General features: G+C 60.6%; 110 protein-coding genes and 2 pseudogenes (1 of these 112 cut by a window edge). 73 read left to right on the forward strand and 39 right to left on the reverse strand.

Annotation, left to right across the window (positions count from 1 at the left end; translation table 11 throughout):
• The 7 genes from AB4Z20_RS08255 to AB4Z20_RS08285 all read left to right on the forward strand — a co-directional run.
• Positions 1-246: OprD family outer membrane porin (locus AB4Z20_RS08255; protein WP_442089682.1), on the forward strand; the 246-nt coding region annotated here is incomplete at its 5' end.
• Between the two features lie 172 nt (positions 247-418).
• A complete protein-coding gene (locus tag AB4Z20_RS08260; protein WP_442089683.1) occupies positions 419-1240 on the forward strand; it encodes an NAD-dependent epimerase/dehydratase family protein in 822 nt (273 codons plus the stop codon).
• A gap of 42 nt (positions 1241-1282) precedes the next feature.
• Entirely contained in the window at positions 1283-2188 is a 906-nt protein-coding gene (locus AB4Z20_RS08265) for an SMP-30/gluconolactonase/LRE family protein (protein ID WP_442089684.1), read from the forward strand.
• A gap of 59 nt (positions 2189-2247) precedes the next feature.
• Positions 2248-3216 carry a TRAP transporter substrate-binding protein gene (locus AB4Z20_RS08270; protein ID WP_214512647.1) on the forward strand — a complete coding sequence of 323 codons (969 nt, stop codon included), beginning with the start codon at positions 2248-2250 and terminating at the stop codon, positions 3214-3216.
• 75 nt (positions 3217-3291) lie between these two features.
• Entirely contained in the window at positions 3292-3819 is a 528-nt protein-coding gene (locus AB4Z20_RS08275; RefSeq protein WP_442089685.1) for a TRAP transporter small permease, read from the forward strand.
• Positions 3819-5099, forward strand: a complete 1281-nt coding sequence (locus AB4Z20_RS08280; RefSeq protein ID WP_253475839.1) for a TRAP transporter large permease — start codon at positions 3819-3821, stop codon at positions 5097-5099. Before AB4Z20_RS08275 ends, AB4Z20_RS08280 begins: the two co-directional genes overlap by 1 nt.
• 229 nt (positions 5100-5328) lie before the next feature.
• Positions 5329-6198 (forward strand): aldose 1-epimerase, encoded by an 870-nt coding sequence (locus AB4Z20_RS08285; RefSeq protein WP_442089686.1) that lies wholly within the window; start codon positions 5329-5331, stop codon positions 6196-6198.
• Between the two features lie 226 nt (positions 6199-6424).
• Here AB4Z20_RS08285 and bkdR read toward each other — a convergent pair whose 3' ends face one another.
• Positions 6425-6913 carry a Bkd operon transcriptional regulator BkdR gene (bkdR, locus tag AB4Z20_RS08290; RefSeq protein WP_003202929.1) on the reverse strand — a complete coding sequence of 163 codons (489 nt, stop codon included), beginning with the start codon at positions 6911-6913 and terminating at the stop codon, positions 6425-6427.
• Positions 6914-7107: 194 nt separating this feature from the next.
• On the opposite strand from bkdR, the gene AB4Z20_RS08295 reads away from it, so the two are divergent.
• The 5 genes from AB4Z20_RS08295 (at position 7108) to AB4Z20_RS08315 (ending at position 13319) form a co-directional block, all read left to right on the forward strand.
• Positions 7108-8343, forward strand: a complete 1236-nt coding sequence (locus AB4Z20_RS08295; protein ID WP_212800058.1) for a 3-methyl-2-oxobutanoate dehydrogenase (2-methylpropanoyl-transferring) subunit alpha — start codon at positions 7108-7110, stop codon at positions 8341-8343.
• Between the two features lies 1 nt (position 8344).
• On the forward strand, positions 8345-9403 hold the full coding sequence (locus tag AB4Z20_RS08300) for an alpha-ketoacid dehydrogenase subunit beta (protein WP_024619271.1): 1059 nt from the start codon (positions 8345-8347) through the stop codon (positions 9401-9403).
• Entirely contained in the window at positions 9404-10675 is a 1272-nt protein-coding gene (locus AB4Z20_RS08305) for a dihydrolipoamide acetyltransferase family protein (protein WP_442089687.1), read from the forward strand.
• An 18-nt stretch (positions 10676-10693) separates the two neighbouring features.
• Entirely contained in the window at positions 10694-12076 is a 1383-nt protein-coding gene (gene lpdA / locus AB4Z20_RS08310) for a dihydrolipoyl dehydrogenase (RefSeq protein WP_442089688.1), read from the forward strand.
• 223 nt (positions 12077-12299) lie between these two features.
• The gene (locus AB4Z20_RS08315) at positions 12300-13319 is read left to right on the forward strand and encodes a branched-chain amino acid aminotransferase (protein WP_014337840.1); all 1020 of its coding nucleotides are present in this window, start codon (positions 12300-12302) and stop codon (positions 13317-13319) included.
• Between the two features lie 155 nt (positions 13320-13474).
• Here AB4Z20_RS08315 and AB4Z20_RS08320 read toward each other — a convergent pair whose 3' ends face one another.
• Complete coding sequence (locus AB4Z20_RS08320) at positions 13475-14404, reverse strand: DMT family transporter (RefSeq protein ID WP_442089690.1); 930 nt, start codon at positions 14402-14404, stop codon at positions 13475-13477.
• Positions 14405-14513: 109 nt separating this feature from the next.
• Here AB4Z20_RS08320 and AB4Z20_RS08325 point away from each other — a divergent pair, with 109 nt between their 5' ends.
• The gene (locus AB4Z20_RS08325) at positions 14514-15308 is read left to right on the forward strand and encodes an AraC family transcriptional regulator (protein WP_014337838.1); all 795 of its coding nucleotides are present in this window, start codon (positions 14514-14516) and stop codon (positions 15306-15308) included.
• Positions 15309-15517: 209 nt separating this feature from the next.
• On the opposite strand, the gene AB4Z20_RS08330 is transcribed toward AB4Z20_RS08325, so the two are convergent.
• Positions 15518-16273 carry an ArsR/SmtB family transcription factor gene (locus tag AB4Z20_RS08330; RefSeq protein ID WP_442089691.1) on the reverse strand — a complete coding sequence of 252 codons (756 nt, stop codon included), beginning with the start codon at positions 16271-16273 and terminating at the stop codon, positions 15518-15520.
• 82 nt (positions 16274-16355) lie between these two features.
• Here AB4Z20_RS08330 and AB4Z20_RS08335 point away from each other — a divergent pair, with 82 nt between their 5' ends.
• Positions 16356-17492, forward strand: a complete 1137-nt coding sequence (locus AB4Z20_RS08335) for a cytochrome P450 (RefSeq protein ID WP_442089692.1) — start codon at positions 16356-16358, stop codon at positions 17490-17492.
• Between the two features lie 12 nt (positions 17493-17504).
• On the opposite strand, the gene AB4Z20_RS08340 is transcribed toward AB4Z20_RS08335, so the two are convergent.
• Positions 17505-17846, reverse strand: a complete 342-nt coding sequence (locus AB4Z20_RS08340; protein WP_442089693.1) for an FKBP-type peptidyl-prolyl cis-trans isomerase — start codon at positions 17844-17846, stop codon at positions 17505-17507.
• Positions 17847-17992: 146 nt separating this feature from the next.
• Between AB4Z20_RS08340 and AB4Z20_RS08345 the strand changes: the two genes are divergently transcribed.
• Both AB4Z20_RS08345 and AB4Z20_RS08350 read left to right on the forward strand, forming a co-directional pair.
• Positions 17993-19054, forward strand: coding sequence for a M4 family metallopeptidase (locus tag AB4Z20_RS08345; protein WP_442089694.1), 1062 nt, complete (start codon positions 17993-17995; stop codon positions 19052-19054).
• Positions 19054-19377, forward strand: a complete 324-nt coding sequence (locus AB4Z20_RS08350; RefSeq protein WP_214512001.1) for a protealysin inhibitor emfourin — start codon at positions 19054-19056, stop codon at positions 19375-19377. The genes AB4Z20_RS08345 and AB4Z20_RS08350 overlap by 1 nt, the downstream gene beginning before the upstream one ends.
• Here AB4Z20_RS08350 and AB4Z20_RS08355 read toward each other — a convergent pair.
• On the reverse strand, positions 19374-19682 hold the full coding sequence (locus AB4Z20_RS08355) for an RcnB family protein (RefSeq protein WP_442089695.1): 309 nt from the start codon (positions 19680-19682) through the stop codon (positions 19374-19376). The genes AB4Z20_RS08350 and AB4Z20_RS08355 overlap by 4 nt on opposite strands.
• A 287-nt stretch (positions 19683-19969) precedes the next feature.
• On the opposite strand from AB4Z20_RS08355, the gene AB4Z20_RS08360 reads away from it, so the two are divergent.
• Positions 19970-21073: a DNA alkylation repair protein gene (locus tag AB4Z20_RS08360; protein WP_442089696.1), complete on the forward strand. Its 1104-nt coding sequence runs from the start codon at positions 19970-19972 to the stop codon at positions 21071-21073.
• A gap of 6 nt (positions 21074-21079) precedes the next feature.
• Here the strand turns inward: AB4Z20_RS08360 and AB4Z20_RS08365 are convergent, their stop codons facing one another.
• Positions 21080-23158, reverse strand: a complete 2079-nt coding sequence (locus tag AB4Z20_RS08365) for a putative bifunctional diguanylate cyclase/phosphodiesterase (RefSeq protein ID WP_442089697.1) — start codon at positions 23156-23158, stop codon at positions 21080-21082.
• A gap of 430 nt (positions 23159-23588) precedes the next feature.
• Between AB4Z20_RS08365 and pncA the strand changes: the two genes are divergently transcribed.
• Entirely contained in the window at positions 23589-24242 is a 654-nt protein-coding gene (gene pncA / locus AB4Z20_RS08370) for a bifunctional nicotinamidase/pyrazinamidase (RefSeq protein ID WP_320388864.1), read from the forward strand.
• Positions 24243-24283: 41 nt separating this feature from the next.
• Positions 24284-24925: a DUF1345 domain-containing protein gene (locus AB4Z20_RS08375; protein WP_253475868.1), complete on the forward strand. Its 642-nt coding sequence runs from the start codon at positions 24284-24286 to the stop codon at positions 24923-24925.
• Between the two features lie 83 nt (positions 24926-25008).
• On the opposite strand, the gene AB4Z20_RS08380 is transcribed toward AB4Z20_RS08375, so the two are convergent.
• The 7 genes and pseudogenes from AB4Z20_RS08380 to AB4Z20_RS08410 all read right to left on the reverse strand — a co-directional run bounded on the left by AB4Z20_RS08380 (position 25009) and on the right by AB4Z20_RS08410 (position 32904).
• A complete protein-coding gene (locus AB4Z20_RS08380) occupies positions 25009-26310 on the reverse strand; it encodes an ATP-binding protein (RefSeq protein WP_253475871.1) in 1302 nt (433 codons plus the stop codon).
• Between the two features lie 4 nt (positions 26311-26314).
• Entirely contained in the window at positions 26315-27016 is a 702-nt protein-coding gene (locus AB4Z20_RS08385) for a response regulator transcription factor (RefSeq protein ID WP_253475874.1), read from the reverse strand.
• A 218-nt stretch (positions 27017-27234) separates the two neighbouring features.
• Complete coding sequence (locus AB4Z20_RS08390; protein ID WP_253475877.1) at positions 27235-28419, reverse strand: pyridoxal phosphate-dependent aminotransferase; 1185 nt, start codon at positions 28417-28419, stop codon at positions 27235-27237.
• 41 nt (positions 28420-28460) lie between these two features.
• Positions 28461-29324: a methyl-accepting chemotaxis protein gene (locus AB4Z20_RS08395; RefSeq protein ID WP_442089767.1), complete on the reverse strand. Its 864-nt coding sequence runs from the start codon at positions 29322-29324 to the stop codon at positions 28461-28463.
• Positions 29316-30086 (reverse strand): annotated as a pseudogene (locus AB4Z20_RS08400) (MCP four helix bundle domain-containing protein); the annotation flags it as partial. The gene AB4Z20_RS08395 and the pseudogene AB4Z20_RS08400, both read right to left, overlap by 9 nt.
• A 226-nt stretch (positions 30087-30312) precedes the next feature.
• Complete coding sequence (locus AB4Z20_RS08405; RefSeq protein ID WP_442089698.1) at positions 30313-31449, reverse strand: glycerate kinase; 1137 nt, start codon at positions 31447-31449, stop codon at positions 30313-30315.
• 330 nt (positions 31450-31779) lie between these two features.
• Entirely contained in the window at positions 31780-32904 is a 1125-nt protein-coding gene (locus AB4Z20_RS08410; protein ID WP_442089699.1) for a sugar diacid recognition domain-containing protein, read from the reverse strand.
• A 184-nt stretch (positions 32905-33088) separates the two neighbouring features.
• Here AB4Z20_RS08410 and AB4Z20_RS08415 point away from each other — a divergent pair, with 184 nt between their 5' ends.
• The 3 genes from AB4Z20_RS08415 (at position 33089) to rarD (ending at position 36650) form a co-directional block, all read left to right on the forward strand.
• A complete protein-coding gene (locus AB4Z20_RS08415; protein ID WP_253475886.1) occupies positions 33089-34399 on the forward strand; it encodes an MFS transporter in 1311 nt (436 codons plus the stop codon).
• Between the two features lie 207 nt (positions 34400-34606).
• On the forward strand, positions 34607-35641 hold the full coding sequence (locus AB4Z20_RS08420; protein ID WP_003202978.1) for an aldo/keto reductase: 1035 nt from the start codon (positions 34607-34609) through the stop codon (positions 35639-35641).
• Positions 35642-35765: 124 nt separating this feature from the next.
• Positions 35766-36650 (forward strand): EamA family transporter RarD, encoded by an 885-nt coding sequence (rarD, locus tag AB4Z20_RS08425; protein ID WP_024617788.1) that lies wholly within the window; start codon positions 35766-35768, stop codon positions 36648-36650.
• A 165-nt stretch (positions 36651-36815) separates the two neighbouring features.
• Here the strand turns inward: rarD and hppD are convergent, their stop codons facing one another.
• Together hppD and AB4Z20_RS08435 are read right to left on the reverse strand one after the other, a co-directional pair.
• The gene (hppD, locus tag AB4Z20_RS08430) at positions 36816-37892 is read right to left on the reverse strand and encodes a 4-hydroxyphenylpyruvate dioxygenase (RefSeq protein WP_018605953.1); all 1077 of its coding nucleotides are present in this window, start codon (positions 37890-37892) and stop codon (positions 36816-36818) included.
• A 250-nt stretch (positions 37893-38142) separates the two neighbouring features.
• Complete coding sequence (locus tag AB4Z20_RS08435; RefSeq protein WP_442089700.1) at positions 38143-39087, reverse strand: DMT family transporter; 945 nt, start codon at positions 39085-39087, stop codon at positions 38143-38145.
• Positions 39088-39334: 247 nt separating this feature from the next.
• On the opposite strand from AB4Z20_RS08435, the gene AB4Z20_RS08440 reads away from it, so the two are divergent.
• The 3 genes from AB4Z20_RS08440 (at position 39335) to AB4Z20_RS08450 (ending at position 42452) form a co-directional block, all read left to right on the forward strand.
• Positions 39335-40198, forward strand: a complete 864-nt coding sequence (locus tag AB4Z20_RS08440; RefSeq protein WP_214511982.1) for a LysR family transcriptional regulator — start codon at positions 39335-39337, stop codon at positions 40196-40198.
• Positions 40199-40330: 132 nt separating this feature from the next.
• Positions 40331-41875, forward strand: coding sequence for an EAL domain-containing protein (locus tag AB4Z20_RS08445; protein ID WP_442089701.1), 1545 nt, complete (start codon positions 40331-40333; stop codon positions 41873-41875).
• A gap of 211 nt (positions 41876-42086) precedes the next feature.
• Positions 42087-42452 carry a histone-like nucleoid-structuring protein, MvaT/MvaU family gene (locus tag AB4Z20_RS08450; RefSeq protein ID WP_013693615.1) on the forward strand — a complete coding sequence of 122 codons (366 nt, stop codon included), beginning with the start codon at positions 42087-42089 and terminating at the stop codon, positions 42450-42452.
• Positions 42453-42562: 110 nt separating this feature from the next.
• Here AB4Z20_RS08450 and AB4Z20_RS08455 read toward each other — a convergent pair whose 3' ends face one another.
• Together AB4Z20_RS08455 and AB4Z20_RS08460 are read right to left on the reverse strand one after the other, a co-directional pair.
• Positions 42563-43090, reverse strand: a complete 528-nt coding sequence (locus tag AB4Z20_RS08455) for a DUF4946 domain-containing protein (protein ID WP_442089702.1) — start codon at positions 43088-43090, stop codon at positions 42563-42565.
• Positions 43091-43175: 85 nt separating this feature from the next.
• A complete protein-coding gene (locus AB4Z20_RS08460; protein ID WP_442089703.1) occupies positions 43176-46046 on the reverse strand; it encodes an acyltransferase domain-containing protein in 2871 nt (956 codons plus the stop codon).
• A 302-nt stretch (positions 46047-46348) separates the two neighbouring features.
• Between AB4Z20_RS08460 and gloA the strand changes: the two genes are divergently transcribed.
• Entirely contained in the window at positions 46349-46870 is a 522-nt protein-coding gene (gene gloA, locus AB4Z20_RS08465; RefSeq protein ID WP_442089704.1) for a lactoylglutathione lyase, read from the forward strand.
• A 181-nt stretch (positions 46871-47051) separates the two neighbouring features.
• Here the strand turns inward: gloA and ahpF are convergent, their stop codons facing one another.
• The 4 genes from ahpF to galU all read right to left on the reverse strand — a co-directional run bounded on the left by ahpF (position 47052) and on the right by galU (position 52069).
• Positions 47052-48614, reverse strand: a complete 1563-nt coding sequence (ahpF, locus tag AB4Z20_RS08470) for an alkyl hydroperoxide reductase subunit F (RefSeq protein ID WP_253475904.1) — start codon at positions 48612-48614, stop codon at positions 47052-47054.
• Between the two features lie 124 nt (positions 48615-48738).
• Positions 48739-49302 (reverse strand): alkyl hydroperoxide reductase subunit C, encoded by a 564-nt coding sequence (gene ahpC / locus AB4Z20_RS08475; protein ID WP_024617781.1) that lies wholly within the window; start codon positions 49300-49302, stop codon positions 48739-48741.
• Positions 49303-49573: 271 nt separating this feature from the next.
• Entirely contained in the window at positions 49574-50929 is a 1356-nt protein-coding gene (gene gorA / locus AB4Z20_RS08480; protein ID WP_253475906.1) for a glutathione-disulfide reductase, read from the reverse strand.
• 300 nt (positions 50930-51229) lie between these two features.
• Complete coding sequence (gene galU / locus AB4Z20_RS08485) at positions 51230-52069, reverse strand: UTP--glucose-1-phosphate uridylyltransferase GalU (RefSeq protein WP_003182953.1); 840 nt, start codon at positions 52067-52069, stop codon at positions 51230-51232.
• 234 nt (positions 52070-52303) lie between these two features.
• On the opposite strand from galU, the gene AB4Z20_RS08490 reads away from it, so the two are divergent.
• Both AB4Z20_RS08490 and AB4Z20_RS08495 read left to right on the forward strand, forming a co-directional pair.
• Positions 52304-52519, forward strand: a complete 216-nt coding sequence (locus AB4Z20_RS08490; protein ID WP_214511978.1) for a hypothetical protein — start codon at positions 52304-52306, stop codon at positions 52517-52519.
• A gap of 115 nt (positions 52520-52634) precedes the next feature.
• Positions 52635-52916 carry a hypothetical protein gene (locus AB4Z20_RS08495; protein WP_014337812.1) on the forward strand — a complete coding sequence of 94 codons (282 nt, stop codon included), beginning with the start codon at positions 52635-52637 and terminating at the stop codon, positions 52914-52916.
• Here AB4Z20_RS08495 and AB4Z20_RS08500 read toward each other — a convergent pair whose 3' ends face one another.
• The gene (locus tag AB4Z20_RS08500; protein WP_018605985.1) at positions 52917-53147 is read right to left on the reverse strand and encodes a hypothetical protein; all 231 of its coding nucleotides are present in this window, start codon (positions 53145-53147) and stop codon (positions 52917-52919) included.
• A gap of 109 nt (positions 53148-53256) precedes the next feature.
• Positions 53257-53607, reverse strand: coding sequence for a hypothetical protein (locus AB4Z20_RS08505; protein ID WP_003203007.1), 351 nt, complete (start codon positions 53605-53607; stop codon positions 53257-53259).
• Between the two features lie 203 nt (positions 53608-53810).
• Here AB4Z20_RS08505 and AB4Z20_RS08510 point away from each other — a divergent pair, with 203 nt between their 5' ends.
• From AB4Z20_RS08510 to ada, 5 genes are all read left to right on the forward strand, one after another.
• Positions 53811-54113, forward strand: coding sequence for a DUF1883 domain-containing protein (locus AB4Z20_RS08510; protein ID WP_014337810.1), 303 nt, complete (start codon positions 53811-53813; stop codon positions 54111-54113).
• Positions 54114-54142: 29 nt separating this feature from the next.
• Positions 54143-54313, forward strand: coding sequence for a hypothetical protein (locus AB4Z20_RS08515; RefSeq protein ID WP_014337809.1), 171 nt, complete (start codon positions 54143-54145; stop codon positions 54311-54313).
• Between the two features lie 313 nt (positions 54314-54626).
• Positions 54627-55346 (forward strand): 2OG-Fe(II) oxygenase, encoded by a 720-nt coding sequence (locus AB4Z20_RS08520; protein WP_442089705.1) that lies wholly within the window; start codon positions 54627-54629, stop codon positions 55344-55346.
• Positions 55333-56013 (forward strand): DNA oxidative demethylase AlkB, encoded by a 681-nt coding sequence (alkB, locus tag AB4Z20_RS08525; protein WP_253475912.1) that lies wholly within the window; start codon positions 55333-55335, stop codon positions 56011-56013. The genes AB4Z20_RS08520 and alkB overlap by 14 nt, the downstream gene beginning before the upstream one ends.
• Before the next feature lie 88 nt (positions 56014-56101).
• Positions 56102-57175 carry a bifunctional DNA-binding transcriptional regulator/O6-methylguanine-DNA methyltransferase Ada gene (gene ada, locus AB4Z20_RS08530; RefSeq protein ID WP_003203015.1) on the forward strand — a complete coding sequence of 358 codons (1074 nt, stop codon included), beginning with the start codon at positions 56102-56104 and terminating at the stop codon, positions 57173-57175.
• Here the strand turns inward: ada and AB4Z20_RS08535 are convergent.
• Positions 57139-57627 carry a GyrI-like domain-containing protein gene (locus AB4Z20_RS08535; protein ID WP_100264040.1) on the reverse strand — a complete coding sequence of 163 codons (489 nt, stop codon included), beginning with the start codon at positions 57625-57627 and terminating at the stop codon, positions 57139-57141. The genes ada and AB4Z20_RS08535 overlap by 37 nt on opposite strands.
• 149 nt (positions 57628-57776) lie before the next feature.
• Between AB4Z20_RS08535 and AB4Z20_RS08540 the strand changes: the two genes are divergently transcribed.
• The 8 genes from AB4Z20_RS08540 (at position 57777) to AB4Z20_RS08575 (ending at position 65577) form a co-directional block, all read left to right on the forward strand.
• Positions 57777-58847 carry an NAD(P)H-dependent flavin oxidoreductase gene (locus AB4Z20_RS08540; RefSeq protein WP_442089706.1) on the forward strand — a complete coding sequence of 357 codons (1071 nt, stop codon included), beginning with the start codon at positions 57777-57779 and terminating at the stop codon, positions 58845-58847.
• A 1341-nt stretch (positions 58848-60188) separates the two neighbouring features.
• On the forward strand, positions 60189-60941 hold the full coding sequence (modA, locus tag AB4Z20_RS08545; protein WP_442089707.1) for a molybdate ABC transporter substrate-binding protein: 753 nt from the start codon (positions 60189-60191) through the stop codon (positions 60939-60941).
• On the forward strand, positions 60942-61622 hold the full coding sequence (modB, locus tag AB4Z20_RS08550) for a molybdate ABC transporter permease subunit (protein ID WP_014337803.1): 681 nt from the start codon (positions 60942-60944) through the stop codon (positions 61620-61622).
• A gap of 3 nt (positions 61623-61625) precedes the next feature.
• Complete coding sequence (gene modC / locus AB4Z20_RS08555) at positions 61626-62705, forward strand: molybdenum ABC transporter ATP-binding protein (protein ID WP_214511971.1); 1080 nt, start codon at positions 61626-61628, stop codon at positions 62703-62705.
• Positions 62706-62921: 216 nt separating this feature from the next.
• A complete protein-coding gene (locus AB4Z20_RS08560; protein WP_442089708.1) occupies positions 62922-63977 on the forward strand; it encodes a DNA topoisomerase IB in 1056 nt (351 codons plus the stop codon).
• Between the two features lie 116 nt (positions 63978-64093).
• Positions 64094-64657 carry an ATP-dependent Clp protease proteolytic subunit gene (locus AB4Z20_RS08565; RefSeq protein WP_014337800.1) on the forward strand — a complete coding sequence of 188 codons (564 nt, stop codon included), beginning with the start codon at positions 64094-64096 and terminating at the stop codon, positions 64655-64657.
• A gap of 128 nt (positions 64658-64785) precedes the next feature.
• On the forward strand, positions 64786-64965 hold the full coding sequence (locus AB4Z20_RS08570; protein WP_003203031.1) for a general stress protein: 180 nt from the start codon (positions 64786-64788) through the stop codon (positions 64963-64965).
• A 141-nt stretch (positions 64966-65106) separates the two neighbouring features.
• Complete coding sequence (locus AB4Z20_RS08575; protein WP_253475927.1) at positions 65107-65577, forward strand: arsenate reductase ArsC; 471 nt, start codon at positions 65107-65109, stop codon at positions 65575-65577.
• A 4-nt stretch (positions 65578-65581) separates the two neighbouring features.
• On the opposite strand, the gene AB4Z20_RS08580 is transcribed toward AB4Z20_RS08575, so the two are convergent.
• Complete coding sequence (locus AB4Z20_RS08580) at positions 65582-66115, reverse strand: DUF3087 family protein (protein ID WP_214511968.1); 534 nt, start codon at positions 66113-66115, stop codon at positions 65582-65584.
• 217 nt (positions 66116-66332) lie between these two features.
• Here AB4Z20_RS08580 and ppnN point away from each other — a divergent pair, with 217 nt between their 5' ends.
• Positions 66333-67706, forward strand: coding sequence for a nucleotide 5'-monophosphate nucleosidase PpnN (ppnN, locus tag AB4Z20_RS08585; RefSeq protein WP_253475930.1), 1374 nt, complete (start codon positions 66333-66335; stop codon positions 67704-67706).
• A gap of 227 nt (positions 67707-67933) precedes the next feature.
• On the opposite strand, the gene AB4Z20_RS08590 is transcribed toward ppnN, so the two are convergent.
• Together AB4Z20_RS08590 and AB4Z20_RS08595 are read right to left on the reverse strand one after the other, a co-directional pair.
• Positions 67934-68593: an HAD-IA family hydrolase gene (locus AB4Z20_RS08590; protein ID WP_442089709.1), complete on the reverse strand. Its 660-nt coding sequence runs from the start codon at positions 68591-68593 to the stop codon at positions 67934-67936.
• Positions 68594-68764: 171 nt separating this feature from the next.
• Positions 68765-70111: an MATE family efflux transporter gene (locus tag AB4Z20_RS08595; protein WP_214511966.1), complete on the reverse strand. Its 1347-nt coding sequence runs from the start codon at positions 70109-70111 to the stop codon at positions 68765-68767.
• 780 nt (positions 70112-70891) lie between these two features.
• Here AB4Z20_RS08595 and AB4Z20_RS08600 point away from each other — a divergent pair.
• The 9 genes and pseudogenes from AB4Z20_RS08600 to AB4Z20_RS08640 all read left to right on the forward strand — a co-directional run.
• Positions 70892-71833 (forward strand): annotated as a pseudogene (locus AB4Z20_RS08600) (methyl-accepting chemotaxis protein); the annotation flags it as partial.
• A gap of 11 nt (positions 71834-71844) precedes the next feature.
• The gene (locus tag AB4Z20_RS08605; protein WP_003203044.1) at positions 71845-72213 is read left to right on the forward strand and encodes a response regulator; all 369 of its coding nucleotides are present in this window, start codon (positions 71845-71847) and stop codon (positions 72211-72213) included.
• A gap of 15 nt (positions 72214-72228) precedes the next feature.
• Positions 72229-72513 carry an STAS domain-containing protein gene (locus tag AB4Z20_RS08610; protein WP_214511964.1) on the forward strand — a complete coding sequence of 95 codons (285 nt, stop codon included), beginning with the start codon at positions 72229-72231 and terminating at the stop codon, positions 72511-72513.
• A gap of 39 nt (positions 72514-72552) precedes the next feature.
• Positions 72553-74652, forward strand: a complete 2100-nt coding sequence (locus tag AB4Z20_RS08615; RefSeq protein WP_442089710.1) for a chemotaxis protein CheA — start codon at positions 72553-72555, stop codon at positions 74650-74652.
• Positions 74653-74685: 33 nt separating this feature from the next.
• Positions 74686-76344, forward strand: coding sequence for a methyl-accepting chemotaxis protein (locus AB4Z20_RS08620; RefSeq protein WP_320388891.1), 1659 nt, complete (start codon positions 74686-74688; stop codon positions 76342-76344).
• Between the two features lie 39 nt (positions 76345-76383).
• On the forward strand, positions 76384-76920 hold the full coding sequence (locus tag AB4Z20_RS08625; RefSeq protein WP_442089711.1) for a chemotaxis protein CheW: 537 nt from the start codon (positions 76384-76386) through the stop codon (positions 76918-76920).
• Positions 76917-77753, forward strand: coding sequence for a CheR family methyltransferase (locus AB4Z20_RS08630; RefSeq protein ID WP_442089712.1), 837 nt, complete (start codon positions 76917-76919; stop codon positions 77751-77753). The genes AB4Z20_RS08625 and AB4Z20_RS08630 overlap by 4 nt, the downstream gene beginning before the upstream one ends.
• Positions 77750-78247, forward strand: coding sequence for a chemoreceptor glutamine deamidase CheD (cheD, locus tag AB4Z20_RS08635; protein ID WP_214511959.1), 498 nt, complete (start codon positions 77750-77752; stop codon positions 78245-78247). The genes AB4Z20_RS08630 and cheD overlap by 4 nt, the downstream gene beginning before the upstream one ends.
• A gap of 2 nt (positions 78248-78249) precedes the next feature.
• Positions 78250-79323 (forward strand): protein-glutamate methylesterase/protein-glutamine glutaminase, encoded by a 1074-nt coding sequence (locus tag AB4Z20_RS08640; RefSeq protein WP_214511958.1) that lies wholly within the window; start codon positions 78250-78252, stop codon positions 79321-79323.
• A gap of 890 nt (positions 79324-80213) precedes the next feature.
• On the opposite strand, the gene AB4Z20_RS08645 is transcribed toward AB4Z20_RS08640, so the two are convergent.
• Entirely contained in the window at positions 80214-80447 is a 234-nt protein-coding gene (locus tag AB4Z20_RS08645) for a hypothetical protein (RefSeq protein ID WP_258688636.1), read from the reverse strand.
• On the opposite strand from AB4Z20_RS08645, the gene AB4Z20_RS08650 reads away from it, so the two are divergent.
• The 6 genes from AB4Z20_RS08650 (at position 80446) to AB4Z20_RS08675 (ending at position 86270) form a co-directional block, all read left to right on the forward strand.
• Positions 80446-82194: an ABC transporter permease gene (locus tag AB4Z20_RS08650; protein ID WP_442089713.1), complete on the forward strand. Its 1749-nt coding sequence runs from the start codon at positions 80446-80448 to the stop codon at positions 82192-82194. The two genes, AB4Z20_RS08645 and AB4Z20_RS08650, sit on opposite strands and share 2 nt — an antisense overlap.
• 11 nt (positions 82195-82205) lie before the next feature.
• Positions 82206-83510, forward strand: a complete 1305-nt coding sequence (locus AB4Z20_RS08655; RefSeq protein WP_442089714.1) for an ABC transporter ATP-binding protein — start codon at positions 82206-82208, stop codon at positions 83508-83510.
• Positions 83511-83550: 40 nt separating this feature from the next.
• Entirely contained in the window at positions 83551-84627 is a 1077-nt protein-coding gene (locus tag AB4Z20_RS08660; RefSeq protein ID WP_258688639.1) for a sensor histidine kinase, read from the forward strand.
• Positions 84614-85252: a response regulator transcription factor gene (locus tag AB4Z20_RS08665; RefSeq protein ID WP_442089715.1), complete on the forward strand. Its 639-nt coding sequence runs from the start codon at positions 84614-84616 to the stop codon at positions 85250-85252. The genes AB4Z20_RS08660 and AB4Z20_RS08665 overlap by 14 nt, the downstream gene beginning before the upstream one ends.
• 77 nt (positions 85253-85329) lie before the next feature.
• Positions 85330-85872: a hypothetical protein gene (locus tag AB4Z20_RS08670; RefSeq protein ID WP_253475962.1), complete on the forward strand. Its 543-nt coding sequence runs from the start codon at positions 85330-85332 to the stop codon at positions 85870-85872.
• A gap of 38 nt (positions 85873-85910) precedes the next feature.
• Positions 85911-86270 carry a hypothetical protein gene (locus tag AB4Z20_RS08675; RefSeq protein ID WP_442089716.1) on the forward strand — a complete coding sequence of 120 codons (360 nt, stop codon included), beginning with the start codon at positions 85911-85913 and terminating at the stop codon, positions 86268-86270.
• 83 nt (positions 86271-86353) lie between these two features.
• Here the strand turns inward: AB4Z20_RS08675 and AB4Z20_RS08680 are convergent, their stop codons facing one another.
• Positions 86354-86551, reverse strand: a complete 198-nt coding sequence (locus tag AB4Z20_RS08680) for an antitoxin Xre/MbcA/ParS toxin-binding domain-containing protein (RefSeq protein ID WP_442089717.1) — start codon at positions 86549-86551, stop codon at positions 86354-86356.
• Positions 86552-86773: 222 nt separating this feature from the next.
• The gene (locus AB4Z20_RS08685) at positions 86774-87691 is read right to left on the reverse strand and encodes a DMT family transporter (RefSeq protein ID WP_442089719.1); all 918 of its coding nucleotides are present in this window, start codon (positions 87689-87691) and stop codon (positions 86774-86776) included.
• Between the two features lie 102 nt (positions 87692-87793).
• Between AB4Z20_RS08685 and AB4Z20_RS08690 the strand changes: the two genes are divergently transcribed.
• The 5 genes from AB4Z20_RS08690 (at position 87794) to AB4Z20_RS08710 (ending at position 93400) form a co-directional block, all read left to right on the forward strand.
• On the forward strand, positions 87794-88660 hold the full coding sequence (locus tag AB4Z20_RS08690; RefSeq protein WP_442089720.1) for a LysR family transcriptional regulator: 867 nt from the start codon (positions 87794-87796) through the stop codon (positions 88658-88660).
• Between the two features lie 278 nt (positions 88661-88938).
• The gene (locus tag AB4Z20_RS08695; RefSeq protein WP_039012360.1) at positions 88939-89211 is read left to right on the forward strand and encodes a hypothetical protein; all 273 of its coding nucleotides are present in this window, start codon (positions 88939-88941) and stop codon (positions 89209-89211) included.
• A gap of 127 nt (positions 89212-89338) precedes the next feature.
• Positions 89339-89524 (forward strand): hypothetical protein, encoded by a 186-nt coding sequence (locus tag AB4Z20_RS08700; protein WP_442089721.1) that lies wholly within the window; start codon positions 89339-89341, stop codon positions 89522-89524.
• A gap of 967 nt (positions 89525-90491) precedes the next feature.
• Positions 90492-91745 (forward strand): reverse transcriptase domain-containing protein, encoded by a 1254-nt coding sequence (locus AB4Z20_RS08705; RefSeq protein WP_442089722.1) that lies wholly within the window; start codon positions 90492-90494, stop codon positions 91743-91745.
• Positions 91746-91999: 254 nt separating this feature from the next.
• Positions 92000-93400, forward strand: a complete 1401-nt coding sequence (locus AB4Z20_RS08710) for a J domain-containing protein (RefSeq protein WP_442089723.1) — start codon at positions 92000-92002, stop codon at positions 93398-93400.
• Positions 93401-93810: 410 nt separating this feature from the next.
• Here the strand turns inward: AB4Z20_RS08710 and AB4Z20_RS08715 are convergent, their stop codons facing one another.
• Positions 93811-94629: a hypothetical protein gene (locus tag AB4Z20_RS08715; protein ID WP_442089724.1), complete on the reverse strand. Its 819-nt coding sequence runs from the start codon at positions 94627-94629 to the stop codon at positions 93811-93813.
• Positions 94630-95165: 536 nt separating this feature from the next.
• Here AB4Z20_RS08715 and AB4Z20_RS08720 point away from each other — a divergent pair.
• Positions 95166-96410, forward strand: a complete 1245-nt coding sequence (locus AB4Z20_RS08720) for a hypothetical protein (RefSeq protein WP_442089725.1) — start codon at positions 95166-95168, stop codon at positions 96408-96410.
• Positions 96411-96786: 376 nt separating this feature from the next.
• Here the strand turns inward: AB4Z20_RS08720 and AB4Z20_RS08725 are convergent, their stop codons facing one another.
• Positions 96787-97578 (reverse strand): NAD(P)H-dependent oxidoreductase, encoded by a 792-nt coding sequence (locus tag AB4Z20_RS08725; protein ID WP_442089726.1) that lies wholly within the window; start codon positions 97576-97578, stop codon positions 96787-96789.
• Positions 97579-97662: 84 nt separating this feature from the next.
• On the opposite strand from AB4Z20_RS08725, the gene AB4Z20_RS08730 reads away from it, so the two are divergent.
• The 4 genes from AB4Z20_RS08730 to AB4Z20_RS08745 all read left to right on the forward strand — a co-directional run bounded on the left by AB4Z20_RS08730 (position 97663) and on the right by AB4Z20_RS08745 (position 100008).
• A complete protein-coding gene (locus AB4Z20_RS08730; RefSeq protein ID WP_442089727.1) occupies positions 97663-98580 on the forward strand; it encodes a LysR family transcriptional regulator in 918 nt (305 codons plus the stop codon).
• Positions 98581-98664: 84 nt separating this feature from the next.
• Complete coding sequence (locus AB4Z20_RS08735; protein WP_442089728.1) at positions 98665-98919, forward strand: hypothetical protein; 255 nt, start codon at positions 98665-98667, stop codon at positions 98917-98919.
• A gap of 44 nt (positions 98920-98963) precedes the next feature.
• Positions 98964-99350 carry a hypothetical protein gene (locus tag AB4Z20_RS08740; protein ID WP_442089729.1) on the forward strand — a complete coding sequence of 129 codons (387 nt, stop codon included), beginning with the start codon at positions 98964-98966 and terminating at the stop codon, positions 99348-99350.
• Between the two features lie 172 nt (positions 99351-99522).
• Entirely contained in the window at positions 99523-100008 is a 486-nt protein-coding gene (locus AB4Z20_RS08745; protein ID WP_442089730.1) for a GNAT family N-acetyltransferase, read from the forward strand.
• A 259-nt stretch (positions 100009-100267) separates the two neighbouring features.
• On the opposite strand, the gene AB4Z20_RS08750 is transcribed toward AB4Z20_RS08745, so the two are convergent.
• Positions 100268-100852 (reverse strand): DUF805 domain-containing protein, encoded by a 585-nt coding sequence (locus AB4Z20_RS08750; protein WP_442089731.1) that lies wholly within the window; start codon positions 100850-100852, stop codon positions 100268-100270.
• Positions 100853-101148: 296 nt separating this feature from the next.
• Between AB4Z20_RS08750 and AB4Z20_RS08755 the strand changes: the two genes are divergently transcribed.
• On the forward strand, positions 101149-101910 hold the full coding sequence (locus AB4Z20_RS08755; protein WP_442089732.1) for an SDR family NAD(P)-dependent oxidoreductase: 762 nt from the start codon (positions 101149-101151) through the stop codon (positions 101908-101910).
• A gap of 85 nt (positions 101911-101995) precedes the next feature.
• Entirely contained in the window at positions 101996-102691 is a 696-nt protein-coding gene (locus AB4Z20_RS08760; protein WP_442089733.1) for an HAD family hydrolase, read from the forward strand.
• 14 nt (positions 102692-102705) lie between these two features.
• On the opposite strand, the gene AB4Z20_RS08765 is transcribed toward AB4Z20_RS08760, so the two are convergent.
• The gene (locus AB4Z20_RS08765) at positions 102706-103599 is read right to left on the reverse strand and encodes a LysR family transcriptional regulator (protein WP_442089734.1); all 894 of its coding nucleotides are present in this window, start codon (positions 103597-103599) and stop codon (positions 102706-102708) included.
• 94 nt (positions 103600-103693) lie between these two features.
• Between AB4Z20_RS08765 and AB4Z20_RS08770 the strand changes: the two genes are divergently transcribed.
• A complete protein-coding gene (locus AB4Z20_RS08770) occupies positions 103694-104860 on the forward strand; it encodes an MFS transporter (RefSeq protein ID WP_442089736.1) in 1167 nt (388 codons plus the stop codon).
• 63 nt (positions 104861-104923) lie between these two features.
• Here AB4Z20_RS08770 and AB4Z20_RS08775 read toward each other — a convergent pair whose 3' ends face one another.
• Positions 104924-105778 (reverse strand): LysR substrate-binding domain-containing protein, encoded by an 855-nt coding sequence (locus AB4Z20_RS08775; RefSeq protein ID WP_442089737.1) that lies wholly within the window; start codon positions 105776-105778, stop codon positions 104924-104926.
• A gap of 101 nt (positions 105779-105879) precedes the next feature.
• Here AB4Z20_RS08775 and AB4Z20_RS08780 point away from each other — a divergent pair, with 101 nt between their 5' ends.
• On the forward strand, positions 105880-106524 hold the full coding sequence (locus tag AB4Z20_RS08780; protein ID WP_442089738.1) for an FMN-dependent NADH-azoreductase: 645 nt from the start codon (positions 105880-105882) through the stop codon (positions 106522-106524).
• An 85-nt stretch (positions 106525-106609) separates the two neighbouring features.
• On the opposite strand, the gene AB4Z20_RS08785 is transcribed toward AB4Z20_RS08780, so the two are convergent.
• A complete protein-coding gene (locus tag AB4Z20_RS08785; protein ID WP_013693659.1) occupies positions 106610-106954 on the reverse strand; it encodes a cupin domain-containing protein in 345 nt (114 codons plus the stop codon).
• A 185-nt stretch (positions 106955-107139) separates the two neighbouring features.
• Entirely contained in the window at positions 107140-108027 is an 888-nt protein-coding gene (locus AB4Z20_RS08790) for a LysR substrate-binding domain-containing protein (RefSeq protein ID WP_442089739.1), read from the reverse strand.
• Positions 108028-108135: 108 nt separating this feature from the next.
• Here AB4Z20_RS08790 and AB4Z20_RS08795 point away from each other — a divergent pair, with 108 nt between their 5' ends.
• Together AB4Z20_RS08795 and AB4Z20_RS08800 are read left to right on the forward strand one after the other, a co-directional pair.
• Positions 108136-108510 (forward strand): tautomerase family protein, encoded by a 375-nt coding sequence (locus tag AB4Z20_RS08795; RefSeq protein ID WP_053189250.1) that lies wholly within the window; start codon positions 108136-108138, stop codon positions 108508-108510.
• Positions 108511-108675: 165 nt separating this feature from the next.
• Positions 108676-110844 (forward strand): TonB-dependent siderophore receptor, encoded by a 2169-nt coding sequence (locus AB4Z20_RS08800; protein WP_442089740.1) that lies wholly within the window; start codon positions 108676-108678, stop codon positions 110842-110844.
• A gap of 109 nt (positions 110845-110953) precedes the next feature.
• On the opposite strand, the gene AB4Z20_RS08805 is transcribed toward AB4Z20_RS08800, so the two are convergent.
• Positions 110954-111358, reverse strand: coding sequence for an acyl-CoA thioesterase (locus AB4Z20_RS08805; RefSeq protein WP_018601181.1), 405 nt, complete (start codon positions 111356-111358; stop codon positions 110954-110956).
• Between the two features lie 54 nt (positions 111359-111412).
• Positions 111413-112312, reverse strand: partial view of an aromatic ring-hydroxylating dioxygenase subunit alpha gene (locus AB4Z20_RS08810; RefSeq protein ID WP_320388925.1) — the 3' portion only. Its footprint extends 186 nt past the window's final position; the window shows 900 of its 1086 coding nt (coding positions 187-1086); its start codon lies beyond the right edge, outside the window; the stop codon is at positions 111413-111415.

A 112312-nucleotide genomic window follows, 5' to 3' on the forward strand; every position in this document is an offset into this window, starting at 1 on the left:
GCCGCCGTCGGCGTGCCGGGCCTGACCCTGATGAACCGCTACATCAGCGGTGACAACGTGCACACCGCCACTGTTGACGACGGCAAGGAGTGGGGCCGCGAAACCGAGCTGGCCTACACCGTGCAAAGCGGCGCGCTGAAGAGCCTCAACGTGAAATGGCGTAACGCATCGATTCGTCGGGACTACAGCACCAACGAATTCGACGAGAACCGCATTTTCATCAACTACCCGCTTTCGCTTCTGTAACACCAGGCTCCATTGCCATGAGCGCATCCCATGGCAACCTGCGGCAGGGACGCCGGTTTAGAGCGGTTCGTCGATCAAACGTTGACAAGGTAACGGAAGGATAAGGATATTCTTCTCGGTCGTACGACAACTTATAACAACTGTACCTCTCATAGTTTGCTCAGGTAACGCCATGACCACGACACAGATTCGCCACCCCCTCAATCGCCTCCTATTGACCGGTGCCGCCGGCGGCCTTGGCAAAGTCTTGCGCGAGCGCCTCAAGCCTTTCGCTCGCCAGATTCGCCTGTCGGACATCGCCAACATGGCCCCGGCCATCGACGAAAGCGAAGAAGTGGTGCCGTGCGACCTGTCGGACAAGCAGGCCGTGCATCAACTGGTCGAAGGCGTCGACGCCATCCTGCACTTCGGCGGTGTCTCGGTGGAGCGTCCATTCGAAGAAATCCTCGGCGCCAACATCAGCGGCGTCTTCCACATCTATGAAGCCGCCCGCAAACACGGCGTCAAGCGGGTGATCTTCGCCAGTTCCAACCACGTCATCGGTTTCTACAAGCAGGACGAGGCCCTCGACGCCCTCTCCCCTCGCCGCCCGGATGGCTACTACGGCCTGTCCAAGTCCTACGGCGAAGACGTCGCCAGTTTCTACTTCGATCGCTACGGCATCGAGACCGTGAGCATCCGCATCGGCTCGTCGTTCCCCGAACCGCAGAACCGCCGGATGATGAGCACCTGGCTGAGCTTCGACGACCTCACCCAACTGATCGAATGCTCGCTCTACACGCCAAAGGTCGGTCACACCGTGGTCTACGGCGTGTCCGCCAACCGCGACGTCTGGTGGGACAACAGCCAGGCCGCACACCTTGGCTATCAGCCCAAGGACACCTCGGAAATCTTCCGCGCCAAGGTCGAAGCGCAGCCGATGCCGGCCGCCGATGACCCGGCCATGATTTACCAGGGTGGCGCCTTTGTGGCGGCTGGCCCATTCGACGACTGATTCGCTGTTTTTCATGGGATACGCACGGACAAAGGAATCACCATGCAAGCCGAATTGATTGTCGACGCACGTAACGCCGTCGGGGAAAGCCCGGTATGGGTTCCCGAGGAAAACGCCCTGTATTGGGTGAACATTCCCAACGGTGGCCTGCAACGCTGGAATGCCAGCAGCGGCAAAATCCAGGGCTGGGAAGCCCCCGAAATGCTCGCCTGCATTGCCCGTCACCAGGACGGTGGCTGGGTCGCGGGCATGGAAAGCGGTTTCTTTCGCCTGCACCCCAATGATGACGGCAGCCTGGACAGCGAACTGTGCGCAAGTGTCGAACATAGCCGCACCGACATGCGCCTCAACGATGGCCGTTGTGACCGCCAGGGTCGCTTCTGGGCCGGCAGCATGGTGCTGAACATGGGTGCCAACGCAGACGTAGGCCGGATGTATCGCTACGAGGCAGGCCAGCGCAGCCCGGTCGCGGCGCAACTGAGCGGTTTCATCGTGCCCAACGGCCTGGGCTTCAGCCCGGACGGACGCACGATGTACCTCTCCGATTCACACCCGCTGGTGCAGCAGATCTGGGCTTTCGACTACGACACCGACAGCGGCACACCGTCCAACCGACGGCTGTTCGTCGACATGATGCCGTTGGCCGGTCGCCCGGATGGCGCCGCGGTGGATGCCGACGGTTGCTATTGGATTTGCGCCAACGATGCCGGGCTGATTCACCGTTTCACCCCGGACGGACGCCTCGACCGTTCACTGCAAGTGCCCGTGAAGAAACCGACCATGTGCGCCTTTGGCGGCAGTCGCCTGGACACCCTCTTCGTCACCTCGATCCGCCCCGGTGACAACAACGACCCGCAGTCCCTGGCCGGTGGCGTGTTCGCCCTCAACCCCGGCGTCAAGGGCCTGGCTGAAGCTGCTTTCGGAGGACGGGAGCACTCCGCGAACTGATCTGTTTCACCGCTTCACTGGATGAGCCATAAAAAAAACAACAAGACTGGAGATTGACCATGAATTTCAAACGTACGCTTCTGATCGCAGCCCTCCCCCTGGCCTTCCTGGCCCAGGCGGCGCAAGCCCTCGACATCAAGATCGCCGACATCCACCCCAAGGGCTACCCAACCGTGGTCGCCGAGGAATCCATGGGTAAGACCCTGGAAAAAGAGAGCAACGGCGAACTGAAGTTCAAGTATTTCCCGGGTGGCGTACTGGGCTCCGAAAAAGAAGTGATCGAGCAGATGCAAGCCGGCGCGATCCAGATGTCCCGGGTCAGCCTGGGTATCGTCGGTCCTGTCGTACCGGATGTGAACGTCTTCAACATGCCGTTCATCTTCCGCGACCAGGCTCACATGCGCGCGGTCATCGACGGTGACGTCGGCGATGCGATCCTCGACCGGATCACCAACTCGGAATTCGGCCTGGTCGCCCTGGCCTGGATGGACGGCGGTACGCGCAACCTCTACACCAAGAAACCAGTGCGCAAGCTCGAAGATCTGAAGGGCATGAAAATCCGCGTCCAAGGCAACCCGATGTTCATCGAGATGATGAATGCCATGGGCGCCAACGGCATCGCCATGGACACCGGCGAAATCTTCAGTGCCTTGCAGACCGGCGTGATCGACGGCGCGGAAAACAACCCACCGACCCTGCTCGAACACAACCACTACCAGAACGCCAAGTACTACAGCCTGACCGGTCACCTGATCCTGCCAGAGCCGATCGTGATGTCGAAAATCACTTGGGAAAAACTGACCCCGGCGCAACAGGACATGGTCAAGAAAGCCGCCAAGGCTGCCCAGGCCGAAGAGCGCGAGCTGTGGGACAAGAAGTCCACCGCCAGTGAAGAAAAACTCAAGGCCGCGGGTGTGGAATTCATCACTGTCGACAAGAAACCCTTCTACGACGCCACCGCCCCCGTGCGGGCCAAGTACGGCGCGCCCTATGCCGACCTGATCAAGCGTATCGAAGCCGTTCAATAAGACCTCTCGTTCTGTACTCATGAAAAGGCCCGGCGCGCCTGCTGCCCAAGGCACGCCCGGTTACGGTGGAACCCGATGAAGAATTTGCTGCTGCGTATCAACGATAAAATCTACATGACGTGCATCTGGGTGGCCGGCCTATCTGTCCTGGCAGTTGCCCTGATGATTCCCTGGGGTGTATTTGCCCGCTACGTGCTGGGCTCAGGCTCCAGCTGGCCCGAGCCCACCGCCATCCTGCTGATGATCGTGTTCACCTTCATCGGTGCCGCTGCCAGCTACCGCTCCGGCTCGCACATGGCCGTGGACATGGTCACCAGCCGCATGCCCCGGCACTGGCAAACCTTGGCTTCGGTCGTCACCCAGCTCTTGATGGCGGCGGTGTGCATCTTCATGACCATCTGGGGCACCAAGCTGTGCATGACCACCTGGAATCAATTCATGAGCGCCATCCCCACCCTGCGCGTCGGCATCACCTACATGCCGATCCCGGTCGGTGGTTTCCTGACCCTGATTTTTGTCCTGGAAAAACTCTTGCTGGGTGATCAAAGCCAGCGCCGGGTCGTGCAGTTCGACCTGGTCGAAGAAAACGAAGGTGCCGCTTAATGGACGCGCTGATTCTGCTGGGCAGTTTTTTGTTGTTGATCCTGATCGGCATGCCGGTCGCCTACGCGCTGGGCGCTGCCGCCCTGATCGGGGCGTGGTGGATCGATATTCCGTTCCAGGCCATGATGATCCAGGTCACGGGCGGGGTGAACAAGTTCTCGTTGCTGGCCATTCCGTTCTTCGTCCTGGCCGGTGCGATCATGGCCGAAGGCGGCATGTCCCGTCGACTGGTGGCCTTCGCCAGCGTGCTGGTAGGCTTCGTGCGCGGTGGCCTGTCCTTGGTCAACCTGGTGGCTTCGAGTTTCTTTGGCGCGATCTCCGGTTCCTCGGTGGCCGATACGGCCTCGGTCGGCTCGGTGCTGATCCCGGAAATGACGCGCCAAGGCTATCCGCGTGATTACGCCACGGCCGTCACCGTCAGTGGTTCGGTGCAAGCGCTGCTGACCCCGCCAAGCCACAACGCGGTGCTGTATTCGCTCGCCGCTGGCGGCACCGTCTCCATCGGTTCGCTGTTCATGGCCGGCATCGTCCCCGGCATCATGATGAACCTCTGCCTGATGGCGCTGTGCCTGGTCTTCGCGAAAAAACGCAATTACCCCAAGGGCGAAGTGATTCCGCTCAAGCAAGCGCTGAAGATCTGCCGGGAAGCCATGTGGGGCATGATGACCTTGTTCATCATCCTTGGCGGCATTCTCTCGGGTGTTTTCACCGCCACCGAATCGGCCGCCATTGCCGTGGTGTGGGCGTTCTTCGTGACCATGTGCATCTATCGGGACTACAAGTGGAGCGAGTTGCCGAAACTGATGCACCGTACGGTACGCACCATCTCCATCGTGATGATCCTGATCGGCTTCGCCGCTAGCTTCGGCTACATCATGACGCTGATGGAGATCCCGGCGAAGATCACCACCGCGTTCCTGACGCTGTCGGACAACCGCTACGTGATCCTGATGTGCATCAACGTGATGTTGCTGCTGTTGGGCACCGTGATGGACATGGCGCCGCTGATCCTGATCCTGACGCCGATCCTGATGCCGGTGATCGTCGGCATCGGCGTGGACCCGGTGCAGTTCGGCATGATCATGCTGGTGAACCTGGGTATCGGGTTGATCACGCCACCGGTGGGCGCGGTGTTGTTCGTCGGTTCCGCCATCGGCAAGGTCAGCATCGAAAGCACCGTCAAGGCGCTGCTGCCGTTCTACGCCATGCTGTTCGTGGTGCTGCTGCTCGTGACTTATGTTCCCGCCATTTCGCTGTGGTTGCCGCACTTGGTGTTGTAACCCCAAAAAGCGCGCAAGCCTCCTTGTGGCGAGGGAGCTTGCTCCCGCTGGACTGCGGTAGGAGCTGTCGAGTGCAACGAGGCTGCGATCTTTCCCCAGCCACTTGAATCTCAAGTGAAAGATCAAAAGATCGCAGCCTCGCTTCGCTCGACAGCTCCTACAGTACAGCCGAGCGGGAGCAAGCTCCCTCGCCACAAAAGCTTTTCCCCACTCGATAGACGCGACCACCATGACGCAGCCTCTTCTCCATCTCGAAGACGAACTCACCCGCCTCACCCTCGCCCCGCACCTGGGCGCCAGCCTCGTCGATTGGACCCTGCGCGGCAGCGGTGCGCCCTTGTTGCGCCCGCCTGCTGCGCAAGCCGTGGAAAACGGCCTGCCGGGCAAACTCGGCTGCTTCCCGTTGATCCCGTGGTCGAACCGGATCGCCCAGGGCGGTTTCGACTGCCCCGGCGGCTGGCTGGCCCTGGAGGCCAACAGCCCCAACGATCCGTTCCCGATCCATGGCAGCGCCTGGCAACAACCGTGGCAAGTGGTCGAGCAGAGTACCCAGGAAGCCTTGTTGCAACTCGACAGCCAACACCCGTTCGCCTATTGCGCCAGCCTGCGGATCCGCTTGAGCGGCGGTCAGTTGCAAATCGCCATGCACGTCACTCACATGGCCGAACAGGCCGCCTGGCACGGGCTGGGGTTGCACCCGTATTTTCCGCGCACCGCCAGTACTCGCCTGCAAACCCGCGCCAGCGAAGCCTGGCTGTGCGATGCCTCGAAACTGCCAACGGAACTGAGGGACATCCCCGCAGAGTGGGATTTCCAGCACGCCCGGTTACTGCCAGACACACTGGTCGACAACGGCTTCGGCGGTTGGGACGGGCACTGTCTGATCCAGCAACCGGACCTGGGTTATGAGCTGGAATGCCGAGCCAGCGGCAGCGAGTACTTCCTGCTGTACTGCCCCGTGGGCCTGGATTTCTTCTGCATCGAACCGGTCAGCCATCCGGTCAACGCCCATCACCTGCCGGGGCGACCGGGGTTGCGTTTGCTGGAGCAAGGGCAGTCGGTGGCGCTGGGGTTTTCGATGCAGTGTCGGTTGCTCTAAGGCCCACTTCCCTGTGGGAGCAAGGCTTGCCCGCGATGAAGTGGACGCGGTCTCCTGGGAAACCGAGGCGCCTGCATCGCGAGCAAGCTTTGCTCCCACAGAGTTTTTGGATTGCCAATAAATCCGCGGCCAAACGCAGGTCCACTGTGGGAGCAAAGCTTGCTCGCGATAACGGTGGGTCTGCTGGCATCAATGTTGAAGTGCCGACGCCTTCGCGAGCAGGGGGTCAGGTGCCCAGGGTCAACCCATTGGCCGGCAACGGCAGTGCGGTCTTGTAGCGCACTTGCTTGAGGGCAAAGCTGGAGCGGATGTTCGCCACGCCCGGGACCTTGGTCAAGAAGTCCATCATGAACCGCTCCAGCGACTGGATGGTCGGCACCAGCACGCGGATCAGGTAATCCGGATCGCCGGCCATCAGGTAGCACTCCATCACCTCCGGTCGGTCGGAGATTGCCTCCTCGAAGTGCTGCAGCGCCTCTTCCACCTGCTTCTCCAGGCTGACATGGATGAAAACGTTGACGTGCAACCCCAGCAGGTCGGCGTCCAGCAGCGTGACCTGCTCGCGGATCACCCCCAATTCCTCCATGGCCCGGACGCGGTTGAAGCACGGCGTCGGCGACAGATTGACCGAACGGGCCAGATCGGCGTTGGTGATGCGGGCGTTTTCCTGAAGGCTGTTCAGAATGCCGATGTCGGTGCGATCCAATTTACGCATGAGACAAATAACCCTGCTTTTTATCGTTGTGCAGATTTTTTATCTGCAAATGATCTGAACAGCAAGCTAACAGAGAAAAATATTCTTCTTCGTCGAGCCTATGATTGTTGTAGGACAATTTCCCACCTACCCAGGGAAATTCGTCAGCTAGCGCGCCCACTACAAGAAATTCACAAGATCGAGCGTAGAAAGCCATGAACCCAGCGTATGAACCGCTACGCCTGCACGTTCCCGAACCCTCGGGCCGTCCCGGCTGCAAGACCGACTTTTCCTACCTGCATCTGTCCGATGCCGGCACGGTGCGCAAACCACCCATCGACGTCGAACCCGCCGACACCGCCGACCTGGCTCGCAGCCTGATCCGCGTACTCGACGACCAGGGCAATGCCTTGGGCGACTGGGCTGCGGACATTCCCGTCGAGATCCTGCGCAAGGGCATGCGTGCCATGCTCAAGACGCGCATCTACGACAACCGCATGGTGGTCGCCCAGCGGCAGAAAAAGATGTCGTTCTACATGCAAAGCCTTGGCGAAGAAGCCATCGGCAGCGCCCAGGCCCTGGCGTTGAACATCGACGACATGTGCTTCCCCACCTACCGCCAGCAAAGCATCCTGATGGCCCGCGAGGTGCCGCTGGTGGACCTGATCTGCCAACTGCTGTCCAACGAGCGCGATCCGCTCAAGGGCCGGCAGTTGCCGATCATGTACTCGGTCAAGGACGCGGGTTTCTTCACCATTTCCGGCAACCTCGCCACGCAGTTCGTCCAAGGCGTGGGCTGGGGCATGGCCTCGGCGATCAAGGGCGATACCAAGATCGCCTCGGCCTGGATCGGTGACGGCGCCACCGCCGAATCGGACTTCCACACCGCCCTCACCTTCGCCCACGTCTACCGGGCACCGGTGATCCTCAACGTGGTCAACAACCAGTGGGCGATCTCCACCTTCCAGGCCATTGCCGGCGGTGAAGCCACGACCTTCGCCGGACGCGGCGTCGGTTGCGGCATTGCCTCCCTGCGCGTGGATGGCAACGATTTCATGGCGGTCTACGCCGCCTCGCGCTGGGCCGCCGAACGCGCCCGCCGCAACCTCGGCCCGGCGCTGATCGAATGGGTCACCTACCGCGCCGGCCCGCACTCCACCTCGGACGACCCTTCGAAGTACCGCCCCGCCGACGACTGGAGCCACTTCCCGCTGGGCGATCCGATTGCGCGCCTCAAGCAGCACATGGTGAAGATCGGCCAGTGGTCCGAAGAGGAGCATGCCGCCGTCACCGCCGAACTCGAAGCCGAGGTGATCGCCGCGCAGAAGGAAGCCGAGCAGTACGGCACCCTCGCCGGTGGGCAGATTCCAAGCGCCGCGACCATGTTCGAAGACGTCTACAAAGAGATGCCGGAGCACTTGAAGCGCCAGCGTCAGCAGTTGGGGATCTGACATGAACGATCACAACAACAATATTGCGTTGGACACCGCCATGACCACTACCACCATGACCATGATCCAGGCCCTGCGCTCGGCCATGGACGTGATGCTCGAACGCGACGACAACGTCGTGGTGTTCGGCCAGGACGTGGGTTACTTCGGTGGCGTGTTCCGCTGCACCGAAGGCCTGCAGAACAAGTACGGCACCTCGCGAGTGTTCGACGCACCGATTTCCGAAAGCGGCATCGTCGGCGTGGCGGTGGGCATGGGCGCCTACGGCCTGCGCCCGGTGGCCGAGATCCAGTTCGCCGACTACGTCTACCCGGCCTCGGACCAGATCATCTCCGAAGCAGCACGCCTGCGCTATCGCTCGGCCGGCGAGTTCACCGCGCCGATGACCCTGCGCATGCCCTGCGGCGGCGGCATCTATGGCGGCCAGACCCACAGCCAGAGCATCGAGGCGATGTTCACCCAGGTCTGCGGCCTGCGCACCGTCATGCCGTCCAACCCCTACGACGCCAAGGGCCTGCTGATCGCCTCCATCGAAAACGATGACCCGGTGATCTTCCTCGAGCCCAAGCGCCTGTATAACGGCCCGTTCGACGGCCACCACGACCGCCCGGTAACACCGTGGTCGAAACACCCCTCGGCGCAAGTGCCGGACGGCTACTACACGGTGCCGCTGGACGTCGCCGCCATTACCCGTCCGGGCAAGGACGTGACTGTTCTCACCTACGGCACCACGGTCTACGTCTCCCAAGTGGCTGCCGAAGAGAGCGGTATCGACGCCGAAGTCATCGACCTGCGCAGCCTGTGGCCGCTGGACCTTGAGACCATCGTCAAATCCGTGAAGAAAACCGGCCGCTGTGTGGTGGTTCACGAAGCCACCCGCACCTGCGGTTTCGGCGCCGAACTGGTGGCGTTGGTGCAAGAACACTGCTTCCACCACCTGGAAGCGCCCATCGAGCGTGTCACCGGTTGGGACACCCCCTACCCGCACGCGCAGGAGTGGGCGTATTTCCCAGGGCCGTCCCGTGTGGGCGCGGCGTTGAAACGGGTCATGGAGGTCTGAATGGGCACGCACGTTATCAAGATGCCGGACATCGGCGAAGGCATCGCGGAAGTTGAACTGTCGGTGTGGCACGTCAAGGTTGGCGACATGGTGGTCGAAGACCAGGTGCTGGCCGATGTCATGACCGACAAGGCCATGGTGGATATCCCCTCTCCGGTGCATGGCCGGGTCATCGCCCTGGGTGGCGAGCCCGGCGAAGTCATGGCGGTGGGCAGCGAACTGATCCGCATTGAAGTCGAAGGTGCGGGTAACCTGAAAGAATCGGCCCAACAAGCGCCAACGCCAGCGCCGGCTGCGCAAGCACCGAAGCCGGCACTCGTGGCGACACCTGAACCGGTGCTGGAAAAAACCGCCGCGCCCCGCTGCGCCCCGCAAGCGCCTGTGGCCCGCGACCCCGACGAGCGTCCCCTGGCGTCGCCGGCCGTGCGCAAACACGCGCTGGACCTGGGCATTCAATTGCGCCTGGTCCAAGGCAGCGGCCCCGCCGGGCGGGTCCTGCACGAAGACCTCGAGGCTTATCTGGCCCAAGGTCCGTCGACCCAGGCCAAGGGCGGTTCGGGTTATGCCGAGCGCCACGACGAGCAGCAGATCCCGGTGATCGGCATGCGTCGCAAGATCGCCCAGCGCATGCAGGAAGCGACCCAGCGCGCCGCTCATTTCAGCTACGTCGAGGAAATCGACGTCACCGCCCTGGAAGAGCTACGGGTTCACTTGAATGAAAAACACGGCGCCAGTCGCGGCAAGCTGACCTTGCTGCCGTTCCTGGTCCGCGCGTTGGTCGTGGCCCTGCGCGATTTCCCGCAGATGAACGCCCGCTACGACGACGAAGCCCAGGTCATTCACCGCTCAGGTGCGGTGCATGTGGGCGTCGCCACCCAGAGCGATGTTGGCCTGATGGTGCCGGTGGTGCGTCACGCCGAAGCCCGTAGCCTGTGGGACAGCGCGACGGAAATCTCCCGCCTGGCCACGGCGGCCCGCACGGGCAAGGCCAGTCGCGATGAGCTGTCCGGTTCGACCATCACCCTGACCAGCCTCGGTGCGCTCGGCGGCATCGTCAGCACGCCGGTGCTGAACCTGCCGGAAGTGGCGATTGTCGGCGTGAACAAAATCGTCGAGCGGCCCGTGGTGATCAAGGGCCAGATCGTGATCCGCAAAATGATGAACCTCTCCAGCTCCTTCGATCACCGGGTGGTCGACGGCATGGACGCGGCGCAATTCATCCAGGCCCTGCGTGGCCTGCTCGAACAACCCGCCACCTTGTTTGTGGACTAATCATCAATGGAGCAGGCGATGCAAACTTTGAACACGACGCTGCTGATTATCGGCGGCGGCCCCGGCGGTTATGTGGCGGCGATCCGCGCCGGGCAACTGGGCATCTCGACCATCCTGGTGGAAGGCCAGGCGTTGGGCGGGACCTGCCTGAATATCGGTTGTATCCCGTCCAAGGCGTTGATCCATGTGGCCGAGCAGCTCCACCAGACCCGGCACCACAGCCAGGGTTCGGCCTTGGGCATCACGGTGGCGGCGCCGAGCCTGGACATCGGCAAGAGCGTGGAATGGAAGGACGGCATCGTCGATCGCCTGACCACCGGCGTCGCGGCGCTGTTGAAAAAGCACAAGGTCCAGGTCATTCACGGCTGGGCCAAGGTGATCGATGGCAAGACGGTCGAGGTCGGTGACACCCGCATCCAGTGCGAACACCTGCTGCTCGCCACTGGTTCGAAAAGCGTCGACCTGCCGATGCTACCGATTGGCGGGCCAATCATTTCTTCCACCGAAGCCCTCGCCCCCACCTCGGTGCCCAAGCACCTGGTGGTGGTCGGCGGTGGCTACATCGGCCTGGAACTGGGCATTGCCTACCGCAAGCTCGGCGCCGAGGTCAGCGTGGTCGAGGCCCAGGAACGGATCCTGCCAGCCTATGACGGCGAGCTGACCCAGCCTGTGCACGAGGCGCTCAAGCAGTTGGGCGTGAAGCTTTACCTCAAGCACAGCGTCGAAGGTTTCGATGCCCAGGCCAGCACCTTGCAAGTGCGTGATCCCAATGGCGAGACGCTGAACCTGGACACCGACCGGGTGCTGGTGGCCGTTGGGCGCAAACCCAACACCCAGGGCTGGAACCTCGAAGCGCTGGGCTTGGCGATGAACGGTTCGGCGCTGAAAATCGACAGCCGTTGCCAGACCAGCATGCGCAACGTCTGGGCCATCGGCGACCTGAGCGGTGAACCGATGCTCGCCCACCGGGCCATGGCCCAGGGTGAAATGGTCGCCGAGCTGATCGCCGGCCAGCATCGCGAGTTCAACCCAACGGCCATCGCCGCGGTGTGCTTCACCGACCCGGAACTGGTGGTGGTCGGCAAGACGCCGGACGAAGCCAAGGCGGCCGGGCTCGATTGCATGGTGTCGAGCTTCCCGTTCGCCGCCAACGGTCGGGCCATGACCCTGGAATCGAAAAGCGGTTTCGTCCGGGTCGTGGCGCGCCGGGACAATCACCTGATCGTTGGCTGGCAAGCGGTTGGCGTGGGCGTGTCGGAACTGTCCACCGCGTTCGGCCAATCCCTGGAAATGGGCGCGCGCCTGGAGGACATCGCTGGCACCATCCACGCCCACCCGACGCTGGGCGAGGCCGTGCAGGAAGCGGCGTTGCGGGCGTTGGGGCATGCGTTGCATCTGTAACGCATCAGGATCGTTCCCACGCTCCGCGTGGAAATGCAGCCAGGGACGCTCCGCGTCCCAAAGCCGAACGCGGAGCGTCCGTTGAAGTATTCCCACGCGGAGCGTGGGAACAATCATCGAGTGAGGCTGCGAAACAGCCCCGGAATGAAGTATTGTTGTTCCCATCCAAAAAACGTCAGAAGCCTTGAACCGTTTCGACGGTTGTCAAGAAATAGAGGGTGTCATGGGTAACGAGAGCATCAATTGGGACAAACTGGGCTTTGACTACATCAAGACCGACAAGCGCTACCTGTCGCACTGGCGCGATGGTGCCTGGGACGCGGGCACCCTGACCGAAGACAACGTGCTGCATATCAGCGAGGGCTCCACCGCCCTGCACTACGGTCAGCAGTGCTTCGAAGGCCTGAAGGCCTATCGCTGCAAGGACGGCTCCATCAACCTGTTCCGCCCGGACCAGAACGCCGCCCGCATGCAGCGCAGCTGCGCCCGCCTGCTGATGCCGCACGTCGACACCGAGCAGTTCGTCGAGGCCTGCAAGCAAGTGGTCCGCGCCAATGAGCGCTTCATCCCGCCTTACGGCACCGGCGGCGCGCTGTACCTGCGCCCGTTCGTGATCGGCGTGGGTGACAACATCGGCGTGCGCACCGCACCCGAGTTCATCTTCTCGATTTTCTGCATCCCGGTCGGCGCCTACTTCAAGGGCGGCCTGACCCCGCACAACTTCCTGATCTCCAGCTTCGACCGCGCCGCCCCACAAGGCACCGGCGCGGCCAAGGTCGGTGGCAACTACGCCGCCAGCCTGATGCCCGGTTCCCAGGCCAAAAAAGCCAGTTTCGCCGACTGCATCTACCTGGATCCGATGACCCACTCGAAAATCGAGGAAGTCGGCTCGGCCAACTTCTTCGGCATCACCCACGACAACAAATTCGTCACCCCGAAATCCCCTTCGGTCCTGCCGGGCATTACTCGCCTGTCGCTGATCGAACTGGCCAAATCGCGCCTGGGCCTGGAAGTGATCGAAGGCGACGTGTTCATCGACAAACTGTCGGACTTCAAGGAAGCCGGCGCCTGCGGTACCGCTGCGGTGATCACCCCGATTGGCGGCATCAGCTACAAGGACAAGCTGCACGTGTTCCACAGCGAAACCGAAGTCGGCCCGATCACCCAGAAGCTCTACAAAGAGCTGACCGGCGTGCAGACCGGTGACGTGGAAGCGCCAGCGGGTTGGATCGTCAAGGTTTGATCCAAACCCCTGTGTAGGAGCTGTCGAGTGCAACGAGGCTGCGATCTTTCCCCAGACACTTGAGTCTCAAGCGAAAGATCAAAAGATCGCAGGCTTCGCCAGCTCCTACAGACCCCAGCGGGAGCAAGCTCCCTCGTCACATGGATCTGTCCCCACTACCCCCGACGCAAAACCGGCCATCGCCCCCAACGCTGGCGAAACCATCCGTAACCGCTGACCAGCAAGATCCCGCCCAGCACCAGAACCGCGCCAACGATGAAGTTCGGCTCCAGCGGCTCATCCAGCAACCAGACGCCAAAACCGATGCCAAACAGCGGCGTCATGAACGACAACACCCCCAGTTGCGAAGCGAGGTAGTGGCGCAGCAGGGAGAACCAGATCAGGAAGCTGGCGAAGGACACCAGCAACACCTGGAACGTCATGCTGGCGATGAGTTGTGGCGTAGGGTTGATCGTCGTTTGCCCCAGCGCTATCGACATTCCGATCAGCAGCACCCCGGCGCCAACCAATTGGTAAAGCAGCGTCTGGCTGGCCGGCAGATTCGTCAACCGCGAACAGCGTACCGTCACCGTGGTTGCGCCCCACAGCGCACCCGCCAGCAAGCCCATGCCGTCACCGAGCAACGAACTGCCGTTCGCCGCGCCCGAGCCCCCGCTGAAAGCCACCACGATCCCGCCAAAGGCAACGGCGATGCCCAGCCATTGCGCCGGCTTGAGGCGTTCGCTCGGCAGTTTCCAGTGCAAGCCGAGGGCGGCGAACATTGGTGCGGTATAGAGGAAAATCACCATGTGCGATGCCGTCGTATGCCGCAGGCCTTCGCCCACCATCACGAACTCCAAGGCAAACAACAACCCCACCAGCATGCCCGGGCGCCAACTGCCATCGGCCAGGGACAGGCGTTCACCGCGCACCAGCACCAACAACCAGACCAGTACCGCAGCGATGGCCGAGCGCACGCCCAGTTGCAGCATCGGCGCCATATCGGCGGCGCCGGCCTTGATCGCGACTTGCTGGAAACCCCAAATGGCACAGAGGCCGGTCATCAGGGCGCAGACCTGGCCATCCAGGGCACGGCGGGTGGTCATGGGAACGGTCCTTGGGCAGAAAGAGATGAAAGGATTGTCTGCCTGACACCTTTGCTGGATATAGTGATTACCCGACAAGCCATCCCGGTAATCCGCCATTGCGGTCGATATGCAGCCTCCAGCCCAACATCTGAAGATTCCTCCGTTCGAAGCGGCCCTGCCCTCGCCGATTTTCTTTCGCAGCGCCTGCATGCCGGCCCATGCCACTTACCCCCGGCACCGGCATGCCTGGGGTGAGTTCGTCTACTCCTACAGTGGGGTGATGGAAATCGAGATCGCCCAGCACCATTACCTGGCGCCACCGCAGTACGGCATCTGGCTGCCGCCGGACATGGAACACGTTGGCTTCAATCGGCATGAGGCCTGCCATTGTTCGTTGTACCTGGCCGCCGAACTGTGCGACGCGTTGCCGGCCGTACCCTGCGCGCTGACCTTGAGCCCGCTGATCCGCGCCCTGCTGGAAGAGTTGCGCAGCGATCCACCGAGCCAACCGCAGACGCCCGAGCAGCAACGTTTGCTGCAGGTGTTGGTGGACAAGCTGGCGCAGGCGCCCCATGTCGGCAGCTACCTGCCCTCCTCGGATGATCCACTGCTGGGCCCCGTGCTGCGAGCCTTGGAGGCGAACCCCAGCGACCCGCGTTCCTTGCCACAACTGGCCCGCGCTGCCAACACCACCGAGCGCACGCTGATGCGCCGGGCCCAGCGGGACCTGGGCATGTCATTGGTGGAATGGCGCCAGCGCCTGAAAGTCATCGAGGCCCTGGCCCTGCTCGAACGTGGCCAGAGCGTGGAAACCATCGGCCTGGACCTGGGCTACAGCAGCGCCTCGGCGTTCATCAGCATGTTCCGCAAAATGATGGGCACCACGCCGGATGAGTATCGGCGCAGGCATATGGCTGGATGATGAGGCGATGCTGGAATCGTCATCGCGAGCAGGCTCGCTCCCACAGGTGATCGTGGTATTCATCAATCTCGTGTTCAACGCAGGGCCCATTGTGGGAGCGAGCCTGCTCGCGAAGGCGGTGGGTCAGCTTGCATGGATGTTGGATGTGAAGGCCCCTTCGCGAGCAAGCTCGCTCCCACAGGGTCTGTCGGTGGACATCAATCATGTGTTCACCGCAAATCCACTGTGGGAGCGAGCTTGCTCGCGATGACGGCTGTGGGTTTGACATCGATTTCGGCACTCACGCCAAACCGCCCCGCCATCTCCCGACGACCACTGGCCGTCACCCCCAGCGCCCGGCTGTCCAGGTCCTGGATCACCCATTTGCGCTTGATCGCCACTTGCAGCAACGCCGCGCCCAAGGCGCCGCCCAGGTGCGGGCGGCGCATGCTCCAGTCCAGGCAGGGGCAGGCGAATCGGCGGCGTTGCGTGGCAAGGTGCTGGACATCGATGCCCAAGCCCTCGAACACCGCCTCGCCGGACTCACTCAGCCGATAGCCATCGCCTTGCACCTCTATCAGCCATCCAGCCTCGATCATCCGGTCATGCAGGCGCACCGCCAGAGTGCCGGCCATGTGGTCGTAACAGGTGCGAGCAAATTGCAGGCGATCCGGTGTGCGCGGGGTGAAGGTTGGTGCGGCGCTCTGGCCGATCACCATCAGTGCCTCCAGTGCCTGGGCGACGCGCGGGTCGGCCAGGCTGTAATAACGATGACGGCCCTGGACATGCAAGCGCACCAAGGCCATTTGCTTGAGTTTCGCCAGATGGGCGCTGGCGGTCGAGGCGCTGACCTCGGCGATGCTCGCCAATTCGGTGCTGGTGCGGGCATGGCCGTCCATCAACGCGCACAGCATCCGGGTGCGCGCCGGTTCGGCAATGGCCGCCGCCACTTGGGACACGCCCAGGTCATGGTGCTCTGCGTTCATATTTCGCTCCCCGACGAATCAAGCCATGCATCGACTGGAGATAGTAGCAACACTTTCTCCATCACGAACAAGGCCGCGCTTCATGGACCCGATCACCGCCGCGACACATTCCGACCCTTACCCTTTTTACGCCGCCCTGCGCGCTGCCGGCGGACTGGCCTTCGATCCCGAACTGAACCTGTGGATCGCCAGCAGCGCCGAGGCCGTGTGCGCGGTGCTGCACCATCCCGATTGCCATGTGCGCCCGGCTCACGAGCCCGTACCAAAGGTCATCGCCGAAGGGCCGGCCGGACGGGTGTTCGGCCACCTGATGCGCATGAACGAAGGGGAACGGCAGCGTTGCCCGAGGGCCGCGATTGCGCCGCGGTTGCAGGACATCGATCCCCGGCAGGTCGAGGCACTGGTCAGGGCCCGCCTTCTCCAAGAGGGCGCCGAAGGCCTGCACCAGGCCCAATTCATCGGGCCGGCCAGCGTGGTCGCGGCATTGCTGGGTTTCAGCCCGACGGACTGTCACCGGGTCAGCGAATTGACCGCAGACTTCGTCGCCGGCCTGTCGCCCCTGAGCCAAGCACCGCAACTGAACGCGGCGCACCAGGCCAGCGAGCAACTGACCGGTTTATTCCAGGAGCGGATAGAGGCGCAGGACAACCCTTTGCTGCTGGGCATTGACCCAGGCTTCGAAGACGCTGATCCGGACAGTAAAATCGCCAACCTGATCGGGCTGCTCTCGCAAACCTATGAAGCCACCGCGGGTCTGATTGGCAACGCGTTGCTGGCGCTGATCGGCGATCCAGCGTTGCGCCGGACACTGCGGGAGGCCCCCACACAGGTCGACTCATTGCTGGCCGAAGTCCAACGTTTCGACCCGCCGGTACAAAACACTCGCCGCTTCATCGCCGCGCCCTGCGAAATCCTCGGCACTGCGCTGAACCCCGGGGAGGTGGTCCTGGTGCTGCTGGCCTCAGCCAACCGCGATCCGCAACTCAACCCCCGACCAGACACCCTGCTGCTCGATCGCCCGAACCGCCGCAGTTTCAGCTTCGGCAGCGGGCGCCATGAATGCCCAGGCCAAACCCTGGCCATGGACATCGCCCGCGCCACGCTGACGGCGATTCTGGAGCGCGAACCGCCACTGGATCAGTTGACCTGGTGCTATCGCCCCTCCGTCAACGGCCGCATCCCGCTGTTCAGCGAGCGGTCCTGTGCCGGCAGGTCATGACCCGCCCAGCCATCAATCGTCTCGCGTCAGGACTTCCAGCAACTCGATTTCGAAGATGAGGTTGGCGTTGGGCTTGATGTGGGCGCCCGTGGACCGCTCACCGTAGGCCAGGTGGGCCGGCACCCACAACTTGCGCTTGCCACCGACTTGCATGCCCATCAGGCCCAGATCCCAGCCCTTGATGACGCGACCGGTGCCGATCACGCATTGGAAGGGTTTGCCGCGACTGTAGGACGAATCGAATTCGGTGCCGTCTTCGAGGGTGCCGCGGTATTGGGTGGTGATCAGCGCACCTTTGACTACGCTTTTGCCGTCGCCCTGTTCCAGGTCGATGATTTGCAGCTCTTCATTCATGGCGGTATCCCTCGTGTGATCCAGGCGCGGGGTTTTCGCAGAAATCCGGGCGCATGGCAAACGTTGTATGCCATGCGGCAGGGAACCGCGACGGCCTCTTCGGTTCACATGGGTATCGTCCCTGCATTTCAGATAAGGATTTTCTGATGTTCGACTCTCGTCCGCTCCACAGTTTCATTCCGCCATACATCCTCAATCGCATCATCGCCCACGGCTCCGAACAGCAACGCTCCAGCGCCCTCGGCACCTTGACCCACGTGCGCAGCCTGCGGCACAACCCCGGCCCACCCGGCAACCTTCCCGCCGCCGCGAACCGGCCCAAGCCCGGCACGGCCGGACAGCCGCAACGCAGCGTGCATGACGCCCAGAACAGCATGGAACTGCCCGGCCAGCCGGTTCGCCTGGAAGGCCAGCGGGCCAGTGGCGACCCAGCCGTGGACGAAGCCTACGACGCCCTCGGCGCCACCTATGATTTTTTCTGGAAGGTCCTGGGGCGCGACTCCATCGACAACAAAGGCTTCGCCCTGGTGGGCAGCGTGCATTATGGCCAGGGCTATGAAAACGCCTTCTGGAACGGCGCGCAAATGGTGTTCGGCGACGGCGATGGCGAAATCTTCCAGCGCTTCACCCGCTCCCTGGACGTGGTGGCCCACGAGCTGGCCCATGGCGTCACCGAAAGCGAGGCCGGCTTGATCTACGCCAACCAATCCGGTGCGCTGAACGAGTCCATCTCCGATGTGTTCGGTGTGCTGGTCAAGCAGTTCGTGCTCGAACAGACCGCCGACCAGGCCGACTGGCTGATCGGCGCCGACCTGCTCACCGACAAGATCAACGGCGACGGCCTGCGCAGCATGTCCAACCCCGGCAGCGCCTACGATGACCCGTTGCTGGGCAAGGACCCGCAACCTTCGCACATGCGCGAATTCGTCATTACCCGTGAAGACAACGGCGGCGTGCACATCAACTCCGGCATTCCCAACCGGGCCTTTTATCTGGTGGCGACCACGCTGGGCGGATTTGCCTGGGAAAAGGCCGGCCGGATCTGGTATGAAACCTTGTGCGACCGAAGATTGGCCAATGACGCGTCCTTCAGCGCCTTCGCCCGCCTGACCGTCGAGCATGCCCGCCAGCGCTTCGGCACGCGGGAAGTGCAAGCGGTGCAGAACGGCTGGGCCCAGGTCGGCGTCGACCTGACACAGGAGAGCTGATGAAAACCCTTCCAGACCTCGACGACAAGGCGGTGATACGGCTGTCGCGCCAGGGTGGCGTGGCCGCCATCCATGCGCTGACCCGACCACGGGAAATCGAATTCGCCCAGTGCGACCTCGACCAGCGCACGCGCATCTGTTCGGTCCTGGAGGGTTGCCTGCCACTGACGTCCTCCACGCCCGGGCGCGGCGACCAGCGATTTTTCCAGATCGAGGTGCGCTACCGCACCGACGACCAGGACGATGAGATGGTGCTACAGGTGCCTGAGGACCAGGCACCCGGCGAGCTGGTTCACCTGTGGGACAAAGGCGAAGTGCTCTAACGTGTGGCCGGCACGATCTTGACGATGGCGCCGGACACGGTTTCGACCAGCAGGTACTTGTCGTCGATCTGCACCCATTGCTGCTCGTTTGTCGGTTGCTCGAGTTTCTTCTGTTTCCAGTCTTTCATGGCCCGGTCCGCGCGCTGGTAGTCCGCCGGTACCCGGTCGTTCGCCACCAGCCTGCGGCCATTGCTTGGCGAATGCTCCAGGGCCTCCCCGCTTTTCTCGACCGCTTGCGCAACAGGTCCAAGGGCTCCAAGGCCGGCGATCAGGAACAGGCTGGCGATCAGGGATGGTTTGCGCATAGAAAAAACTCCAGTTATTCGAGGGACTGAATCTGGGACTTCGCGGGCGGCGAATCATTCCTTAATTTCTGGAAACTGTACCCCCTGCTTGCTCCCGCTGAACCCTGTAGGAGCTGGCGAAGCCTGCGATCTTTTGATCTTTTGATCTTTCGCTTGAGACTCAAGTGCCTGGGGAAAGATCGCAGCCTCGTTGCACTCGACAGCTCCTACAGAGCCGAGCGGGAGCAAGCTCCCTCGCCACAGGTTGTGCATGGCATAGTGACAACCTCTGGACTACGGATCTCGCCATGACCACCTCTACCCCGTCATCCCCTGCCCTCAAGGAAATTTTCAACAACGCCCGCCTGGAGCACATCGCTGGCGAAATGCGCGCGGTTTACCCAGCGTTCGATGCCCCGGCGTTTTTGCACATGGCCAACGACGGGCTGGCCGAGTTGTCGGTGATGCAGCGCATGGCCCGGGTCAGTGAGTGCCTGCATGCGGTGCTGCCCCTCGGTTATGAAGCTTCACTGGAGGTGCTGCGCGCCCTGGCCCCGCGCCTGAACAGCATGTTCGTCAGCATGTTCCTGCCACACTACGTGGCGTCCTATGGCCGGCATCGCTTCGACGTGTCGTTGGACGCGCTCAAGTATTTCACCCGGTTCGGCTCGTCGGAGTTCGCCGTGCGGCACTTCCTGCGCGATGACCTGGAACGCACCCTCAAGGTCATGCACGACTGGGCGCTGGACGCCAACGAGCACGTACGCCGCCTGGCCAGCGAAGGCAGCCGGCCACGCTTGCCGTGGTCGTTTCACCTGGAGCCGATCCAGGCCAATCCTGACCTCGCCGCCGCGATCCTCGACACGCTCAAGGCCGACGACAGCCTTTATGTGCGCAAATCGGTGGCCAACCATCTCAACGACGTCACCAAGCAGCATCCCGACTGGGTGCTGGACCAGATCGAAGGCTGGCCGCTGCAAGACCGCCACACGGCGTGGATCGCCCGGCATGCGCTGCGCAGCCTGATCAAACAAGGCAACCCCAGGGCGCTGGGCGTCATCGGGGTCGGCGGCAAGGCACAGGTCCAGGTACTGGATTTGCAGGTGACGCCTGCGGTGATTCGCCTGGGGGAACAGGTCACGCTGTCCTTCACGGTGCAATCAACCCTGGAACAGAGCCAACGCCTGGTGATCGACTATGCCATCGACTACGTGAAAGCCTCGGGCGGCACCTCGGCCAAAGTCTTCAAGCTCAAGACCTTCGACCTGCCTGCCCAGGGTTGCGTCAACCTCAGCCGCTCCCAGCACATTCGCGAGTTGACCACCCGCAAACATTACGCGGGCCGGCATGCCGTGCACCTGCTGGTCAACGGCGAGCGGCTGGGCAGCACGGCGTTCGATATCGTGCCTTGAAGTGGCTCAGCCCGCCGCTATCCGTTGCGCCTGGCGAATGTCGTGGATGAACCGCTCAGCCGGCAGTGGATGCCCCAGCAGATAGCCCTGCAGCGAATCGCAGCCCAACTGGGTCAGGAAGTCTTGTTGCATATCGGTCTCCACGCCTTCGGCGACGATCCGCAGGCCCAGGGCCTGGCCGAGGGCGACGATGGCCGAGACGATCGCCGCGTCATCGCTGTCGTGCTCCAGGTCACGCACGAAGCCGCGATCGATCTTCAGCTCGTTGGCCGGCAGCCGCTTGAGGTACATCAGGCTCGAATAGCCGGTGCCAAAGTCGTCGATGGACAGGTCCACGCCCATGTCCGAGAGCTGTTGCAGCACCGTCATGCTCGCGTCCGCATCGCTCATGGCGGTGGTCTCGGTGATTTCCAAGGTCAGGCTGTTGGCCGGCAGCTGATGCGTTTCCAAGGCCTTGGCCACGCTCTGCACCAAACCGGTATGGCAGAACTGCAACGCCGACAGGTTCACCGCAATGCGCCAATCGGTATAACCGAGCACGTACCATTCGCGCATCTGCCGACAGGCTTCGTTCAACACCCATTCGCCGATGGGGATGATCAACCCGGTCTTTTCCGCCAGGTCGATGAAGGTGTCGGGCATCAACAGGCCCAGGGTCGGATGGTTCCAGCGCAACAAGGCCTCGGCGCCGACCGGCCGGCCGTTGGCGGCATCGAACTTGGGCTGGTAGTACAGGCTGAATTGCCGCTGTTCGACGGCGATGCGCAAGTCTTGCAGCAACTGCAATTGCTTGCGGGCGTTGCTGTTCATCGACGCGTCGAAAAAGCTGTAGCCGTTCTTGCCGGCGCCCTTGGCGTGGTACATCGCCGCGTCGGCGTTCATCAACAGTTCGTCGGCGCTCTGGCCGTTGCCAGGGTAAACCGCGATGCCGACGCTGGCAGAGATCTGCAAGTCATGCTCAGCCACCCGGAACGTACGTGCGATCAAGCCGACCTGACGTGCCGCCAGTTGCAAGGCATCGTCCGGTTCAGTCAGTTGCACCAACAGCACGAACTCATCACCGCCGATCCGCGCCAGGGTGTCCTGGCTGCGCAGGTCTTCACGCAGGCGCAGGGCCACGTCCCGCAGCAACAAATCGCCCATGTGGTGACCAAAGGCGTCGTTGACCGGCTTGAAACCATCCAGGTCGATGAACATCAGGGCGAAGCAGCCGCCCTGCCCTTGCACCCGGTGAATGGCCTGGTCGATACGATCAGCCAGCAATACGCGGTTGGGCAGTCCGGTGAGGGGGTCGTGCAGGGCCAACTGGGTCAGTTCCCGGTTGGCCAGGGTCAGCGATTGGGCCAACTCCGCAGTACGGGCTTCCAGGCGCGCATCGAGAATCGACGTCAGCAAGGCGATGGCCAGCACCGCCAGGGTGGTGATCAACACCAGATTGTCCAGGCCCTTGCCGCTCAAGCCGTCCAGGGAGCCACAAAAGCTGCCGTCGCTGAACCGCGCCCCGGCCATGCCGGTGTAGTGCATGCCGACGATGGCGATACCCATGATCACCGCAGCGCCTGCACGAGCCAGACGCACGTGGGGAGTGTTCTGGCGCAGGCGAAAGGCAATCCACAACGCCGCCGCTGAAGCGCCGACCGCAATCACCAACGAAGCCCCGAACAGTGTCGGCTCATAGTCGATGCCTGGCTGCATTCGCAGTGCGGCCATGCCCGTGTAATGCATGGTGCTGATCCCGGCGCCCATGATCAGCGCGCCGAACGCCAGTTGCCACGCTGGCAATCGTGGCTGGCTGACCAGCCACAGGGCAAAACCGCTGGAAAGAATCGCGACCAGCAGCGACAGCGCGGTGATGGATACGTCGTAGCCAAGCTCCACCGGCAAGCTGAACGCGAGCATGCCGATGAAGTGCATGGACCAGATGCCCACCCCCATCGCCAGCGCCCCCCCGGTCATCCACAAATGCGCGGCGCGCCCCTGGGCGGTCGCGATCCGCCCGGCCAGGTCCAGGGCGGTATAGGAAGCCAGCACAGCAACAAACAAGGAAATCGAAACAAGGGCGGGGGAATAACTGCCGATGAGCATGGTTTTTTCTCGTAACTGGAGACCGGACTGCTTCCATGCCCGGTTGAAGGCCGGCGATTGTACTTAATCGTGACAGGGACGCACGAAGCAAATGTCAAAAAGCCATCAAAGCTGGAATGTTTTCGACGAAAGACATTATCCCCAGCAGGGAGAATATTTTTTGTAAACCATCAATCCTGTGTTCACTGTAGTTCCATTGTGGGAGCGAGCTTGCTCGCGATAGCGGTGTGTCAGCTTGCATCAATGTTGAATGTGCCGCAGCCATCGCGAGCAGGCTCGCTCCCACAATGGACTTGCGGTGAATGCAAAACCCATGACCCCTGAGCCCCCTGTGGGAGCGAGCTTGCTCGCGATAGCGGTGCGTCAGTCTACGCACCTGGCCCAAGCGGTTCAGCTACTATCGAAGAATCACTTCAAGGAGGATTCATTCATGGGCGTTCCCGCCAACCGGGCTTTGACCACCGCGCTGGTAGTAATCGATGTACAGAACGACTTCATCCCCGGCGGCCAACTGGCCGTGCCAGGCGGCGATGAGATCGTGCCGCTGATCAACCAACTCGGCCATTCATTCAGGCACGTCGTCCTTGCCCAGGACTGGCACCCGGCCGGGCACGCCTCGTTTGCGTCCAGCCATCCGGGCAAGCAACCGTTCGACATCGTCCAATTGCCCTACGGCGAGCAGAAACTCTGGCCCGACCACTGCATACAGGGCAGCAACGGCGCCGCGCTGCACCCGGCACTCGACCTCGCCCATGCCAAGCTGATCATCCGCAAGGGCTGCAACCCGGACATCGACAGCTATTCAGCCTTCATGGAAGCGGATCACCTGACCCCTACCGGCTTGACCGGCTATCTCAAGGAACGCGGCATCGACACCGTGTACCTGGTGGGGCTGGCCCTGGATTTCTGCGTGATGTTCTCGGCGCTGGATGCCCGGTTGGCGGGGTTCAATGCGGTGGTGATACTGGATGCCTGCCGGGGCATCGATATCGACGGCTCGATGGAGGCGGCAATCCGACGGATGCAGGAAGCGGGCGTGCAATTGATCGAGTCCAGCGCGATAGATGGTCGCCCCTTCGCTTGATCGCTCATACTAGCCGCCTCCCCTCTGGACAGTGAGTCTCCATGCCCTTCCTCGCCCGCACCCACCCGCGTCTGTCCAGCGCCACGGTCCTTGGCCTGGCGGTGGGTATCCTGGCTCCCGTGGACTCGATCATCAGCAAGATCCTGATCGGCTGGAATGTCGGCGTCTGGACCTACCTGGTGCTGATGTCCTGGCTGACCGTGCGGGCCAAGGCGCCCGACGTCCGGCGCATCGCCGAAATCGAAGATGAAAATGCCGGGCTGGTCCTGCTGGTGGTCTGCATCGCGGCATTGGCCAGCCTGGCAACCATCACCTTCGAACTGGCCGGCAGCCGCGACCTGGACGCCGCCGGCAAGCTGCTGCATTACGGTTTCACAGCAATGACCGTGATCGGTTCCTGGTTGCTGATCGGGGTGATCTTCAGCGTGCACTATGCGCGGTTGTATTACACCTGGGAAGGCAAGGAGCCGGCGTTGCGGTTTGCCGAAGGGCTGACCACGCCCAACTATTGGGACTTCCTGTATTTCTCCTTCACCATCGGCGTGGCGGTGCAAACCGCGGACGTGGGCGTCGCCACGCGGCAACTGCGCAAGATCGTCCTGGCGCAATCGTTGATCGGGTTTGTGTTCAACACGGCGATCCTGGGGTTTTCGATCAATATTGCGGCGGGGTTGTTTGGGTGAAAAGCATTGGGGCCGCTTCGCGGCCCAGCGGGAGCAAGCTCCCTCGCCACAGGGTCAGCGTCAAGCAATAGAGAGTGGCAACCTCAGGATGGTGTTGGCAGCCACAGCCTGAAGCGCGCCCCACCCAGCGGCGAGGCCTCGACGGTCAATGTGCCGCCCTGAGCTTCCAGGGCCCGGCGGCTGATGGCCAGGCCGAGGCCGAAACCGCCGGTGGCGCGGTCGCGGCTGCGATCCAAACGGTAGAACGGCTCGAACACGCGCTCGCGTTCGCTGTCGGGAATGCCGATACCATCGTCGTCGACCCAGATCTCACAGCCTTGATCACTGACCAGCACGCCCACCTGGATGCGTTTTTCGCAATAACGCATGGCATTGCGCAGCAGGTTCTGCAAGGCCCGTGCGGTCAGGCGTGGGTCCAGTACGAAACGCTCCAGCGCCCCATGCAGCAGCACGTCGATCACCACGTCTGGCGCCGCCAGGTCTTCGTCGACGCTACCCAGGATGCTGTCGATGAACTCGTCCAATGCCACTTCGACCCGTTCGGGCAGGCGTTGCGGGTTCTGCAAACGGCTATAGGACAGCAGTTCCAGCACCAACTCATCCAGCTCACGAATGTGCGCCACCAACCCTTGCAAGCGCTCGCGACTGGCCGCCGGCAGCTCATCGGAAAGCGCCAGGGCCAAGCCGAAGTCGAGCCGCGTCAGGGGCGTGCGCAGTTCGTGGGACACGGCGTTGAGCAGGTCGCGCTGTTGGTTGAGCAAGTTCTCGATGTCCCCCGCCATCGTGTCGAACACGTGGGCCAGGCTGCCGATGTTCGAACTGGAGGCAATGTGCGTACGCTCACCCAGATGACCTTTGCCGAAACGTTCGGCGGTACGCCTGAGGCGTTCCAGGTCGCGCCAGTGCGGCCGCAACCAGAGCAGCAGGCAGGCCAGCATGGTCGCGCCGATCAACACGTTGATGCTCCAGTACAACCAACTGACGTCGGCCGGGTCCGGCGGCACGACCATCTTCACCGCTGTGCGCCCGTCCAGCGGCGCCGCCGCCAAGGTGCGCCAGGCCCAGTCACCGATACGCACCACGTTCTCGCCGCGCTTGAGACGCGCCTGCTCATCGGCACTGAAGCCGCCGTCATCGACCGCCGCCAGCTCGATGCGCAGCGGCTCGAACTCCTTGTCCATCTGCGCCGCCAGCGCCGGCCACTGCTCGCTGGGCACGGCGCGGAACTGCTTGACCATCAAGGTTTGCAGGCCACGGGAATAATCGAGGTTGTAGGTCATGAAACGGTCTTGGAACAGGCGGATAACCAGTTCCGGCATCAGGTAGATCGCCGCGCTGTAGGAAACGATGGTGACCAGGTAAAGGCGAATCAGCAGCTTCCACATCGGCTCAGCATTCCCACTCGGAACGACTGAACAGATAACCCTTGCCCCACACGGTCTTGATCTTGCGGGCTTCGTCGGCGTTGTCGTCGAACTTGCGTCGCAACTTGGAAATAGCCACGTCCACCGAACGGTCGGTGCCGTTGAATTCGATGCCGCGCAGGCGCTGCAGGATCTGGTCGCGGCTCAGCACTTCGCCGGAATGCCGGGCCAGCACCACCAGCAGGTTGTATTCGCCGCTGGACAGCTCCACCGCTTGTCCGCGCCAGGTTACGGTGCGCTCGGACAGGTCGATGCAGAGGTTGCCCATGACAATACGGTCGTTGACCGTCTGCGGCTCGGTAAGGCTGCTGCGGCGCAACAAGGTACGCACCCGCGCCAGCAACACCCGGGGCTCGCAAGGCTTGGTGACGTAGTCATCGGCGCCCATCTCCAGGCCCAGGACCTGGTCGTGGCTGTCGTCCCGGGCAGTGAGCATCAGGATCGGCAAGGTCGCCGAGTCGGCCCGCAGCAGGCGGCAGACTTGCAAGCCGTCCAGCCCGGGCAGCATCAGGTCGAGAATCACCAGGTCCGGCGGATCGACCCGCGCACGCTCACGCACATGATCGCCACGGCTGAGCACGCTGACCTGATAGCCGTTGCGTTCCAGGTAACTGGCGATCAGTTCGGAGAGTGCGCAGTCGTCTTCGACCAGGAGGATGTTGGGCATGGGTGTTTCCAGAAAGTGCTGTGGCGCCTGAAATGACGCTATCGCGAGCAGGCTCGCTCCCACAGGGGCCTGAGTCACACTAAAGACTCAATGTGGGAGCGAGCTTGCTCGCGATGGCGATACCACGGGCGCAGAAAATCTCAAGCTGCCAAGGATATACGCCCTCGCTCATCCACGAGCAAAACCCTTACACAATTTCACACAGCCACTACAAAACGTTACCGCTGGGCCCGCAGCAAATCCGCCGCACACGAGGCGATCCGCTGGCACGCATCCGTCAGCTTCACCTGATCGACCACCAGCCCGAGGCGGATATGCCCTGCCGCACTGGGCCCGAACGCCTCGCCGGCCAGCACCGAGACGCCGTAGTCGTCCAGCAGCCGCTCGGCAAATGCCTGGGCGTCGAGGCCCGTCCGGCGCACGTCGACCATCACGAACATGCCGCCATCGGGCCGCACCGACTTGAGGCCCGGGCTGTCGTCGAGCATGGCGCACACCAGGTCCCGGCGCTGGCGGTACTCCTCGTGCATCTGCGCCACTTCCGGCAACGCCTGCGTCAGGGCAACCTGGGCTGCGCGTTGCACGAAGTCCGGCAGGCCGAACACCATACACAGCGACAGGTTCGCCAAGTGTTCGGCCAGGGGTTCAGGGCCGATGGCCCAGCCGACGCGCCAACCGGTCATGGCGTGGGATTTGGACAAACTGTTGATCGTGACGGTGCGCTCGGCCATGCCCGGCAGCCCGGCCGGGCTGATGTGTTCGCCGTCGTAGAGCAAGTCGCTGTAGACCTCATCACTGATCAGCCACAGGTCATGCTCGATGCACAACCGGGCCAATGCCTGCCAGGTGGACATTGGCAGGCTGGCGCCGGACGGGTTGTTCGGACTGTTGATCAGCATCGCCCGGGTACGTGGGGTCACAAGACGGGCAACGTCCGCCGGTTCGACCCGAAAACCGTTCTCCGGGCGGACCGCCACCGGCACCACTTTCGCCCCGCAGGCGCCGAACACCGCTTCATAGGTGACATACATCGGCTCGGCGACGATGACTTCGTCGCCAGGGTTGAGCAGGCATTGCGCGACCGCGTAGAGGGCACTTTGCGCGCCGGGCAGCACCGTGACGTGCCCGGCGCCCACCGGTTGGCCGCTACGTTGTTGGTGTCGGCGAGCAATGCTGGCCCGCAGGGAGTGCAGGCCGCGGCTGTCCGAATAATGGGTCTCACCGGCCCGCAGGCTGGCGACGGCGGCCTCGACAATGGCGCACGGGGTGTCGAAGTCCGGATCACCTACTGACAGCAACAACACATCCATGCCCTGTTCGCGCATGGCCAGCGCCCGGTCATGAATCTGCCAGGCGGCGGCACCATCGCCGGTGATGCGTTGGGTCAAAGCTGAGAAGCGCATGTATCTCTCCTGATTGCGCGATATCCAGCCTCAACCCTATCTCAAATCACAAACCGCGCCACCATCGCATTCAACCCCACCGCCAGGCGCGACAGTTCGTGGGTCGCGTCGCTGGTCTGTTTGGCGCCGCTGGCCGACTGGGTGGCCAGGTCGCGAATGTTCACCAGGTTGCGGTCCACCTCACGGGAAACCTGGGCCTGCTCTTCCGAGGCGCTGGCGATGACCAGGTTGCGTTCGTTGATCTGGTGGATCGACTGAGTGATCTGCTCCAGGGCCACGCCGGCGGCGCGGGCCATTTCCAGCGTGCTTTGGGTACGCTGGTTGCTTTGCTGCATCGACTGCACGGCTTGGCCGGTGCCGTTCTGGATGCCGGCGACCATTTTTTCGATTTCCTGGGTCGATTGCGCAGTGCGATGGGCCAGGGCCCGGACTTCGTCGGCCACCACCGCGAAACCGCGTCCGGCCTCCCCGGCGCGAGCGGCTTCGATGGCGGCGTTGAGGGCCAGCAGGTTGGTCTGTTCGGCGATGGCGCGGATCACGTCCAACACCTTGCCGATGTCGCGGCCCTGGACCGCCAGGCCTTCGACCATCGAAGCGGTGGCCTGCACATCGTGGGTCATGGTCTGGATCGCATCGACAGTTTCCACCACACGTGTGCGGCCTTCCTGGGCGGCCTGGGTCGACTGGTTCGACGCCTCGGAGGTGGACACCGCGTTACGGGCCACCTCTTCGACCGCGGCGGTCATTTCGTTGACGGCCGTGGCCGCCTGTTCGATTTCGTTGTGCTGCTGTTGCAGGCCGCGGGAGGATTCCTGGGTCACGGCGCTCAGCTCTTCCGCCGCAGCGCCCAGTTGAGTGGCCGAACCGGCAATCTGCTCGATGGTCTGGCGCAAGCTGCCTTGCATGGCGGCCAAGGCCTGGAGCAAGCGCCCAGGCTCATCCTTGCCATCGTCCTCGATGACCTGGACCAGATTGCCACTGGCAATGGTCCGCGCAGCCTCCAGTGCCCGGTTGAGCGGCGCGACGATGCTGCGGGTCAGCAGCAAGGCCAGCACCACGGTGGCCAGGGCGGCGGCGATCGAGACAATAATGATGCCGGTGATGGCGCTGCTGTAGTTTTCACCTGCCTTGGCCGACGCTTCGCTGGCACCGGCCACGTTGATCGCGATGAGCTTGTTGAGCTGCTCGCCCATCAGGTCGGTGCCTTCCTTGATCCGCGTATTGATGTGGGTGCGCAGTTCATCGGCCTTGTTCTGTCGCGACAGGTCGAGCATCTGCTTCTGGTCTTGCAGGTATTTCTCGAGGGTCGCGGAGAAGGTTTTGTACAACTCAACTTCTTCGGGGGTGGCCGGCAGCGCGGCGTAGCCGCTGTTGGCCTTGTTCAGTTTCTCCGTCAGTACGCCGATGCGGCTCTCCGCCTCGGTCAAGCTGGCAGGGTCCCGGTTGACCAGGATGCGGAACGAGAGAATGCGCATGCGCAGCACGTTTTCCAGCACATTGGCCAGATAGCCGACGCTGGGCACCTGGTTCTGCTCCATGCTCAGCGAGGCCTGGCGAATGACGGACATGCGGTTGGCGGCGAAAACACCGAGGATAACGACGAGCAACGCGATGACGGCGAAGCCGAGAAAGGCTCGTGGCGCGATATTCAGGCTGCGTAGGGACATGGAAAGACCTCGAAATGTTGGGTCGAGCGTCCATGCTGGCAAGCGCACCGATTGGAGTTATGGAGGTATACGCTTAATCCCGTTATCGGCTGGGCTTTAGGGTTTGCGCAGGGCGAATGTAAAAAAATATTTCTAAACGCTTTTTTGTGGCGAGGGAGCTTGCTCCCTCGCCACAGGTTCACCATGCTCCTGGTCCAATGTCCAAGCACGCTTGTGTCCGTTGGGTTTACCGCGCCGCCACCCGCCAAAGCCGTGCAATGTCCCGGGCGCGCTCGCTCAGCAGGCGCGGGGCGTCGGTGCAGGCTTGCTGCAAGGTCATCGGCCCGCTGGCCAGGGCGAAGGCAGCGTCGATGCCGTGTTCATACAGCGCCGGGTAACCCTCCCCCAGCGTGCCGGCAATGACCACCACCGGTACACCGTGCTGGCGGGCGATGCGGGCCACGCCGAAGGGGGTCTTGCCGCGCAGGGTCTGGGCGTCGAAACGGCCTTCGCCGGTAATCACCAGGTCGGCGCCGTTGACCGCCTCGGCCAGCCCGGTCAACTGGGCGACGACGTCCACGCCGGTACGAAACTGCGCGCCCAGGAACGCCTTGGCCGCGAACCCCAGGCCACCGGCGGCGCCGCTGCCCGGCTCGTCGCGCACATCCTTGTTCAACGCCCGTGCGCAGTGTTCGGCGAAATGCCCCAGGGCCCGGTCCAACGCCTGCACTTGAGACGCCGAAGCGCCCTTCTGCGGACCGAAGATCACGGAAGCGCCATGGGGCCCGCACAGCGGGTTATCGACATCGGCGGCGATCTCGAAGCTGACCCGGGCCAGGCGTGGGTCGAGGTCGCTCAGGTCGATGTGCGACAAGTTCGCCAAGGCCAGGCCACCGGGAGGAAGGGGTTGGCCCTGGTCATCCAGCAACACCACGCCCAGGGCCTGCATCGCACCGGCCCCGGCGTCGTTGGTGGCACTGCCGCCGATCGCCAGGATCACCCGGCCGGCGCCCTCATCGAGGGCAGCGCGAATCAGCTCGCCAGTGCCGTAGGTGCTGCTGGAACAGGCGTCGCGTTGCTCCGGCGGCACCAGTTGCAAGCCACTGGCCTCGGCCATTTCGATGATCGCGGTGCGGCTCTCGGCCAACCAGCCCCAGCGCGCCTCGACAGCGACACCCAACGGACCGCGGACCCGGGTGTGGCGCCACTCACCGTGACAGGCCGCCAACACCGACTCCACCGTCCCCTCCCCGCCGTCCGCCATCGGGCATTTGATCAACTGCGCATCCGGCCAGACCTCGGCCAGCCCCTGGGCGATGGCATCGGCGACGCCCTGGGCGCTGAGGCTGTCCTTGAACGAGTCGGGGGCGATGACTATTTTCATATTATTCTCCGGTTCCGATGCACAGCATGCTGCCAGTTGACCGCAGCCGTGACGCCGGTCCGCTGCACAAAAGGCACCGGGCATTATTGTTCAAATTCACAAATATTGGTTTGGCCGAGAGATTCGGGTTGAGGCTGCCGGCCTCATCGCGAGCAAGCTCGCTCCCACACTGGGTCTCCAGTGAATATAAAACCTGTGCCCGGACAAATCCCCTGTGGGAGCGAGCTTGCTCGCGATGACAGTGGCACATCCAATACATATGCAAGCTGACACACCGCTATCGCGAGCAAGCTCGCTCCCACAGGGGTAGTTGTGAACCCAAAGGGGGGGTTATGTGGGTGTATCTGCGGTCTGCGGTAGCAACTGCACCCCCAGGTACAACGCCAGCATCCCATCCAGGCGCAACGGGTCCACGCCGCTGAGTTCGGCGATGCGTTCCATGCGGTAGCGCAGGCTGTTGCGGTGGATACCCAGGGCGTCGGCGCAGGCCTGGCTCTGGCCGTCGTGTTCGCACCAACTGCGCAAGGTGGCGAGCAACTGGCCGTTGCTGTCCTTGGCAATGACCTTGCGCAACGGGGTCAGCAATTCGTCCAAGGCATCGTCGCTGCGATGGCGCCAGAGCAGCACCGGCAGGCGATAACGGCTGAGGGCCAGCAGGCGCGATTGTGGCAACACATCACGCCCATAGGCCAGCAGATCAGCCACCCGCCGATAGCAACGCCGCAAGCCCGCCAACCCTTCAGCCTGCCCGCCCACCGCGATCCGCAGGATGTTCCAGCCCAGCCCATCGAGCTTGCCCAGCAGCCGCTCGTTCTCCACCGAGGCGGTGACCGGCCGGCACCAGAGCAAGGATGATTTGGACGAGGTCAGGCACCAACTGTCCGGGTAGCGCGACATCAACCACGCGCTCAACGTCTCGACGGTCTGCCCGGGCCCATGTTCCAGGCCCAGTTCGAACAGATACGGCACCCGCGACAATTGCGGCTTGAGGCCCATTTGCCGGGCTTCGTCCAACAATCGCGGCGAATCCCCGGCATCGCCCAGCAGCAACGCCAGCAAGTCATCGCAGCGCTGCCGGCGCCATTGCTGCTCGGCCTGCTGGTTACGCTGGCCCACCAGCATCTCGGCGGTCATGCGCACCAGCTCGGCGTAGGTGCGCAGTTGCGCAGGCTCACCCGTGATGCCCAGGACGCCGATCAGCCGTTGATCGAGCATCAGCGGCAGGTTGATCCCCGGCTGCACGCCCTTGAGGTGCATCGCGGTGTGCTCGTCGATTTCCACCACCCGACCGTTCGCCAAAACCAGTTGCGCGCCCTCGTGACGGGTGTTGACCCGCTCGCGCTCACCGCTGCCGAGGATCAAGCCCTGGTTGTCCATGACATTGACGTTGTACGGCAGGATCGCCATCGCCCGGTCGACGATGTCCTGCGCCAGTTCGTGATCGAGTTCGAACATGGGCGGTGTTCCTTGCAAGCGGCGTGAATTGTTGTTTCAGGCATGGGTTTGGTCAGGCGCACAGGGTCTGCATTCAAACCCTGTGCTCTGGCACAAAGACACGGGCCCCTGGGCTGGCCGAGACTCAAGGGGCGGTCAACGTTACCCCTTGGCTCGCAAAAATCATAATAATGAGAGACCCGCCATGTCCCAGAGCGCAATAGCCCTCCTGGCTACCCCCGACGAAAAAAATACCGTCTACAAGCGCATCACCCTGCGCTTGATCCCGTTCATTTTCATCTGCTACCTGTTCAACTACCTCGACCGGGTCAACGTTGGCTTTGCCAAGTTGCAGATGCTCGACGCCCTGAAATTCAGCGAAACCGTGTACGGCCTCGGTGCCGGGATCTTCTTCATCGGCTACGTGCTGTGCGGCGTGCCGAGCAACCTGGCCCTGACCAAATTCGGCCCACGGCGCTGGATCGCGCTGATGATGATCACCTGGGGCACCCTGTCGACGTGCCTGCTGTTCGTCACCACCCCCACCGAGTTCTATACCTTGCGGCTGTTCACTGGCGCCGCCGAGGCCGGGTTCTTCCCTGGCGTAGTGCTGTATCTCTCGCAATGGTTTCCGACGTTCCGACGTGGCCGAATCATGGCGTTGTTCATGTCGGCCATCCCGGTGTCCGGCCTGCTGGGCAGCCCGTTTTCCGGGTGGATCCTCAACCACTTCGCGGCCGGCCAGGGCGGCCTGGCGGGTTGGCAGTGGATGTTCCTGCTGCAAGGCATTCCGACGGTGATCCTCGGGGCGCTGGCGTTCTTCCTGCTCAGCGACACGTTCGCCAATGCCAAATGGCTGACCGACCAGGAGCGCGCCGTGCTCACCGCCGACCACGCCGAAGACCTGGCCAACAAGCCAAAGACCGCCACCGACTCGCTGTTGGCAGTGTTCAAGAACCCGGCAATCTGGGCCTTCGGCCTGGTGTACTTCTGCATCCAGAGCGGCGTTTACGCGATCAACTTCTGGCTGCCGTCGATCATCAAGAGCCTGGGTTTTGGCGATAACCTGGTGATCGGTTGGCTGAGTGCAATCCCTTACCTGCTGGCGGCGGTGTTCATGTTGCTGGTGGGCCGCTCGGCGGACCTGCACAAGGAGCGCCGCTGGCATCTTGTCGTGCCGATGCTGATGGGCGCCGTCGGGCTGCTGATCGCCGTCAACTTCGCCACCACCCCGGCCATCGCCATCATCGGCCTGTCCATCGCCACCATGGGCGCCCTCACCGGCCTGCCGATGTTCTGGCCGGTGCCCACGGCAATGCTCAGCGCTGGCGCGGCGGCCGGTGGATTGGCGTTGATCAACTCCATGGGGCAGATGGCTGGGTTCCTGAGCCCGTACCTGGTGGGTTGGGTCAAGGACGCCACCGGCTCGACCGACGCGGCGCTGTACCTGCTGGCGGGCGTGATTGTCTGCGGCAGCCTGCTGGCGTTGCGCATGACCCGCACCCTACGGGCCTGACATCCTTTTTTCCCTGTGGGAGCGAGCTTGCTCGCGATAGCGTCAAATCAGCCAACATTGATATTGACTGACCCACCGCTATCGCGAGCAAGCTCGCTCCCACAGAGGTAGTTACAGTTGATTTGGGGTGTTTGAGAATTCTATTTGATCCGTGCGACTGTTCTGGGGTTTGATTGAGCCTTTCCCCATGGATAAAAGGATCTTGTCATGAGCTACCGCACGCTAGGCCATTCCGGGTTGCAAGTCTCGACGCTGACCCTGGGCACGATGATGTTCGGCGAACAGACCAGCACCGAGGATTCGCTGCGGATCATCGACAAGGCCTGGGACCAGGGCATCAATTTCATCGACACCGCGGACGTCTACACCAACGGCCGTTCCGAAGAGATCGTCGGCGAGGCAATCGCCCGTCATCGCCAGGAATGGGTGCTGGCCACCAAGGTCGGCTTCGGCCCGCCAGACGGCATGCCCAACCGCAGCGGCCTGAGCCGCAAGCACATCTTCAATGGCATCGAGGCGAGCCTGACGCGCCTGGGCACCGATTACCTGGACATCTATTACCTGCACCGCGAAGACCACAACACGCCGCTGCACGTCACCGTGTCGGCCATCGGTGACTTGATTCGCCAAGGCAAGATCCGCTACTGGGGCCTGTCGAACTACCGCGGCTGGCGCATCGCCGAAGTGATCCGGATTGCCGACAGCCTGGGTATCGACCGACCGGTGATCAGCCAACCGCTGTACAACATCGTCAACCGCCAGGCGGAAACCGAGCAGATCACCGCGGCGCAGAACTACGGTCTCGGCGTGGTTCCGTTCAGCCCCCTGGCCCGAGGCGTGCTCAGCGGCAAGTACGCGCCAGACGTGGCGCCGGACGCCAACAGCCGTGCCGGCCGCCAGGACAAACGCATCCTGGAAACCGAGTGGCGGGTCGAGTCCCTGCGCATTGCCCAACAGATCCTGCAATACACCCAGGGCCGCGGCGTGGGCATCGTCGAGTTCGCCATCGCCTGGGTGCTGAACAACAGCGCCGTGACCTCGGCCATCGTCGGGCCGCGCACCGAGGAGCAGTGGGATTCGTACACCAAGGCGCAATCGGTGAAGATCAGCGCGGAAGATGAAGCCTTCATCGATTCGCTGGTGACGCCGGGGCATGCTTCGACACCGGGGTTCAACGATGTCAGCCATTTCGTGCCGGGGCGGGTACCTGTGGGAGCAAGGCTTGCCCGCGATGAACGATAACGCGGTTCACTGTTAAACCGTGGCGTGGCTATCGCGGGCAAGCCTTGCTCCCACAAACTTGCTCCCCTAGATAAACTTGCCAGCCAACAGTTTGGGTTGATTGATCGCCCTCAAGAGAATCACCGTGTCCAAAGGCATCGTTCTATCGGTCTCGGCCTCCGCGCTGTTCGCCGTCATGTACTACTACACCTCGTTGCTCTCACCGCTGACCGGCGTGGAGATCTTCGGCTGGCGCATGCTGCTGACGATGCCGTGCATGACCGCCTTCCTGCTGGTGACGCGGGACTGGCACCTGGTCACGGCGCTGATCCAACGCCTGATCGCCACGCCACGGCTGTTGATCGCGGCGATCGCCTCCTCGGCATTGATGGGCGCGCAACTGTGGCTGTTCATGTGGGCGCCGCTCAATGGCTACAGCCTGGACGTGTCGCTGGGGTACTTCCTGTTGCCACTGTCGATGGTCCTGACCGGACGCATCGTCTATGGCGAACGCCTTTCCTACCTGCAGAAAGTCGCCGTGTTCTTCGCCACCCTTGGCGTGTTCAACGAGTTGTACCAAGTAGGTGGTTTTTCCTGGGCAACCTTGCTGGTGGTGATTGGCTACCCGATCTATTTCATCCTGCGCAAACGCATCAAGACCGACAACCTGGGCGGCCTCTGGCTGGACATGACCCTGATGCTGCCCCTGGCGCTGTGGTTCGTGCAAAGCGGCGAACAGGGTTTCGACGTTTTCGATCAATACCCGTGGCTGTCGCTGCTGATCCCGGTACTCGGGGTCATCAGCGCCAGCGCGCTGGTGTCCTACATCGTCGCCAGTCGATTGCTGCCGTTCAGCCTGTTCGGGCTGTTGAGTTATGTCGAGCCGGTGTTGCTGCTGGGCGTTGCGCTGCTGTTGGGCGAAAGCATCAAGGCCGGTGAATGGCTGACCTACATCCCCATCTGGATGGCGGTGGCGGTGCTGGTGTTCGAAGGGTTCAAGCACTTGGTGCGACAACAGCGCCGGACTTGAGGTCACCGCCAGCCCCTGTGGGAGTGAGCTTGCTCGCGATAGCGGTGAACCAGCCAGCTATCGCGAGCAAGCTCGCTCCCACAGGGGTTCTCCCACTGGGGGTCTATCGGCAATAAAAAGCCCGCCCGGCATCACTGCCGGGCGGGCTTTTTCATGGCTCAGGCCTTACTCGGTCGCCAGCACACCACGACGCACCTGGTCGCGCTCGATGGATTCGAACAGCGCCTTGAAGTTACCTTCGCCGAAACCATCGTCGCCCTTGCGTTGGATGAATTCGAAGAACACCGGCCCCATCAGGGTTTCCGAGAAAATCTGCAACAGCAGGCGCTTGTCGCCCTGCTCGGAAGCACCGTCCAGCAGAATGCCCCGCGATTGCAGTTCATCGACCGGTTCGCCGTGGTTTGGCAGGCGGCCTTCGAGCATTTCGTAGTAGGTGTCCGGCGGCGCGGTCATGAAGCGCATGCCGATGCTTTTCAGGTGATCCCAGGTCTTGATCAGGTCGTCGGTGAGGAAGGCCACGTGCTGGATGCCTTCGCCGTTGAACTGCATCAGGAACTCTTCGATCTGCCCGGCGCCCTTGGACGACTCTTCGTTCAACGGGATACGGATCATGCCATCCGGGGCGGTCATGGCCTTGGAGGTCAGGCCGGTGTATTCGCCCTTGATGTCGAAGTAACGGATTTCGCGGAAGTTGAACAGCTTCTCGTAGAAGCCGGCCCAGTAGGCCATGCGCCCGCGATAGACGTTGTGGGTCAGGTGGTCGATGATTTTCAGGCCCGCGCCCACCGGGTTGCGGTCCACGCCCTCAATGAACACGAAGTCGATGTCATAGATCGAGCTGCCTTCGCCAAAACGGTCGATCAGGTACAGCGGCGCGCCACCGATGCCTTTGATCGCCGGCAGGTTCAGCTCCATCGGGCCGGTCTCGATGTGGATCGGCTGGGCGCCGAGTTCCAGGGCACGCTTGTAGGCCTGTTGCGAATCCTTGACCCGGAACGCCATGCCGCACACCGACGGACCGTGCTCGGCGGCAAAGTACGACGCCACGCTGTGGGGTTCGTTGTTGAGGATCAGGTTGATCGCGCCCTGGCGATACAGGTGCACGTTTTTGGAGCGGTGGGTGGCCACTTTGGTGAAGCCCATGATCTCGAAGATCGGCTCCAGGGTGTTGGGGGTCGGGGATGCGAATTCAATGAATTCGAAGCCCATCAGGCCCATGGGGTTTTCGTATAGATCTGCCATGTCGGCGCCTCATCAGTCGGGTCAATTAACAAAAAACGTTAGTTGCTGGCGATGCTGAGGACACGGGGCGGCGCGCAGGAAATGCCACGAACGCTGCGGGCGAGGAAATCGCCATAGATCAGTTGAAACCCAAGTATCTTCATTGTCGACCCAAGGCTCGTGCGGGCGAGGCTTCTGCTGCCAGAAGACGTTATTCTTATATGCGTAACTCGATTCTACACAGCGTAACCAGGTTTGTCCGCCTTCTGTATCAAATCGCCTTTTCCTTCGACCGCGCAAGGGGTTTGTTGCACAGGAAAATGCCCACCAGGATCACGCCCCCGCCGACACACATCAAGGCCGTGAGCCGTTCGTCCAGCAGCAGCGCCCCCAATAGCACCGCCGTCAGCGGATTAAGCGCGATGAACACCCCGGAACGGGTCGCGCCAATCCGACGAATGCCGTCATACCAGGCGATATAGGCCAGGGCCGAGCCCAGCACGCCGAGGTACAACAGGCTCAGCCATTGCTCCACGTCCAGCGCGCGCAGGGCTTGGACACGAATCTCGCCCGCCGCCGCGCAGGCCAGCCACAACATCATCGTGCCCAGCAGAATCGACCAGGTCACGGTCTGCAAGGGGCCGAGACTGTCATTCAAACGCCTGGAAAACAGCGAATAGATGCCCCAGCCCAGCACGCAGCCAAAAATCAGCAGGTCGCCGATCCAACCCTGCGCTGCGCCTTGCAACAAGGACGGATCACGACTGACGATCACCAGCCCCGCCCCACCGATGCAGAGCACGATGCCCGCCACTTTCAAGCGGCTCAGCCGCTCCTTGAATAACCACCAGGACGCCAGCCCGATCACCGCCGGGTTCAAGGCCACGATCAGCGAGGCGCGCGAGGCATTGATGTACTGCAAGCCATAGAAGAAGCACAGGTTGTAGAAAAAGATGCCGAAGAACCCCAGCGCGGCCAATTGCAGCCCCTGCTTCACACTGGGCCTGACCAACGGGATCCCGGCCAGGGCGAGAAACGCCAGCAGCGCGATACTCGCCAACAGGAACCGCAGGCTGGCGGCAAACATCGGCGCCAGGGCATCGGCAAGGATCCGGCCGGCGACGAAGGTCCCGCCCCAGATCATGGTGACCATGGCGAGCTTCAGGTAGACCGGCAGATCTGACGGGGTTGGGAGGGTTTGTTCGAGGGTTTTCATGGTTCACCACCGCACGCTAATGAGAACAACACATAACCTGTGGCGAGGGGGGTTAGTTGTGGGAGCAAAGCTTGCTCGCGATGAAGGCGGCGTGATTCAGCAGGCAAACCGAGTCATCGTTCATCGCGAGCAAGCTTTGCTCCCACAGGGTGCGACCTCGCCAAAAGGTGTTGTGCTACTTCCTGATTCAGATCAGATACCCCATTATCTGGCTCATGTTTGATCATCGTAAAATGAGCAATCCCTCATGACCCTCACCCAACTCGAAATCTTCTCCCTGGTCGCCGAGCTGCGGGGGTTCACGGCGGCGGCAACGCGCCTGGGCATCGGCCAGTCAGCGGTATCCCACGCCATCAAGTCCCTGGAACAAGAATTGGGCGTGGAATTGCTCAGGCGTCATCAATCCCAGGTGGAACTCAGCGATATTGGTCAGCAATTGCTGCTGCGGGCCCGGGCCATGCTCGGGCTGGCCAACACCTTGCGCCAGGAAGCCGCCGATGCCCGGGGCATGCGCCGCGGCACCTTGCGCATCGGCTCGTTCGGGCCAACGTCATCGATGAAACTGTTGCCCGGTATCCTGCGGCGCTATCGAGACTTGCACCCGGGCATCGAAGTGCACATCGACGAAGGGCCCGACAGGCAGGTCCTCCAATGGCTGGACGAACGGCGGATCGACGTCGGCTTCGTGGTGCTGCCCGAGGAGCGTTTCGATACGTTCATGCTGATGGAAGATCAGATGGTCGCCCTCCTGCCCACTAACCATCCCCTCGCCGCCCAGGCCAGCCTGAGCCTCAAGGACCTGTGCAACGACCCCTTCGTGCACACCGAGGCCGGATCGTCGGAGCTGGTTTCGCGCCTGTTCAATGCCGCCCGGCTGACCCCGAACGTGCGTTTTCGTTGTTCGCAACTGCTCAGCACCCTGGACGTCGTCAGGCGCGGTGAGGCGGTGAGCGTGGTGTCCGAAGGTTCGTTGCCGGAGGGCGAAAGCCTGGGTTTCGTCGCGCGCCCCTTGTCGCCGCGGGTGCCGCGCCAGATTGGCCTGGCAGTCCTGGACAGCCGCCAGGCCTCGCCCGCCACCCTGGCGTTTATCGAGCTGGCCCGGCAGTCATGAGCCTGGCATTGAACCTATGGGAGCAAAGCTTGCTCCCATAGTCACGCTGCGATCAGCAAGCACCCGGCAAGCCATCTATCATGGTCGGCATCCGACGTTTCCCCTCACCCCTTTTCCTCTCAGGTTGTGCCGATGCCCTTGACCGCCACCCGCTCGCACACCCGGCCCCGTCGCTATCTCGTCACCCTGCTGTGCGGCCTGGTACCGATGCTCTCAGGGCTGACCATTTTGTACATGCAGGCCGAGCGGACGCTGGCGCAACACACCCGGCAGACCGCCGAGGAGCTGGTCAGGCAGATCGAGCTGATGCTCGACAACACCGCCTTGGCGGCCCGTGAACTATTACCCCTGGCCGGCCAGCCCTGCGAAGCGGTGAAGCTGGCCTTACGCGAACAAGTGACGCGCCGGCCCTTTGTCCGTTCGACCAACCTTATCTGGGACAACAACCTGTATTGCAGCTCGCTGTTCGGTGCCTTCGAGGAACGCGTCAACCCGAGCGACTACCATCAAGACAGCTTGTGGCTCATGGGCGGCAACCCGGTCACGCCGGACACCGCGCTGCTGATTTACCGGCTCAACGAGGGCCATCAAGGCGCCCTGGCTACGCTCAACGGGTACCACCTGACGAACGTCTTGCGCTTGATCGGCCGCCAGACCCGGCTAAGGCTGCAAGTCGGGACGAACTGGCTGGCGGCGGACGGCAAGGTCCGGCCAGCGCCCATGCCCGGGCTGCCGGTCGCCCAGAATGAGCTGGGGTCATCGCGCTATGCCTTCAATGTAGAAGCCGGCTTCGACGAGGGCGAGACCTGGCGCTACATGGCCAGGGAATATCCGCCGCTGTTCAGCTTGCTGATCTTCTTCGGCGTCGTGGCCGGGACCCTCGGGCACTGGCTGCAAAAGCGCGCCTCCTCGCCCAGTCGTGAACTGCAACGGGCCCTGGAAGCCGGCGAGTTCGTGCCCTATCTGCAACCGGTCGTACACAGCGACAGCAAACGCAGGGCCGGCGTCGAAGTGCTGATGCGCTGGAACCACCCCAAGGAAGGCCTCGTTTGCCCGGACCTGTTCATTCCATTCGCCGAACACAGCGGCCTGATCGTACCGATGACCCGGGCGCTGATGCAGCAGACCATGCACCTGCTGGCACCGCTGGCGCCTCAACTCGAAGTGCCGTTTCATGTTGGCATCAACATCACCGCCCGCCACTGCCAGGATCTGGCGCTGGTGGACGATTGCCGCGAATTTCTCGCCGCCTTCGCGCCCGGTACGATTGCCCTGGCGCTGGAGTTGACCGAGCGCGAGTTGATCGAACCTACGCCCGTTACCCGGCAACTGTTCGACCAGCTGCGGGAGCTGGGCGTCAAGATCGCCCTCGACGATTTCGGCACGGGTCATTCCAGCTTGGCGTACGTGCGCCAGTTCAACGTGGACTTTTTGAAGATCGACCAGAGTTTTGTCGCGAGGATCGGTGCCGATACGCTGTCACGGCACCTGCTCGACAGCATCATCGAACTGTCAGGCAAGCTGGGCCTGGACATGGTGGCCGAGGGCGTCGAAACCGTCGAGCAAAGTGACTACCTGAGCGCCCATGGGGTGAACTTTCTACAGGGTTATCTATTTGGTCGACCGATTAGCGGGCAGGCGTTCATTGAGACCTTGACCGACCTTAATGGCAGTTAACCGCCGCCGATCTATTGACGACGATGCCCAACTGATAAAAAATTTTGCTGTTGTTACATAACGAAAAAGTTACGATTTACACTTCCCGGATTAACTACTACAATTTTTCTACCTGTGCCAGATAGCAGGAGAGTCATTAACACCAAGGCGCTCGGCTTATAGCTTTGTTTGCGGTTGGTATCAGCCAAATATTTTGAATGGAGTAACGATTTTGTCCAGACTCGCTGAATTTCGTGCAGCCGAAAAGGCCCTTCAAGAACAGCTCAAGCAGTTGGAATCACTGAAGAACGATGCCGGGCTCAAGAAGGAAATCGAATTCGAGGAAAAGCTCCAGGGACTGATGAAAACCTACGGCAAGAGCCTGCGCGACATCGTCGCGATCCTCGACCCGAACCCGTCCAAGGCGAGCCTGCAATCGAGCAAACCCATCAAGACCCGCCGTGCGCGAGTGGTAAAGGTTTACCAGAACCCGCACACCGGCGAGTTGATCGAGACCAAGGGCGGCAATCACCGCGGCCTGAAAGCCTGGAAAGAACAGTACGGTGCAGCTACCGTCGACTCCTGGTTGCGTGGTTGACACGTGCGCGGTTGACAGCGTCCATGATGCAAAAAAGCCCTGAATACACTCAGGGCTTTTTTATGGGCTAAACTTTTGGAGTAAACCCCGAGCGTATTACGCTGACGGCATTATAGTTTCAAACTGTTTCGCACCGACTGTATTTCATCCTGGCTTTCAACAAACACCTGCGCCTGCCCTGCATAGGACAGCACATAAGCCTTGCCCTCATTTAGTGCCGCGACGAGTGCCTGAGACAATACATGTCGTCCGTTTTGCGTGATCGTGCAAGTGGTTTCCAATGCAGTTACGCCGCCCAACATGGAAGCATGGATCTTATTGCACACACTTTGGTAACCGCCCTGGAAGAAATCCTTCTGGATCGATTTGCGCATTTCCAGCAACACGCCTTGCAAGTTGACCTGGTGACCGGGTTCGACGGTAGTCGTGGTCAACTCCATGACCATCACGGCATTGCCTGCCGAATCGCTCTTGGTTGCACGTTGTCGTAGGGTTCCCGGGGCCGCCGAGGTCGATGCCTGCGCCGGCAGCGGTTCGACGACCCAGCCCTGGGGCCACGTAACCTGCGGTTCGGACGCCTGGACGCCGCCGACACTCACTAGCAGCAGGACAAACAGCGAAAGGAACGGTCGAATCATTGCGTGGCCACTCAAGGACGAATCGTAAAGTCTGAAGCATGATTTCGATGAGAGCTACAGCAAACTGAACGCCGGGAACATGAGGTTAACGCTGGGGACGGGCCCCCACTGCCCAGCTCAAGGCATCAGCCAAGGCGTTGGCATAATCCAAGTCGTCTCCGATGGGAGCCTGGGTTGCATTCCCCGGATGGCCAAACGCTGCGATCCATTGCGGTGTGTGTTGCGCAAGCTGGTCGCACAACACCGTTATCTCGCCTTCCAACTGACGGTACATGTCCAATTCAAGCAGTCCCTCGCTTATGAACCAGGCGGCATGCTGTTCGATACGCTCAAGCACAAACAGCGCGGTCAAATCCCCCAGCATTTTTTTCGCCTGAGGCAAGGACACGACTGACAGGGCCTGGAGCGCGCTTTCAAGAAACAGACGCAAACCGTGCGCCTCGCCCACCGCCCGGGCACCGACCAATAACGGATTCCACACCTGCATCGGATCGCAGCCCAGTAATTCAGCCGCTTCAACGTCCGCCTTGAGCCGGCTGATCAACCGGTATTCGCGTGTTCGAAACAGGAATAGCCAATATTCGGGCTCCAACAATCGAGCACTCCCGGAAAATACCGGGGGCAAGTCGAGAGGTAATGCACTCAAGCTTTTGGCGGTATCCAGAACGATCAGCAGATTATTACCGCCAGCGTCATTGAATACGTGAGCCAGCCCTTCATACTCCATGAAACGATTCAGTGTCAGATCACCCGCTACACCGCAGCGAAGCCGACACTCGCTGATCACCTGCTCGGCAGCCCAGGTACACAATGCCTTGCTCAGGGCCAACGATCGGTTCGCGCTGGACCACGGCGCCCAGGTCAAGGCCGACGCATCGGCGGTGCGTCGAGTAGTCCGCTCGCACACTCTTTGCATCCAGCCTTCAACTTCATGATTAACCTGGCAGGTAGTGACGTAAGTGGTCGCCAAGGCAGCGAACAGCGCACGACGTTGGGTACTGTAGTTCAGCAAACTGACATCGGCGCCAATACGCGCCATCGTGGTGCGGCGTAAAGAATGACTCAGGGCCAACCCGACACTGGCACGGGCCACCGCGCACATGGCTACTGCCGCCATGGCCCAGACATGCGCGGGTGCCACTAGCGTACGGACAAGCCGCTCGTCCGGATTGGAGAGCGGATCATGCAAGACGCCTTGTTCATCAATGGAGGCCGTGCCGGACAACCAAGCGCAATAAGGTAGGTGCACGTGATCGAATCCCGCCAATCCATAATCGAAGGGAACCAGGGGGATTTCTGCCGGGGAAGACAACCGCACGCCCGGACGAGGGCCTCGGTTATCGCTGATATCGAAGGCGAAAGGGTAGACACCACAGTCCCGGTCATCAATCTTCAAGCGTGCGCACACGACCCCGATCTTGGCCTGGTCACTGATTCCCACATTGGTAAACTTCAGCGCACCGTTATCCGGTGTATGCAACGTGAAGGACCTACTCGCGGGATCGAAGACAGCCTCGGTACGATTGGCAATCTGACTGTTGCTGCCACCGATTTCGGTGATCATGTAGGCGCTGACCTTCTCGCCGGACTCCAACGCCTGGCGCAGGCGGATGGCTCCCGAGTTGCCCTGCTCGAACTCGATCAAGGTGCCGACACAAAGCCCGTACTGGATGGCGAAGGCGATAAACAAAGATGGATCGGTCACCCCCAGCGATTGCGAGAGTGCCAGCATCAGGCCGGGCTCATCGAACAATCGGGTATTGGCGGGTAGCGCCTTGATCAGCGCCCGCAGCCGCGCATAGGTGCCTCGGTGCAGTTCCAGACTCCCCAAACCGATACGACGGGAGAGATCCAGGCCTGCAAGAATCTGCGCTGCCTGCATGCTCGTTTCATTAGAAACAGCCCCTTCAATGGCTTCGACCAGGCCGCGGACTGTCCGATCCGTCAGCGGATCGTCGGCCCCAGCCCGGGCCTCCAGTTCGGAGAACAAAACCTTCAGCTCAGCACCATCCTGTACTAACGGAGCGTATGCCTGCACCTGAGGTAATGTGGCGTACACACACCGCGACAAAGCACCACCGATGCCGAGATCGACGAAGACCGTCTGCGCATCCGACTCGACGTCCCGCAGCGCCTGTAATAGGTGGGCCGGCTTGACGACACAATCAGCGAGCCCGCGCAGCAGGTCATCCTTGTCGTGGTACATCCTGCGCGCAACGCAGGAATACAGAGGGACCCGCAAAGGACGTGGTGACATTGCGCGAAGTTGCGTAAGGAAATGCTGAGCCACTGACGCCTGGGCTGGATGATGAGACGCGTAAGGTGCATCCAGCCTCAGCAGCTTTGCGCCACCTGGGGCTTGTTTCATCAAGGCTTCGATGGCCTCGTTGGGACCGCTGACGAGGCATTGACGAGGCGCGTTGACACACGCCAACGCCAGGTCCGAGCGCCCCAGCGTCTCCAGCATGGTTAAGGTCTCCTGCTCGGAACCGATGATCAGCACCATGGTCCCTTTGCCTTCCTGATCTTGGAAGGCATTGTTCAACGCACAAATGGCCCGCACGCCATCCATCAACGTAAGCGCACCAGCGCAGACCATCGCCGCAATTTCCCCCAAGCTTTGCGCAACAATAATGCGAGGACGAACACCAAAAAGCTCAAGGACCTCTACCAACGCTACCGAAGCGGCGAAGGCTGCCATCTGCGGAACACCCACTGGCAGCACACACTTGTGGTCCGGCTCGAGCAGAATCTGTCGAATCAGGCCCGACGCTATAGGTCGACGTTGCTCGATATGATTCAAGGCATCATCCACTGCACATAGGATTGTCTCTATCCGTTGCGCAATTTGCGGGCTGGTGCGGTGGAGCGTCGCCAAGCCACCTCGCGGATCAGATCCTTGGCCGGGGAACATGAAAACAACGTTATCGCGTAATGAAACCAATGGGCAGGACATGAAACCCCTCCAGTCGCACGACTCCGTTCGTCTGGTTCACAAGGGCGACTATCGGGAGCATAAGTGGGAAAAAAAGCGCAGCGGATGGAAAGACCGATTTTTTCCATCGGGTTCAGAATAAAGTCATGATCTAGTCGTACAACTGTCGACTCCTACAGTGAATCGATACAGCCAAGGTTTGGCGACGCCGCGCCCCTTGCGTATCATGGGCGCACCTGCAAGGAAGCCGTCTGACGCAAGCCCAGGAACCGTCGCAACCATCCTTGCGACGCCGTTTGCCCCACTTATTTTCCGGAGGGCCCATGAGCCTGCACGAACTCAACACTTTCCCTGGCGTCACCGCACAACCTGATGCCACCACGGCCAAGTTCGTCTTCAACCACACCATGCTGCGCGTCAAGGACATCACCCGGTCCCTGGATTTCTACACCCGCGTGCTGGGTTTCTCGCTGGTGGAGAAACGCGACTTCCCGGAAGCCGAGTTCAGCCTGTATTTCCTGGCGCTGGTGGACAAGAACCAGATCCCGGCGGACGCGGCGGCGCGGACCGAATGGATGAAGTCGATCCCGGGCATCCTGGAACTGACCCACAACCATGGCACCGAAAGCGACCCGGCCTTCGCCTACCATAACGGCAACACCGACCCACGCGGCTTCGGCCATATCTGCATCTCGGTACCGGACGTCGCCGCCGCCTGCGAGCGCTTCGAAGCACTGGGCTGCGATTTCCAGAAACGCCTGAACGACGGGCGCATGAAAAGCCTGGCCTTCATCAAGGACCCGGATGGCTACTGGGTTGAAATCATCCAGCCTGCGCCGCTGTAAACCTCACCACCGCCCCCTGTGGGAGCGAGCTTGCTCGCGATGACGGCGGCACATTCAACATGGATGCAGGCTGGGGCACCGGCTATCGCGAGCAAGCTCGCTCCCACAGGGTGATGCGTGATCCAAAACAAAACCCCATGAGCCAGGCTCATGGGGTTCTGTTTTTTCCGCTATCGGCTATTCAGGCCGGCGCAGAGGTACGGATCAGGTGGTCGAAGGCACTCAGCGAAGCCTTGGCGCCCTCGCCTACGGCAATCACGATCTGCTTGTACGGCACGGTGGTCACGTCACCGGCGGCGAACACGCCAGGGATCGAGGTTTCACCCCGGGCATCGACGATAATTTCACCCCGCGGCGACAGCTCGACGGTGCCTTTGAGCCAATCGGTGTTGGGCAACAGGCCGATCTGCACGAAGATCCCCTCCAACTCCACATCCCGCACGTCACCGCTCGGACGGTCCTTGTAGCGCAAGCCATTGACCTTCTGACCGTCTCCGGTCACTTCGGTGGTCTGGGCGTTGGTAATCACCGTCACGTTCGGCAGGCTGTGCAGTTTGCGCTGCAATACCGCGTCGGCACGCAATTGCACATCGAACTCCAGCAACGTGACGTGGGCGACGATACCGGCCAGGTCGATGGCCGCCTCGACGCCGGAGTTACCACCGCCGATCACCGCCACGCGCTTGCCTTTGAACAGCGGACCGTCGCAGTGCGGGCAGTACGCCACGCCCTTGTTGCGATACTGCTGCTCGCCCGGCACGTTCATTTCACGCCAGCGGGCACCGGTCGCCAGGATCACGGTCCTGGCCTTGAGGCTCGCACCGCTGGCGAACTTGATTTCATGCAACCCGCCGTCCTTGCCTGGCACCAGGCCGTCGGCACGTTGCAGGTTCATGATGTCCACGTCGTACTGCTTGACGTGTTCTTCCAGGGCGACGGCCAGTTTCGGCCCTTCGGTTTCCTGGACCGAGATGAAGTTCTCGATGGCCATGGTGTCGAGCACCTGGCCGCCGAAACGTTCGGCCGCCACGCCAGTGCGGATGCCTTTACGGGCCGCGTAGATCGCCGCCGAAGCGCCGGCCGGGCCACCGCCGACCACCAGCACATCAAAGGCATCCTTGGCGCTGATTTTCTCGGCCTGGCGTTCGATGCCGCTGGTGTCGATCTTGGCGAGAATCTCTTCCAGGCCCATGCGGCCCTGGCCGAAGTTCACACCGTTGAGGTACACACTCGGCACGGCCATGATCTGGCGTTCATCAACTTCGGCCTGGAACAGCGCGCCGTCGATGGCGACGTGACGAATGTTCGGGTTCAGCACCGCCATCAGGTTCAGCGCCTGGACCACGTCCGGGCAGTTCTGGCACGACAGCGAGAAATAGGTCTCGAAGTTGAACTCGCCCTTGAGGGAGCGGACCTGTTCGATGACGTCGACACTGGCCTTCGAAGGGTGACCGCCCACTTGCAGCAAGGCCAACACCAGCGAAGTGAATTCGTGGCCCATGGGAATGCCGGCAAAACGCAGGCTGATATCGGCTCCCGGGCGGTTCAACGAAAACGAAGGCTTGCGCGCATCGCTGCCGTTGTCGAGCAAGGTAATCTGGTGGGAAAGACTGGCAACGTCTTGGAGTAACGCGAGCATTTCCTGGGATTTCGCACCGTCGTCAAGGGAAGCGACGATCTCGATCGGCTGGGTGACCCGTTCCAGGTATGACTTCAACTGAGCTTTAAGATTGGCGTCCAACATACGGGCGATTTCCATTTTTTGAATTTCAGAAAAAACAACGCCCGAGCGAATCTCGCCCGGGCGTTTTTTGGGGCGAAGCGGCTTACTTGATTAAGAGCGGATCGCCCTCGGATGACTCACAGACTTAGATCTTGCCGACCAGGTCCAGGGACGGAGCCAGGGTGGCCTCGCCTTCTTTCCACTTGGCAGGGCAGACTTCGCCTGGGTGAGCGGCAACGTACTGAGCGGCCTTGACCTTGCGCAGCAGTTCGGAAGCGTCACGGCCTACACCGCCGTCGTTGATTTCAACGATCTTGATCTGGCCTTCCGGGTTGATCACGAAAGTGCCGCGGTCAGCCAGGCCAACTTCTTCGATCAGCACGTCGAAGTTGCGGGAGATAACGTGGGTTGGGTCGCCGATCATGGTGTACTGGATCTTGCCGATGGCTGGCGAAGTGTTGTGCCAGGCCGCATGGGCAAAGTGGGTGTCGGTCGATACGCTGTAGATCTCGACGCCCAGTTTCTTGAATTCGGCGTAGTTGTCAGCCAGGTCTTCCAGCTCGGTTGGGCAAACGAAGGTGAAGTCAGCTGGGTAGAAGAACACGACAGACCACTTGCCTTTCAGATCGGCGTCCGATACCGGAACGAATTCGCCGTTTTTGAAAGCGGTAGCGTTGAACGGTTTAACTTGGCTGTTGATGATAGGCATCGATGTTTCTCCATCAGGGTTGAAAAGTTGATGGAGGGAATCTTAACCACTCGTCCCCGGGCTGGCTCATTGGCAAACCTGATGTGAATGATTGGTTTTGGCTATCAGGAATCTATATAGATAGAAAAAATCTGTAGGAGCTGGCGAAGCCTGCGATCTTTTGATCTTTCTTTTGATCTTTCGCTTGAGATTCAAGTGTCTGGGGAAAGATCGCAGCCTCGTTGCACTCGACAGCTCCTACACAGCTCTTACGCAGCTCTTACGGGTAGCTTCAGGCGACGGGCGTACGCATCGTCACGAACTCTTCGGCAGCCGTCGGGTGCACGCCGATGGTTTCGTCGAAGTCGCGCTTGGTGGCGCCGGCCTTGAGGGCAATGGCCAGGCCCTGGACGATTTCCCCGGCATCCGGTCCAACCATGTGGCAACCCAGTACCTTGTCAGTCCGGGCATCCACCACCAGTTTCATCAGTGTGCGCTCCTGGCATTCGGTCAAGCTCAGTTTCATCGGCCGGAAACGGCTTTCGAAAATCTCAACCTCATGGCCCTCCTCCTTGGCCTGCTCTTCCGTCAGACCCACCGTGCCGATGTTCGGCAGGCTGAACACGGCGGTGGGAATCATCCGGTAATCCACCAGGCGATATTGCTCGGGCTTGAACAGACGTCGCGCAACCGCCATGCCTTCGGCCAGGGCAACGGGGGTAAGCTGCACACGACCGATCACATCGCCAATGGCCAGGATCGACGGTTCAGTGGTCTCGTATTTTTCGTTGACCTTGACGAACCCCTTCTCGTCCACTGTGACAGCGGTGTTCTCCAGGCCAAGATTGTCGAGCATCGGCCGTCGGCCGGTGGCGTAGAACACGCAATCGGTGATCAACGTCTTGCCATCCTTGAGCTCTACCCTGAGGCTGCCATCGTCGAGTTTTTCGATGGATTTGATGTCCGCGTTGAATTGCAGATCCAGGCCACGCCGAGTCAGTTCTTCCGCCAGGTGCTTGCGCACTGCACCGTCAAAGCCGCGCAGGAACAGCTCACCGCGATAGAGCAAGGACGTCTGCGCACCCATGCCGTGGAAGATCCCGGCGAACTCCACCGCAATGTAGCCACCGCCCACCACGATGACGCGCTTGGGCAGTTCCTTGAGAAAGAACGCCTCGTTGGAGCTGATGGCATGCTCGCGCCCCGGAATGTCCGGGATCACCGGCCAGCCGCCGGTGGCGATCATGATGTGCTTGGCGGTGTAGCGCTGGTCGTTGATCTCGACCTCATGGGGCCCGGTGATTTTCGCGTGACCTTCGTGCAGCACAACGCCGCTGTTGACCAGCAGGTTGCGGTAGATGCCGTTGAGGCGATTGATTTCCCGGTCCTTGTTGGCGATCAACGTGGCCCAGTCGAAACTCGCCTCGCCCGCCGTCCAGCCATAGGCCGACGCCTGCTCGAAGTCCTCGGCGTAGTGCGCGCCGTAGACCAGCAGTTTTTTCGGCACGCAGCCCACGTTCACGCAGGTCCCGCCCAGGTAACGGCTTTCCGCCACGGCCACCTTGGCCCCGAAACCGGCGGCAAACCGCGCAGCCCGCACACCACCGGAACCGGCGCCAACCACATACAAGTCAAAATCGTAGGCCATTTTCTATCTCCTTCGGCAGGTCATCAGCATACCTGCTGTTTTCACCTGAGGCAGCGTTGCAGCGCAATTCCTGTGGGAGCGAGCTTGCTCGCGATAGCGTCGGCACATTCAGCACCGATGCAAGCTGACCCACCGCCATCGCGAGCAAGCTCGCTCCCACAGTTGTTTTGGGGTGGGCTCAGGATTTTCATACCCCACAGGGTTTGTTTGTGTGATTGAGGCGTCGCGAGAGACTTTTCCGCGAGCCAAAAAAAACGCCCCGAACCAGTCGGGGCGTTTTTCAAGGCGTGGCGCAGGCTATCAGTAAGCCTTGCCCGTCTTGTAGAAGTTCTCGAAGCAGAAGTTGGTCGCGTCGATGTAGCCTTCGGCGCCACCGCAGTCGAAACGCTTGCCCTTGAACTTGTAGGCCATGACGCAGCCGTTCTGGGCCTGTTTCATCAGGGCGTCGGTGATCTGGATTTCGCCGCCCTTGCCTGGCTCGGTCTGTTCGATCAGGTCGAAGATGTCCGGGGTCAGGATGTAGCGACCGATGATCGCCAGGTTCGACGGTGCGTCTTCAGGTTTTGGTTTTTCAACCATGCTGTGAACGCGGTAGATGTCGTCGCGGATCATTTCGCCGGCAATCACGCCGTACTTGTTGGTTTCCTGCGGATCGACTTCCTGGATCGCCACGATGGAGCAGCGGAACTGCTTGTACAGCTTGACCATCTGGGTCAGTACGCCGTCGCCTTCGAGGTTGACGCACAGGTCGTCCGCCAGGACCACGGCGAACGGTTCGTCACCGATCAGTGGGCGGCCGGTCAGGATCGCGTGGCCCAGGCCTTTCATTTCGGTCTGGCGGGTGTAGGAGAACGAGCACTCATCCAGCAGTTTGCGGATACCGACCAGGTATTTTTCCTTGTCGGTGCCCTTGATCTGGTTTTCCAGCTCGTAGCTGATGTCGAAATGGTCTTCCAGGGCGCGTTTGCCGCGGCCGGTGACGATGGAGATTTCTGTCAGGCCCGCATCGAGGGCTTCTTCGACGCCGTACTGGATCAGTGGCTTGTTCACCACCGGCAGCATTTCTTTGGGCATGGCTTTAGTCGCTGGCAGGAAGCGAGTACCGTAACCGGCTGCTGGGAACAAGCATTTCTTGATCATATAAGTCCTTGAAAAGGCGGTGTGTACAAGTTTCGGCGCAGTCTAATCAGGCGACGGGCACCTTACAATGCCCGCACTGGCCAACCGGTGCCATCATAGAGAAATAAAAAACGGCAGATAGTTCAATCGCCTTTCGTTTCGATGGCTGCAGCGGACCCACTGTACGCCAGTAGGCGCTGTTTGCGAGCATTTGACGTATCATGGTGCCCTTGATCACGCCAATGAGGCAGCTAGATGTCGGCAACAAGAAACGCAAACGGTTATTCGGTCAGCCAGGGCAAGGACGGCCAGTGGTGGATTATCAACTACCACGGCGAGCAGGTCGCCGGTCCCTTGCCCAGCAAGGCCATGGCGGTGGAAGTGGCTGCGGTATTCCAGGATGAGCGCGCTGCCCCGGCGGAGAAAGAACGCGCCACAGCTCCCGCACGCAGCCCCCGCCGCAAGAAATAACCAGACGAGCCTCTAGTAAATGTCTCCCCGGCATTGAGCGAGGCTGGTTTAGCTGTACCGCAATGGCCATTCGCTATAATCTCGCCGTTGCCCTTCCCTCCTTGATGACGATCCCATGAAGACACTTCTGGCACTGTTTACAGTCCTGGCCTTGGCGGGCTGTGCCTCGGCCGAAAAAACCTACCTGAACAACGGCGAGCAAGGCCTGGCCATCGACTGCTCGGGTGAGGCCAACTCCTGGGCGACGTGCTACGAAAAGGCTGACGCTTCCTGTGCCGGCACCGGCTACCGCATCGTCGGCACCGACGGCACGCCCCAGGCCAAGGAAAGCGAGAAGACCCTGGGCGTCGACGTGGGCAACTTCACCAGCCGCAGTGTCGTGGTGGTCTGCAAGTAATCAAATGTGGATCTCGGCAAACTTGATACCCAGCCCGCGCAAGGTTTCGATCAGTTCATCGAGACGGGCGAAGGACTCGACTTCGTCCAGGTCATCCACCAGGAAAAAACTGCGCCCGGCGCTTTTCTTGAAGAACACGATCCATTCGCCCGGGCTCGCCGGGTTCTGAATCACGTGGGTGGCACAGATAAGACCTTCTGCATGGCGCTCGCGCACCTGCTCGCGTTTCATCGACTGGCTCCATAAATGACAATGCCGCCAACGTGAACCGTGGCGGCATTTTTTGTCGAGGCCAGTAGTTTAGCCGATGCCCGGTCCGCTCGTCAGGCGCGCAATGTGATCAGCCGGAAATGCAGGCGTTGGCCGCATCCTGCACGTCGCCCGGACGCACCGGTACATTGGACATGCTTTCGTGCAGCTTGATGCTGCTGCCGCTGGAGCGCTCGTCAATGTCGAACACCGCCGCCGGCAGGGTCGACAGTTTGCCCGGGACGATCAATCGGACGCCATTCTTGTGTGGCTCCACTTGCAGCGGACCACGGCTTTTGGCCAGTTTGTCGGAAACACACTTGGCATATTCGTGAGGTTTCTTTCCGGAGATGACGCTCATGGTGGGGGGCGTCTGGTTGATGTCCGATACCGATGCACATCCACTCATGGCCAATGCCAACACCCACACGCTGCGCTTCATATGATTCCTCCAATAAAGATCCTCCGACAGTGCAGGCACCGTTTTTCTCCGGCGCCACACCGCTTTATTTTTCCCGCAACCTGCAATAAATGAACAAAGCCTGGAGCGCGGGCCGGATATTAACACTCGGGGCTGATAAACTGCGCATCATTGCCCCTTGCTATCGTTTTGATTTTGTAGAAAAAGCCCTTCTGGAGGCGCCCATGAAATTCATCCACCAGCGCGAGCACCTGAACGAAGACGACATTGTCGTCATCGAATGCTCCCAAATGTGCAACATCCGTTTGATGAACGACGCCAACTTCCGTAGCTTCAAGAACGGCGGCCGGCACACGTATCACGGCGGCGCGTTCGACACCTTCCCGGCCCGGATCACTGCCCCTAGCACCGGTTTCTGGAACATCACCATCGACACCGTCAGCCACCGTGCAATCAGCGTCACGCGCAAGCCGACCCTGACCCACAAGATCAAAATCATCCGGCGTTCCAGCTCGAAACTGAGCTGAATCACCCCTTATTCAAGACAGGCAAAACCGTGGCCCAGACGACCAAATACGTCATCAAGTACAAGCTCAACGACGAACGCCGCTTCGAATTCGCGCAACTGGAAACCGGCACCGAGGAAGAAGCCAGGGCCGCATTGCAAAAGCTGCACGGCGAAACTGACGATGTGATCAGCGACGTCAAGGTCAGCAAGGCGCTGTAACAACACACCCTGATTGTTTTTTGTGGCACCGAGGTGAGCGCGATGCTCTTGTGGCGAGGGAGCTTGCTCCCGCTCGGCTCTGTAGGAGCTGTGTAGGAGCTGTGTAGGAGCTGTCGAGTGCAACGAGGCTGCGATCTTTCCCCAGACATTTGAGTCTCAAGCGAAAGATCAAGATCAAGATCAAGATCAAAAGATCGCAGGCTTCGCCAGCTCCTACAGAGCCCACAGGGATGGCTGCGTACCGCAAGAATCGGGGTGCCCTGCAACGCAGCACTGCGCAGACTGAACAGTCCTTCCAACAAGGATTGCCATCGTGCCCCCTACGCCTTCCCTGCCCCAACATCTCACCAACCTTGACTGGCCCACCCTGGAGCAAAATCTCGACCAGGACGGCTGTGCAGTCATTCGCAACCTGCTGCCGACAACACAATGCCGGCTGCTGAGTGGTCTGTACGCCGAGCCCGGGCTTTTTCGTTCGCGGGTGATCATGGCCCGCCATGGGTTCGGGCGCGGCGAGTATCAGTATTTTCGCTATCCGCTGCCCGACCTCATCCAGCAGTTGCGCCAGTCGTTGTATCCGGCGTTGGTACCGCTGGCGAACCGCTGGAATGAACACATGGGTATTGAAGTGCGCTACCCCCACGAACACCCTGACTTCATCCGGCGCTGTCACGCCGCCGGGCAATCGCGACCTACGCCGTTGTTGCTGCAATATGGTCCGCAGGACTACAACTGTCTGCACCAGGATCTGTACGGCGAGCAGGTGTTCCCGTTGCAGGTGGCGATCCTGCTGTCGGAACCGGGCCGGGATTTTACCGGCGGCGAATTTGTCCTCACCGAACAGCGCCCGCGCATGCAATCGCGGCCCCAGGTCATCGATCTGAAACAGGGCGATGCCGTGGTGTTTGCCGTGCACCAGCGGCCCGTCAAAGGCGTTCACGGGTATTATCGGGTGAACATGCGCCATGGCGTCAGCTGCGTGCACAGCGGCAGGCGACACACCTTGGGAATCATTTTTCATGATGCGCAGTAATGACACACCGCTCACATTGGACCTGTTCGCCGACCAGGCGCCCACCACGCCGGGCCAGGTCGAGCAGATCGGCCAGCAAGCGTATGTGCTGCGCGGCTTCGCCCTGCCCTGGCTCGAACGCTTGCTGCCGGCGCTGGAAAGCGTCTTGCAGGCGGCGCCGTTCCGGCAAATGGTCACGCCCGGCGGCTTTACCATGTCGGTGGCCTTGAGCAGTTGCGGTGCGCTGGGCTGGACCACCGACCGCAGCGGCTATCGCTACACCGCCCACGACCCGCAGACCGGCCAACCCTGGCCCGACATGCCGGCGGTGTTTCGCGAACTGGCCCAGGCCGCCGCCCGGCAGGCGCACTTCGAGCATTTCGAGCCCGACGCCTGCCTGATCAACCGCTACGTGCCCGGCGCGCGGATGTCGCTGCACCAGGACAAGAACGAACGCTCCCTCGCCGCCCCCATCGTCTCGATGTCCCTGGGCTTGCCGGCGGTGTTCCAGTTTGGCGGCTTCGAGCGCAGCGACAAAAGCCTGCGCATCCCGTTGTTCCATGGCGACATCGTGGTCTGGGGCGGCGTCGACCGGTTGCGCTACCACGGCGTGTTGCCGCTCAAGGAAGGCCAGCACCCGCGCCTGGGCGCCCAGCGGATCAACCTGACGTTTCGCACCGCCGGGTGAAGGTGCAGAATTCAACCGCAAGACCCGGAGTGTCGTCACTTGGATGGCTCGCTACTGTAGCCAAAACGGGCCAATGGACATAACGACCATGAACAGCACTTCGAACAATCTCGCCCCTGAACTGGATCCTCGCTGGGCCGCCGTGCTCGCCCGCGATCCTCGCGCCGACGGCACCTTCGTCTATGGCGTGAAAACCACCGGTATCTATTGCCACCCCAGCAGCCTGTCGCGCCTGCCCAACCCACGTAACGTCGAGTTCTTCGACACGCCGGAACAGGCCCAGGCAGCCGGTTACCGGCCCAGCAAGCGCGTGGCCCGCGACCAGACCCAGATCGCCGCCCAACAAGCGGCACGGGTTGCCGCCGCCTGCCGGCAGATCGAGGCGGCTGAGGAACTGCCTGGCCTGAATGAACTGGCAGAAAGCGCGGGCTTGAGCCCCTTCCATTTTCATCGGGTCTTCAAGGCAGTCACCGGCCTGACCCCCAAGGGTTATGCCGCCGCCCACCGCTCACGCAAGGTGCGCGAACGCCTGGCCGATGGCGGCACGATCACCGAGGCGCTGTACGACGCCGGTTTCAACTCCAACAGCCGCTTTTATGAGGCAGCCGACAAGGTGTTGGGCATGAAACCCGCCGACTACCGCGCCGCCGGGCAGAACACCGACATCCGTTTCGCCGTCGGCCAATGCTCCCTCGGGGCAATCCTGGTGGCGCAAAGCGAGCGTGGCGTGTGCGCGATCCTGCTGGGGGACGACCCGGACGCGTTGGTGCGCGACCTGCAAGACAAATTCCGCCGGGCCAACCTGATCGGCGCCGACCGCGAGTTCGAGCAATTGATCGCCCAGGTGGTTGGCTTCATCGAAGCGCCGGCCCTGGGCCTGGACCTGCCCTTGGACCTGCGCGGCACCGCCTTCCAGGAGCGGGTCTGGCAAGCGTTGCGGGACATTCCCGCGGGCAGCACCGCCAGCTACGCCGAGATCGCCCAACGCATCGGCATGCCCAAGGCCGTGCGCGCCGTGGCCCAGGCCTGCGGCGCCAACAGCCTGGCGGTGGCGATCCCTTGCCACCGGGTGGTACGCAGCGACGGCAACCTGTCGGGCTATCGCTGGGGCGTGGAGCGCAAGCGTCAGTTGCTGGCGCTGGAACGCTCGTCCGGGGATTGAATGCCGATGTAGATCGCCACCGAATCGGGGCCACTGTAGACCTCGAAATCGGTGGTGAAACGGCGCAATGTCTGCGGGTTATCCGCGAAGTACGCCCAGATCAGGCCCCAGGTCTGGATCACGCAGTCGGGCATCGGCCCCTTGGCCGCAAACATCAGGTAATCCCCGCCCTCGATGTCCACGGCGGGATAGCCTGCGCTGGTCGCATCCACCTGCACCCCGGCCGTCACATCGAAGTGGCCGGTGGCATCGGACTCGTAATTGGAATACACCCCGTAGACGAACGACTCCGACTGCCGGGCCGGAATCGTGTCGAACAGCCCTTCGTTGAAGAACTGCTGCCACATCGGGCCGATCCGGGCGGTGTCGGGCTGCTGCTCGTCGGTGTTGCGGGTGCGCACCTGCAAACCGGCCACGGTGAAGGGTTCGACGGTCTTGAGTTTCACGTCCATGGGTTGGGCTCCTTGATGTATGAAGCGCGCATGGTAACCCTCCCACCGTCGGGATCAAGTCGCAGCGCTCGATTGAAAAACTCGACTGGCCCTCGCCGGCCCACACCTGCTAAAAACGCTGTTTCCTTCTGCCGTCGGAGACCCCGCACATGAGCCAGTGGCCAGACACTCGCATTCTTGACCTGCTCGGTATCGAGCTGCCCATCATCCAGGGGCCGCTGGCCGGGGTGACCGGGCCGGCCATGGTGGTCGCGACGTGCAATGCCGGCGGGCTGGGTTCGATGCCGGCAGCAATGCTCGATGTCGAGCAACTGCGCCAGGCGCTGACGACCATCGGCGAACAGACCGACAAACCGTTCAATGTGAATTTTTTCTGTCACCAGCCGCCGGCCTTCGACGAACAGCGGGCCGCGGCCTGGAAGCAACGGCTCAAGCCGTACTACCAGGAACTGGGCGTCGACTTCGACGCGCCGACCCCGGTGTCCAACCGCACGCCCTTCGATGATGCCGCCTGCCGGGTGCTGGAAGAGATGCGTCCCAAAGTGGTCAGTTTCCATTTCGGCCTGCCGGAAAAATCCTTGCTGGATCGGGTGAAGGCCACTGGCGCGAAAATCCTTTCCTCGGCCACCACCGTCGAGGAGGCCATCTGGCTGGAACAGCATGGTTGCGACGCGATCATTGCCATGGGTTACGAAGCCGGTGGTCATCGCGGGATGTTCCTCAGCGACGACCTCAACACCCAAGTCGGGCTGTTTGCCTTACTGCCGCAGGTGGTGGATGCGGTGAAGGTGCCGGTGATCGCCACCGGCGGCATTGGCGATGCGCGGGGGATCGTCGCGGCGTTCGCCCTGGGAGCCTCGGCGGTGCAACTGGGCAGCGCCTACCTGTTCACCCCCGAGGCGAAGATCAGCGCTTCCCATCAGCGCGCGTTGCGCACGGCCAAGGAAAGCCAGACCGCTGTGACCAACCTGTTCACGGGGCGCCCGGCCCGAGGCATCGTCAACCGGGTGATGCGCGAAGTGGGCCCGATGAGCCCACTGGCCCCGGCATTCCCCCTGGCGGGCGGCGCGTTGATGCCGTTGCGCGCCAAGGGCGAAGCAGACTTCAGCAACCTCTGGGCCGGCCAGGCCTTCCCCCTGGGCCGCGAGCTGTCGACGGCCGAGCTGACGCGGCGGTTGGCCGAAGAGGTGTTGGCCCGACTCCACAAAACAGATTCCTGAAAACTTTCATCGCCTGATCGGACGCTATCGCGAGCAAGCTCGCTCCCACAGGGTTCAGTGGTGAACATAAATCCGGCGACCACCTCAGGCCCCATGTGGGAGCCGAGCTTGCTCGCGATAGCGGTAGCACATTCAAAATGGATCCAAGCTGACCCACCGTCATCGCGAGCAAGCTCGCTCCCACAGGGAATAAGGGGCAACCGGCACATCCGGGTACACCACTGGACCTGTGGGAGCCGAGCTTGCTCGCGATGGCGGCAGCACATTCAAAATGGATGCAAGCTGACCCACCGTCATCGCGAGCAAGCTTGGCTCCCACAGGGAATGGGGGCAACCGGCACATCCGGGTACACCACTGGACCTGTGGGAGCTGAGCTTGCTCGCGATAGCGGTAGCACATTGAAAATGGATGCAAGCTGACCCACCGTCATCGCGAGCAGGCTCGCTCCCACAGGGAATGGGGGCAACCGGCACATCCGGGTACACCACCGGACCTGTGGGAGCCGAGCTTGCTCGCGATAGCGGTAGCACATTCAAAATGGATGCAAGCTGACCCACCGTCATCGCGAGCAAGCTTGGCTCCCACAGGGAATAAGGGGCAACCGGCACATCCGGGTACACCACTGGACCTGGGGGAGCCGAGCTTGCTCGCGATGGCGGCAGCACTTTCGAAATGGATACCAGCTGACCCACCGTCATCGCGAGCAGGCTCGCTCCCACAGGGAATGGGGGCAACCGGCACATCCGGGTACACCACTGGACCTGTGGGAGCCGAGCTTGCTCGCGATGGCGGCAGCACATTCAAAATGGATACCAGCTGACCCACCGCCATCGCGAGCAAGCTTGGCTCCCACAGGGAATAGGAGGCAACCGGCACATCCGGGTACACCACYGGACCTGGGGGAGCTGAGCTTGCTCGCGATAGCGGTAGCACATTCAAAATGGATGCAAGCTGACCCACCTTCATCGCGAGCAAGCTTGGCTCCCACAGGAAATAGGGGGCAACCGGCACATCCGGGTACACCACTGGACCTGTGGGAGCCGAGCTTGCTCGCGATAGCGGTAGCACATTCAAAATGGATGCAAGCTGACCCACCGTCATCGCGAGCAAGCTTGGCTCCCACAGGGAATAGGGGGCAACCGGCACATCCGGGTACACCACAGGGGGCCTGAGGTGGCAGCAGGATTTATGTTCACCACAGAACTCTGTGGGAGCGAGCCTGCTCGCGATGGGGCCAGCCCCTGCATCCACACTCCCCAGGCAAAATGCCGCGTTCCGTTTGTCGGTCATTCGCTATATATTCCGGTATATAGCGAACCTGACCCCACGGAGCCTCACCCATGCCCCTCACCCGTTTCGCACCGTTGCTGCTGACCACGTTCTTTGCCATTGGCGCCGTCCAGGCCGCTGAGGTGCAGGTGGCGGTCGCTGCCAATTTCACCGCGCCGATCCAGGCCATCGCCGCCGATTTCGAAAAAGACACCGGGCACAAGCTCGTGGCGGCTTACGGGGCCACCGGGCAGTTCTACACCCAGATCAAGAACGGCGCGCCATTCGAAGTCTTCCTCGCCGCCGACGACACCACCCCGGCCAAACTCGAAAGCGAAGGTGACACCGTCAAGGGCTCGCGTTTCACCTACGCGGTCGGCACCCTGGCGCTGTGGTCAGCCAAGGACGGTTATGTCGACAGCCAGGGCCAGGTGCTCAAGCGCAACGACTTCCAGCACCTGTCCATCGCCAACCCGAAAGCCGCACCCTACGGCCTGGCCGCGATCCAGGTGCTGGACAAGCTCGGCTTGAGCGCGCAGGTGAAAAGCAAGCTCGTCGAAGGCCAGAACATCACCCAGGCCTATCAATTCGTCTCCACCGGTAACGCTGAACTCGGTTTCGTCGCCTTGTCCCAGGTGTACAAGGACGGCAAGGTCACGGGCGGCTCGGCGTGGATCGTCCCGGCTGAACTGCACGACCCGATCAAACAGGACGCGGTGATTCTCAACAAGGGCCGGGACAACCCCGCTGCCGCGGCCCTGGTGGATTACCTCAAGGGCCCGAAAGCCGCCGCCATCATCCAAACCTACGGTTACCAACGCTAAATGCCACTGACCAGCGCCGACTATGCCGCCATCTGGCTGACCCTGAAACTGGCGTCATTGACCACGGTGATCCTGCTGCTCATCGGCACGCCCATCGCTTTATGGCTGTCGCGCACCCGCTCCTGGCTGCGCGGGCCGGTGGGTGCGGTGGTGGCGTTGCCGTTGGTGCTGCCGCCCACGGTGATCGGTTTTTACCTGTTGCTGGCGTTGGGGCCGAACGGCTGGATCGGCCAGTTCACCCAAGCCCTCGGGTTGGGCACCCTCACCTTCAGCTTCACCGGGCTGGTGATCGGCTCGGTGATCTATTCCATGCCGTTTGTGGTGCAGCCGTTGCAGAACGCCTTTGCCGCCATCGGCAGTCGCCCCCTGGAAGTCGCCGCCACCCTGCGGGCCGGGCCTTGGGATACGTTTTTCAGCGTCATCCTGCCCCTGGCCCGCCCCGGCTTCATCACCGCGGCGATTCTCGGCTTTGCCCACACCGTCGGCGAATTCGGCGTGGTGCTGATGATCGGCGGCAATATCCCGGAGAAAACCCGGGTGGTGTCGGTGCAGATCTACGACCATGTCGAAGCCTTGGAATATGCCCAGGCCCACTGGCTGGCCGCGGCGATGCTGGTGTTTTCATTCCTGGTGCTGCTGGCGCTGTACTCCAGCCGTCGAACCCGTGCCGGTTGGAGCTGATCGATGATTCACGCGCGTTTTCAGCTCGACCACGGGGCTTTTTCCCTGGACCTGGATGTGCAACTGCCGGGCCGTGGCGTGACCGCCCTGTACGGGCCTTCCGGTTCCGGCAAAACCACCTGCCTGCGCTGCATTGCCGGGTTGGAGCGGCCGGCCCGGGGTTTTATCGAGGTCAACGGCCAAGTCTGGCAAGACAGTGAGCACGGCGTGTTCGTGCCGCCCCATAAACGGTCGGTGGGGTATGTGTTCCAGGAGGCAAGCCTGTTCGCCCATCTGTCGGTACGGGCCAACCTGGCGTTCGGCCTCAAGCGCATCGCGCCGGCACAACGGCGGGTGGACATGCAACAGGCGACCGAACTGCTGGGCATCGGGCACTTGCTCGATCGGCAGCCGCACAACCTGTCCGGCGGCGAACGCCAACGGGTGGGCATCGCCCGCGCCCTGCTCACCAGCCCGCAACTGCTGCTGATGGATGAGCCGCTGGCGGCCCTCGATACCCGGCGCAAAAACGAAATCCTGCCGTACCTGCAACGGCTCCACGATGAGCTGGACATCCCGGTGCTGTATGTCAGCCATTCCCAGGACGAAGTGGCGCGCCTGGCCGATCATATCGTGCTGCTCGACGGCGGCCGCGCGCTAGCCAGTGGGCCGATCGGCGAAACCCTGGCCCGGCTCGACCTGCCATTGGCCCTGGGGGATGACGCCGGAGTGGTGATCGAGGGCAAGGTCAGCGGTTATGACCCGGCTTATCAATTGCTGACCCTGAATCTGCCCGACAGCCAATTGAACGTCCGCGTGGCCCACACATCCCTGGCCCTCGGCCAGCCGCTGCGTTTCAAGGTCCAGGCCCGGGATGTCAGCCTCAGCCTGGCGAACGATGCCCAGACCAGCATCCTCAATCGCCTGCCGGTCACCGTGGTCAGCGAACAGGCGGCCGACAACGCCGCCCATGTGCTGATCCGCCTGGAAGCCGCCGGCACCCCGCTGCTGGCGCGCATCACCCGCTATTCGCGCGATCAGCTGAAATTGCATCCAGGGCAGGTGTTATGGGCGCAGATCAAGGCGGTGGCGGTGTTGGCGTAGGATTCGGGCTTCTCAGGTGACCCCAAACCTGTGGGAGCGAGCTTGCTCGCGATAGCGGTGAGTCAGCTTGCATAAAGGTTGAATGTGCCGGCGCCATCGCGAGCAAGCTCGCTCCCACAGGTTCGGCGGCGGCAGCCTCAGAATCTTGGCACGACGGCAACAGCCTGCGGTCAATGAATTCACAGGCCACCGGATTCGTTGCCAAGGACTCTTTTCATGCCCGACACCCTGCCGCCGGATGCACTGCCGACCGACCTGCATTATGTCGATGACACGGCCCCGGGCATCACCCGCAAAAAGCGACGGGACCAATTCTGGTATTTCGACCCGCAGGGCCAGCGCATCACCGACGCGGCCGAGATCCAACGCATCAATGCCCTGGCGGTGCCGCCGGCCTACACCGATGTCTGGATCTGCACCGACCCGCGCGGCCATCTCCAGGCCACCGGGCGCGATGCCCGCGGGCGCAAACAGTACCGTTACCACGCGCGCTGGCGTGAGGTCCGTGATGCGGACAAGTATTCGCGGATGCTGGAATTCGGACGAGCCCTGCCGCGCTTGCGCAAACGCTTGGAGGAAATCCTCGCCACGCCCGGGTTCAGCCGCGACAAAGTCATGGCCACGGTCATCACCCTGCTGGACGTGACCCTGATCCGCGTCGGCAACAGCCAATACGCCCGGGACAATCGCTCCTATGGCCTGACGACCCTGCGCAACAAGCATGTCGAGGTCAACGGCAGCGCCATCGCCTTCCAGTTCCGCGGCAAGAGCGGCATCGAGCACCAGATCACCGTGAAGGACCGGCGCCTGGCGCGGATCATCAAGCGCTGCCAGGAGATCCCCGGGCAAAATCTGTTCCAGTACCTGGACGAACACGGCGAGCGCCACGCCATCAGTTCTTCGGACATCAACGCCTACCTCAAGACCCTCACTGGCGCTGACTTCACCGCCAAGGACTACCGCACCTGGGCCGGCAGTGCTGCCGCTCTGGCCGGGTTGCGGACGCTGCGCTGGGAAACCGAAAGCGAGGCCAAAAGGCATGTCGCCGAGATGGTCAGGCAAGTCGCCCGACAGCTGGGCAACACGCCGACCGTCTGTCGCAAGTGCTACATTCATCCTGCGGTGGTGGAGGGGTTCCTGCTCGGTGCCCTGACCCAGTTGCCCAAACCCCGGGCACGTAAAGGCCTCAGCGCAGAAGAAGCCGGGCTGACGCTATTTCTGCAGCGCATGACCCAAGCCGCCCAGAAATGCGAACAACAGCAACCGGCTTGATGCGCTCACCGGCAGCCAGCCACGGATGAGGAACATCCGCAGACCGCTGGACTCCCAACTGTACGGCACAGCCGATCCGCAGGCACTTCAAAGGGTGAAGTCGACAGGAGTTTCAGATGTCCGAACACATTGTCCATTTTCATTGCCAGATCGATCAGGGCACCACCGAACGCTTTCGCGACAACTGCCTGGAGGCCATTGAGAAAGGCGCCGACTCGCTGATGCTCAATCTCTCCACAGTCGGCGGCAGTACCAACTTCGGTTTCACCCTCTACACCTTCATCAAGTCCCTGCCGGTACCGGTACGTGCGGTGAACGCCGGCAACATCGAGTCGATGGGCATCGTCATGTACCTGGCCGCCAGCGACCGCACCACCACCCCGCATTCGCGGTTCCTGATTCATCCGATGAACTGGTACTTCGGCCAGAAATCCGTGGACCACTCACGCTTGCGCGAGTACCTGTCCAGCCTGGACAACGACGTGGCGCGCTACGTGGAAATCTACGTCAAGGAAACCGCTGGCGCGGCGACGCAGCTGGATATCTTCAAATGCCTGTGCGCCGAAGAGCGGGTGATTCCGGCGGAAAACTCCCTGGCTTTCGGCATTGCCCATCGGGTCGAGCAAGTGGTATTCCCGGCAGATGCCAAGCATTGGAAAGTCAGCGGCGGCGAGGATTAGAAGTGAAGTCGGGCGGCCGACCATTCGTCGCCAGCAAGCGGTTTTTTTTTAAACTTCCCCCGGCCAATTTCTTTCCCAACTAATGCGAGGCACGTTGCTCGCTCAACCAAAAATGAGGATTCTCGAAAATGGCCAGTAGCGGAAACAAAAACCCAGGCAACTTCGCAAATGATCGTGAAAAAGCATCGGAAGCCGGCAAGAAAGGCGGACAGGCGTCGGGCGGCAACGTTGCCAACGACCGGCAAAAAGGCACTGGAGCCGGTAACAAAGGTAGCGAACGCAGCCAAGGCGGCGGCAGAAAATCGTAACCACCCAGATCGTTGGGGCGCAGACGTACTGCGCCCCGGCGCTATCCGCTCTCGCCCTCGCTACAAATACGAAATTCCATATATTCGATTGTCCGCATATACTCCGGCGCAGCCCAACCTTGCGCTTATCGGAGCCGATCGATGAAAGTCCTCTTCATGTGCACAGCCAACAGTTGCCGCAGCATTCTCAGCGAAGCGATGTTCAACCATCTGGCCCCCGCCGGGTTCGAGGCCGTCAGTGCCGGCAGTTTCCCCAAGGGCCACGTGCTGCCGCGCAGCCTGAGCACCTTGCAAGAAGCCGGTATCAGCATAAAAGGCTTGCGCAGCAAGGGTAACGACGCGTTCGAGGACAGCCCGCCGGACATCGTCATCACCGTGTGCGACAGCGCCGCCCGCGATGCGTGTCCGGTGTACTTCGGCCCGGCCATCAAGGCCCACTGGGGCCTGGTCGATCCATCGAACGTCAGAGGCAGCGACGATCAGATCGGCCAGGCCTTCCATGCCACCCTGGATCGTATCGAAAGCCGCTGCCGGGCCTTTTTCGCCCTGCCCTTCGACCAGCTCGATGCCCAGGCCCTGAAAGCCGAACTCGACCGCATCGGCACCCTTTGACCGCTCAACCTGCGCGATAGGCCTGCTTCACCGTCTCGATCCAGCTCGCCTCCAGGCGCGACTGTTCGGTGTCCAGGCCCAGCGCCTGCATCTTCGCCAGGTGCGCGTCGGCCTCTCGCGCCAGGGAGCCCTGGGCGCTGGAGTTGGCGTCCAGCTGATGCATCTGGGCCAGCCCCAGGTGATAGAAACGCAGCAGCTTCATGGCGATGGGGTCCTGGGCCTGCACGCCAGCTGTCACCTGGTGCATCACGTTGGTGATTTTCATCAGGCTGCGCTTGAGCTGCCAGCCGTACACGGCAGCGGCCATCCACGGCTGCGACCAGAAATACAGGCGCATCAGCGCAGCCATCGCCAGCACCGCGACAATCACCCCGCCGAGATTGAAACGAAAGTTATCGCCCCCGGGCGTGCCCAGCAGCATTACGCTCAGGCTGGACAGCAGCATCGCCAGGGCCAGGAACACCACTGCGATGATCAGGGTGCTGCGGCGAGTCTGCTTGCGGTACGTGTCGCCATCCCACGGTTTGATCTCGAACATCGCGGTGCAATTTCCTTGTACGGCATCAAAAGAGTCACGCATTATCGCCTGCCCGGTCGAATTAGCTATGCTGGGGCTCATTTTGTAGCGCCACCGACTCGCCGGGTCCGGATCAAAGTCCATGGCGATAGCGCAAGGATCGTGCGATCTTTCTGCGTGGACGTTTTTTTCAAGATGCCGTCGTTGTGTGCATGGCATCGTTTTCAAGGAAAGCTGAATGACTCAAAGACATGTAATCAACGCCTCGGTAAGCCCCAAAGGCAGCCTGGAGACCTTGTCCCAGCGCGAAGTCCAGCAATTGAGCGAAGCCGGTTCCGGCAGTATCTATACCCTCTTCCGCCAGTGCGCCCTGGCCATCCTCAACACCGGCGCCCATGTTGATAACGCCAAGACCATCCTGGAAGCCTACAAGGACTTCGAGATCCGTATTCACCAGCAGGACCGGGGCGTGCGCCTGGAGCTGCTGAACGCGCCGGCCGACGCGTTCGTCGACGGCGAAATGATCGCCAGCACCCGGGAAATGCTGTTCAGCGCCCTGCGCGATATCGTCTACACCGAGAACGAGCTGGACAGCCAGCGCATCGACCTCAGCTCGTCCCAGGGCATCAGCGACTACGTGTTCCACCTGCTGCGCAACGCCCGCACCTTGCGTCCAGGCGTGGAGCCGAAAATCGTCGTGTGCTGGGGCGGTCACTCGATCAACACCGAAGAATACAAATACACCAAGAAAGTCGGCCACGAACTGGGCCTGCGCAGCCTGGACATCTGCACCGGTTGCGGCCCTGGCGTGATGAAAGGCCCGATGAAAGGCGCCACCATTGCCCATGCCAAGCAGCGCATCCACGGCGGTCGCTACCTGGGCCTGACGGAACCGGGCATCATCGCCGCCGAGGCGCCGAACCCGATCGTCAATGAGCTGGTGATCCTGCCGGACATCGAGAAACGCCTCGAGGCTTTCGTACGTGTCGGTCACGGCATCATCATCTTCCCAGGTGGCGCTGGTACGGCGGAAGAGTTCCTCTACCTGCTGGGTATCCTGATGCACCCGGCCAACCAGGACCTGCCGTTCCCGGTGGTTCTCACCGGGCCGAAAAGCGCCGCGCCGTACCTCGATCAATTGCATGCGTTTGTCGGTGCAACCCTGGGTGAGGCGGCGCAGAAGCACTATCAGATCATCATCGACGACCCGGCCGAAGTGGCGCGGCAGATGACCCAGGGGCTCAAGGAGGTCAAGCAGTTCCGCCGCGAGCGCAACGACGCCTTCCACTTCAACTGGCTGCTGAAGATCGACGAGGGCTTCCAGCGCCCGTTCGACCCGACCCACGCCAACATGGCCAGCCTGGGCCTGAGCCGCGACCTGCCTGCCCACGAGCTGGCCGCCAACCTGCGCCGGGCGTTCTCGGGGATCGTGGCCGGTAACGTCAAGGACAAGGGCATCCGCCTGATCGAAGAACACGGCCCGTACGAAATCCACGGCGACACCGCCATCATGGAACCCCTCGACCGCCTGCTCCAGGCCTTCGTCGCCCAGCACCGCATGAAACTGCCGGGTGGCGCGGCGTATGTGCCGTGCTATCGCGTGGTGACCTGACCTATCTGAGGACCACAAATCCAATGTGGGTGCAAAGCTTGCTCCCACAGGGGATCTTTAGTGGCCGAAAAATCGAAGACCACCGCAGATCCAATGTGGGAGCAAAGCTTGCTCGCGATAGCGGTTTTAAAGCCAACAGAGGTGTTGTCTGTGACGACGCTATCGCGAGCAAGCTTTGCTCCCACAGGCGCGCTCCCACAGGGGATTGTGATTAGGGGATCGTGTGATTACTGAATCCGCATCAGGCCGGCTTCATCCACTTCAATGCCGAGCCCAAGGTAATCCTTGATCTGCGGATGAAGGGTGACCACCGGGTGCGTATGCGTCGCCGTCACCACCAGCACATCCGCCTCGGCCGCCTCGCCTGCCTGGATGCCCGCCTCTGCGTCTTCAAAGACCAGGCATTCCTGCGGTGCCACTTGCAAGCGCTCGGCGGCCAGGCGATAGCAGGCGGGGTTGGGCTTGCCGTCGCTGACGTCTTCGGCCGTGACCATGACCAAAGGGCGTGGAATTGCGGCGGCTTCCATGCGGCGCAAGGCCAATGCCATGGGCGCTGAGGTGACGATTGCCCAGCGCTCTGGCGGCAGGCTGTTCAGAAAGGCCTGCGCACCGAGCACCTGCACCACCCCTTCAACGTCTTCGATTTCCTCGCGGGTAATCTGCTCGGCCTCGGCCTGGGCATCCACCCCCGGCAAGCGCTGGCGGGCGATGGTGTCGATGGCGCGCACGCCATGGATCGTCGGCAGGAACGTCGCCACGTCCACGCCATGGCGCAGGGCCCAGCGCGTCCAGATCCGCTCGGCGGCGGCGATGGAATTGAGCAGAGTGCCGTCCATGTCGAACAGGAAGGCGCGGTAGGCAATGTGGGTGGGGAGACTGGCAGGCATCGGATCCTCGGTGGCGGCGTGGCGGGTGATGGCCACTGTAACATCGCCAGAACCCAATCCCCTGTGGGAGCGAGCTTGCTCGCGATAGCGGTGGGTCAGCTTGCATCGATGCTGGATGTGCCGGCGCTATCGCGAGCAAGCTCGCTCCCACAGGGTTTAGTGGTGGGTGGGTTACACCAGCCGCTCGATCGACTGATGCTGCCACACCCGCTTGTAGTACAGCGTCTGCAACAGCAGCATGCTCAAGTAGGCCACCGGGAACGCCATCCACACCCCTTGCAGCCCGAAGTGAGCGTCCAGCAGATACGCCGCCGGCACTTGCACGGCGACGATGCAGAAGATCGAGATGGCGACCGGCACCAGCACCGTGCCGCTGGCGCGCATGATGCCGCCGACGATCGCCTGGAAGCCGAACACCAGCAGGCTCCAGAGCATGATGTGCAGCAGGTGTTCGGCCTGGACCCGTGCCGCCGGATCGGTGATGAACAACCCCAGCAGCCAGTGGGACAACAGATAACCCAGGACCACCAGCCCACCGGTAAGCCAGAGGTTGATCAACAACCCCGTGCGCAGGATCGGCCCCAGGCGCTCCAGGCGTCCGGCACCGATGGCCTGGGCGCCGAGGATCGAAGCGGTGATGGCGATCGACAGCGCCGGAAACTGCACGTAGTTGACGATCTGCGTCACCGCGCCGTAGGCCGCCGTGGCCTGGGAGCCATGGCTATTGACCAGCGTCAGGATGACCAACTCGGACAACGAGATCACCACCATCTGCAACCCGGTGGGCAAGCCAATGCGCAGCACTTTGCCAAGGATCTCCGTGTCCAGGCGCATCGCCGCGAACAACGCCCGGTCCGGTGCCAGGGCATGCTCGCGACGGTTCAGGCGCCACGCCAGCATGGCCATGGCCGAGGCCGTCCCCACCAACCCCGCCAGCGCCGCGCTCTGGATGCCCATCGGCGGCAACCCCAGCCAGCCACGAATCAATGCCGGCGTGAGCAGCAGCCCGACACTGGTGGAAATCAGCAGCGCCAACATCGGTGACACCGTATCGCTCACCCCGCGCAGCAGCTGGGTAAACAGCACAAATACCAGCAACATCGGCAGGATCCACATCATGACCCGGGCATAGGAAACGGCGTCCTCCAGCACATCGGCCGGCGTGCCGAGCCCCTGCAACGCCTGACGCGCAAAGACACTGCCAAGCACCGCCGCCGTCAGGCCGATGATCGCCCCCAACAACAACGTCGAACCGGCAATCGCCTTCACCGTGCCGGTTTCTCCGGCACCGTAGGCCTGCCCGATCAACACCCCCGCCCCCGCGCCGAGGCCAATCACCAAGGCGATAAAGAAAAACACGATGGGAAACATGCCCGACACCGCCGCCAAGGCCTGGGTACCGAGCATCTGGCCGATGTAGATGCTGTTGAATGTGCCAGACATGGACTGCAGGAAATTGGACAGGACCATGGGGGCCAGGAACAGGAGATAGGTTTTCCAGAGGGGCTGGGTGGGCATGGGGGCTCTGATGGCAGGTTCGAAAATCCAATGCGGGGTAATTTAGCGCAATCCATTCAGTCTGTTTCAGAAGAATCAGCGCGCACCGGCCTTTGTGGCGAGGGAGCTTGCTCCCGCTGGGCTGCATTGTAGGAGCTGCCGAGCGAAGCGAGACTGCGATCTTCCCAAGGCCAGTTGAGTCGCAAGTGAACGATCAAAAGATCGCAGACTTCGGCAGCTCCTACAGAGCCGCGCGGGAGCAAGCTCCCTCGCCACAAAGGCCGGTGCGCCATCCACAAAGGCCCGTGCGCCATCGCCCTCGCCATGTGGCTTATACCTTCGTCGGGTGCATTCGACATTTCACAGACTGCGTCTAATCTGAAGTAGCACAGTGCCACGCGCTGTGTAGGCCAATGCCTACAGCAATACCGGTATCGGACAGCCGGTCTTAAAGTCCGAGTAGGGGTCGCAGATAACCAGTTATTCGCAAATAACCTGTTAGCAACACTGTTCAAGGACCGAACCATGACGTCGTACTCTCACGGTCATTCCCTTTCCCAAGCCCAACCCCGCATCCTCTGGAATGCCGTGCTGGTGGCCGTTGCCGCGAGCATCGGCGTGCTGGCGCTCAATGGTGCGAGCGCACAAAACATCGGTTTGAGTGTGGCGATCCTGGCCGCAGGCGTCGGTGCCGGCGTATGGGGTGCGCGTTCGCAACGCCGGCAGTTCGACAGCGCCATCGCCGCCGCCATGGCCCGCCACGACCTGCAAGCCGGCGAGCACCTGGCCAATAAAACCCGCGAGCAACTCAACGAAGTCATTCTTGGTGCCATGCCGATCTGGGCCAAGCAGGTCGAAAGCTCCCGACAGCAGACCGAAACCGCAATCGTCTCGCTGACCAGCCGCTTCACCGGCATTTCTTCGCGCCTGGAAGAAACCGTGCAAGCCTCGCAACTGGCCGCCGGTGAGTTGGCCGGCAGCAGCAGTGGCGGAGCCGTGCAGGTGCTGGCCAAGAGCGAAAGTGAACTGGTCAAGGTCATCGATTCGCTGAAGGCCACCCAGGCCAGCCGCGATGAAACCCTGGCCCAGGTACGCAACCTGACGGCCTATACCGGCGAGCTGCGGACCATGGCCGCCGATGTCGCGGCGATTGCCGCGCAGACCAACCTGCTGGCCCTCAACGCCGCCATCGAAGCCGCCCGTGCCGGCGAGGCCGGGCGTGGGTTTGCCGTGGTGGCCGACGCCGTGCGCAGTCTCTCGAGCAAGTCCAGCGAGACCGGCCAGCAGATGTCGGCCAAGGTCGACATCATCAACACCGCCATCACCCAACTGGTGCATGCCGCCTCCAGCGGCGCGGACCAGGACAGCCATTCGGTCACTGCCTCCGAGCAAAGCATCCAGCAGGTGCTGGAGCGCTTCAAGAGTGTCACCGGCAGCTTGGCCGACTCGGCCGACATGCTGCAGCGCGAGAGCTTCGGCATCCGCGATGAACTCACCGAGGTGCTGGTCAGCCTGCAATTCCAGGATCGGGTCAGCCAGATCCTCAGCCACGTGCGCGACAACATCGAGGACCTGCATGTGCACATGCAGCAGGCCAACCAGTCGCCCGAACAGGCTGTTTCCATCGACGCCCGCCAATGGTTGGCGCGCATGGAAACCACCTACGCCACCGACGAGCAACGCCGTAATCACCACGGCGACTCGAGCGCGCAACAGACTTCACAGGAAATTACCTTCTTTTAGGAGCGCCGTTCATGGCTAAAAGTGTATTGGTTGTCGACGACTCCGCGAGCGTTCGACAGGTGGTCGGCATCGCGTTGAAAAGTGCCGGCTATGACGTGATCGAAGCCAGCGATGGCAAGGACGCACTGGGCAAGCTCAATGGCCAGAAAGTGCACCTGATCATCAGTGACGTGAACATGCCCAACATGGACGGCATCACCTTCGTCAAGGAGGTCAAGAAGCTGGCCAGCTACAAGTTCACGCCGATCATCATGCTCACCACCGAATCCCAGGAATCGAAGAAACAGGAAGGCCAGGCCGCCGGAGCCAAGGCCTGGGTGGTCAAGCCGTTCCAGCCGGCGCAAATGCTGGCGGCGGTATCCAAGCTGATTCTTCCTTGATCGCCGGAGGCTCCGATGCCGTTGCAATACGAGACACACGATGACACCGCCCAGGTGCACATCGACGGCGAGCTGACGATCTACACCGCCGCCGACCTGGCCGCGCAATGGTTGCCGCACCTGGGCGCAACGCCGCGGATGGCCCTTGATCTGTCGCAGATCACCGAGATGGACGGCGCCGGCCTGCAACTGCTGCTGATGGTACAGCGCGAGGCCGCCAAGGCCGGCACCCAACTGACATTGACCGGCCAAAGCAAAGCCGTCACGGAAACACTTGCCCTGTGCAACCTGGTTGCCTAGGGCTGTTGCAATACGTCGGACACGACAAAGGATATGAGCGTGAGCATCAATCTCGATCAGGCACAACAGACCTTCATCGTCGAGGCACGGGAACAGTTGCAGGCGATGGAAGAGTCGCTGCTGCAACTGGAAACCGACCCCGGTGACGATGACGCCATTGGCGCGATCTTCCGGGCGGCGCACACGATCAAGGGTTCGGCCGGATTGTTCGGCCTGGAGCCGATTGTCAGCTTCACCCACATCGTCGAAGACGTGCTCGATCGCCTGCGCAACGGCAGCGTCGAGGTGGACGCCGGCCTGATCGCGGTACTGCTCAAGTCCAGCGATCACATGCTGGAACTGATCAACGTGGCCGCCAACCAGGGCGGAGCGCTACCGCCACCGGCCCTGCAACGGGAAGTGGAACTGTGCCAGATCCTGCAGGAGTACCAGGCGCCCTCGCCCGCTGCGGCCCCGACGCCAGCCCCTGAAACCAACACCCGCGAACCCGGCGAAACGCGCCTCTGGCACATCTCCCTGCGCTTCGGCCAGGACGTGTTCCGCAACGGCATGGACCCGCTGTCGTTCCTGCGCTATCTGCAAACCCTGGGTGAAATCGTCGACCTCACCACCTTGACCGACGCCCTGCCCGCCGCCGAAGCCTGGGACGCCGAATCCTGCTACCTGGGCTTCGACATCGAATTTCGCTCGACCGCCAGCCACGGGGCGATCAACGAAGTATTCGATTTCGTCCGCGAAGATTGCGAGATCGAGATCGTTGCCCTGGATGACGACATCGCCCTCGCGGCAAACACTGGCTTGGTTGCCACGTCGCCGGAACCGGCCGAGGAAAACACCGCACTGGTCACCACCGGCGAGTTGTTGTCCGACCAGCGCAAGACCCCGCGCGTGCCCGCCCAGATCGCCAGCGACAAACAAGCGGTGACCAGCGACAAGGCCAAGGACGGCACCTATGTGCGGGTCAATGCCGACAAGCTCGACGAGTTGATCAACCTCGTGGGCGAACTGGTCATCGCCAGTGCCGGCGCCAGCCTGCTGGCCCGCACCTGCAACAACGATCCATTGCAGGAATCCACCTCGACGGTGTCGTCACTGGTGGAGGAAATTCTCGACGGCGCCCTGCGCCTGCGCATGATCCCCATCGGCGAAACCTTCAACCGCTTCCGCCGGGTGGTGCGCGATGTCAGCCAGGAACTGGGCAAGGACATCGACCTGATCATCAGCGGTGCGGAGACCGAGCTGGACAAGACCGTGGTGGAAAAAATCGGCGACCCGCTCATGCACTTGCTGCGCAACGCCATGGACCACGGCATTGAAACTGCTGAGGCGCGCCTGGCCGCCGGTAAGCCGGCCAAGGGGCATCTGCACCTCAACGCCTATCACGACTCGGGCAGCATCGTGCTGGAAATCGCCGACGATGGCGCCGGCCTGAACCGCGACCGGATCCTGGAAAAAGCCCAGGAACGTGGCCTGGTAACACCCGGCGCGAGCCCGACCGACCAGGAAATCTACAACCTGATCTTCGAACCCGGCTTCTCCACCGCCCAGGCCGTGACCAACCTTTCGGGGCGTGGCGTAGGCATGGACGTGGTCAAGCGCAACATCACCCTGCTGCGCGGCACCGTCGACCTGGACAGCCAGCCCGGCAAGGGCACCGTGGTGCGCATCCGCCTGCCGCTGACCTTGGCAATCATCAATGGTTTTTTGGTGGGCATCGGTCAGTCGACCTATGTCATTCCGCTGGACATGGTCCAGGAATGCATCGAGCTGAGCGAAGACGATGGGCTCGCCAGCCGCGAACAAGGCTACCTCGACCTGCGCGGCGAGGTGCTGCCGCTGGTCTACCTGCGCGATCACTTCAGCCACGAAGGCCCGGCCGCGCGCCGGCAGAACGTGGTGGTGGTGCGCTACGCCGAACTCAAGGCCGGGCTGGTGGTGGATGATTTGCTAGGTGAATTCCAGACCGTGATCAAGCCGCTGGGCAAGCTGTTTGGCGCCCTTCGCGGCATCAGTGGCTCGACCATCCTGGGCAGTGGCGCCGTGGCGTTGATTCTCGACGTGCCGGCGCTGCTCACCCAGATCACCCAAGTGGAAAACCGCTACACACCGACTCAATTCCAACAAGCCAACGCTCGCTGACGCTTTAGCAATTCCATGGAGAGGTACTTCCCAATGAAATGGTTCTACGATCTTAGAATCGCCACCAAACTGATCACTTCATTTCTTGTGGTGCTGGCGCTGACAGCTGTCATGGGGGTGTTCTCGATCATCCAACTGGGCCAGGTGAACGGCACCACCATTGAGATCCGGGAAAACTGGATGCCTTCGATGCGTGCGGCGTCGGGCATGCGCTTCTACGGGGCGAACTATCGTCTCAAGGAAAACCGCCACATTACCGCCGACTCCGAGCAAGAGCGCGCCACCACCGAGCAAGAAGCGGACGAGGCCAAGAAAGCCTTTGAAACGCGCCTGGCGACCTACGAAAAGCTGCTGTCCAACGCCGAAGACCGTCAACTGTTCGAAACCACCCGCAATGACTGGAACGCTTACCTCGCCGTGAGCAAGGACCTGCTTGCACTGTCTCGGCAAAACCTGACCGAACAAGCCCATGCCCTGCTCAAAGGCGAGTCCAAGCGTCGATTCGACCTGGTAACCAGCGACCTGCAAAAGCTGGTGGAACTCAATGATGTCGGGGCCGGTGCGGCCAGCGAACGTGGTACGGCACTGTTTGAAAACGCACGCCTGTCGATCATTGTCGCGCTGGTTGCCGCCCTGCTGGTGGGCCTGGGCCTGGCGCTGTTCATTTCGCGGATCATCTCCCGCCCATTGAAACAGGCCGCGACCGTCGCCGAGCAATTGGCCGAAGGCAACCTGAACGCCAAAATCGAGAGTGGCTCCAAGGACGAAACCGGCATGGTGCTCAATGCCATGCAGAACATGGTCGGCAAGCTCTCGCACATCATCGGTGAAGTGCGCAACGCGGCGGACAACCTGGCCAGCGCCTCCGAAGAAGTCAGCGCCACCGCGCAATCGATGAGCCAGGCCACCAGCGAACAGGCGGCCAGCGTCGAGGAAACCAGCGCCTCCATCGAGCAGATGAGCGCCAGCATCAACCAGAACACCGAGAACGCCAAGGTCACCGACGGCATGGCCAGCAAGGCCGCCAAGGAAGCCACCGACGGCGGCGAATCGGTGCAGCAGACCGTGGTGGCGATGAAAAAAATCGCCCAGCGCATCAGCATCATCGACGACATCGCCTACCAGACCAACCTGCTGGCGCTCAACGCCGCCATCGAAGCCGCCCGCGCCGGTGAACACGGCAAAGGCTTCGCGGTGGTCGCCGCCGAAGTGCGCAAGCTGGCCGAACGCAGCCAGGTGGCTGCCCAGGAAATCGGCGAGCTGTCGTCCAGCAGCGTCGACATGGCCGAGAAGGCCGGGAACCTGCTCAACGAGATGGTCCCTTCGATCAACAAGACCTCGGACCTGGTGCAGGAAATCAGCGCCGCCTCCGAAGAACAGGCCGCCGGCGTGGCGCAGATCAACACCGCCATGACCCAGCTCAACCAGGTGACCCAGCAAAACGCCTCCAGCAGCGAAGAACTGGCCGCCACCGCCGAGGAAATGAGCAGCCAGGCCGAGCAACTGCAGCAGGCCATGAGTTTCTTCACCCTGGACACGCCGCCCAAATCCGCCGTCCAGGTCGCTCGGGTCGACAACACCCCCGGCCCGTCCAGCCGCAAACCGGCCCGGACTCCGGCACCGGTCATGCCCAAGGCGTTTGCCTACAACATGGCCAGCGCCCCGGACGAATCGGAATTCACCCGGTTCTGATGGCCCGGTTCCACTGGCTTGCTTAAAGGAGAAAAAGCAATGGGCGCCATCGCGACCACCCGTCAAACCGCCCTCGCGGTCGAGGAAGAAGCGCAATACCTGACGTTCATGCTCGGCACGGAGATGTTTGCCATCGGCATCCTGTGCATCAAGGAAATCATCGAATACGGCAACCTGACCGTGGTGCCGATGATGCCGGCCTTCGTGCGCGGGGTGATCAACCTGCGTGGCGCGGTCGTGCCGGTGGTGGACCTGTCGGCCCGTTTCGGCCGGCCGAATTCGGCGATCAGCCGCCGCAGCTGCGTGGTGATCATCGAGGCGTCCAGCGCCGACGGCCAGGCCCAGGACATTGGCCTGCTGGTGGACACGGTGTCGGCGGTGCTGGAAATCCCGGCCTCGCAGATCGAGCCGCCACCGAGCTTCGGCGCAAAGATCCGTGCCGATTTCATCAGTGGCATGGCCAAGGTCGATGGCAAGTTCGTCATCGTATTGGAAGTGGGCCGCGTGCTGTCCATCGACGAAATGTCCCAACTCGCAGAAACCAGCCCGAGTGCGCTGGAAGTGGATGCCCCGTGAACGCCGATAGCTGCAAGGAACGCACGCTGAACACCCAGGCGCTCACTGACCGAGAGTTCGGCCAGTTCCAGTCCTGGCTGTACCAGGCCGCCGGCATCAGCCTGTCCGAGGCCAAGAAAGCCCTGGTGGCCGGGCGTTTGTTCAAGCGCCTCAAGCACTATGGGCTGGACAGTTACGGCGAGTATTTCAAGCTGATCATGAACGGCCAGCGCACCGATGAGTTGCAGGTGGCGCTGGATCTGCTGACGACCAACGAGACCTACTTTTTCCGCGAGCCCAAGCATTTCGATTTCCTGCGCCAACACGTGCTGCCCCACGCGACACCGGGCAAGACCTTTCGCCTGTGGAGCGCGGCCAGTTCATCGGGGGAAGAGCCCTACAGCCTGGCCATGACCCTGGCCGAAGGGCTGGGCACCACGCCCTGGGAAGTCATCGGTTCGGACATCAGCAGCCAGGTGCTGGCCAAGGCGCGCGCCGGGCATTACCCGATGGAACGTGCCCGCACCCTGCCCCAGCCGCTGCTGGTGAAATATTGCCTCAAGGGCACCGGTAGCCAGCAAGGCACGTTCCTCATCGACCGGGCATTGCGCAACCGGGTCAACTTCATCCAGGTCAACCTCAACGACACTTTGCCGGAGCTGGGGGAGTTCGATGTGATCTTCCTGCGCAACGTCATGATCTATTTCGACCAGCCCACCAAAAGCAAAGTGGTTGCCCGCTTGTTCCCCCGACTCAAGCCCGGCGGGTATTTCATCATCAGCCACTCGGAAAGCCTCAACGGTGTGTCCGACGCATTGAAACTGGTGGCGCCATCGATTTACCGCAAGCCATGAACGCCGCCATCAGGGAAGTGGCCGAGGTGTACCTGGCGCCCGGGGAGTTTCGTTTCGCCACCTGCCCGACGCGCCTGCGCACGATCCTCGGTTCTTGCGTGGCGATCACGCTGTGGCATCCGGAACGCAGGATCGGCGCCATGTGCCACTTCATGTTGCCCAGTCGGGTGCGCTGCTCCACCGCACTGAACGGCCTCTATGCCGACGAAGCCATCGAACTGTTCATCCGCCAGGCCCGGGCCCACCACACCGAACCCGAGGATTACCAACTCAAGCTGTTCGGCGGCGGCGAGATGTTCCCCGAGCTGCAACGCCACGTGCCCTACGGCGATGTGGCGCGGCTGAACGTCAATGCCGCGCTGGAAATTGCCGCCCTCTATCGCCTCGACCTGATCGCCCAGGACATGGGCAGCACTGGCCACCGCAGCATCATCTTCGACCTTTGCAGCGGCGATGTGTGGGTTAGGCACCAACCTATAAGGACCCGGCACTGACTATGTCAAAAAAGATCAATGTACTGCTGGTGGATGACTCTGCCGTGGTTCGCCAGGTGTTGCTGGCGATCCTCAGCGACACACCGGACATCCACGTCATGGGCGCGGCGTCCGACCCGATTTTCGCCATGGACAAACTGGCCAAGGAATGGCCCGACGTGATCGTGCTGGACGTGGAAATGCCGCGCATGGACGGTATCACGTTCCTGAAAAAAATCATGAGCGAGCGCCCCACACCGGTGGTGATCTGCTCATCCCTGACGCCCCGGGGCGCGGAAACCACCTTGCAGGCGATGGCCGCCGGCGCGGTGGAAATCATCACCAAGCCCACCACCGGCCTGAAGAATTTTCTGTTGGAGTCGGCGCCGGAACTGGTGTCGGCGATCCGTGCCGCCGCCCAGGTCAACGTGCGCAACCTGGGCAAGCGCCCTGCCCCGACCGCGCTGACGCCCGCGACCAAACTCACCGCCGACGCCATGCTGCCCGCCGCCAACGGCCACGCCATGGCGCAGACCACCGAACGCATCGTCGCCCTGGGCACCTCCACCGGCGGCACCCAGGCCCTGGAAGCGGTGCTCACCGCTTTACCGCGAGTGTGCCCGGGCATCGTCATCGTCCAGCACATGCCGGAAAAATTCACCGCCTCGTTCGCCGCCCGGCTCAACAGCCTGTGCCAGATCGAAGTGCGCGAGGCCCGCAACAACGACCGCATCCACCCGGGCCTGGCGCTCATCGCACCGGGCGGCAAGCACATGATGGTGACCCGCAGCGGCGCGTTCTATCACGTGCAGGTGGTGGACGGCCCACTGGTCAACCGCCATCGCCCGTCGGTGGATGTGCTGTTCCGCTCCGTGGCCAAATTCGCCGGCCGCAACGCCACCGGCATCATCATGACCGGCATGGGCGACGACGGCGCCCGCGGCCTGAAGGAAATGCTCGACGCCGGCAGCACCACCGTGGCCCAGGACGAAGCCAGCTGCGTGGTCTTCGGCATGCCCAAGGAAGCGATCAAGCTCAATGCTGCGCAACGGGTGATGGGGTTGCAGGAGATTGCGCAGGTGATTTTGCACAAGTAACAAGGCCAGATCACAACCCCGTGGCGAGGGAGCTTGCTCCCGCTGGGCTGCGCAGCAGCCCCAAATGCTAGACCGAGGTGCGGCCGTTAGGGCCGCTTCGCGCCCCAGCGGGAGCAAGCTCCCTCGCCACAAAAGCCATTGAGTGCTGTTGAGCTTGCATCAGTGCCCCCTCACCACAAAGCAATCAAAACAACACCGCTCCCACAGTGGGCTTGTCGCCACAGAGGCTTCAGCAGCATGTGCCTATACGGGTGAAATCGTCGCCAGCACGCCAATCAAAAGGGTCAGTGCCAAAAAACCACCCAAGAAAATCGCCATCTTCGCCATGAGCACTCCTGGACCAAAAAATTGCAGTACACGGGCCGTCCGATAGGTAAACACTGATCGACCGAGGCGTGAGCGTTTAGGGCCGCTGCGCGCCCCAGCGGGAGCAAGCTCCCTCGCCACAAAAGCCATTGAGTGCTGTTGAGCTTGCATCAGTGCCCCTCACCACAAAGCAATCAAAACAACACCCCGGGCTCTATGTGGGAGCGAGCTTGCTCGCGATAGCGGTGGGTCAGCTTGCATCCATGTTGAATGGGCCGCCGCCATCGCGAGCAAGCTCGCTCCCACAGTGGAGTTGTGGCAGGGATGAATTCCTCGCCACAGAGGCTTCAGCAGCTTGTGCCTATACGGGTGAAATCGTCGCCAGCACGCCGATCAAAAGGGTCAGCGCCAAAAACCCACCCAAAAAAATCGCCATCTTCGCCATGAGCACTCCTGGACCAAAAAATTGCAGTACACGGGCCGTCCGATAGGCAAACCGCGTGATTATTCTGGGGTGGGGCCCGGGTTCATGACAGAGGCACCTGACGCAGGAAAATACGGATCAGACGAACGCCCTCCCGCCTTCATCGCGCAACTTTCAATAGGCGACAAATACGGCGAAGTTCTTTCATCGAAGGGAAACGGATATACCAAAGTATATTTTCATGTCCCAAGTCAGCGTGGTCTTCAGCCCAGGCAGCACTTAATCTTGCCGGGCATTTAACGCCCCCGTTCAAGTGCGCTTCAACTTCATGACAGCCAATGATCGCAAGTGTGGTCGCAGCCCTGGTTTTCAAAGAGTAATAGAGGTGATCCATGCGCCCTTCTTTCCTTGCACCTGTATTGACGCCCTTCAAAAACCGGGAACAACTTCCTGCTAATTCCTGGCGGGCCGATATAGCGCTGCTGGGCCTTCTGGTGCTCTTGACTGCATTTGTCTTCCATGGCCTGGATCAAATGAACCAGCCCCTCGGCGTGCTTGATGCTTCACCGCTGTCCCTTGATCTGGTGCACCTGCCGGAATATACCTTGCGCACGACGTTGCGCATGTTCATCGCCTTGTTCGCTTCGTTTGTTTTTTCCTTGGTCGTCGCCACGTTGGCCGCCAAAAGCCGCAAGGCTGCAATCGTTATCCTGCCCGCCTTGGATATTCTCCAATCCGTGCCAGTCCTTGGCTTTCTTACGTTTACCGTGGTGTTCTTCATGGGACTTTTCCCGGGCAAGGAAACCGGTGTGGAGTGCGCGGCCATCTTCGCCATCTTCACCAGTCAAGTCTGGAACATGACTTTCAGCTTCTATCAATCGCTGAGAACCGTGCCCAACGATCTCTACGACGTCAGCCGACAGTTCGCGTTTTCGCCATGGCAACGCTTCATCAGGCTGGAACTGCCCTTCGCCACGCCGGGCCTGGTGTGGAACATGATGATGTCGATGTCGGGCGGCTGGTTTTTCGTGGTCGCGTCCGAGGCCATCACCGTCGGCGACACCACCGTCAGCCTGCCGGGGATCGGCTCATGGCTGGCGCTGGCGATCGAGCAGCAAAACATTGCCGCGATTGCTTGGGCGGTGCTGGCCATGGTCGCGGTGATCATTGCCTATGACCTGCTGTTTTTCCGGCCAATCGTCGCCTGGGCGGACAAATTCCGCTTCGAGCAGACCGCCTCCCAGAAGCGCCCACGGTCGAGGGTCTACGACCTGCTGCGCTCGACGCGCCTGGTGCCCTTGTTGCTGCTGGCGCTGGGCAGCATCAAGGCCTCGTTATTCCTGGAGAAGCTCCCCCGGCTGCCGTCCATCCGCTTCACGGCCAGTGCCCGCGTCAGCCGCGCAGCCGACCGGGTCTGGCTCGCCCTGGTCGCCGCTGCCTGCATCGCCGGCATCCTGCAGTTGTCGCGGTTCATCGGCAGCACGTTGGGTTGGGAGGACGTGGCCGGTACGTTTGGCCTGGGCCTGATCACCCTGGTGCGAGTCAGCGTGCTGATCGTGCTGGCCAGCGTGGTGTGGGTGCCCATCGGCGTCTGGATCGGCTTGAACCCGCGCTGGGCCGAGCGCCTGCAACCCATCGCGCAGTTACTGGCAGCCTTCCCGGCCAACGTGCTGTTTCCGTTCGCGGTGATCGCCATCGTCGCCCTGAAACTCAACCCCGATGTCTGGCTCTCGCCGCTGATGATCCTGGGCACCCAGTGGTACATCCTGTTCAACGTGATTGCCGGTGCCAGCGCCCTGCCGACTGATTTGCGCGAGGCGGCACGCAGCTTCCACATACGCGGCTGGCAGTGGTGGCGCCAAGTCGCGCTGCCGGGCGTTTTCCCTTACTACGTCACCGGCGCCCTCACGGCAGCGGGTGGCTCATGGAACGCCAGCATCGTCGCCGAGGCGGTGTCCTGGGGCGACCACCATTTGTACGCGTCCGGCTTGGGCGCCTTCATTGCCCAGGCGACCACGGCCGGGGATCTGCAACGGGTGGCGCTGGGCGTCGTGGTCATGTCGATTTTCGTGGTGGGTTTCAACCGGCTGCTGTGGCGCCCGCTGTACGGTTTCGCCGAGCGTCGGCTTCGAATTGATTGAGGGGTGATCCAATGCAAGTGATGGACAAACGCTGCCTCGTGGATGTGCAGCAAGTCGGCCACGTCTACGGCACGGCTGGCGGCGCCGAGCGCCGGGTTCTGGACAATGTCTGCATGCGCCTGGACGAGGGCGAAATCGTCGGCCTGCTCGGGCGCTCGGGCTCCGGCAAATCGACCTTGCTGCGCTCCATCGCCGGCCTGATTTCGCCCACCAGCGGCGTGGTGGATTTTCCGGCCAATGCCCAAGGGCTGGCGAGCTCGGTGCGCATGGTGTTCCAGAGCTTCGCCCTGTTCCCCTGGCTGACGGTGCTGCAAAACGTCGAGGTCGGCCTCGAAGCCTTGGGCGTGGCGGCGCCCGAGCGACGTCGGCGGGCGCTGGCCGCCATCGACATGATCGGCCTCGATGGCTTCGAAAGCGCCTTCCCCAAAGAGCTGTCGGGCGGCATGCGCCAGCGCGTCGGCCTGGCCCGTGCGTTGGTGGTCAACCCGGATGTGTTGTTGATGGACGAGCCGTTTTCCGCGCTGGACGTGCTGACCGCCGAAACGCTGCGCACCGACCTGCTGGACTTGTGGCGCGAGGGGCGCATGCCGATCAGGTCGATCCTGATGGTCACCCACAACATCGAAGAAGCCGTGCTGATGTGCGACCGGATTCTGATTTTCTCCTCCAACCCGGGGCGGGTCATGAGCGAGATCAGCGTGGACCTCAGCCAGCCGCGCAATCGCGCCGACCCGGCATTCCAAGCCCTGGTCGAGCACATTTACGTGCAGATGGCCGGCGGCGCGAATGCCGGCTCCGCACGCCAGGAAACCTTTGCCGGCAGCGGCGTGGGCATGGTCCTGCCATCGATCTCAAGCAATGCCCTGGCCGGGCTGATCGAAGCGGTGCAGGACCAACCGTTTGCCGGCCAAGCGGACTTGCGCGAGCTCGCCAGTGCATTGCGCTATACCGCCAGTGACCTGTTGCCGGTCGCCGAGGTGCTGCAACTCATGCGCCTGGCCGACCTGCAGGACGGCCACATCACCCTCCTGCCGGCCGGGCAGCGCTACGCCGATTCAGCGGTGGATGAGCGCAAGCAACTGTTTGCCCAGCACCTGCTTAAATACGTGCCGTTGGTGGGGCATGTGCGCCGGGTGCTGGACGACCGCCCTACCCGCACCGCACCGGCCAGGCGTTTCCGTGACCAACTGGAAGATTTCATGTCCGAGCACGACGCCGCCATTACCCTGGACTGTGTCACGCAATGGGGCCGCTACGCCGAGTTGTTCGCCTACGACGAAGTGGCCGATCAGTTCAGCCTGGACAATCCATCCTGAGGTGCCGCGGTATAAACTGCGTGGATCGGTCGTTGGAGCAATGCGCGATGGACATTCAATGAGAAGAACGGCGTTGACCCTGCGTCTACTGCTTCTGCTGGGATTGGCCCTGGGCATCGCGGCAATCGACACCGTCACCGACCTGGAAATCGCGGTCGGGGTCTTCCAGATCGTGGTGGTGCTGATCGCCGTGAGAATCCTGCCGGCACGCGCCGTGGCCGGGGTCTCGGTCCTCTGCATGGTCCTGACGATCCTCAGCTATCGCTTCACACGTTTCGGCGACACAGAGGCCGGGCTGATCAACGTGCTGATCAGCCTCGCGGCCATCGCCGGCACCACGTACCTGGCGCTGCGTCTCTCGGCCGCCGTGCGCACGGTGCATCAGACCCGCGCCCACCTGGCGCACATCGCCCGCATCAACATGCTCGGCGAACTCGCCGCCTCGATTGCCCACGAAGTCAACCAACCGCTGGCCGCCGTTGCCGCCAGCGGCAGTGCCAGCCTGCGCTGGATGGCCACCGAGCCGCCCAACCTGCCCAAGGCCCGGCAGGCGGTGGAGCGGATCATCGCCGACACCCATCGAGCCAGCGACATCATTGCCCGGCTGCGCGGCATGGCCCGGCATCAAGCGCCGACGAAGCAGTGGCTGAACGTCGCCGACACGGTCCATGCCGCGCTGCGATTGTTGGCCGGAGAGCTGAACGAGCAGAACATCACCTTGCGCGTACAGGTCCAGGACGGGCTGCCGCCGATGCTGGCGGATGAAGTGCAAATCCAACAAGTGCTCCTGAACCTGGCGATGAACGCGCTCGACGCCATGCGCCAGGTTGACGTCGATCAGCGGATTCTGCAGTTTCAGGTGACGCTTGAGTCGCCCCAGCAACTGCTCTTTTCGGTGTCCGACCAGGGCAACGGCTTGTCGGCAAGCGACCGGGAACGGGTATTCGATGCGTTCTACAGCACCAAGCAGGACGGCATGGGAATGGGCTTGGCTATCAGTCGCTCGATCATCGAGGCCCATGACGGGCGGATCTGGGCCGCCAGCAATCCACCGTCCGGCTCGACGTTTCACTTCACCCTGCCAGCCGTTACAAGGGAATCCGATGAGCCAAACTGACGTTCATGACCTGGCTGATTCGATGATCTACATCGTCGACGACGACCACTCGGTGCGTGCCTCACTGCAAGACCTGCTGGCCTCCGTGGGCCTGGCAAGCATGGCATTCGCCTCGGCCCGTGAGTTCATCGACGCCGAGCGGCCGGACGTCCCGGCGTGCCTGATTCTGGATGTGCGCATGCCGGGCTTGAATGGACTGGACTTCCAGCAGGAAATGGCCCGCTTGAACATCCTGGTCCCGGTGGTGTTCATCACCGCCCATGGCGACATTCCCATGTCTGTCAAAGCCATGAAGGCCGGCGCACTGGAGTTCCTGACCAAGCCATTTCGCGAACAGGACCTGCTCGATGCCATCACCCAGGGCCTGAACCGCGACCAGGAACGGCGCAAGACCGCAGCGAGTATGGACGCGTTGAAACGCCGGCATGACACCCTGACTGACGGCGAACGCGAGGTGATGGACTTGGTCGTGTCAGGGCTGCTGAACAAGCAGGTGGCCGGCCAACTGGGTTTGAGCGAAGTGACCGTGAAAGTGCGCCGCGGGTCGTTGATGCGCAAGATGAATGCGGACTCGTTGGCAACGCTGGTGAAGATGTCGGAAAAACTCAAAGAGGTAAATCGCTAACGGTCCTCGATCACGGCTATCATTGCCGCTCGCCCTTCTGACAGGCGATGTCGCAGGCCACCCTCAAGGATCCAGGTATGACTTTTCTGCCGTCACGCTCCACCCTCTTCGTCTCCAGCCTCCTGCTCAGCGCCCTGTGCTTTGCCGAAGGCGAGCCAACCGACGGCAGCCTCATCAAGGACTCGACCAAGGCAGCCGTTTCAACCTTCATTACCGCCGGCAAGAACCTGCTGGGCGGTGTCAGTGAAGGCGTGCTCGATGGCCGCGAGTCGGCCCAAGGCACCGATGGCGCCGCGATCATTTCCTCCAACGAGCAAATGAAAGACCGCATCGCCGTTGAAGTGCTGAAGCTCGAACCCGGCGACGACAACGTCAGCATCACCCTCGGCTTCAAGAACAGCACCGACACCCAACTGCGCGTGGTCAACCTCGGCCAGACCGGCGTACTGCTGGCCATTGACCAGGCAGGTTACTCCAACCGCCTCACCGGCCTGGGCAACCCGGACGAAGTCACCATTCCGCCGAAGACCGCCGTGCGCCAGAAGTTTGTTTTTGAAGGCATGAACGAGGCGGTCAGCACGGTACGGGTGTGGGGGCAGGATTATCCGGTCAAGAAGTAGTGCGGCAGCGTGTCTGGCAAACGTGCCTGGTTCTCGCCATGGGCACGCTAGCGGCTTGCGAGTACGGCTCAGAGCCAGACCCGCTAAAAACCGCACTGCTCGACGCGCCACCTGAGCTCGTTTTCAAGGGCCTGCTTGCAGGGCAGTTGGCTCACCTGGTTGTTCACGATTGTGCGGTTTACAAGATCGAGGGCCAGTCAGCGAAAGACATGACGTGGGCCGTGGTGCTGGAAACGGAGCCCTACCCTTTTTTCACCAGTTGCGATCGGCAGTCGCTGAGCAAGGGAAAGGAGACTGTCACGGTTGAGCTGGGGCGTATGGCATTTGGAGCCGGTGGATGCTGCGCCACTGGGGGAACCTACCGCACGACCGATGGACGTGGATGGAAAAAGTTGTAGGTGTAAACGCAACCTGTGGCGAGGGAGCTTGCTCCCGCTGGGCTGCGCAGCAGCCCCAAAAACCGCGCAGTAGAACACAGGATTCATTGATAAACCCCAAGCTCAACCCGGGTCAGGTATTCCTCTACTAACTTGAAGCCCTGCGCGTTATCGATCAGTTCCAATGGCACCTGACCGTCCAGGTACATGCAGGGTTTTCTCAACCAGTCTTCAGCCAACTGCTGGCTGCCGAAAACATCGACGGCGCGCTCCAAGGCCTTGGCGTATGAGGTTTCAGGCATCGATCTGTCCTCACGATATAAAACAAAACTGAGCGTGCCGGATGCCACGCTGAGCACTGAGACAGACCAGATCGTAAGGCCGGTACTTCCGAAGGCCAACCCTAAAAAGTTGTCAGAGACTTCTGTGATTTATCCCAAAGCGGTCGCCTATCCGTAGGACGGTGCTCCGTGACATTCCGTGTGCGACAACCCCCAATCTCATGGCCTACATCCGCACCAGCATCAACCAACTTTTACCCCACTCCCCGGCTCAAGCCTCAACGCCAGCACACTCACCAACACAATCACCGCCCCAACAATAACCATCACTGACGGTCGCTCAGCCAGCACCAAAGAAGCCATCAACATCGCCGTGGGCGGTATCAGGTAAAGCGCCATGGAAGCGCGGCTCACGTTGCTGTGCGCCAGCACGTAAGCCCAAGCAAGGTACGCCAGCGCGCTAGGAAAAATACCCAGAACCAACACCGCCAGATTCACCGAAGCCGAAGCCTGTCGCGCCGCGCTCAACATCCCCGGCGCAAAAATGAACAACAGAATCGTGCCCGACCAAACGGTGTAGCAAACAAGGGTCAAACCGTCATAACGATGGGCATGGCGCTTTTGCAAAGCGAAATACAAACTCCAGGACAGCGCCGCCAACAGGATCAATAGCCCATGAGCGTCCATGTCGCCCAAGCCACAATCCCCCGCAACCACCACGCCAGCGCCAAGCAAGCCGCACAGCACACACCCCCACTGCCAACCACTGACCCTGTCCTTGAAGACAAAATGCGCCAGTAGTGTGCTGAACAACGGCGTGGACTGGGCCAGCACACTGGCCGCCCCGGCGCTGACACCCCGCTGACCGTAATTGAGGGCGATGTGGTGCAGGCTGACGGCAAAGAAACCCAACACCGCCAGCAACGGCAAATCCGTGAGACGCGGCCAGGAAATACCCCTCACCATCGCCACAAGGGCCATGAACACTGAAGCGATGAGAAAGCGCATCAACGCCAATTGACCCGGCTCATAAGCCTGCAAGCCAATACGAATACCAATCGGCGAATAGGCCCAGCAAACGATCACCAACAGCGTCGCCAGAATGACTTTCGCACCGGTTTTGCCGGAGGAACCTTCAACCAGCGCAAAACGCGTCTCCATCTAAAGTTCCTGCTCACTGGCCGATTTGCCTCGAAGTATCGAAACCACCCCACCTCAGCACAAGTGACTTAAACTCAACCAATCATTCACTTTTGGTGAGCTATGGAACTGTCCCAACTGCGCATGCTCAAGACAGTCTGCGAAACCGGCAGCATCGCCCGCGCCGCCGAAGTGCTGCACTGTGTGCCGTCCAACATCACCGCACGCCTCAAGTCCCTGGAACGGGAACTCGGCACGCCGCTGTTTTTTCGCGAAGGTCGCGGGCTGCGGGTCAGCCCAGCGGGCGAAGTGTTTCTGGAGTACGCGACAAAAATACTGAGCCTGACGGAAGAAGCCCGCCGCGCAGTCGCCCCCTCCCGCGCACCAAGCGGCCCACTGCGCATAGGCGCCATCGAGTCCAGCGCCACCGGGCGCCTGCCGCAGTTGCTCGCCAAATACCACGCGCAGTATCCGCAAGTGTCGCTGGAACTGAGCACCGGAACCTGGGCGCAGTTGCTGGACGATATCCAGCATCACCGGCTCGACGGCGTGATCGTAGCGGTGGACATCGAACGGCCTGGACTCAAGCGAGCCGTGATGTACCGCGAAGACCTGGTGCTCATCGCCTCCGAGTCCCACGGCCCGCTGCGCAGCGCCGCCGATTTGCAAGGCAAGGCAATCTTCATGTGGCCCACGGGCTGTCCGTACCGCTTGGCGCTGGAACAGTGGCTGCTGCGTCATGGTCAGGTGCAACCGATCACCAGCATTGCCAGTTATGGTGCCATTGTTGGTTGTGTCAGCGCGGGTGCCGGCGTCTCGCTGGTGCCCCGGGGGATCTATGAGCAATATCGCCAGGGGGCTGGTTGGACGGGGTATGAGTTTCCTGAGCTGACGGGGATCGATAACCTTTTTTACTGGCATGAAAACGCCGGGAGGCATCCTGCCAGGGAGGCGTTTTTGGCGATGCTGCAAACGGAGTTCGAAGGCTAGTTGCGCCCCTCTCCCCTGTGGCGAGGGAGCTTGCTCCCGCTGGGCTGCGAAGCAGACCTAAAGCTGACACCTCGGTTTGTTGATGGTTTTGAATCAGTCGAGCCGGCCATGTCAGATCCCTCCGGCAAAAAACGATCGCAACTCCTACGAAGCTTTAGGAAGCCATCACCTTCCCCGCCCAATCCGACAAAACCTATAGTGATGCCCATCGCTCAATGGCGATCAGGTTTGGCGACCTGAGGATCGGATCAGCCCATTAACCTGATCGGAGCAATCCCATGGAAAGATACATCCCCATCACCGGCATCGACTGCACTCCCGCTTCCCTGCTTATTGATACCCAAGCCCCGCTTGACGTTCTGCATGCAACCGCTGATCACCGAATACGTGTGGTGACCCAGGTACTGGAAAACATTGCGTTTCGCTCTGAAATCACCAGCGATACGGTGGTGCTTTCAGACTTTGCACAGCTTCTGGTTATTCCGTTACGCGATGGGTGTGATTTGCTGGAGGTGATTGGTCGTCGGCTTCAGGCGCAGGTCGAAAGCTGATGGAGCTTAGGGCGTATAAAAGCGCCCTTTTCCGCATTCAGCTCGGTCAGCGGAAGCGATAAAACAGATCAAAAGCGAGGTATAAAGAGAGACGCAGCGATCCTTGATACCCGGAGAGGTAAATGACATGAACGATAAGTTCAACCCTGAGGATATGCCGGTCCTAAACCTCAACACTACGAGTACGACTCGTTATGAGGCGTCGCGCTTTCTCGATACCCCGGAGGCTATAGCAGCTTATTTGGCTGAACGTATGAAAGCCGATGATACGGAAAGTCTTATTCACGCTTTGGCCGAAGTCGAAAAACTTTAAGCCGCCAAAGATGCCGGGGTTAATCGCGAAAGCCTCTATAAGGTGCTGAAATCTGGACCAGTAAGGGGATGGACTATTTTCAAGCAAATGAATCCGCCCCTTTTTTCCCTTGGTTGATGAGACCTGCACGAACAGATCCCACGGCATACATTCGGCCTTACCTGTCATTTGCATCAGATTTGACCACCTATGACCGAACGAGAATGGCCTCATCCTATCGCTTTTCAATAAACGATCCGCCAAATAGATGGCTTTTGGCCGGATGGCTGATTAGTATCGGGATGCCTCGCCTGCTTGCTGGTGCAGCCGCCTCACAGCACTGAACCAAGTTTGACAGACGCCAGCCATCTCTCTTCGGAGGTTGCTGTCCGGGTCGCGACCAAGATCGCCGTTAAGGCTTCGCGGTCTCCCGAAGGTAAAGGGCACCGCTCGACTGCTGCGTCAATAACCGTAACTCTGTCTGTACGCTGGGGTCACCAGACGGTTAGCAGCTTTATTTTCAGCGCGGTGTCCGATGTTCAGCCGCACGGCGTGCGCTTGACCGCGAAACCCAAAAAGGTACGATTTTCACCTTGGCGGGGCCTTCGAAGGACAATGCGCGGTCGTGCAAAAACGTGCCACTCTGGCGCATAGCGCGAGCTTAACCGCGAGGCCCAATAAAGCTACGATTTATCGTGTTTTGACGGAATCTTTGGGGGTAATCATGCGTTTATGCAAAAACGTGCCAGCTTGGCGCTCGCCGCATCACGGAATTTCGTGACTGCGATAAGCCTCGCCTGCTTGCTGGTGCAGCCGCCTCACAGCACTGAACCAAGTTTGACAGACGCCAGCCATCTCTCTTCGGAGGTTGCTGTCCGGGTCGCGACCAAGATCGCCGTTAAGGCTTCGCGGTCTCCCGAAGGTTGAAGGTCCCCTGTAGCAGTTGGGTGAGAGTTCACTGGTGTCTCCCAACAAACAAGGAGTTTTTGTGGCCTCATCGCTTTACCGTAGGATTTACAGCGGGGATTCGTTGTATTCGGCTTGGAGGAAGGTCAAAGAAAGCGCCTTTTCTTCATCATCTGAAACTATCCGAAACGAAGCCAAGGATTTCGAGAGCCAACTCCCCAAGTCGCTTTCCGACATCCAGCGCGCGCTATCCAAAAAGACCTTTACCTTCCAAAAGCAGACCGGCGTGGCAAAAACCAAAGCCAACGGAAATTCTCGCCCGATTGTGCTTTCACCTATATCCAACCGGATCGTCCAGCGGGCTCTACTTGACGCGTTATCCCGTATTAAGTTCGTGAAAGAAGCGCTGGCTACCCCCACGAGCTATGGAGGCATAAAAGATAAACGGGTCTCGATGGCGATAGCCGACGCCAAAGCAGCCATTGCCAAAGGAGCCGCCTTCCATATCAGGTCAGATATCGCCGAGTTCTTCACTAGAATTGACAAGGCCCGTGTGATGACACTTGTGGCCCCTCACATCATATGCCCTGACACGCTTGCATTATTTCGAGCTGCGATCACCACAGACCTTGCGAATATTGACGTGCTTCGACGACAGGGCCTAGATGAGATTTTCCCCATAGGGGTGGAGGGTGTAGCTCAAGGATCTCCCCTATCCCCACTCATAGCCAATTTGTACCTGCATGATTTTGACAAGGCCATGAACGATAGTGAGGTCAATTGCCTTCGGTACATCGATGACTTCCTAATCCTCGGGAAGGACATGGGCTGTGTGGATCGTGCATTTATCAAAGCACAGACTGAGCTCAAAAAGCTCTCACTTGAAGCATACCGACCGTCAGCAACAAGCGACAAAGCGTCAAGGGGCCATACAGCTAAAGGATTCGATTTCTTAGGCTGCTTCGTTTCGGCAGGGTTGGTCCAGCCATCTACAGCTACGAGGGAGCGATTCAAGAAACGGATCAAATCCGATTTAGACGCATCGATACGCATGATGAAATTCAGTGTCGAAGCTGGAGATATATCCCCAAAGGGATCCTACTCTGGCGCGCTACAGAATCTCGACCGAGTAATCCTAGGTTGGGGAAAAGCCTTTTCCTTTTGCAGCAATGGCCAGTGGATAAAGAGCTTGGATGACTACATCACAAGTTCATTGGCGCAGTATGAAATAGAGAGAGCGAATCTCTTTCAAAAAACAAATGGCACGGCCCAGCGTAGGATGTTGGGGGTAAGGCTGCTTGCAGCGGTCCACTCGGAGCGTAGAGAAACGGAGTGACCGCTTTGGGTCGAAAGCCGCCAGTCGGCTGGGTTAGCTTCTGCGAAAGTTGGCCCGTATTAGGTCACGTCCTTTAAACCGGTAACCTCCATCAATCGGTTGCATTGGACGGCAGATATAGCAATTAGCTACTATTGGAGAGAGCTCATAAAGCGCCTCCGCTTCAGTCGTTTGAACAAGCCATGCTCTCCTCCAAACTGGCAGCTTGGAAGTGGTGTCTCTATCCTCTCCACCAGCGCGACAAGGACCGTTCAATGCACCACGACAAGGACGACCCTAAGGGTTACTACGCAGTCTTGGGTTTAACATCGATCGTCAGTGCTGAGCAAATCAAAACGGCATACCGCAGGCGCGCTATGGAGCTGCACCCAGACCGCAACCCCGGTAAAAACACGACTCAGCAATTCCAGCTTTTGAATGAGGCGTACGCAGTGCTCTCGGACTCTGTTTCCAAAGCGGAGTACGACACTCAGATTATTCATAGCAGCGCCGCAGAGCCCGAGACCTCTAAAGTACCAGACCCGATCGTATGCTCCGTCTGCGCAAAAGTATCAGCCCAGCCACGGGTGGTGGTGTTCCATTCCGTAAAGAGCTTTCTCTTGCTCACGATTCGTAAGCCCATCGCCGGCGTGTATTGCAGTCCCTGCGCACAAAAGCAGTCTATCAAGGCATCGGCAACCAGTTGGCTGCTCGGATGGTGGGGATTTCCATGGGGGCCGCTGTATACGGTCCAGGCATTGGTCATCAACATGTTCGGTGGATCACATCCGCCACTAGAAAACGCCAGAATGCTGGGTTACCAAGCATATTATTTCTACACAACCGGTCGTCCAGACCTAGCGCAGTCAATCGCCCAAAACGCGATGAAGTACTGCAAGAAGATCCCTACGACGCTTGGCCGCAATGCGGCAGGGATCAACGAAAGAGATAGCTTGACCAGCAACCTTGAAGCCTTCATAGATGAGCTGGGCGGCGACAAAGACAATCGCTTGAAAAGTAGTTGGGGTCTCATTCACGGCCGATTCTTCATCCATCTCGGCGCGATTGCTGCCGTGGCTGCGGCGATCACCATCACGGTAATTAATACGGCCGGGACGCATTATTCCCCTCCACGTGGTCCGATGCCGTATTCCGCTCAGGCCATTCCACCGGCAACCGCTGCAAACGGTTCAGCTACCAACACAGCTCAACGTCCTGTAAATGTCACCAATCAACGCGAGACTGCCGCGAAGAAGCCGGCCTACGTGCGGCCGAAAACCGCGCCCAATGGCCGACCATGGCCTCGTACTGCCAGTTACCTGGTAGGCGAGCCACAGACGCACAAAACCGGCCATTCAGAAGTAACCATCGACAATGGGCAGAACAACTCAGACGTGTTTCTAAAACTCGTTGCCCTACAAGGTGCGGTAGCCAGACCGGTAAGGCAGATTTTCATTCCCGCGCGAAGCCGCTTCACCATCAAGAATCTCACAGCAGGTGCTTATGACGTTCGGTATCGTGATCTGACGTCTGGTGGCCTTTCACGCTCCGAAGCAATGACGCTCACTGAAACGACGACTAGCAGGAACACCCGATACAGCCTTGTCACACTCACCCTCTACAAAGTTGCTAATGGCAACACTACGACTTACGGGCTTTCAGAGGACGAGTTCTAGAAAGTGTGGAACAGGTGTCGAACCTTAGATAGCTCATGCCTAAATCAATTTACCGTTCTGGGAGAATTGTGAGTAGGTAACTACCAGTGAATGGCAGGAAAATATTTAATGGCAACTGAGAGCGAAGTGAGTATCGGCGGGACGTACCTTGGAGGCACTCCTAAACGTGTCGGAGACCAACAGGCAATGCTATTTAATGCTTCCGATTTGGTTGCAGTGGGGGAAACCGGGGACAGACCACGATTTGGGTTCACCTATAATCGGACCGTCTCATAATCGTGGTCTGTCCCCGTTCCCCTCCTTATAGTCACAGATGACGCGAGAAGGCGCTACTAGAAAAAGGAACAGTTTTATTTAAAGTATAAAAAAATCCCTTCCCGTTTTGACGACTAGTCGGTTGATCAATGTCCTCAACTATCGAGGCAGAACCGCAATTTTCCTCCATCGACACGATCTCTAGGCAGCCTACCGCCACACTCAAGATCCAGCCAAGCTGTGACGACGCGTCGAATAAGTTCGCGCGCCTCAGTCAGTGTCATCAAATCCTCTTGAACAGTGGACTTATCTCGTTTTGATGCGCCATGACGACCAGAGATACGATTGTTCGCAGCCCTCTTGAACTCGTCTAGAGGCCGGCGGTCGGCAAGACCACTTCTCGTCAGCTTATCAAGGGTTGTTCCTCGATACCCCGCGATGTCCTCGAGTAGTCGATAGTAATCAGCCCAAGAGGGTCGACCTGCAATAACTGTGGCAGCGTATGCCGCAAGCTGATTACTCAACATGAAATCCACGCGACTTGGCATCAGTTGTTCAATAGACTCATGCCGCCTACTGACGATGGCTCGCGTAGGTAAATTTGGCACAACGGATTCGAAGCTCGCACCACCAGAGGCCCCCTCACTCATCCATGTCACAGATACCGGTACCACTGGCTTAAAATTGCTGTCCGTTAGAGCTGCGTATCCGTTGAGCGGCGCGATCATATCGTGGGCCGTCCAACCCATTTCTCTCGCGCCGTTCACTGAAATCAGTGGCAAGCAAGCATCTCCAGTCAAGTAAGTATCTCGGCAAGCTATATTTTTTACACGATCAAGCAGTCCGTCCTTCTCTCCGATCAAACGCGTCACAACATGAAAACCTGGGTATGCGCCTTCGGGAAAGAGCAAGCTGAGCGTGTACAGATCATCAACGTGACCATCGAGTTCGATCTTGACGGTAGTTCTGGTCATATCACTTTTCCTTGTTCGGCTCCGCCAACGATCAAACCTACGTGATAGCGGGCATGGGTGGTTGCACATGCGGAAAGGAGCAGGGCCAAACTCAGTAGGGGTAGTGCCTGGGGATGCGTCATAGGTAGGGCCGCTAAAGGAATGTTTAGATCACTGCTGGCTTTTTGTCATTATTGCACCCGCCTAAGTTCTGTATGAAAACCTTTGGAACCTCGTCGGAGCCTCTGGAGGCCTGACTTTCCGTAGAGTTCTCGCTTTTTTTGGCGAAGGACTCTGCCATGTCCAAGCGATACGAACTCGCCGCCACAGTCACTTGGGTGGTGTCAGTCTCGAGGCGTTTGAGCGCGCCTCATTATGAGGTCGGAAAATGTCTACCGGAGCGGGGGTAGTCCAGCTCACCTTTGGCAGATCTGATAGATCAAACCACTATGCTGGACTAAGCTGGGTTTCAGAAGTAGTCATGGGCTAATCGGCTTGTATTTTGACGGCACCCACCTAGCATGGTGCTGAAATACTATCATCAGAGCAGGGACGCTATGAAATACACCAAGCTGACCGCAGCAATCTCCGTCGCAGGGGCTTGCGCCCTCTCCTCATCAACTGGAATGGCTTTTGAAATAAACCCATGTCTACGTGTGCTGGTCTACAGCTCGAATTATCTAGATCAAGCACCGATAAGAGCCTGGAATCAGTGCAAGAAAACGGACTTAGTTGCAGGGTTTGCCAATGGCAAATACTCGAAGGGCACGGTCCATGAGCACATGACAAATTTTGCTATTGACGAATACCGCGGCGCAGATTTTGAAGGCTTCTTAGTCCGCAATAAACAGACGGACGATTCCAAACCAAGGCAACTCATTTTTGAATACATGAAAGACCCAGAGTGGAATAAGCCACCAAGCTCGCATCCTCACAAGACCCTTGCCATCATATATGGCAGTTGGTGGAATGATGACCCGTTGATGTACACCTGGGGTGAAAGCAAAGACTTCAGAGATGGACTGTGGAATCTGAGTGGCCAGTTCAAACCGGAATCTAAAAAGTACGCTGGGGGCCGTGAAGGCTGCGAAGTTGAAGGGAAGAATCACCTTGGCTGGAACTCTCACTATGGCAATCTTCAGTACCTCCACTTCATGTCTAGCCAAATGCCCGGCGATGCTAGTGATGAGGCCCAGCTAGAAGAGACCACAAGGTTGGCTCTCGCCTGGATTAGGTTTGCTTATGACGTGGCAACGGGGGATACACCCGTCGACTCACCACTCACACCGCAAATCGAAGCAAGCCTGGGACTACCGTCAATCGCTTTAAATCAATGCGTTGAACAAAAAAACGTAAAGATTCGGACGCTATTTGCCCGATCTGGCGTTCCTCTCGATGAACGAAATAAGCGCACCCATGATGTGGCGCTGGGCAGTATATTTCACATCTTCCAAGACTCTTTCTCCCCGGCTCACACCTGCCGGAAAGAGGAGGTTGTTGAAGGGAGTCATTACGCAGTCCTTACCCAGGCCTATAATTATCGAGTGCAGGCCAAGGATAAGCATGGTGGTGACGAGCACAGCTTCAACGATAAATATCCTGGCTGGCTTCTGACCTATGCCAGAAACGGGGATCACGTGTATTCCAATGATCCCATAGCTGTTGGAGCCTGGATGCTGAGCGCAGTAGACGCCAAGACCCCCTGGAATACTGTGGAAAGGCATCTTCGCGAGACCATTTTCAGAAAGCAGTCTGCCGGTGTTAACGACCAATCTCCTTGCATAGGGAAACGTGCCCTATGAAACTCCTATCCTTAACAAACCCATGCGCCTGAAGCCTGCCTAGAACACTGAATAGTCCCGGCCCCCCTAGAGGCTTTCATGCCTAATTGTGAGTCCGCTTTTGGCCGATTTATGCCGCTGCTGATCGGCTGCAATGGGTCGATTGCTACCCGTCTCCACCGGCAGTAATCGGCCCAAAGTGTGTAAAAATGCACTTATGCACTGTCGGCGCGCGACAAAAAGGGGACGGATCTATTTAAAAGCAAATAAATCCGTCCCTTTTCTCGCCCTGAGCATCGCCGGGACCGTCATTACTGACATCCAAGAATGATCAATCCCGAGGCGCACGACCCGACTACCAGCACCGTTGGGCTCAAGCCTCCGATCGCGTTTCACCTCAAACGCTCTCACCGTCACTGATATGAATACCAAGATCGTAACGACCCGATGCAAGATGCGATTTAAGCGTCAACGCCGGGATGTCGTAATCGCCGTGATTCTGGCGACGAAATGGCAAGGGTTGATCACTGAAGAGCGTATTCAAGCGAGCGGCATAAGCCGTGCAAATGGATTGGAACCGGGCGGCGTCCATCTTGCTGGTCTTATAGATTGGGAAGGCCGGCATGACCGTGAAGCCAGGATAGAAAAGCACTCCATGCTGGATAGGAAATAGCAGGTCATCCAACGCGCCGTTCACCCCTCGGCCACTGTAGTGGGATTCCCAACCGCCCATTGTGACCACCAACATGGCGCGCTTGCCGGTCATGCTGCCTTCGCCGTAGCGATCGCCCCAGTGGTTTTCGCTATGTTCGCCGACACCATAGGCAAACCCGTAGGCGTAGACGCGTTCGATCCAGCCCTTGAGAATCGCGGGCATCGAGAACCACCACAGCGGAAATTGAAAGATGACGGCATCGGCCCAGCGCAATTTGGCCTGCTCTGCCTGGATGTCCGCCGGTTGGCTGTCAGCGGCAAATACACGCTGGGATTCAAGCGCTGGGTTGAAAGGCGTTTCTGCGTCATAACCTGGAGCGTCGTCCGGATCGAGGGACGCTTTCCACCGCATGCCGTAGAGATCTGAGACTTGGACCTCATGGCCTGCTGTTTCCAGGTGAGTGATCGCAAAATCCTTGAGCGCGCCATTGAGCGAACGCGGTTCGGGGTGGGCGTAGATCAGTAGTATTTTCATGAGGGCTCCGCGTTGAATGTGTCCCTCAGCGTAAGCATGTATCCGCTATGATAGAAATGAATTCCCGAAACACATGGTATTTGCATGCACAATAGCTTGCGCCGTCTGGACCTTAATTTGCTGGTCACATTGGATGCCTTGCTGGCCGAGCAGAATGTGACGCGGGCAGCGCGCTTGCTCAATCTCGCGCAACCGACCGTCAGCCTGCAACTGGGCAGGCTGAGAGATCTTCTTGATGATCCGCTTTTGCTGCCTGGCCCCCGAGGGATGTCGCCCACCGAGCGAGCTCGCGAATTGCAGGGGCCCCTGCGTGACGCGTTGGCCGCGCTGGAAAGCGCACTGAGTCCTGTTGCCGCTTTTGAACCCGGACGGTCCCATCAAACGTGGAAGATCGCTGCCAGTGATTATGCGACGACTGCCTTGATCTGGCCGTCGCTCTCGCGGCTCAGGCGCCTGGCCCCGTACACGCGGTTGGCGCTTATGAATAAACCGACTGTCGACTTTGCCAAGGATCTGGAAAACGGCCTTATCGATCTGGCGCTGCACACCCGCGATGAAGCGCCGCCCAAGTTGCGTCAGCGCTCCTTGATTCACGAACGCTATGTGCTGGCGGCGCGGCGCGGCCATCCGGCGCTGGCAACCAAGCTGTCGCTCAAAGCGTTCTGCGCGCTTGAACATGCCGTCATGTCACCTGATGGCGCCGGCTTCGTTGGCAGTACCGACCACGCGCTGGCAGCTGAAGGTCTGGAACGGCGAGTGGTATTGTCCGTGTCCAATTTCAACTCGCTGGTCTCAGCATTGGTGCACAGCGATTTGGTTGCGGTGGTGCCGGAAAGGCTGGTGAAACATGAGCCAGCGCTTCACGTCCAGGCACCTCCGCTGGCCATTCCCGGGTTTGAAATGCTGATGTTATGGCCCGAGCGACTGCATCGCGATCCTGCCCATATGTGGCTGCGCGACCTTATTGCTTCGACGTTGGAAACAACCGGCGCGCAGAAATAAATGAACCGGACAATGAAACGATGACGACGCCCCCCTGCCCCATGTCCCGTTAATAATGTGCAAGTCACTCCAAGGAAGAAGCTAATGTCCTCCGATCCCCTATGCCTGGTTTTCGTACCCGCCCTTGCAGCTGTACTCACAGCAGCCGAGTCCAAAAAAGGCGCCCCACTCACCGAACTCGAAGTCTGCAACATCCGAGACCAGGCCACCTGCATTGCAGTAACCTTCGCCACCGCGCTGGCGATGGAACAAGGGCGGGGCTATGCGGATATCGTTGCCGAGGATTGCTGGAACGAGTGGCAACGGTTACGCCTCTCGATTCAACCAAGCCCACGTTGAGGGGCTGACACCCCAGCCATTGAACACCCCGCCTGGAGCCTTTTATGCCTTCCACCTCACGTGACGACGCCCGTATTGAGCGTCGTCTCATCGCCACCCTGACCGAAGCCTGTGAAACCGGCAAAACTGAAATCCCGGGCTTCGCCTGGCTGACCCACACGGTCGACTATCGCGCCTTTCCTCAAAGCCTGCGCGTGATCTGGATCTTCGACAGCCGCGCCAGCCAGGAACACGCCCTCTCAACGGGGGCAGACAAACGCATGCGTGAGCTGACCGCCGCCGCCCTGAACGACGCCGGCGTACACGTCCCCCACATGGCCCGCTGCGTCAGTTTCGACTCCGAAGAAGAATGCCGCCTCCGGCATGGCGGCGACTGGCGCCTGCGCCTGGCCAAGGTACACACGACCAACACGCCTGCGAGCCATCGATGACCCACTGCTGCGGGCTCATTCTCGACAGCACTCGAGAAGACATCTGGACAGGTCATCTTGCGAACTGGAAGTCAGCTACGCCCGGAGTAACGGGTTGCTTTCGGCCAAAAGCGGACGATGTCTCCCCCCTTTTTTCTGATCACATGAGGCAGGCTTACAGCCAACACGACCGATGATTGTTTCCATTAGAAATTTCTTTCCAGAAGACAAGCCGCTGGTCGATCAGGTAGTGCGTGATGCCTGGATAGAGCTGGCCACCGCCATGCCGGGGTGGAATGAGCTCGCTCCGCGACTCGGGGCGCTTACCGCCAATGCTGCTCTCAGCGAAGTACTTGTCGCAGAACTGGACGGCGAAATAGTCGGCGCGGCCGGCTACGTCGGTCCAAACCAGCCCAAGCCCGACTTTTTTGCGCCCGAATGGCCGATAGTACGGTTGATGTCAGTTGTGCCGAAAGCACGGGGCCATGGCGTTGGCCAGGCTCTACTCGACGAATGCATCAACCGCGCGAAGCGCGATAGCACGACGTTAATCGCATTACATACAACCCCGATAATGGAAGCTGCGCAGTACTTATACCAGCGAGCCGGCTTCGGGGTGGTGCGCAATCTGCCAGACATGTTTGGCGTGCCTTATGTGCTGATGACCCGACTGTTTTAACCTGTTGGAATAGTCACGAAGCAGGTAAAAACGGCACGCTGCAAGGTCCGCAAGAGTCGATTGCAGCCCTTCGCGACAGGCAGAAATCGGCCAGGAGCGGACGTTTAGAGCAGAGAAATAAATCTGTTCTCTTTTCCCAAAGGACATCACCGCGGCGTACGCAGGGCTATCGCGTGGTGCGCGCAGCGCTCTCTACAAAGGCACCTGAGCACTTGGCGCCGCGCAATGAGGTGAAGCATGGACTTCGCGTACGCTAATGTTATGCCTGAACCAATGCATTAAAGAACCACTTGTAGAGTTCCGGTGGGTGGTATTGGGGAAAATACGCAACTAGCACGGTTGAAGTTACAAGCACCAGCACCACCAACAGCGCGGTAAGTAGCTTTACCAACGTCGAGAGAGTTGGATTGGGCGGGCCGTATTTATTGATCGCTTTACGCCCCGGCAGCATGATGAGCGGAAGCGTTATCACAAAGCCGATAACAGGGAACACGAAGAGAATTCCCCATATCGGACTCCAGCCTAGATCACGTGCCCTGCGTACCAGTAGAGACACATCGAGCAGGATGGCAGGAACGACAACGGTGACACCGACTATCAGCAAAACCACCAGTTGATGGCGCAACCCCACCATAAAGAACCACAGCAAAATGCCCGGAAGAACCAGCACCAAGGGCACACGAATCAGCCAGAAGCGCGTCAGAGAAATACGCCCGGAAAAATCCAAAATCTTGGGGTTTGAAAACGTGACAACCTCGTCGTCAATCAGTTGAGCGTCGCCCAGTTGGTATGGGTTTTCGATTTCGCTGCTGATACTGCCGAAAACGGGTTCTATCCTGGCCATTTAGTGCTATTCCCTTGTGTTTGATGGTGCTATTCACGTCACAACGTTTTCGCCTCATATCTAATCGAAGGCCGGTATCAAACTCAAGGGAAAAGACGCTATCGTGTAAGGGGGGCTGTGTGCACCACAGCATGTGTGGGTCTGTCCCATGGTGCGCGCAGTACAACTTATGAAGTGTTTTGCCGCTAGTAGGAAGACGGGTCATGTCCCTACTCTGAACGACGGCTTCTGGCCCAAAGCCACCAGTCACGAACGGCACCGTGATGGCTTTCTAGCAACCAAGTCGAGATATCCATATGAAACCCAATCCGACAATCGATAACGTATTACGCGTCGCGTTGGTGACAGGATCCACTTCCGGTATCGGCGCAGCCATTGCACGTGTACTAAGCCGGGCAGGCTATGCCGTGGTGCTCCATTCGCGAAATTCCGCAGATACAGGACGCGCTATGGCTGCCGACATGAAGCAGGCTATTTACGTGCAAGCTGATCTTGCTTTAGAAGCTGACAGGGTCAGGCTTATTAACGAGGCGATCGCCGCGTGGGGGCAGCTCGACGTATTGGTCAATAACGCCGGCATTAGCAGAGTCATTCCGCACAGCGACCTTGCCGCGGCCAACTCGACGGTGTGGCACGAACTTAACGAGGTTAATGTCGTGGCGCCGTTCCACCTGGTCGCATTGGCCGAGTCGGCATTGCGCGATGCCGCCCGTTACCGTCGAGCGGGTTGCGTCGTAAACATCAGTTCCCATGCCGGTATCCGTCCTAAGGGCGCATCGATTCCCTATGCGGTAAGTAAAGCTGCGCTTAATCACATGACCCGCTTGCTCGCGGTATCGCTGGGGCCAGAAATTCGCGTAAACGCTGTGGCGCCTGGCTTGGTCGACACGCCTCTGACCGCAGAGTGGACAGATGCCCAAGAGTTGTGGCGAACTCGCGCACCTATGCGCAGGGCCGCTAGCCCAGACGACATCGCAAAAGCTGTTGTCATGCTGGTCGAGTCGGACTACTTGACCGGCGAGATACTCCTCTCAGACGGCGGGTTGAATCTGACCTAGGCTAGCGTGCTCCGGTGTAGCAGGTGAGAAGACGGGTCACTCTGTAATCAAGTTAGCCAATGCATCGTGATCGCTGGGAGGGAACTTGGCACCGAAAGCTATTCTGTTCGATCTGGACAACACACTCACTCATCGCGCGCTCAGCATTGACCGCTACGCTGAGCGGTTTCTGCATGAGTTCAAGATTGAAATCGCTGAGGCAGACAGCCGTCAGATCTCTCATCTGATCGCGCGCATCGACAACGGTGGGTATCTGCGACCGGAATCGGAATATTCTTCCATCCGTGAGGCGGTTGGGTACACGTTAGCCCAGGAGCTGAAGTGGACTGGGCCAGTCGATCCCAAGCGATTAATTACACACTGGATGGAACACTTCCCGAGCGCCGCGGTTGAAATGCCAGGCGCTAGCGCGATGGTTCAAGCGCTGCATCGCAAGGGTATCGCCATGGGCGTCATTTCCAACGGCGCCGAGCATTCGCGACGGCAGACTTTGGCGGCACTGCCTTTCGGCGAAACCATTGAAACGATGATTTGCTCTGAGGCGTGCGGCATTGCGAAACCGAAGTCTGAGATATTCCATCTGGGAGCCCAGGCGCTGGGCGTTCGTCCTGAGCATTGCTGGTTTGTCGGTGATCACCCAAAAAACGATTACCTGGGTGCTACAGCCGCCGGAATGATTGCCGTCTGGTTGAGTGGATTCCATCCGTGGCCAGCGAGCATAACGCCAGCGGAGCGGTCCATTAAAACATTGGAAGGACTCCTGGACATGCTTGCAACCTAGCAACGGTCCACCGCTTACATCCGGTGATGCTCCAGCAAGAAATCCACAAACAACCGCACCCGCGCCGGCATTGCCGAGCCACCTACGAACACCGCATGAATCGGCTCCCGATCACCAGGATTCCACTCTTCCAGCAGCCGTATCAGATCGCCGCGCTTTAGGTCCTCGCTCACGGTGAACTCGCCGATACGCGCAATGCCGGCCCCGACTCGCGCAAATTGTGCCAGCGCTTCACCGCTGCTGCATTCGATGTTGCCGCTGACCTTCAGGGAAAACTCTCGTCCGTCGCGGATGAACGGCCAGTTGGGTTCGGCACGGCGGAAGTTGAAGCGTAGGCAGTTGTGCCGCAGCAGGTCTTCCGGTTCCTGGGGGGTGCCGTGGCGTTGCAGATAGTCGGGCGAGGCCACCACTACCTGTCCGGTGTCGCCGATCCTGCGCGCGGTCAGCGGGCTGTCGGGCAGATGACCAAAGCGCACCGCCACGTCGGCCTGGCCGCCGAGGATGTCGACCACTTCGTCGCCGAGGGTGAGGTCGACGACGATGTTCGGGTAACGGGCGCTGAACGCTGCCACCAAGGGAACAATGGCCAGCCGTCCATGGCCAAGGGCGGCGCTGACCCGCAAACGGCCCCTGGGTACGCCCTGGTCGGCGATGGCTTCTTCGACCTCGGCCATGTCGGCCAGGATACGCCGGGCGCCGCGCAGGAACGCCTCGCCCTCGGCGGTGAAGGTGATCGCTCGGGTGGTGCGCAGCAACAGGCGGGTGCCAAGGCGTTGTTCGGTACGCGCGATGATCCGACTGACCGCCGAGGGTGTCAGCCCCAATGCACGCGCGGCGGCTGAAAGGCTGCCTTCTTGCGCCACGGTGGCGAACACGCTCATTTCACCTGACCTGCCGTTGAAGTCCATTTGTGCCTCTTACGCAAAGGTGATTGCCAAAAATGCTATCTACCGCCTGAAAAAGTTGGATCGTAGCATTGGCGGCATAGATAAGGAGCCTTCCATGCGTATCAATCCACCACTTGTCGCACTCGCCATTGGTGCCTTTGGCATCGGCGTTACCGAATTCGCCCCCATGGGCATGTTGCCGGGCATCGCTGCGGATCTCGGCGTTTCCATTCCCGCTGCGGGTCTGTTGGTCAGTGCTTACGCCCTGGGCGTGCTGCTTGGCGCGCCGCTGATGACCCTGACCACCGGCAGGATTCCCCGGCGCTATCTGCTGATCGGGCTCATGGCGATTTTCACCCTGGGTAACCTGATGTCAGCCTTGGCGACCGATTACTACAGCCTCATGGTCGCCAGGGTGGTGACCTCACTGAACCACGGTGCGTTCTTTGGCGTTGGCTCGATCGTCGCGGCCAGCGTGGTCGCCCCAGAGAAGCGTGCCGGGGCGGTCGCGGCCATGTTCATGGGCCTGACCCTGGCGACCATCGGCGGCGTGCCGCTGGCCGCCTGGTTTGGCGAACTGTTCGGCTGGCGCACCGCTTTCTGGGGTATTACCGGCCTAGGCGTGGCGACCATGGCCGCGTTGTGGTTCGCCCTGCCCAACCTGCCGGCGCCGCAAGGCGTCGGTGCACTGGCCGAAATTCGGGTACTGGGCCGTGGTCCGGTGCTGGGGGCGTTGGCCCTGACCGTCGTCGGCTCGGGTGCCATGTTTACCGTCTTCACCTACATCGCGCCGATCCTCAGCAGCGAGACCCACGCGTCCACCGCCTACATCACGGCCATGCTGGTGTTGTTCGGTGTGGGGTTGACGCTGGGCAACATGTGGGGCGGCAAGGCCGCCGACCGCTCGATAGACCGCACCCTGATCATTTCGCTGAGCGTGCTGATTCTTGTCTTGCTGGCGTTCACCGTACTGATGCGTTGGCCACTGCCGGCCGCCGTGGCCATCCTGATATGGGGTATCGCCAGCTTCGCCCTGGTGCCGCCGCTGCAGATGCGCGTCATGGAAGCGGCCAAGGACGCGCCCAACCTGGCCTCGGCGGTGAACATCGGCGCCTTCAACCTCGGCAACGCGATTGGTGCGGCGCTCGGGGGAGCGGTGATCAATGCGGGGTTGGGGTATCCGGCGATTTCCCTGGCCGGGGCGGCAATGGCGGGGTTGGGTTTGCTGATGGTGTTGGCTTTTGCCTGGCGCTCCAGAGCGATTGCAGCTGCGGTGGTGTGAGGATGATGTGAGGGGGCTGTTAGTCGCCATTGAGGCGCTCAAGCAGCCCCTTTGAAATGACAATCAAGCCCTGCGCTTGGCGCAATACTCCAGCATGAGCTGAATGACCGCTGCCACAATCGTCTGATCCGCATCGGGCGAGGTGAACAGCCGACATTGGGCATCCGGCAAATCCGGCAACCCATGTTCTACCCCAATGACCGCCAATCCTTGCCCCAACTGACTCAGTGGCATGGGCGCTACCGCGAAGCCTGCCAAGGCCGACGCCCGTAACCCGGCCGTGCTGCTGCACAACATCACTGTGCGTTGGGCGATCCCCGCCTGCGCCAGCCTTGTCAGCGCGGCCTCGCGATAAGGGCACGGCTCGGGGAACAGGGCCAGCGGCAACGGCGTGGGTAACCGCGCGACGGGTTGCGCCGACCAGGCCCACACCAGCGGCTCTTGCCATAGCAACAGCCCTGCTTCGCTGGTTTCGCACAGCGAACCGATGACCACCTCCAGATGCCCTTGCTTCATCAGCGCCAGTAACGTCCCCGGAATGTTTACCTGCACCTCGATCTCCATCCCGGGGTACTGCGCCGCAAAATCCTGAACAGTGCGCAGTAATCGAGCCTCGACAAAATCTTCGGACACCCCGATCCGCAGCCGTCCATGAAACGGCGTGCGTGTCAGGTCTGTCCAGGCATCACGGTTGAGCGCGAGGATCGTGCGCGCATAAGAGACCAGACGCTCGCCATCGGCCGTCAGTTGCTGGGAACGGGTGGTGCGCGTCAACAGGGGTTTACCAATCTGTTCTTCCAATCGCCGCACGTGGCCACTGACCGCAGATTGAGTCAGGTGCAGCTTCTGGGCGGCGCGGCTGAAGCCGTCTTCATCGACGACCGTGACCAATGTCTTGAGCAGCAGAGCATCGAACATAGTTTTATACGTGATCAATCGAGCTGTAATTTACGATTTATATTTCAATTACAACTATGTTGCAATGCTCCCACCTGCCCTGCCCTCATTCAAGGTGCGTCATGACGACTCTTCTCCATATTCAGTGCTCTCCACGCAAGCAGCGTTCGGCCTCCCTTGAAGTCGCGCGCAGCTTCATCGCGCGTTATCAAGCCAACACCCCGGACACCGAGATCATCACCCTCGACCTCTGGGACATGGCCCTGCCGGAATTCGATGATCTGGCCATGGAGGCCAAATACGCCGGGCTCAATGGCACGCCGTTGACCACCGCACAACAAGAGGCCTGGAACACCTTAGAAGCGTTGGCAAGTCACCTGCACCGTGCAGATGTTCTGGTGATGTCCGTACCGCTGTGGAATTTCAGCATCCCGTACAAACTCAAGCACTTCATCGACCTGGTATCGCAGAAAGACATCCTGTTCAGCGTTGACCCGCAACGCGGTCTGGAAGGCATGTTGCACAATAAACTCGCCGTGGTGATGTACGCCCGCGGCCTGGATTTTTCGGCGCAGTCGAGCACACCGGCGGAGCGCTTCGACTTCCAGAAACCGTACGTGGAAGCCTGGCTGAAATTTATCGGCGTCACGGATGTGCATTCGGTGATTGTGGAGAAAACCATCCTGGGGGAAGACGTCGATCGGCACGCGCGTGAGGCCGCGACTCAGCAGGCCAGGGACCTGGCAGACAGCTTTATCAGCACCTGATGATCGATGAGAAGAAGGCTGAAGATCCGGCGTGCGGGCGTTTGAAGGATTGGCTGGTTGCTCAGTTCAAGTGAAGTCAATGAACTTACCCTTGCCTGACAATATCAACCGAGATCTCCACCGCCGCAATCGTGCCTCTGTTCTCAAGCCAGTGCGTGGTGTTCCTGTCCTCGGGCCAGCCCACTCCCGGCCCGTAATCCGTGGCGACGCCATTTCGATGGTCAGTGATCGTGCCTTGCAGGATGTAGACGGTGCCTGGTCTGTCGACATGGTTGTGGATCGGCCCGAAGACGCCTCCAGGCTCGATGGTCACCCTGCGCATCCTGAGTTGGCGCCCGGCCATACCCTCGATCTCAGGCCCCAGGTCAATCGTCGACAGTAACGTCACCGTCACCCCTTTCGTCTCAGGCGCCACCTGTTCGTTGCTCATCGCGCGCTCCCAACATTACCTACAGGGCCTAACTAGAAGTAAAGACCCTGAAAGGTGTGATCAGTTGGAAGGCGACAAAGGGTCGATTGCCAGCCTTAGCAACAGGCCGTTGTAGGCCCAGGCTGTGTAAAAACCTATCCCTGCTTTTTGAGCTAGGTATCAAAATCCCAATCTGATACCTCCAACTACTGCGCAACCGCAAAATCGAACGTGTGCTCTTGCAGGCTCGTTTTGATCAACTCGGCCAGTTGCTGGATGGCAGGCGTCGAGTCTTCTCCACTGCGGTGAAGCACATAGCCAAGGCTTGGTACGGCCGGCAAGCCGGAAACGACGGCGAGATGACTCGGCAGCCCGATGCGAGTTCGCAGCGTCAAGCCCAAGCCGGCGGCGACGGCCGCCCAGATACTCGCGACGCTGGGGCTGGTCAGGGCGATTCGCCAGGGAATTTGCGCGGCATCCAATGCCTGTGTGGCAGCGCTACGCAATACGCAAGGCGCGTCGAACATGATCAATGGCAGCGGTGAGTCAGCAAGGCGGGTCAGTGACGGCATGTCACGGACCCCGATCCAGTGCATCTGTGTTTCGCCCAGCCGCGTGGCATAGGGCGACGTATGCCCTGTGTCCCATGTCAGGGCCAAGTCCAGACCAGCACTTTCGACCAACGCAAGCAGTTCGGCGTTGCGCGCGATCCTGACCTCGAGAATCACCATCGGGTACGTCTGGACGAAGCGTCGAAGGATCTCGCTCAGTAAATGTTCCCCAAAGTCTTCTTGAAGCCCGAGGCGAATTGTCCCCGCGGCTTGGCTTTCATGCAGGGCCTGGAAAATGCCGTCGTTCAGTTCCAGTAACCGACGGGCATGACTGAGCAGTGATTCACCTACGGGCGTCAAGACTAACCCTCGACCGGATTTGGCCAGCACCGGAGTACCGATCTGCTCCTCGAGCTTCTTCAATTGAGCGCTCACGGCAGAAGTCGATCGACCGAGACGATCCGCCGCTTTGGCAAAGCTGTTGAACTCCACGCCGGTGACGAAAGTACGCAATACATCAAGATCGAAGGTCGGACGGCGCATTGAATAGTCCACTAATTTGGGATGATCAACCCTATTAAATCTGATATTCGGAACTATCGCGACTTGATAGTTTTCCCCCCTGTCGCTTTAGCCATGGGAGTAACTGTTATGCCGTTTTCACGTATTTCACTGCACCGGGGGAAGTCGGCCGAGTATCTACAAGCATTGTCCCAAGGGCTGCACGATGCCTTGGTTGATAGCTTCGAGGTGCCGAAGACCGATCGCTTCCAGGTCATCCACCAACATGAAGTGGGCGAGTTGATATTTGATCCCGACTACCTGGGCGGACCGCGTAGCCATGACTTTGTGCTGATCACGATTACCGCCGGCCGCCCTCGAAGCGTCGAGACGAAACAGCGTTTCTACCGCGATCTGGTCGAGAAATTGGGGCGGGCGCCAGGTCTCAACGCGGAGGATGTCATGGTGGTGATCACCACTACGGCCAGCGATGAATGGTCGTTTGGTGGTGGCCGGGGCAACTAGCCTTCAGGTTTGTGCTGGGTATGACGGCCATCGTGGATGGCTGTACGGTGGCGGTGCACCCTGCGCATCGCCTACTCCAAGCGCAACGAACTTTATCGCCCAGATGAATCCTGTGATACTTAATGCGAATCACTCTCGTACGAATTAGTATCCAAGGATCTATTCATGTCGACTTGTGCCACCCCGCCGCGTCACTTCACCCCTGCCCGCAATCTTCTGGCCATGGCTATTTGCATGGCCTCCCTGGCTCCAGCCTTTGCCGATGACAACAGCGCCATCCCACCCGCCACCCTGGAACTAGACGCAACCGAGGTCTCCGGGAGCGGCCAACTGGGGAGTACCACGGAAGGCACCGAGTCCTACACCACCGGTGCGATGTCGACCGCGACCAAACTTCCACTGACGATGCGTGAAACCCCACAAGCCGTCACCGTCATTACGCGCCAGCGCATGGATGACCAGGCGATGACCGACATCAACGACGTGGTCAAGGCGACGCCCGGTTTGTTCCTGGACTTTTCTGGCGGTCCTGGTCGGCAGACTTATAAGGCGCGCGGTTTTGAAATCGACAACTTGATGTATGACGGCATCCCGAGTGGCTACGACGGCGTTAACGTCGGTTCCCAGCCTAACTTGGCGATGTTTGATCGAGTCGAGGTGGTGCGCGGTGCCACCGGCCTGGTGACGGGTGCAGGCAACCCTTCGGCCGCCATCAACCTGATCCGCAAGCGGCCATTGGCCGAGCAGAAAGTCACCCTGACCGGTGCCGCTGGCAGTTGGGACGACTACCGTGGCGAGGTCGATGCCTCCAGCCCGCTCAACGACAGTGGCACGTTGCGCGGCCGGGTCGTGACCTCTTACCAGGACGCCAACAGCTTCATCGACAATGTCGAGGAGGATCATGGCTTGTTCTATGCGGTCACCGAAGCGGACTTGAACGAAGACACCACCCTGACCCTGGGGTTTTCCCACCAGAAGGACAAGACCAATTACTTCTGGGGCTCTTCGATGATCGGCCAGGACGGCCATCATCTGGACCTGCCACGCTCCTACAATCCGGGGACGGATTGGGAGAACAAGGATCAGGAGATCAACACCGTATTCGCCGAAGTCCGTCATCGCCTGGCCAACGACTGGAACCTTCAGGTCAACGCCAACTACTCCGAACAGAACGCGTTGTTCTCCGGCTCTTATCAATCGCGCTGGGACAACAACACCCTGGCCCGCACGGTCTACCAGGCCGACTTCGATGAAAACCAGGCCGGCGTAGACGCCTTTGCCAGTGGGCCCTTCGAGGCGTTCGGGCGCAGCCATGAACTGGTGGTGGGCGCCAGCAAGCGCATCTACGACATGACCACCCACAACTACAGCCCGTACGACATGAACTGGCCGATCAATGGGGGTAAACCGAACTTCGTCCACACCAACAACCAGCGCGAAGTGACCACCCAGGACGGCGTCTACCTCACCACACGCCTGAGCCTGGCCGACCCGTTGAAGCTGATCCTCGGCGGACGCCTGGACTGGTACGACTACGATAACCGTGATGGCGACACCGACTACAAGGTCACCCGTAACCTCACCCGTTACGCTGGCTTGATCTACGACCTGGACGACCACCACTCGGTCTACGTCAGCTACAGCGATATCTTCACGCCGCAGCGCGAAAAGGATACCTCGGGTAGCCCGGTCAAGCCGATTGTCGGCAAGAACTACGAGGTCGGCATCAAGGGCGAATATTTTGATGGCGCGCTGAACGCGAGCGTGGCGCTGTTCCGCGTCGATCAAGAGAACCGCGCGGTGAAGATCCCCCCGGCAGACTGCCCACAGGCAGAATGCTACGAAGCCTCCGGCGAGATTCGCAGCCAGGGTATCGACTTCGAATTGCAAGGCGCCTTGACCGAAAACTGGCAAGTCGGCGGTGGCTACACCTATGCGCGAACACACACCATCAAGGATGCCGCCAACCCGCAGAACGTAAACAAGCAGTTCGACACCGACACGCCGGAGCATCTGTTCAAGCTGACCACCAGCTACCACTTCCAGGGCCCGCTGGAAAAACTGCGCGTGGGCGGCAACGTCTCCTGGCAGAGCCGCCTGTACAACGACATCCCGCTGGCTGATGGCAGCAAATACCGCCTCGAACAGGGCAGCTACGCGATCACCGACCTGATGGCCGGCTACCGGGTCAGCCAGAACCTGGACTTGCAGGTCAACGCCAACAACATCTTCGACCGCCGGTACTACTCGACCATCGCCAACTCCGTGAGCTATGGCGGTGATTCCTACGGCAGCCCACGCAACATGATGCTGACTGCCAAGTACAGTTTCTAAAGGAGGCGGATTTTGTCTGGTCTTGAACCAGGTTCATGCCTGTTTCAGGGCCAGGCCCAGCACATGAAATCGTCTCTTTCTCTGTCCGGACGAAGGTCTTTCCAGCGGGTTATGAAAGAAGCGCTCTCAGTTGTGCTGGAACGGCGACCACCTCTTTGGTTTCCGGCGAGACACATACATGAGTGACATTTGCCACAAAAGATAAGGGCCCATCAACAACAAACCCTTCGACCAGAAACGTGAACGAATGGACGCCCACCTTCGCCACACTGACTTTGATAGATAACTCATCATCCCACGTCAAAGGCACCAGAAACTCCATTGACATGGCGCGTACCGGCGGCAATATTTCAAAGCCCATGAGTGTTCTGAGCCCGGGCGTGCCCAGCCACTTATCAAGTGCTACGTAGATGGCCTCTACTGAAAAATACGAAAATCGCGGCGTGTAAACCACGCCTGCCGGATCACAGTCGCCAAATAAAATCGTTCTACTGACGAAAACCGCATGAGGCATTGGTCTCTTTCCCTTTAGTTATTCGAGCCTTGGTACGTATTTTTGTCGCCGCCATCAAAGCTCAAACCGTATCCGGCTCTCACGACGCTGTGCCGGTGGCAAATCCTCGCCTAGCCTTACCGCCGCCAGTAGCTGCTCGACACCGACATGTATGGCATCGGCTTGCACATTGGATGGCTTGAAGTCCGGTGCGTTATCAAGGCCTTGGCGGTGTGCTTGAATGATCTTCACGTCTTGGCGAATGACGATGCGGGTGTACAGATGGATGAACGGACGCAACATCCGCAGTACCCAACGGGGTAGGCGGAAGCGGTAGGCGATGTAGGTATAGACGCGCGACTGACGTGAATCGATTGGCGTGATTTGACTGATGATCAAAAAAGCCGAACGCTCGCCCCACTGGTAGTCGCAGCGCGTGACGTTGGGCGCAAAAAAACGATCCGTGTGAACCAGCGGTTCGCCGTCGGGATTACTCAGCCAGTTCATGACACCAATCTTGTCCCCGTCATCGTGATAGGTCACTTCAATGCTCCGCGCTTTACACGCGAGCGTGGCGTCCATCGAACGACCGGTGCTGGATCTGAAGATGCCCTCGTGCACGAATACGGTATGCGGCACGTCCATGAAGTTCTGCACCAGGCTGCCTACGTCGGCCTCAAAGGTGTTGATCATGAAATAGCTCTGCCAGCGCTGGTCAGCGTAAGCCGGCAGCCTGAACAGGGGCTTGGCCTGCGGGTCACCTGCACCGGTGTATACCCAGATCAAGCCATCAAGTTCCTGCACGGCAAAATGACGCTGTTTATACCGATACTCGCCTGATGGCGATGAGCACTGTTTATCGCCAACACTGGGGATATGAACCACGTGCCCTTGGGCATCGTAGCGCCAGCCATGGTAGGGACAGACGAGGCAATTATCGGAAATCTTGCCGGCGGACAATCGGGTTCCCCGATG

Origin of the sequence: Pseudomonas sp. KB_12 (genome assembly GCF_052114545.1) — a bacterium.
Lineage (GTDB): Bacteria > Pseudomonadota > Gammaproteobacteria > Pseudomonadales > Pseudomonadaceae > Aquipseudomonas > Aquipseudomonas brassicacearum.

Coding starts and splice junctions, on each gene's coding strand:
- AB4Z20_RS08640 (WP_214511958.1), top strand. CDS start 78,250: ATGTCAAAAAAGATCAATGTACTGCTGGTGGATGACTCTGCCGTGGTT.
- AB4Z20_RS08755 (WP_442089732.1), top strand. CDS start 101,149: ATGAAACCCAATCCGACAATCGATAACGTATTACGCGTCGCGTTGGTG.
- AB4Z20_RS08410 (WP_442089699.1), bottom strand. CDS start 32,904: ATGTTCGAACTCGATCACGAACTGGCGCAGGACATCGTCGACCGGGCG.
- AB4Z20_RS08785 (WP_013693659.1), bottom strand. CDS start 106,954: ATGAGCAACGAACAGGTGGCGCCTGAGACGAAAGGGGTGACGGTGACG.
- bkdR (WP_003202929.1), bottom strand. CDS start 6,913: ATGCGTAAATTGGATCGCACCGACATCGGCATTCTGAACAGCCTTCAG.
- AB4Z20_RS08805 (WP_018601181.1), bottom strand. CDS start 111,358: ATGCCTCATGCGGTTTTCGTCAGTAGAACGATTTTATTTGGCGACTGT.
- AB4Z20_RS08610 (WP_214511964.1), top strand. CDS start 72,229: ATGCCGTTGCAATACGAGACACACGATGACACCGCCCAGGTGCACATC.
- AB4Z20_RS08590 (WP_442089709.1), bottom strand. CDS start 68,593: ATGCCTGCCAGTCTCCCCACCCACATTGCCTACCGCGCCTTCCTGTTC.
- AB4Z20_RS08385 (WP_253475874.1), bottom strand. CDS start 27,016: ATGCCCAACATCCTCCTGGTCGAAGACGACTGCGCACTCTCCGAACTG.
- AB4Z20_RS08725 (WP_442089726.1), bottom strand. CDS start 97,578: ATGAAAATACTACTGATCTACGCCCACCCCGAACCGCGTTCGCTCAAT.
- AB4Z20_RS08800 (WP_442089740.1), top strand. CDS start 108,676: ATGTCGACTTGTGCCACCCCGCCGCGTCACTTCACCCCTGCCCGCAAT.
- ahpF (WP_253475904.1), bottom strand. CDS start 48,614: ATGTTGGACGCCAATCTTAAAGCTCAGTTGAAGTCATACCTGGAACGG.
- AB4Z20_RS08265 (WP_442089684.1), top strand. CDS start 1,283: ATGCAAGCCGAATTGATTGTCGACGCACGTAACGCCGTCGGGGAAAGC.
- AB4Z20_RS08420 (WP_003202978.1), top strand. CDS start 34,607: ATGAGCTACCGCACGCTAGGCCATTCCGGGTTGCAAGTCTCGACGCTG.
- AB4Z20_RS08460 (WP_442089703.1), bottom strand. CDS start 46,046: ATGTCCTGCCCATTGGTTTCATTACGCGATAACGTTGTTTTCATGTTC.
- AB4Z20_RS08315 (WP_014337840.1), top strand. CDS start 12,300: ATGGGTAACGAGAGCATCAATTGGGACAAACTGGGCTTTGACTACATC.
- AB4Z20_RS08405 (WP_442089698.1), bottom strand. CDS start 31,449: ATGAAAATAGTCATCGCCCCCGACTCGTTCAAGGACAGCCTCAGCGCC.
- AB4Z20_RS08355 (WP_442089695.1), bottom strand. CDS start 19,682: ATGCGCAAACCATCCCTGATCGCCAGCCTGTTCCTGATCGCCGGCCTT.
- modC (WP_214511971.1), top strand. CDS start 61,626: ATGATTCACGCGCGTTTTCAGCTCGACCACGGGGCTTTTTCCCTGGAC.
- AB4Z20_RS08300 (WP_024619271.1), top strand. CDS start 8,345: ATGAACGATCACAACAACAATATTGCGTTGGACACCGCCATGACCACT.
- AB4Z20_RS08305 (WP_442089687.1), top strand. CDS start 9,404: ATGGGCACGCACGTTATCAAGATGCCGGACATCGGCGAAGGCATCGCG.
- AB4Z20_RS08710 (WP_442089723.1), top strand. CDS start 92,000: ATGCACCACGACAAGGACGACCCTAAGGGTTACTACGCAGTCTTGGGT.
- AB4Z20_RS08740 (WP_442089729.1), top strand. CDS start 98,964: ATGCCTTCCACCTCACGTGACGACGCCCGTATTGAGCGTCGTCTCATC.
- AB4Z20_RS08770 (WP_442089736.1), top strand. CDS start 103,694: ATGCGTATCAATCCACCACTTGTCGCACTCGCCATTGGTGCCTTTGGC.
- AB4Z20_RS08690 (WP_442089720.1), top strand. CDS start 87,794: ATGGAACTGTCCCAACTGCGCATGCTCAAGACAGTCTGCGAAACCGGC.
- hppD (WP_018605953.1), bottom strand. CDS start 37,892: ATGGCAGATCTATACGAAAACCCCATGGGCCTGATGGGCTTCGAATTC.
- AB4Z20_RS08715 (WP_442089724.1), bottom strand. CDS start 94,629: ATGACCAGAACTACCGTCAAGATCGAACTCGATGGTCACGTTGATGAT.
- AB4Z20_RS08730 (WP_442089727.1), top strand. CDS start 97,663: ATGCACAATAGCTTGCGCCGTCTGGACCTTAATTTGCTGGTCACATTG.
- AB4Z20_RS08680 (WP_442089717.1), bottom strand. CDS start 86,551: ATGCCTGAAACCTCATACGCCAAGGCCTTGGAGCGCGCCGTCGATGTT.
- gorA (WP_253475906.1), bottom strand. CDS start 50,929: ATGGCCTACGATTTTGACTTGTATGTGGTTGGCGCCGGTTCCGGTGGT.
- AB4Z20_RS08510 (WP_014337810.1), top strand. CDS start 53,811: ATGAAATTCATCCACCAGCGCGAGCACCTGAACGAAGACGACATTGTC.
- AB4Z20_RS08285 (WP_442089686.1), top strand. CDS start 5,329: ATGACGCAGCCTCTTCTCCATCTCGAAGACGAACTCACCCGCCTCACC.
- AB4Z20_RS08775 (WP_442089737.1), bottom strand. CDS start 105,778: ATGTTCGATGCTCTGCTGCTCAAGACATTGGTCACGGTCGTCGATGAA.
- modA (WP_442089707.1), top strand. CDS start 60,189: ATGCCCCTCACCCGTTTCGCACCGTTGCTGCTGACCACGTTCTTTGCC.
- AB4Z20_RS08535 (WP_100264040.1), bottom strand. CDS start 57,627: ATGGACGTGAAACTCAAGACCGTCGAACCCTTCACCGTGGCCGGTTTG.
- AB4Z20_RS08645 (WP_258688636.1), bottom strand. CDS start 80,447: ATGGATCACCTCTATTACTCTTTGAAAACCAGGGCTGCGACCACACTT.
- ppnN (WP_253475930.1), top strand. CDS start 66,333: ATGACTCAAAGACATGTAATCAACGCCTCGGTAAGCCCCAAAGGCAGC.
- AB4Z20_RS08605 (WP_003203044.1), top strand. CDS start 71,845: ATGGCTAAAAGTGTATTGGTTGTCGACGACTCCGCGAGCGTTCGACAG.
- AB4Z20_RS08675 (WP_442089716.1), top strand. CDS start 85,911: ATGGGCACGCTAGCGGCTTGCGAGTACGGCTCAGAGCCAGACCCGCTA.
- ahpC (WP_024617781.1), bottom strand. CDS start 49,302: ATGCCTATCATCAACAGCCAAGTTAAACCGTTCAACGCTACCGCTTTC.
- AB4Z20_RS08415 (WP_253475886.1), top strand. CDS start 33,089: ATGTCCCAGAGCGCAATAGCCCTCCTGGCTACCCCCGACGAAAAAAAT.
- AB4Z20_RS08720 (WP_442089725.1), top strand. CDS start 95,166: ATGAAATACACCAAGCTGACCGCAGCAATCTCCGTCGCAGGGGCTTGC.
- AB4Z20_RS08390 (WP_253475877.1), bottom strand. CDS start 28,419: ATGCGCTTCTCAGCTTTGACCCAACGCATCACCGGCGATGGTGCCGCC.
- AB4Z20_RS08260 (WP_442089683.1), top strand. CDS start 419: ATGACCACGACACAGATTCGCCACCCCCTCAATCGCCTCCTATTGACC.
- modB (WP_014337803.1), top strand. CDS start 60,942: ATGCCACTGACCAGCGCCGACTATGCCGCCATCTGGCTGACCCTGAAA.
- AB4Z20_RS08650 (WP_442089713.1), top strand. CDS start 80,446: ATGCGCCCTTCTTTCCTTGCACCTGTATTGACGCCCTTCAAAAACCGG.
- galU (WP_003182953.1), bottom strand. CDS start 52,069: ATGATCAAGAAATGCTTGTTCCCAGCAGCCGGTTACGGTACTCGCTTC.
- AB4Z20_RS08765 (WP_442089734.1), bottom strand. CDS start 103,599: ATGGACTTCAACGGCAGGTCAGGTGAAATGAGCGTGTTCGCCACCGTG.
- pncA (WP_320388864.1), top strand. CDS start 23,589: ATGGGCGTTCCCGCCAACCGGGCTTTGACCACCGCGCTGGTAGTAATC.
- ada (WP_003203015.1), top strand. CDS start 56,102: ATGAACAGCACTTCGAACAATCTCGCCCCTGAACTGGATCCTCGCTGG.
- AB4Z20_RS08330 (WP_442089691.1), bottom strand. CDS start 16,273: ATGAACGCAGAGCACCATGACCTGGGCGTGTCCCAAGTGGCGGCGGCC.
- AB4Z20_RS08570 (WP_003203031.1), top strand. CDS start 64,786: ATGGCCAGTAGCGGAAACAAAAACCCAGGCAACTTCGCAAATGATCGT.
- gloA (WP_442089704.1), top strand. CDS start 46,349: ATGAGCCTGCACGAACTCAACACTTTCCCTGGCGTCACCGCACAACCT.
- AB4Z20_RS08560 (WP_442089708.1), top strand. CDS start 62,922: ATGCCCGACACCCTGCCGCCGGATGCACTGCCGACCGACCTGCATTAT.
- AB4Z20_RS08275 (WP_442089685.1), top strand. CDS start 3,292: ATGAAGAATTTGCTGCTGCGTATCAACGATAAAATCTACATGACGTGC.
- AB4Z20_RS08280 (WP_253475839.1), top strand. CDS start 3,819: ATGGACGCGCTGATTCTGCTGGGCAGTTTTTTGTTGTTGATCCTGATC.
- AB4Z20_RS08735 (WP_442089728.1), top strand. CDS start 98,665: ATGTCCTCCGATCCCCTATGCCTGGTTTTCGTACCCGCCCTTGCAGCT.
- AB4Z20_RS08665 (WP_442089715.1), top strand. CDS start 84,614: ATGAGCCAAACTGACGTTCATGACCTGGCTGATTCGATGATCTACATC.
- AB4Z20_RS08325 (WP_014337838.1), top strand. CDS start 14,514: ATGCAGCCTCCAGCCCAACATCTGAAGATTCCTCCGTTCGAAGCGGCC.
- alkB (WP_253475912.1), top strand. CDS start 55,333: ATGATGCGCAGTAATGACACACCGCTCACATTGGACCTGTTCGCCGAC.
- AB4Z20_RS08435 (WP_442089700.1), bottom strand. CDS start 39,087: ATGAAAACCCTCGAACAAACCCTCCCAACCCCGTCAGATCTGCCGGTC.
- AB4Z20_RS08580 (WP_214511968.1), bottom strand. CDS start 66,115: ATGTTCGAGATCAAACCGTGGGATGGCGACACGTACCGCAAGCAGACT.
- AB4Z20_RS08440 (WP_214511982.1), top strand. CDS start 39,335: ATGACCCTCACCCAACTCGAAATCTTCTCCCTGGTCGCCGAGCTGCGG.
- AB4Z20_RS08490 (WP_214511978.1), top strand. CDS start 52,304: ATGTCGGCAACAAGAAACGCAAACGGTTATTCGGTCAGCCAGGGCAAG.
- AB4Z20_RS08335 (WP_442089692.1), top strand. CDS start 16,356: ATGGACCCGATCACCGCCGCGACACATTCCGACCCTTACCCTTTTTAC.
- AB4Z20_RS08495 (WP_014337812.1), top strand. CDS start 52,635: ATGAAGACACTTCTGGCACTGTTTACAGTCCTGGCCTTGGCGGGCTGT.
- AB4Z20_RS08340 (WP_442089693.1), bottom strand. CDS start 17,846: ATGAATGAAGAGCTGCAAATCATCGACCTGGAACAGGGCGACGGCAAA.
- AB4Z20_RS08625 (WP_442089711.1), top strand. CDS start 76,384: ATGGGCGCCATCGCGACCACCCGTCAAACCGCCCTCGCGGTCGAGGAA.
- AB4Z20_RS08445 (WP_442089701.1), top strand. CDS start 40,331: ATGCCCTTGACCGCCACCCGCTCGCACACCCGGCCCCGTCGCTATCTC.
- AB4Z20_RS08620 (WP_320388891.1), top strand. CDS start 74,686: ATGAAATGGTTCTACGATCTTAGAATCGCCACCAAACTGATCACTTCA.
- AB4Z20_RS08685 (WP_442089719.1), bottom strand. CDS start 87,691: ATGGAGACGCGTTTTGCGCTGGTTGAAGGTTCCTCCGGCAAAACCGGT.
- AB4Z20_RS08575 (WP_253475927.1), top strand. CDS start 65,107: ATGAAAGTCCTCTTCATGTGCACAGCCAACAGTTGCCGCAGCATTCTC.
- AB4Z20_RS08500 (WP_018605985.1), bottom strand. CDS start 53,147: ATGAAACGCGAGCAGGTGCGCGAGCGCCATGCAGAAGGTCTTATCTGT.
- AB4Z20_RS08395 (WP_442089767.1), bottom strand. CDS start 29,324: ATGCAAGGCAGCTTGCGCCAGACCATCGAGCAGATTGCCGGTTCGGCC.
- AB4Z20_RS08565 (WP_014337800.1), top strand. CDS start 64,094: ATGTCCGAACACATTGTCCATTTTCATTGCCAGATCGATCAGGGCACC.
- AB4Z20_RS08360 (WP_442089696.1), top strand. CDS start 19,970: ATGACCACCTCTACCCCGTCATCCCCTGCCCTCAAGGAAATTTTCAAC.
- AB4Z20_RS08660 (WP_258688639.1), top strand. CDS start 83,551: ATGCGCGATGGACATTCAATGAGAAGAACGGCGTTGACCCTGCGTCTA.
- cheD (WP_214511959.1), top strand. CDS start 77,750: ATGAACGCCGCCATCAGGGAAGTGGCCGAGGTGTACCTGGCGCCCGGG.
- lpdA (WP_442089688.1), top strand. CDS start 10,694: ATGCAAACTTTGAACACGACGCTGCTGATTATCGGCGGCGGCCCCGGC.
- AB4Z20_RS08795 (WP_053189250.1), top strand. CDS start 108,136: ATGCCGTTTTCACGTATTTCACTGCACCGGGGGAAGTCGGCCGAGTAT.
- AB4Z20_RS08295 (WP_212800058.1), top strand. CDS start 7,108: ATGAACCCAGCGTATGAACCGCTACGCCTGCACGTTCCCGAACCCTCG.
- AB4Z20_RS08655 (WP_442089714.1), top strand. CDS start 82,206: ATGCAAGTGATGGACAAACGCTGCCTCGTGGATGTGCAGCAAGTCGGC.
- AB4Z20_RS08790 (WP_442089739.1), bottom strand. CDS start 108,027: ATGCGCCGTCCGACCTTCGATCTTGATGTATTGCGTACTTTCGTCACC.
- AB4Z20_RS08780 (WP_442089738.1), top strand. CDS start 105,880: ATGACGACTCTTCTCCATATTCAGTGCTCTCCACGCAAGCAGCGTTCG.
- AB4Z20_RS08540 (WP_442089706.1), top strand. CDS start 57,777: ATGAGCCAGTGGCCAGACACTCGCATTCTTGACCTGCTCGGTATCGAG.
- AB4Z20_RS08670 (WP_253475962.1), top strand. CDS start 85,330: ATGACTTTTCTGCCGTCACGCTCCACCCTCTTCGTCTCCAGCCTCCTG.
- AB4Z20_RS08365 (WP_442089697.1), bottom strand. CDS start 23,158: ATGCTCATCGGCAGTTATTCCCCCGCCCTTGTTTCGATTTCCTTGTTT.
- AB4Z20_RS08350 (WP_214512001.1), top strand. CDS start 19,054: ATGAAAACCCTTCCAGACCTCGACGACAAGGCGGTGATACGGCTGTCG.
- AB4Z20_RS08695 (WP_039012360.1), top strand. CDS start 88,939: ATGGAAAGATACATCCCCATCACCGGCATCGACTGCACTCCCGCTTCC.
- AB4Z20_RS08595 (WP_214511966.1), bottom strand. CDS start 70,111: ATGCCCACCCAGCCCCTCTGGAAAACCTATCTCCTGTTCCTGGCCCCC.
- AB4Z20_RS08505 (WP_003203007.1), bottom strand. CDS start 53,607: ATGAAGCGCAGCGTGTGGGTGTTGGCATTGGCCATGAGTGGATGTGCA.
- AB4Z20_RS08375 (WP_253475868.1), top strand. CDS start 24,284: ATGCCCTTCCTCGCCCGCACCCACCCGCGTCTGTCCAGCGCCACGGTC.
- AB4Z20_RS08700 (WP_442089721.1), top strand. CDS start 89,339: ATGAACGATAAGTTCAACCCTGAGGATATGCCGGTCCTAAACCTCAAC.
- AB4Z20_RS08745 (WP_442089730.1), top strand. CDS start 99,523: ATGATTGTTTCCATTAGAAATTTCTTTCCAGAAGACAAGCCGCTGGTC.
- AB4Z20_RS08455 (WP_442089702.1), bottom strand. CDS start 43,090: ATGATTCGACCGTTCCTTTCGCTGTTTGTCCTGCTGCTAGTGAGTGTC.
- AB4Z20_RS08320 (WP_442089690.1), bottom strand. CDS start 14,404: ATGACCACCCGCCGTGCCCTGGATGGCCAGGTCTGCGCCCTGATGACC.
- AB4Z20_RS08345 (WP_442089694.1), top strand. CDS start 17,993: ATGTTCGACTCTCGTCCGCTCCACAGTTTCATTCCGCCATACATCCTC.
- AB4Z20_RS08750 (WP_442089731.1), bottom strand. CDS start 100,852: ATGGCCAGGATAGAACCCGTTTTCGGCAGTATCAGCAGCGAAATCGAA.
- AB4Z20_RS08270 (WP_214512647.1), top strand. CDS start 2,248: ATGAATTTCAAACGTACGCTTCTGATCGCAGCCCTCCCCCTGGCCTTC.
- AB4Z20_RS08380 (WP_253475871.1), bottom strand. CDS start 26,310: ATGTGGAAGCTGCTGATTCGCCTTTACCTGGTCACCATCGTTTCCTAC.